The following is a 115,343-nucleotide window of genomic DNA, read 5'->3' on the forward strand; positions in this document are numbered from 1 at the left end:
CGAAGGGGTGCGCGATGAAGTGTCGGTCATGCGCCCACCGGCCTATAACCGCTTCCCCAACAGCTTTGCGCACATCTTCGCGGGCGGTTATGCCGCAGGCTACTACAGCTACAAATGGGCTGAAGTGTTGTCGGCCGATGCCTTCTCGCGGTTCGAGGAAGAAGGCGTGTTCAATGCCCAAACAGGCCGGGCGTTCCGCGAAGCGGTGCTGGCACGCGGCGGCTCGCGTGCGCCGATGGTATTGTTCGTCGACTTCCGCGGTCGCGAGCCGTCCATTGACGCCTTGCTGCGCCACAGCGGTCTGGCCGAAGAATCGGCAGCATGAGCGAGGATGCCGTGAACAAGACCAAGAAGCGCTTCATCGCCGGCGCGGTATGCCCGGCGTGCAGTGAAGCTGACAAGCTGACGATGTGGAACGAAGACGGTGTGCCGCACCGCGAGTGCGTGGCGTGTGGTTTTACCGATACGCTCAATGAGCAGGGCTTGTCGGTACCCAGTGAACTGGGCACGCGGGTCAACCAACAAGCGCCCAAGCCGGCAGCGGCGAAAGTGCAGACCGTGCAGTTCTTTCCCAATCCGAAGCTGAAGAAACCGGCCGATTGACCACCGCACCGCCCGGGTGCAAGGCCCGGGCGGTGGCGGCTGGTGGTAATTAAGAGCGACCTGCACGCTTGCGCAGTCGTCCACGCTTGCATGCTCCCATCATTGAGCAAGGTAACGCGTGATGAGCAACCCGCTTCTGCAAGACGGCAATGTGCCCGTCGACTACCCCTCCATTGCAGTCGAAAGCATGCAGGATGCATTCGATCAGGTCCTTGAGCAGTATGCTCAAGGCATCGAGCGCGTGATCAACAGCCAGCCATCGATGCCAACATGGGATGACCTGGTGCTGGCCATGGATGATCTGGACGCCCAGGTGTACGCAGTGCTTTATGGGGTAATGCCCTTTCTGGGCAAAGGGCAGACCTGGAGTGACCCTATCCTGGCGTTTCATATCGCGGCCAGCGCTGCGTTGGACTCAAGGTTTAGCAACGAGCAGCTTCAGTCGCTGTATGAACAGCTGGCGCACAGCGATATCGGCGTTAACCTCGATGATCGCCAGCGGGCAACACTGCGCTGGCACTTGGAAAGGTTTCGCGTGAGTGGCGCTTCCCTGCCCACGAGCGACAAGGCGCGGCTGCTCGACCTGCAACGTCGGATAACCGAGCTTGAAGAGCAGTATCTGATTAATCTCGACCAGCCGGACATGATCGTCGATGACGTCACTCAGCTGCGTGGTCTGTCCCAACGCAGTCTCGATGAGTTGAGCGAGCGAGCAAGGCAGCGTGGCAGTAACGGATGGTCCATACCTTGCGAAAGCTGGGCTGCCGAGCGTGTGCTGGAAGAGGCCGAGCTGGGTGCTCTCCGTGAGCAGGTGTATCAGGCTTTTCATGGACGTGGCGTCAATACCGACCTGTCGCAAGATAATGGTCAAGTGCTGCAGCAACTGGCCCTTCTGCGCCATGAACGAGCGACGCTATTGGCGTTCTCCGATCACATGACCCTGAGCTTGGCGCGTAAAAGTGCTGGTTCGCCAGACCAGGTTCGCGCCTTCCTGCAAAGCTTGGCTGCTGGCATGAAGCCCGTAGTGCTGCAGTGGCGCTCAGACTTTGAGCGTGACGCTCAGGCATTGGGTCTGGAAGACATGCAGCCCTGGGACCTACGCTTTGCCCAAAAGCAACTGCGAGACGCGGCCAAGATAGTGCCAAAGGACGCGCTGCGCGAATTTTTCCCGATGGCTGCCGTCATCGACGCGTTGGTCCAGCTGGCCAAGCGGCTCTTTGACCTGGAGTTGAGGCCCACCCCTGCCCCCGTATGGGCACCCTCGGTACTGGTGTTCGAGGCATTCCAGGACGACGCACGGATTGGCTTGCTCTACCTCGATGCCGTGCAGCACGCCGGTAAGCAGGCAGAGGCGGTGTTCACAACGTATGTGCGTAACCGCCGGATCGACGCGGAAGGGATTTTCCAGCAAGCGGTGGTGATCGTCTTCAGCGATGTGCCCGAAGGTAGTGCAGGTGCGCAGCCACTGTTGGATCACCTCGCGTTGCGCAAGCTGTACCACGAGTTCGGCCATGCCTTGCACCACCTCTTGGTGCGCACGGACAATCAGATCCAGTCGGGCGTAGTCGAACTCGGTACGGACGGTACGGAGCTCTTCGGCAAGCTGTTCGAACGTTGGGTGTGGAACGCCGCCTATCTCGTCAGCATTTCCTCGCACTATTCGGATGGGCGTCAGATTGACAGGGCGCAGGTCGAGCAGTGCGTCGAGCGCTACAGACGCGAAGCCATCGGCGAAGCCGCGCTTGAGCTGAGCAAGGCCTTGTTCGATGTGGATCTGCACACGAACCCAGCTGACGGGAAAACCCTTCGCCAGCGATTTACTCGATCGCGCGAGCAATGTGGTTACTGGCCTTTAAACGCCCTAGAGCACCCAGCCCACGCCTTCGACCACCTGGTTACCGGCTATGACGCCGGTTATTACGCGTACCTCTGGGCAGATGTATGTGCTGTGGATATCTTCACCCGCTTCGAGCAAACAGGGCTACTTGATCGTGCACTTGGACAGGCGCTGCTCGAGTCATTGATTGCCCCCGGAGCATCGCGCCCATTGCGTGAAGGAGTGATGCAGTTTCTTGGCCGTGAGACAAACCTACACCCCTACCTCCAGTGGCTTCAGGCCGTCGGATGATCGGGCTGGCAATTAGTCGCCAGGCCCTTTACTGTACATGCATACAGTAAAGGGTGTAGCCATGTCATATTCACCTCCGTTGAAGGGCCGCGGCACTGCGCATAACCCGCATAACCGCTTCGGCCCTACCCACTCTTCGCATGAGGACGATGGCTGGTACCAAGATGTACCGGTCACGCAAGGGACCGAAGTGCGGATCGAGACGGCCAAGACGGTTATCAGCCGCAATACCTCACCCGATTTGCCCTTCGACCGGTCGATAAACCCTTATCGCGGTTGCGAGCACGGGTGCATCTACTGCTATGCACGCCCTTCGCACGCCTATTGGGATTTGTCGCCTGGTCTGGATTTCGAAACCAAGCTGATTGCCAAGACCAATGCAGCCGATGTGCTGGCGCAGCAGCTGAGCAAACCTGGGTACGTGTGTGCGCCAATCAACCTGGGGGCGAACACCGACCCTTATCAGCCCATAGAGCGCGAATACATGCTGACCCGGCGTTTGCTGGAGGTGCTGCTGAAGTTTCGCCACCCAGTGACCATCGTTACCAAGGGCGCCTTGGTTCTGCGTGACCTTGACCTGTTGACCGAAATGGCCAGCTTGCGGCTCGTGCGCGTGATGATCAGCCATACCACCCTTGATGCCGGCCTCAAGCGCATTCTGGAGCCCCGTGCCGCTTCGCCTGCTGCACGCTTGCGGGCCATACGCCTGCTGCGCGATGCCGGCGTACCCGTAGGCGTCCTGTGCTCGCCGATCATTCCCATGATCAACGACTGTGAACTGGAGCAGTTGCTGGAGTCGGCGCAAGAGGCTGGGGCGCAAAGCGCAGCCTACATGATGCTTCGCTTACCGCTTGAGGTGGCCCCTCTGTTTGAGCAGTGGTTGCACGATCACTACCCGCAGCGTGCAGCCCATGTAATCAGCCTTATTCGGCAAAGCCGGGGTGGAGCGCTTTATGACAGCCGTTTCGGTGCTCGTATGCAGGGCGAGGGAGTGTTTGCACAGTTGCTTGCCCAGCGCTTCGCCAAGTGTATACGCAAATTGGGATTACAGGACCGTGGCGCCTTGAAACTGGACTGTTCGTTGTTTAGTCCGCCTGGCGTCCAGCTTCAGTTGTTGTGAACCATGGAGCATGGCGCAAACGCTCTGTCGCATTGAAAACGTAGATAGGCGTTCGTCAGTGATTGTGAATGGACGGTGATTTATTGTTGAAAGCGGGCACGCACTCAAAGAGGGTAATGCGTTCAGAGCGATAATGTTGTGATCGATGGACCTAACGTTTGCGGGGTTTTGCCCGTACTGCCCTTCCGAATTGAATCATACGCATGTCGTTCGTGTAAGCGAATACTTACATGAACGTAAGTATATTGCTATTCCGTGTTCACGGATTGCTCGGGTAACCTCATGCCAATTGTTACCCGTTAGTCGGCATAAAAATGTATTGGCGCGTGCTGGTAAACAAGTGAAAAACGGAGCGAGGTGCTCCATGACCTCCGGCACCAGGATAAATTTAAGGTCCGTTCCTTCATTCGGAACAGCGCTCATTACACGGTTAGAATTGAAAAGCAGGCCGATTTAAAAGCCTGTCACAAACAGCTACCGGGCCTTACCTTCAAAGATCTATCGATGCCCGAAAACTTCAGCGACGTAGACAACAAGATTTGGCCGGCCAGCAGGCGTTACATGTCCAGCAGGGAAGGTATGCGTACTACCAAAAATTTGGAGGCAGCAATCGGCGCTGCAGCGTTTCAGGCCTCCCATCCCCGCCGATCTCGTCTGCGGCCTTGCTTACTGGCCCTGCTTGCCTATGGCGCATTCACCGTTGTGTCGGCTATGTCATCAACTGTTCAAGCCAAGGAGCTTGCCATGCAAGATGGCGCTAACCACTATCAACCCTATCAGCCAGGCATGGAACTTCCGGAGGGTGTGTTCCCACCGATGCCGGGTTACACCCATCAGGATTTGATTGGCGCGGCTACCACGCGCGCACGATCAGTTTTGGATAAAGGGGGTATCGAACCAGCGCTTGTCCGTGAATCGTTAATTGGCTTGACCAAGCAGCTTAATCAGGCATTTGAAGCCCAAAATGTCGAGTATCAGATATCGACGTGGTACCAGAAACCTTACGCGAACAGCGCGGACCGTGGCAAAAGCGTTGCAGACATGGCTGAGCACTTTGGTGCGCTTGCTGTGCGCGCTGCTACCGCGTCACTCAGAGGCTCCCCGTTACTGGAAAAAGACCGTAACTTTCTCGGCGACTACATTGAAAGCGCCGGTGATGGTGTGCGCGACCTGATAGCAGGATTAGAAAATTCGGGCATTGATTGAGTTGCCGCATCACGCTGTGATTACCGCGGCTTTGAATATTCTCTGCTGCATAACCCGCGAATAACGAACCTCTAGCCAAGATACGGATGAACCGAACCCGCCTTCGATCCAGAACACATTGCAAGTTTTTTCATTCCGGACGCTTGGGTCTAGCTTTGGCTGTCAGCCTACTCGCGTTGTCCGGCAACTCCCCTGTTTACGCAACGGAGTCAGACATGGCTGGCCGAGACTATACCTACCACCCGTACACCCCAGGCATGAAACTCCCCGAAGGCGTTTTCCCACCGATGGAGGGGTACACCCATGACGCCTTGATCATCGCGGCTCAGAGGTGCGTTGAGAACTACCTGAAGGCCCATTCCATCGACCCCGTAATAATCCAGCAGTCACTGGCTACGCTGGCAACGAGCATGCGTGAAAAATTCGAGCGCGAGGGCGTTGAATACCAAGTGTCCAGTTGGTATCAGAAGTCGTATAACGACCCGGCGGCACGTGCTCGAAGTGTGGCAGCGATGAGTGAAGAGTACGGCTCGGCAACAGTTGAAGCGGCTGCCGAGTCCTTAGAGGGCTCCCCATTGCTACGCCAGGGCAGGGATTTCTACAAAGGCTACATCGCAGCTGCGGGCGAGGCCGTTCGTGACTTGATTCTGACATTGAAAGACCGGAAGGCTTGATCGGGCATCGAGGTATCGTTCCCTTCGAAAACCCGATGCACTACAGATGTGCGAAATGTAGCCCGGACGGCGCGTTGCCTCTGCGCCTTGACAGACTACCTTTGACAAAGCGCTGGGGGACTACCCCCAGCCTCACTAATCCGAGCAAATAATTGCAGTCATGGTACTTGGCAATTGATGCTTTTTTGCTACTATTGAAACACCCTCCTGATCATCTGGAACGCCCGTTCTAGAGCCTCCGAATTAAGTTTCAGTTAAGTTTTCCCGGCTAGCGTAGGAAATCAGTCCACACCGACTGTGATTTATGCTCAATGCCTGTCATCTAAATCCCAGCATTGCCAGAATCTTTCACCGGTAAAATGGATTTGCCTACTCACCGTCAAGAGGATGAATCATGCCCGTAAAGGACCCATCCAAGGTCGTGCCGCAGGTCCCTGCGGAGAGCGCCGATGCCGCCCTGAAGCACATTGTCGACGGCTTCCTGCGCTTTCATCATGACGTTTTTCCTGAGCAGCAAGAGCTGTTCAAGAAGCTCGCCACGGCGCAAACGCCGCGCGCCATGTTCATTACCTGCGCCGACTCGCGCATCGTGCCGGAGCTGATCACGCAAAGCTCGCCGGGCGATCTGTTCGTTACTCGCAACGTCGGCAACGTGGTCCCGCCTTATGGCCAGATGAACGGCGGCGTTTCCAGCGCCATCGAATACGCCGTCATGGCGTTGAAGGTGCATCACATCATCGTGTGCGGTCACTCCGACTGCGGCGCCATGCGCGCCGTGCTCAACCCGCAGTCGCTGGCCAAGATGCCGACCGTCAGCGCATGGCTGCGTCATGCCGAAGTAGCCCGCACCGTGGTCGAGAACAACTGCACGTGCGAAACCGAGCACGAGAACATGCAGGTGCTGACCAAGGAAAACGTCATCGCCCAGCTGCATCACCTGCGTACGCACCCCTCCGTTGCTTCGCGCCTTGCCGCTGGCGAGCTGTATATCCATGGTTGGGTGTACGACATCGAGACGAGCAAGATCGAAGCCTACGACGCCTTGAGCGACAGCTTCCTGCCGTTGTCGGCAGACCAGCCAGTGCCCTGCGCTACTCCGAGAGGCCGCTACTAAGCGACCCGACCACCGCTGAACCTTGATGGCCGGCTACACCCCGCTGGGGTGTGGCGTGGCCGTCTGCTGCCCTGAATTCCCTGACTGGTGTGCCGGCTTCTGCGCTGGCGGCTTGCTGCTGCGCGCCTGTCGGGGCTAAACGTGCCCGCGGCCAGAGGAATGGCCGTGCGATAGAGAAAGGAGTAATACGGTGAACATTACACAGCTGAAAGCGGCCCTGCCGCGTGAGTTGCTGGCCTCGGTAGTGGTCTTTCTGGTGGCCCTGCCCTTGTGCATGGGCATTGCGATCGCCTCCGGTATGCCGCCGGCCAAGGGACTGATCACCGGTATCATCGGCGGCATTGTCGTCGGTTTTCTTGCCGGTTCCCCGTTGCAGGTCAGCGGACCGGCAGCTGGGCTGGCGGTGTTGGTCTTTGAGTTGGTGCGCCAGCACGGCATGGCCATGCTCGGGCCGATTCTGCTCCTGGCAGGGATACTGCAGTTGCTGGCCGGGCGCCTGCGCCTGGGCTGCTGGTTTCGAGTGACGGCGCCTGCGGTGGTGTACGGCATGCTGGCGGGTATCGGGGTACTGATCGTGCTGTCGCAGGTCCATGTGATGTTCGACACGGCGCCTCAGCCGTCGGGCATGCAGAACCTGCTGGCGTTCCCCGCAACCGTCGCTGGGGCATTGCCCCTGCAAAGCGCAGGCATGGGTTGGCAGGCCGGTGCATTGGGGTTGGGTACCATGGTCATCATGTGGGGCTGGGAACGGTTGCGGCCACAGCGTTTGCGCTTCATTCCGGGGGCATTGCTGGGCGTGACAGCCATGACTGCCATCAGCCTGTGGCTGGCGCTGCCGGTGAACCGCGTGGAGGTACCGGCGGACTTGTCCGAGGCCATCGACTGGATTCGGCTCGATGACCTGATGAAACTGACCGACCCTAGCCTGCTGGTGGCTGCCTTCGCACTGGCATTCATCGCCAGCGCCGAAACCTTGTTGTCCGCCGCAGCGGTGGACCGCATGCACAGTGGCCAGCGCTCGGATTTCGACCGGGAACTCTCGGCCCAAGGCATCGGCAACATGCTGTGTGGCGTACTGGGCGCGCTGCCCATGACCGGCGTGATCGTGCGTAGCTCGGCCAACGTTCAGGCCGGCGCACAAACCCGGGCTTCGGCGATTCTGCATGGCGTGTGGCTGTTGGCGTTCGTGGTGGTGCTCAGCAGCATCTTGCAGCAGATCCCGATTGCAAGCCTGGCCGGGGTGCTGGTGTTTACCGGGATAAAACTGGTCGATCTCAAAGCCTTCCGGGGCCTTGGACGCTATGGCCGGATGCCGATGTTCACCTATGCGGCCACCGCCTTGGCGATCATCTTCACCGACCTGCTCACGGGCGTCTTGCTGGGCTTTGCCCTGACGTTGCTCAAGCTCGCCTTAAAGGCAGCACGCCTGAAGATCAACCTGGTGGACCTGCCCAAGGCCGGGCACATGGAACTTCGCCTGAGCGGCGCGGCCACCTTCCTCAAGGTGCCGGCGCTGACCAAGGTGCTCGACGGCGTACCGGCCGGCACCACCTTGCATGTGCCGCTGGGCAACCTCAGTTACATCGACCACGCCTGCCTGGAATTGCTCGAAGACTGGAGCCGCAGCAATGCAGCCAATGGCTCCAAGCTTCGCGTCGAGCACAAGCGCTTGAAACGGCGGGTAGAGGGACGGTTACGTACCACGTCCGGCGTCGGCGCCTGACAGCGGGCCGTGGCCCAGGCCGGCCATCGCAGGAACAGCCAGCCTGGCCCTGCTCAGGCTGGCTGGCCGAGCTCCACGCCCAGCTGACGTGACAAGCAAGGCCAACGTTTCCAGGCGGCGCCGGTTTCAGGGCTGCTCAGCTTCTCGCGGTAGGCCTCTACGGATTCGGCGGCGAAGCTCTCGTCGTCGAGCATTTCATCGACCGAATGGTGCACCACTTCGTCGAGCTGATTGGCGAACGCCTCGCCGATCAGCTGGTGAGCGATCAGGTTGGCAACGGTGGTATCGACGGGGATGAGCGGCTGCTGGAAGTGCCGGATGTACAGGTCGTTCACCTCCTCCACCAGGCGATGGGCCAGATAGGCCTCATCCAACAGGCAGTCCAGGCCGACATGCCCTTGCATCACGCTGGGCGGCTGCAGGAAGTAAGCCTCGGCAATCTTCAGCACCGGCGTGATCTGCGACTCGATGCCGGCTTCACGTGCCACCTCATGAGCCGCTTCGAGCAGTTCCGGCACTTGATCGATGTAGGCACCCACAAAGCGCGCCAGCGTGTCCTGAGCACCCTGCTCCGGCAATTGAATGGACGGGTGCAGGTGCGGCAGTTGCAGCGCGAGACGTTTTTTCAGCTGGCCGGTCTGGCCTTCATGTTGATGGGCTTGATTCACCTGCTCGCGTACAGCAGCGATGTTCATGACAACTCCAAGGACAAAACGTTTCAAACGGAAGACACTAACTTAGCTGGATATTCAATTAAGTTAAGACCCATTTGTTATAAACGGATCCAATCCCTGTGGCATCCAGCATATATGGCGTTCCCTGCCTGACGGTTTTCCTTCAATTACACCGGTTTAGAGCCTTGAGGCGGCGGATGAAGTTCATTTCATGAAGAGCCTCGCCCACCGTGCTGATCCTTCCGGGCAGCCTGAAAAGGCCAGTGCAGGCCGTGGCGCCGCGCCGCATGCGCAGCATGTCGGCATCGCGTACCCTACTGCCTACCTTGTGCGCTGTTCGTCACAGCGATCGTCGACCTCAACCTGTTACCGAGCCCATGACCCGAACCCAGAAAGCCGTCTTCATCATCGCTGCCCTGATCGTTGTGATCATGGGCCTGATCCTCAACAATGTGCTCAACGCCAAACGCGCCCCGAGCGCCACCGAGCTTATCGATGCTGGCATCATCCTGCTGCCGCAAAGCCGGACGGTGGCTGGCGTGACCATGACCAACCAGGATGGCCAGCCGGTGCAGCTGGACCAGCTGAAAGGCAAGTGGTCGCTGCTGTTCTTCGGCTATACCTACTGCCCGGACATCTGCCCCACCACGTTGGCGCAGCTGCGGCAGGTAAAGAGTGAACTGCCCAAGCAGGCGCTGGACCGCTTGCAGGTGGTATTGGTGAGCGTGGACCCCAACCGCGACACGCCGAACCAGCTCAAGCAGTACCTGGGTTATTTCGACAAGGACTTCATGGGGCTGGCCGGTTCCGTGGAAGACACTCAGAAGCTGGCCAATGCGCTCAGCATTCCCTTCATCCCAGCCGATACCAGCAAGCCCGGTTACACCGTGGACCACAGCGGCAACCTGGCCATCGTCGGCCCGGACGGCCGTCAGCGTGGCTTCATTCGTGCGCCGTTCGACAGCCAGAAATTGGTGGCCCGCCTACCTGGTCTGGTCCAGGGCGACTGAGCATCGCTCAGGGCCCTGCGCGGGGCCTGGCCTCTGGGGCGATAGCACAGGCGCATTGCCCCCGTGCTTGTGTCACGCGCCAGTAGCAACCTTACCCTGGGTCGCCAGGCGACCCAGGGCGCAGGCTCAGAACGCGGGTACTACAGCGCCTTTGTACTTCTCGGTGATGAACTGCTTCACCTCAGGCGAATGCAGAGCGGCTGCCAGCTTCTTCATGTCCTCGCTGTCCTTGTTGTCCGGACGCGCGACGAGGATGTTCACGTAAGGCGAATCGCTGCCCTCGATGGCCAGCGCATCCTTTTCCGGGTTCAGCTTGGCTTCCAGTGCATAGTTGGTGTTGATCAGGGCGGCATCGACCTGGGTCAGCACGCGCGGGATGGTGGCCGCTTCAAGTTCGCGGAACTTGATGTTCTTCGGGTTCTCGGCAACGTCTTTCACAGTGGAGAGGATGTTGGTGTTGTCCTTGAGCTTGATGACACCAGCCTTGTCCAGCAGCAGCAGAGCACGGCCACCGTTGGTGGCATCGTTGGGGATGACTACGGTGGCGCCGGACGGGAGTTCGTCGAGCTTCTTGATCTTGGTGGAGTAGACGCCCAGCGGTTCGATGTGCACGCCAGTCACGCTCACCAGGTCAGTGCCCTTGGCCTTGTTGAACTCATCGAGGTAAGGCTGGTGCTGGAAGAAGTTGGCGTCCAGACGCTTTTCCGCCACCTGTACGTTTGGCTGGATGTAGTCGGTGAATTCCTTCACCTTCAGCTCCACCCCTTGCTTGGCCAGCAGCGGCTTGACCACATTGAGAATCTCGGCATGCGGCACCGGCGTAGCGGCGACGGTGAGGGTATCGGCCTGGGCCGAGAAGGCCGCGATGGCGGCAGCGACAGCAAGCAGCTTCTTCATTGATCACTCCTTGTGAGGGCCGCGACGGCCCCCGAACGGGTCGGTCGAGCCGACCCCATTGGGGTTACTTACGGGAAAAATGCACAACCAGCCGGTCGCCGACACTTTGCAGGACCTGCACCAGCACCAGCAGCAGCACCACGGTCACGACCATGACGTCGGTCTGGAAGCGCTGGTAGCCGAAACGAATCGCCAGGTCCCCCAGGCCACCGGCACCCACGACACCGGCCATGGCGGTGTAGGAAACCAACGTGATGGCCGTGACGGTGATCGCGGCGAAGATCCCTGGCCGGGCCTCAGGCAACAGCGCGCTGGTGATGATCTGGCGCGTGGTGGCGCCCATCGACTGGGTAGCTTCGATGATGCCGCGGTCTACTTCGCGCAGGGCGGTTTCGACCAGACGTGCAAAGAACGGGGTAGCACCCACCACCAGCGGCGGGATCGCACCTGCCACGCCTAGCGATGTACCCGTGATCAGCACGGTGATAGGGATCATTACGATCAGCAGGATGATGAACGGCAGCGAGCGCAGGATGTTGACCACCAGCGACAGCAACGCGTACACGCCCTTTTGTTCGAACATTTGCCGCGGGCCGCACAGGAACAACAGCACACCGAGTGGCAGGCCGAGCAGTACGGTGAAGAACAGCGAGCCGAACAGCATGATCATGGTATCGACGGTTGCCAGCCAGATTTCGGCCCAGTCGACGTTAGCGAAGAAACTCAGGGCGTCCATCAACGCAATACCTCCATATGAACATCAGCAGCCTTGAAGCAGGCAAAGGCCGCTTCCATGTCGCCGCCGATCAGGGCAAGCGTGAGCTGGCCGTAGGGGACGTCCTTGATGCGATCGATACGCCCGGCAAGGATGCTGTAGTCGACGCCGGTTTCACGGGCGACGGTGCCCAGCAGCGGTGCATAGGTCGCGTCACCCTGGAAGGTCAGTCGCACGATGCGGCCTGGCACATGGGCGAAATCGTCGCGCTGCTCGCCTTCGTCGACTTGCTCGTCTTCCTGCACAAAGCGTTTGGTGGTGGGGTGCTGCGGATGGAGGAACACGTCCGCCACCGAGCCCTGCTCGACGATCTGGCCGGCGTCCATTACTGCCACCCGGTCGCAGACACGGCGGATCACGTCCATTTCATGGGTGATCAGCACAATGGTGAGCTTCAGCTCACGGTTGATCTCGGCCAGCAGCTGCAGTACCGAGGCGGTGGTCTGCGGGTCCAGGGCGCTGGTTGCTTCGTCACACAGCAGAATCTTCGGGTTGGTGGACAAAGCACGGGCAATGCCGACGCGCTGCTTTTGACCGCCCGACAACTGCGCAGGGTACTTGCGCGCATGGTCCGACAGACCGACCCTGGCCAGAAGCTCGACCACGCGTTTGTCGATCTCGGCGCGCGACAATTGGCCAGCGAGGGTGAGTGGCAGGGCGACATTGTCGGCGACGGTCTTGGACGCCAGCAGGTTGAAATGCTGGAAAATCATGCCGACCTGCTGGCGAAAGCCGCGCAATTGGGTGGCATTGAACGCGGTCACTTCTTCACCGTCGACAATGATCTTGCCGCCGGAAGGCTCTTCCAGGCGGTTGATCAGGCGCAGCATGGTGCTCTTGCCGGCCCCGGAGTGGCCGATCAGGCCAAACACCTGGCCATCCTCGATCGTCAGGGTCGTCGGATTCAGGGCGGGAATTTCTCTACCGGCAACGCGGTAAGTTTTGTGTACCTGTTGGAACTCGATCACGTAGCGAACCTTGTGGGGCGCATGGAAATTGATTCAGCGGTGGGCTGGGGGCCGCATTTTAGCCTTTTATAACCGCTGTTCTTAGCATTTATTTTGCCTCTGACCAATCAGAACGCTATATGGCGACAGCTGGTCATCCCGATGGAACGCTCGCTCTTGTGCCCGGGTCACTAACTGGACAAGCCCGATCGGGCGCCCGAAGACTGATGAGGAAAGCCAACCATGCCCAGCAAGAACAAGGATGCGCCGAAGCACAGCGAGGCCGCAGGTACTCAGACCCCGGATCGGGCCAATACCAATGCCAAGTTGCAGAGCCTGGAAGCAGACCGCAGCGATGCCACCGGGCAGGCGCTGCGCACCAACCAGGGTGTGCGCATTTCGGACAACCAGAACACCTTGAAGGCCGGCGACCGCGGCCCCTCGCTGCTTGAAGACTTCATCATGCGCGAGAAAATCACCCATTTTGACCATGAGCGCATCCCGGAGCGGATCGTCCATGCACGAGGCACCGGTGCCCATGGTTATTTCCAGAGCTATGGCTGCCACGCCGAACTGACCAAGGCCGGTTTCCTGCAAGATCCGGAGAAGATCACCCCGGTATTTGTGCGCTTTTCCACCGTTCAGGGGCCGCGCGGCTCCGGTGACACGGTGCGCGACGTGCGCGGCTTTGCCGTGAAGTTCTATACCGATGAAGGCAACTTCGACCTGGTCGGCAACAACATGCCGGTGTTCTTTATCCAGGACGCCATCAAGTTCCCGGACTTCGTACACGCCGTCAAGCCCGAGCCGCATAACGAGATCCCCACCGGCGGTTCGGCCCACGACACCTTCTGGGACTTTGTCTCGTTGGTGCCTGAATCGGCGCACATGGTCGTCTGGGCCATGTCGGACCGCGCCATCCCACGCAGCCTGCGCATGATGGAAGGTTTCGGCGTGCACACCTTCCGTCTGGTCAACGCCGAAGGCGTGGCCCACTTCGTCAAGTTCCACTGGAAGCCCAGCGAGGGCGTGCATTCCGTGCTGTGGGACGAGGCGCAGAAACTGGCGGGCAAGGACACCGACTACCACCGTCGTGACCTGTGGGAAGCCATCGAAACCGGCGACTACCCGGAATGGGAACTCGGCGTGCAGATCGTGCCTGAGGCCGACGAGCACAAGTTCGACTTCGACCTGCTGGACCCGACCAAGATCATCCCTGAAGAGCTGGTCCCGGTCACCCCGCTGGGCAAGATGGTGCTCAATCGCAACCCGGACAACTTCTTCTCCGAGGTCGAGCAGATCGCTTTCTGCCCAGGCCACATCGTGCCGGGCATCGACTTCACCAATGACCCGTTACTGCAGGGTCGCCTGTTCTCCTACACCGATACTCAGATCAGCCGCCTGGGTGGCCCAAACTTCCACCAGATCCCGATCAATCGCCCGGTTGCCCCGAACCACAACAACCAGCGCGATGCGATGCACCAGCATATCGTGCACAAAGGCCGCGCCGCCTACGAGCCCAACTCCATCGACGGCGGCTGGCCGAAGGAAACCCCGCCCGGCCCACGCGACGGCGGTTTCGAGACGTATCAGGAGCGCGTCGATGCGCACAAGATTCGCCAGCGCAGCGACTCGTTCGGTGATCACTTCTCCCAGGCGCGCCTGTTCTTCCAGAGCATGAGCCCGACCGAGCAGCAGCACATCATCAAGGCCTACAGCTTCGAATTGGGCAAGGTTGAGCGTGAGCACATACGTGCACGCCAGGTGAATGAGATTCTCGCCAACATCGACCTGAAGCTGGCAGCAGCCGTGGCGGAAAACCTGGGCCTGCCAGCCCCTAAAGCCGGTACCGTCAAGGTCAAGGGCAGCCAGCTGGCCGAATCGCCAGCCTTGAGCCAGATGAACCATCCGGGCAAGGTCGGGATCAAGGGTCGCAAGATCGCTGTACTGATCGCCAACGGCGTGGATGCCGCCAGCGTCGACAAGATGGTCAAGGCCCTGGAGGCGCAGAGCGCTCGCCCCATGCTGCTGGGCCCGACCTCGGCGCCTGTGAAAGCCGCCGACGGTACGCAACTGCCGGTAGATGCCTCCATGGAAGGCATGCCGTCGATCATGTTCGATGGCATCGTTGTACCCGCTGGCAAGGCGTCCACCGATGCCATGGCGGCCAGTGGCCTGGCCAAGCACTTCCTGCTTGAGGGCTACAAGCATCTCAAGGCGATGGTGCTGACCCAGGAACTGCTTGCAACGCTGGGCCTGAAGGAAGACAAGGGTCTGCTGACCGGCGACGACCAGAAGGCCATGGACGCGTTCGTCAAGGCAGTGGAAGGGCATCGCGTGTGGGAGCGTGAAGCGGCTGCCGAAGCGGTTCCTGCTTAAACCCTCCGCGTGTCAGGGGCTGCATTGCAGCCCCTATCCACGGGCCTAGCGCTGGTGGGGTACCAGCACCACCTGAGCGGGCAACGCGCGCTGGATGTCGTGCTTTTGTTTCAGGTCGAAGGTGCTGTCGATCTTGCGAACACGCTTGGCCAGCAATGTCTTCAGCCACGGCGCATCCGCGCTGCGTGGCACCTGGAACACCACATCGCAACCATAATTGACCACGTCGGCGGCGATGTCATCGAGCTGCTGGCGCATGGCTTGGATGTCGGTGGTTTCCAACGCAATCACCGTACTGGGCGCACTGGGGTCGATCACTCGAGCCTTGGGTTTGGCTTCGGCAGCCTTGAGTGCGGCTTCGGCCTTGGCCAGCTCGGCCTTGCGCGCTTGTGAAACGGCATCACCGCCAGTGACCGCCGGTGCCTGTGGCATCAGTGCGCGCGCGCGCGCCAGGGCTGTGACCGCCGCATTCACGTCACCCTTCTGCAACATGATCTGGCTGCGTTGCAGGTAGGCTTCGGCCAGCTCGCGCTGGTATTGCTCGACGCGGCCATCGCCAGGCGACTGCGCTTGCAGGGAGACCAGTTGGTCTTCTGCGGTGGCCAGCTCGTTGCTGGCGATATTTTGTTGCAACTGCTGCCATGCATCAGGCTGGGCAGGCGTGCTGGCCTGTTCGACCGGTGCATGGGAGCACGCGGCAAGGAACAGGGAAAAGACGCCAACAAGCAGACAACGGGAGGCAAACGGCTTCATTCCTGCGGCTCTCTATTTGCGCAAAAAGCGAGCAAGTCTACACCCAGGTGCGCACGCTCGAAAACTGGTCTTACAGACCCTTTACTCCGCCGAAGGTTGCAAGGCAGGACTTGGACGCCTGTCGCTCACCGTTTGGGCAGAGCCAGACTCAGCAAGAATAGCACCGCAGCGCACACCACAATGGATGGACCGGCAGGCGTGTCCTTGAACCATGACAAGGCCAGCCCGCCGCAGACCGCTACCACGCCTATGACGCTGGCGCCTACGGCCATCTGCTCGGGAGAGCGCGCATGCCGCTGAGCGGCTGCCGCCGGAATGATCAGCAAAGAGGTGATCAGCAAGACGCCGACGATCTTCATGGCCACCGCGATGACCACGGCGATGAGCAGCATCAGCGCCATGCGCAACGCTGCAACCGGTAGCCCTTCGACCGTTGCCAGTTCTTCGTGGACGGTGACGGCGAGCAAGGGGCGCCACAAGACGGCGATCAGTACGAGTACCAGGGCGCTGCCGCCCAAAATCCAGGCAAGATCGGTCGGGCTGATGGCCAGCAGATCCCCGAACAGGTAAGCCATCAGGTCGATGCGCACGTCGTGCATGAAGCTCAGCACCACCAGGCCCAAGGACAAGGTACTGGGTGCCAGGATACCGAGCAGCGTGTCGGATGCCAGAGGCTGGCGTTGCTGCAAGGTCACCAGCAGAATCGCCAGCAACAGGCAGCCCACGGTGACGGCCAATGTGGGGCTGACATCCAGCACGAAGCCCAGGGCCACACCCAGCAAAGCAGCATGGGACAGGGTGTCGCCAAAGTAGGCCATGCGCCGCCAGACGACGAACGAGCCAAGGGGGCCAGCTACCAGCGCGAGGGACAGACCAGCGAGCAGGGCGTAGAGAAGAAAATCAGCCATGCTTGCAGTGCGCTCCGTGAACATGGGGGGCTGGGGCGACCACAGAACCGTGCAGGTCGTGACTGTGGTCATGATGATGGTGATAAATGGCCAGGCTGGGTGCGGTCTGGCCGAACAGTTCGACGAATGCCGGGTCACCGCTGACCTGTTCGGGATGACCGGAGCAGCACACATGGCGGTTCAGGCACACCACCTGATCGGTGGCACTCATGACCAGGTGCAGGTCGTGGGAAACCATCAATACGCCGCAACCCAGGCGGTCGCGCAGTCGGGTGATGAGGTTGTACAGCTCCGTCTGCCCTACTACGTCAACACCTTGCACCGGCTCGTCCAGCACCAGCAACTGCGGCTCTCGCAGCAGCGCACGGGCCAGCAGCACACGCTGCATTTCACCCCCGGACACAGTCTGGATGGGACTGTCGATCACGTGCTCGGCGCCGACCTCCTGAAGCGCCGACAGGGCCGCTGCGCGATCCACGCCAGGTACCAGGCGCAGAAAGCGCAGCACCGACAACGGCAGCGTGGCGTCGACCTGGATTTTTTGCGGCATGTAGCCAATGCGCAGCCGGGGTTTGCGCCATACCGAGCCGCGGTGTGGCTTGAGTAGCCCCAGCACGGCGCGGACCAGCGTGGTCTTGCCCGCTCCATTGGGCCCGATCAGGGTGACGATCTGGCCGGGTGCGACTGCCAAGTCGATGCTGTCGAGCACGGCCTCCCCGCCATAGGTGACGCCAACCTGCTCCAGGCGGATCAGCGCGTCGCTCATGCCGCGTCCTTGCAGTTGCTGCACACGCCCACGACCTCGACGGTCTGGTTCTCGACCGTGAAACCTACATGCCTGGCGCTGCCGACGATGGCATCGCTGATACTCGCCTGCTCCAGCTCAATGGCGATATGGCACAGTCGGCAAATGAGAAACTGCCCCTGGTGCGTATGCTCGGGATGGCTACAACCGATAAAGGCGTTGAGCGAAGCGATGCGGTGCACGAGACCGTTTTCCAGAAGGAAGTCCAGCGCGCGGTACACCGTTGGCGGCGCCGCGCGACGGCCATCCTGTTCGCTCAGCACCGCCAGGATGTCGTAGGCGCCCAACGGTTTGTGGCTCTGCCACACCAGCTCCAGTACCCGGCGGCGCAGCGCCGTCAGGCGCAGCCCTTGACGAGCGCACAGAGCGTCGGCTTCAGCCAGGGCGCTGTGCACGCAATGGGAGTGGTCATGAGGACGGGTGGCCAGCGGCGTAATGGACATGGGCAGCGACGATTCTGGATAGAGACGTTATTATGTTACCTGTTTCTGACGATTCGAGTACCTACTGTGGCCCGATTCCTTACCCTGTTTGTCGCTTTCATCGCATTTTCCGCCCACGCTGACGTGCATGTGCTGACCAGCATCAAGCCTCTGCAACAGATCGCCGCTGCTGTGCAGGAAGGCGTCGGCAGCCCTGAAGTGCTGTTGCCGCCGGGTGCCTCGCCTCACCATTACGCTCTGCGTCCCTCGGACGTGCGCAGGGTCGCGGAGGCGGATTTGCTGTACTGGATAGGCCCGGACATGGAGGGCTTTTTGCCCAAGGTGCTGACCAGCCGCAGCAAGACGACCGTCGCGGTACAGTCGCTGCCGGGCATGAAGCTGCGTCACTTTGGCGAGGACAGCCATTCCCACGACGAAGACCACGACGACCATGACCATGATCACCGCCCAGGCAGCCTGGATGCGCACTTGTGGTTGTCTTCGGTGAACGCCCGGGTGATCGCCGGGAAAATGGCCGCCGATCTCGCCAGCGTGGACCCTGCCAATGCCGACCGCTACACGCGTAACCTGGCGACCTTCACCCAGCGCCTGGACGCGCTCGACACCCGCATCAAGGCTCGGGTGGCGGGTGTGGCCGGTAAGCCTTACTTCGTGTTCCACGAGGCCTTCGATTATTTCGAGGCTGAGTATGGCCTCAAGCATACCGGCGTGTTCAGCGTGGCGTCCGAAGTACAGCCCGGCGCTCAGCACGTGGCCGCCATGCGTAAGCGGCTGCAGGAAGTGGGCAAGACTTGCGTCTTCAGCGAGCCGCCCTTGCGCCCCCGGCTGGCCGAAACCCTGACAGCCGGTCTGCCGGTGCGCCTGGCCGAGCTCGATGCGCTGGGTGGCACCGATCCGGTAGATGCGCAAGGCTACGAGCGATTGCTCGACAAGCTAGGGGGCGACCTGGCGAGCTGCCTGGAGCAGCTGTAAAGGTACGCTGCGGCTGCATATCTGGGTGGGCGCCCGGGGCAGCGCCTGATGCCTTCTGCCCCATGGGCAGGCGCACAGGGCCTGCCGCCAGGGTTTGGATCAGAGGGCGAACGGCAGCTTCACGGCCACCTGCTGGCGCTGCGCCAGGCGCACCTCGAACTCGCTTGGGTCGTGGATCATCACATCCATGCCAGCAAAGGACTCCGCCGCGATCAAGCGAGACAGCCAGAACCGCACGCAGGCAACGCGCAACATCTGTGGCCAGAGTTCGGCTTCGGCTGCTGTGAACGGCCGTAATGCGGCGTAGGCGGCAAGCAAGGCCTGGGCGCGCGGTACATCGATGCCGGCCTGCGCATCCAGGCACCAGTCGTTCAGGGTAATGGCAATGTCATACAGCATCGGCCCCGAGCAGGCGTTGTAGAAGTCGATGACCCCGGACAGATGGGTGCCTTCGAACATCACGTTGTCGCGGAACAGGTCGGCATGCAGGTTCGCCCGGGGCAGTGCCAGGATCTGCGCCTGGTGGGCGGCGATTTCATCCAGCGCCGGTTGCAGCAGGCTCGCCTGCTCGGCGTTCAGGCGCGGCAGCAGTTCAGCCCCGGCGGCCAGCATCCACTCAAGGCCTCGGTCCGTGCGGCGCTCGATGATGTGTTCACGGGTGGCCAGGTGAATGTGTGCGAGCAGTTCACCGACCTGGGCACAATGCTGGGCATTGGGCGCCTTGATGTGTTTGCCCGAGAGCCTGGGTTGCAGCAACGCCGGTTTGCCGCACAGTTCGCGCAGGCCATGGCCGTCACGGTCACGAATGGCGTAGGGCACTGGCATCCGGGCCGTGTGCAGGGTATCGAGCAGCTCGATGAAGAACGGCATGTCCTCGCTGGGCCCACGCTCGATCAGCGTCAGCACGAACTCCCCCTGTTCGAGGCTGACGAAGAAGTTGCTGTTCTCGGTGCCGGCGGCGATACCCTGGAAATCGAGCAGGCGACCCAGCTCATAAGGTGCCAGAAAGGTTTCCAGCTCAGGCCGGGTCACGGGGGTGAAGACTGACATGATGAAAGATTGCCCATGCAGGCACTTCTGGCCGAAGTGCCGGGTTGATGTGAACGGTGCGCGTCAGATTACCACTCGAAGATCTTCCAGGACGGAATCAGCATGTCCGGCTGGTCGGAACGAATGAAATTGCCATCGGAGCCATCGGCGCGTACCAGAAAGTAAGGCTTGCCATGTTTGGGCGTGATCTTGATCGCATACAGGAAGCCGTTTTGGCGATATTCCTGGATGGTCTTGTCGCCTTCCGTGCGAATGGTCACCTCGGGATCGGCCGAGGGCGCGTCATCCGCCGCCAAGGTAACGACGGGCAGACCTGCCATCAGGCAGAGCAGTAACAGGCGATTGAGTGTACGCATGATAACCTAGTCCCTTTGTCGTCAATGATTCTGGCTATTCTAGCGCCGGACCCGTCGAAAAGGTTGATTCTGCTCATGAGCCAAGCGCCCCTCGTCCTCGTGGACGGTTCCTCCTACCTTTATCGCGCCTTCCATGCCTTGCCCCCGCTGACCACGTCCAAGGGCATGCCAACCGGTGCGGTGAAGGGTGTGCTCAACATGCTCAAGAGCCTGCGCAGGCAGTACCCAGACAGCTTGTTCGCCGTGGTGTTCGACGCCAAGGGCGGCACGTTCCGCGACACCCTGTTCGCCGACTACAAGGCCAACCGCCCCAGCATGCCTGACGATCTGCGGGTGCAGATCGAGCCGCTGCATGCCAGCGTCAAGGCCATGGGCTACCCACTGTTGTGCGTCGAAGGGGTCGAAGCTGACGATGTCATCGGTACCTTGGCACGCAGCAGCGCGGCGCTGGACCGGCCGGTCATCATTTCCACCGGCGACAAGGACATGGCGCAACTGGTCGACGGGCACATTACCCTGGTCAACACCATGACCGGTAGCGTGCTGGACGTGGCTGGCGTGCACGAGAAATTCGGGGTCGGCCCCGAGCACATCATCGACTTCCTGGCGCTGATGGGCGACAAGGTGGACAACATTCCAGGTGTGCCTGGTGTGGGTGAAAAGACCGCCGTCGGGCTGTTGACCGGGATCGGCGGGGGGCTCAGCGACCTGTACGCGAACCTGGACAAGGTGCCTGCGCTGCCCATTCGAGGCGCCAAGAGCCTGCCCGCCAAGCTTGAAGAACACCGTGAAGCGGCTTTCATGTCGTACGAGCTGGCCACCATCAAGATCGATGTGCCGCTGGACATCGAAGTCGATGCGCTGGTGTGCGGCGAACCAGACCGCGAGGCGCTGCTGGCGCTGTATACCGAAATGGAGTTCAAGAGCTGGATTGCCGACCTGCAGCGCGATGCGGCTCGGGAAGGGGACCAGTTGCCCCCGGTAGAGGCCCCGGCGGCCATGGTCGAGGCCCGCTATGAAACCATCCTTGACCAGGACCGCTTCGACGCCTGGCTTGAGAAACTGCGCCAGGCACCGCTGTTCGCGTTCGATACCGAAACCACCGGCCTCGATGCGCAGCGCGCCCAGCTGGTAGGGATTTCCTTCGCCGTCGAGCCCCATGAAGCGGCCTACGTCCCCTTGATGCACGACTACGAAGGCGCCCCTGCCCAGTTGGACCGTGAGGCCGTTCTGCTCGCGCTCAAGCCCTTGTTGGAGGACCCGGCAAAAGCCAAGGTCGGCCAGAACGCCAAGTACGACATCAACATCCTTGCCAATGGTTCTCCCGCGATCCAGGTGCAGGGGGTGGCCTATGACACCATGCTCGAATCGTACGTGTTCAACTCGACCGGCACGCGGCACGACATGGACAGCCTGGCGCAAAAGTACCTTGGGCATACCACCATTGCGTTCGAGGACATTGCAGGCAAAGGTGCCAAGCAGCTGACCTTCAACCAGATCCATCTGGACAAGGCCGGCCCCTACGCGGCCGAAGATGCCGACATCACCCTGCGCCTGCACCAGGCATTGCAGGCGCACATGGCCAAGACCCCCAGTGTGCAGTCGGTGCTCACGGACATCGAAATGCCGCTGGTGCCGGTGCTGGCCAAGATCGAGCGCCAGGGCGCGTTGGTCGATGCGGCGCTGTTGCACGTCCAGAGCGGCGAGCTGGGTGTGAAGATGGCCGAGCTGGAACAGCGGGCCTTCGAACTGGCTGGTGAGGAATTCAACCTGGGTTCGCCCAAGCAGCTGGGCGCGATCCTGTACGACAAGCTGGGCATGCCGGTGATCAGCAAGACGGCCAAGGGCCAGCCATCGACGGCAGAAGCTGTGCTGGACGAGCTGGCCGAGCAAGGGTACCCACTGCCTGAAGTGCTGATGCAGTACCGCAGCCTGAGCAAGCTCAAGAGCACCTACACCGACAAGCTGCCGGGGCAGATCAACCCTCGCACGGGGCGAATCCACACGTCGTACCAGCAGGCAGTGGCGGCCACGGGCCGGTTGTCGTCCAGTGACCCGAACCTGCAGAACATTCCGATCCGCACGGCCGAAGGCCGGCGAATCCGCCAGGCCTTCATCGCAAGCCCTGGCTACAAGCTGCTGGCCGCCGACTATTCCCAGATCGAGCTGCGCATCATGGCGCACCTGGCCAAGGACGAAGGCTTGCTGCACGCGTTCCAGAACGATCTGGACGTGCACCGGGCGACGGCGGCCGAAGTATTTGGCGTTGCGCTCGAACAGGTCACCCATGACCAGCGGCGCAGCGCCAAGGCGATCAACTTCGGGCTGATCTACGGCATGAGCGCCTTTGGTCTCGCCAAGCAGATCGGGGTGGACCGCAAGCAGTCCCAGGATTACATCGATCGTTACTTCACACGCTATCCAGGGGTGTTGGCCTACATGGAGCGTACCCGTGCCCAGGCCGCAGAGCAGGGGTTCGTGGAAACCCTGTTTGGTCGCCGGCTCTACCTGCCTGATATCAACGCCAAGAACCCAGCCTTGCGCCGGGGAGCCGAGCGCACGGCGATCAACGCGCCGATGCAGGGTACGGCTGCCGACATCATCAAGCGCGCCATGGTCAATGTGGACAACTGGCTGACCGAAAGCGCACTGGATGCGCGGGTGATCCTGCAGGTGCACGACGAACTTGTTCTTGAGGTGCGCGAAGACCTCGTGGATCTGGTGAAAGATGAAATTCGAAAGCACATGAGTCAGGCGGCGCAACTGGACGTGCCGTTGCTGGTCGAGGCCGGTGTGGGCGCAAACTGGGACGAAGCCCACTGATTGCGCGGGCCAAGGGGCGTTGTGGTGCGGTTTGCCGTCACAGTCGCCCTGGGCTGTCACAACCGGTTTCATGAAACTGTCGCAAATAGTTCCAGGCCCCAGGAACTAAAGCAGTGAACTGCAACTCAGAGTACCTGAATGGCTGGTGAAGCCGTTCGATGCTCCTATGTTGTGTTAAGTGTTGGCAGATATCCGGACCCCGCCCTAGCGGTCCGGGCTTGGACCCCGAACTTCCCCCTCCCCATACGAAGTCCGGGGTTTTTTTTGCCTGAAATTTGCCTGGCGCGGGCCTTGGCCCTCAGGCGACAGGCTTGTCTTCGAGCTCCATCCAGTCGGCCAGCACGCGGTAGGCGTCTTCAAGGCCCAGGCGCTTGGGGGCCGAGAACAGTTGGATGGTCACGCCTTCGCCCCAGCCTTTCCTGATCTCCGATTGCACCTTGAGCAAGGTGTTCTTGGCGGCGCCATGGGTGAGCTTGTCGGCCTTGGTCAGCAAGATATGCATGGGCATGCCGCTGGCCTTGGCCCAATCGAGCATCATCTTGTCGAAATCCGTCATCGGGTGGCGGACATCCATCATCAGGATCACGCCACGCAGGCATTCGCGGCTGCCCAGGTAAGCTTCCAGGTGGCGCTGCCAGTGCTGCTTGAGGGGGATGGGCACCTTGGCGTAGCCGTAGCCCGGCAAGTCGACCAGGCGGCGTTCGTCATCCAGGCTGAAGAAGTTCAGCAACTGGGTGCGGCCGGGCGTTTTCGAGGTGCGGGCCAGGCTGGCGTGGGTCAGCGTATTCAGCGCGCTGGATTTACCGGCGTTGGAGCGGCCGGCGAAGGCCACCTCGTAACCCTGGTCGTCCGGGCATTGTTCGACCTTGGCAGCGCTGAGGGCGAATTTGGCTTTCTGGCACAGGCCGAGGATGGGGTTCTTGACTTGCATGGGATATCCGATGTGGTGATGCCAGCCCCCTGTTGAGCGGGGCCTGGCAAGCGGTGTCGTTTCCGTTTGGGTGGCGGAAGTATATAATGCCCCAGTTTTTGTGTGCTCTTTCTCCCGGCTTTGGGGAACGAGCATGGGGTGTCGAACATGAGCTTGCGCATTAGAACGCAGCGCGGCCCCCAACCCTGAACGTCATGGCGCAATACGCAATGGCCGCTTGCTGTCGGTCTGTTCCTGCCGGTTTTCAGCGCACAGGCTACACAGGATTCCGAGGTGTTGTACAACCGCGTGTGCGCGGCGGGTACAGCGAACGCCTGCTCCATGAGCCCAGAGGGGCGATCGGGCAACCTGAATCCTGATCTGGCGCAATGCATGAATATCTCGGCACGGCACAATGCTCAGGGTTTCAAGGCTATGCCGCCGCGTGGATTGTGCATGGACTGCAGTGCCGAGGACTACCGTCTGGTCATCCTTTGGATGAATGGCAGTCCCGATACATAACATTTCACCCCTAGCCGTGTTGGATTAGCTGATGAACAAACTAGTCGTGAGTCTGCTGTTGAGCCTGGGTGTCGCAGGTGCGGCCACTGCTGCGCAGCCCGTCAAAGGCGATGCCGCCGCAGGTCAGGCCAAGACGGCCGTCTGCGGGGCCTGCCACAACCCAGATGGCAATAGCCTGGCACCGAACTTCCCCAAGCTGGCAGGTCAAGGCCAGCGCTACCTCGAAAAACAAATGCACGATATCAAGTCCGGCAAACGCGTCGTGCTGGAGATGACCGGCATGCTGGCCGGTTTCAACGACCAGGACCTGGCCGACATTGCGGCATATTTCGCTAGCCAGAAAAGCAGCGTGGGCGCGGCCGACCCTGCGCTGGTCGAGCGCGGGCGTGCGCTGTTCAACGGTGGCGACCTGGACAAGGGCATGCCGGCCTGCACGGGCTGCCACTCGCCTGACGGGGCGGGTATCGCACTGGCCGGGTTCCCTCACCTGAGCGGGCAGCATGCCCAGTACGTGAGCAAGCAGCTGACGGACTTCCGTGAAGGCAATCGCACCAACGATGGGGATGCCATGACCATGCGCACCATCGCCGGGAAGCTCAGTAACCATGACATCGAGGCATTGGCCAGCTACATCCAGGGCCTGCATTAATGCCCGGTTAATGTTGAAAGCCAAAGATGAAAGGGCGGCGCGGCTGCCCTTTTTTTCGTCCGCAGCCGTTACACTACAGAACTAGAGCCCTTCCCGGCCTGTCTCAATCCAGGTCGTGCCGTGGCGACCCATGACTGCTCAGGAGTAAAGCATGCGTAAACTGATTCTCAGCGCTGCGCTGGTCGCTGCCAGCGTACTTGGTATGACTTCCGTTCAGGCCGCAGAGCCTGTAGCCGGCAAGGAGTATGTCGAGCTGAGCAACCCGGTTCCGGTTTCCGTGCCTGGCAAGATCGAAGTGGTCGAGTTGTTCTGGTATGGCTGCCCGCATTGCTATCACTTCGAGCCTGTCATCAACCCGTGGGTCGACAAGCTGCCCGAGGACGTCAACTTCAAGCGTGTGCCGGCCATGTTCGGTGGCCCTTGGGATGCCCATGGCCAGATGTTCCTGACCCTGGAAGCGATGGGCGTCGAGCACAAGGTGCACGCGGCGGTATTCGACGCCATCCAGAACCAGCACAAGCGCCTGACGGATCCAAAAGACATGGCCGCTTTCCTGGCAACGCAGGGGGTGGACGAGGACAAGTTCCTGGCCACCTACAACTCTTTCGCCATCAAGGGCCAGGTCAACCAGGCGAAAGAACTGGCCAAGAAGTATGAAATCACTGGCGTTCCCAGCATGGTGGTCAACGGTAAGTACCGCTTCGACCTGGGCACCGCTGGCGGACCAGAGGGCGTCCTCAACGTGGCCGACCAACTGATCGACAAGGAGCGCGCTGCCAAATAGGCAGCGCACCCATGCCTCGCCTACGGGTCACGCGCGGCGTTGCCCTGCCCCAGCCGCAGGTCAACGAGCATCACCTGCAAGCCCCCGGCTTGCCAGAAGATGGTCGTCTGCGGCTGCTCAGCTTCAACATCCAGGTGGGCATTAGTACCGAGCGCTATCGGCATTACCTGACGCGCAGCTGGCAGCACCTGCTGCCGCACACTGGCCGAGCCAGCAACTTGCAGAAAATCGGTAAGTTGCTTGGGGACTTCGATCTGGTGGCCCTGCAAGAGGCGGATGGGGGCAGCTTGCGCTCGGGCTATGTCAATCAGGTCGAGCATCTGGCCCAACTGGGTGCCTTCCCCTATTGGTACCAACAGCTCAATCGCAACCTTGGGCGCTTCGCTCAGCACAGTAATGGCGTACTCAGTCGCTTGAAGCCTCACCAACTCGAGGATCACCCACTGCCTGGCCCAGCAGGGCGCGGGGCTATCCTGGTGCGCTTCGGCGAGGGTGAGGATGCGCTGATCGTAGTCATGATGCACTTGGCCTTGGGCGCCAAGACCCGTGCACTGCAGCTGGCCTACATCCGCGAACTGATCGGCGGGTATCGCCATCAGGTGTTGATGGGGGACATGAACACCCATGCTACCGACCTGCTCGAGCATTCACCGTTGCGCGACCTTGGCCTGATTGCGCCTCAGGTGGAGGCCACCTTCCCCAGTTGGCGACCACAGCGCTGCCTGGACCATATCCTGCTCAGCCCGAGCCTTACCCTGGAAAGGGTCGAGGTGCTGGCCCAGCCGATTTCCGACCATCTTCCTGTGGCCGTCGAGATCCGATTGCCTGATGCATTGACTGTGGATACGCTGCCGGCCTTGAGCTGAATCAACTGACGCCTCGCTTGCCCTCAAGTGTCCCGGGCACGCGCCGACAGTGTGTATCAGACAGCCCCAGTTGTATCACCCGTGCGGACACAGGCATGACCGAAGAAGCCGAGCGCTGGAAAGAAAAATACCTGATAAGCATTGAGCAACAGGAGAAGCTCGAACGTCGCTGGGAGGCGCGCCTGGACTTGCTGCGCCGAGGCCTGGTTCGCAGTACGTTAGCCGCTGAGGGCAGCGACAAGGTCGTCGACCAGTGCATGAAGGAAATGCGCGAGGTCATTCGCAGTGACAACATGGATGCCGGGCTTGCCGGCCTTATCCCCCGTCTTGAAAAAGCGGTACTGGAGTCTGAGCAGCGCCGCGAAACCCGCATGAACCAAGTGGGCGATGCGCTGACGGCACTGGTCGATCAGTTGCAAGGCCTGCCGTTGACCAGCGATGTCTCCAGGCCGTTGAAGAAGCTTGCCAAGCGGCTGGAGGCCGGTGTAACCCAGTCTCGCGATCTGCCGCCGCTGCTGGGGGAACTCAGTGGGCTGCAAGGGCGTGCGCTGGCCGCGCTGGACAGGCCCGAAGCCAGTTCGCGGGGCGGCTTTTTGCAGCGGTTGTTCAAAGGTCGCGATGACCTGGCGCCTGTCGAGGCCGCCAGCGAGCAGGCGCCGGGCCTCGTCCCTGCTGCCTCGCAGCCCCTGGTTCAGGAAGCGTCCATTGTCCCTCAGCACGATGGGCATGAGGACAGCGATGCGTCCCCGTCACTGATCGAGTCTGAACAAATGTCGGGTGGCGAGCCGCCGCCCGTGCCCCCGGCACCTGGTCCGGCAATGGACGTGCCATTGCAAAGTGGGGGTGAGGATGATTCGACCCCTTTGGCTGATGTCCCGTTGTCTGACCAAGAGGCCTATGCCCTGCCCTACGCAGTCGAGCCGCCATACAGCCAGGTGGCCGCCCATATCGAGCAGACGCTGCTCGGTCTGCTGGATGACCTGAGCCTGCCGGACCGCCACAAGGCGCAGGCGCAGGCGCAGGCGATGCGCGAACGGGTGGCGCGCGGCATGAACTGGTACGAGTTGATTCCGGTGCTGGATGATCTTGCCGTGTTGTTGCTGGCGATCACCGACAGCGGCCAGCATGAGTTCGAAACCTATCTGCAATTGCTCAATGAGCGGCTCGAGGGTTTCCACGGCCACTTGCAGGCCGCCAGCGCAGGTCACGCCGACAACAGCAGTGCGGCACGCGAACTGGATACGCAATTGCGTGAGCAGGTGGACGGGCTGCAAACCGACATGCAAGGCGCCGCAGACGTATCGAGCTTGAAGCACCTGCTCGAAAGCCGGCTCGAAGGCTTGCTGATGACGATGGACCAGCACCAGCACGAGCGCGATCGCCGCGAGCAGGCGCTGGCTGGGCGTCTGCAGGGGCTGTCCGAGCGCGTGGCCAGCATGGAGCAGGAAGCGCTGGGTTACCGTGAGCACCTGGAGGAGCAGCGGCAGAAGGCGTTGCTCGACCCACTGACCGGCTTGCCCAATCGTGCGGCCTGGAGCGAGCAAATCGAGCGCGAGATGCAGCGCTGGCAGGAAAACGGCGGCGACTTGGCCATGGCGATTCTGGACCTGGATCATTTCAAGCAGATCAACGACGGCTATGGGCATCTGGCCGGTGACAAGGTACTGAAGATCGTGGCCGAACAGTTGCGCAAACGGCTGCGAGGCCAGGATTTCATTGCCCGCTTCGGGGGCGAGGAGTTCGTGCTGCTGCTGCCCGACACCTCCCCGGCAGACGCGTTACAGGTCGTCGAAACGATGCGCCTTGCCGTAGAGGCCTGCCCGTTTCACTTCAAGGGGGAGCGGGTGGTGGTATCCACGTCCATCGGGCTGAGCGCGTTCAGGCCTGGCGAGGTGGCCGATCAGGTGCTCAAGCGTGCCGACGCAGCGCTTTACCGTGCCAAGCAACGGGGGCGCAACTGCGTGGAGCAGCACTGACCGAGCGCCTGGCAAGGGCGAGCGCAGATGCGGGGAGAGCGTTATACTGTAGCGCTCATTCGCTGAGGCCACTGCCGTGCTTTCCACGCTGAAAAAATCACTGATCACCCTGCTGCTGCTGACTGTCGCCGGTTGCTCCACGGGCTTGCGCATCGACCGCAGCCACCCGTCAGCCAACCAAGACAACCGCATTCAGTTCGTGGTGCTGCACTATACCAATGCTTCACTGGAGCGCTCGTTGGCGTTGCTGACCCATGGCGAGGTCAGCAGCCACTACCTGATCGGTGATGGCCCCGCAACTGTCTACCAATTGGTGGATGAAAGCAGGCGGGCCTGGCACGCTGGCGACAGCCAGTGGCAAGGCAGAACCTGGTTGAATTCATCGTCCATCGGTATCGAGATCGTCAACGCTGGCTTTACCGATACGCCTGCCGGGCGGGTATGGCACCCCTACAGCGAAGCGCAGATCCAGTCGCTGATCGCGCTGCTCAAGGATATCGTCAAGCGTAATGGCATCGAGCCTTGGCACATCATTGGCCATAGCGACATCGCCCCACTGCGCAAGCAGGACCCCGGCCCGCTGTTCCCGTGGAAACGTTTGGCCGACGCCGGCCTGGGTGTGTGGCCTGACGCCTCTAGCGTGGCTCGCCAGCAGGCCTACTTCGAGGTCAATACTCCTACGGTTGGATGGTACCAGCAGGCGCTTGCCCGATTTGGCTACGCCATCGAGCAGACGGGCGTGCTCGATGTCCAGACTCGGCACGTGATCGCGGCGTTCCAGATGCGCTTCCGACCTCAACGCTTCGACGGCCAGCCCGATGCGCAGACGGCCGCCATGCTCGAGGTGCTCAACCGCATGCGGTAAAGCGTTGACGGCTGCCGTTTGGTCCTCGCGCAAGCGAAGCGCTAAACGGCAAAGGTAATTGTCCATTGAGTTGCTATACCTTGGTAATCAACTGGATGCCTTCGATGCCTGATCGCCTAGCGGCCTTGCGCCAATTTTTCTACCGCCCCTGGATGCTTGCCGCTTTGGCGGCAATCGCCAGTGCCGCCCTATTGCTAACCGCCAGCATCGCCATTGCGTTGCAGCAGATGAAGCAAAGTGAAAGCGAACAGATGAATGCTCAGGGCGAGCGTTTTCTGGAACGACTGGAACAGGTATTCGGGCAGTTGCGCGAAGGTGTGGACTTATTGGAGACGCAACCTTTGCGTGGCTGCGGCCCCGCCATGCTGACGGCCTTGCAGCAGATCGGGTTGAGTTCACGGTTCATTTACGAGGCGGCCTATGTCGACGGTAATGTTGCCTGCTCGAACCGAGGTGACGAGCGGGCTTTCGTGCCGCTGCGCCCGCCAGACATCAAGGGGCCGGTCTACAGCTACTGGCTCAACACCACCACCGAGCCCGACGAAAACCTTGCCGCCCTCATGTTGGGGCGTGGCCGGTTTCTGGTGTCCACGTCCCGTGGGCATCTGACCGATGTAGTGGATTTGCCTCCGGGCGGGAGCTTGTTGGTCGTGCTGGACAACGGTGCTCGGGCGATCCCGGTGCTGGGCCCGCCCCAGGTGTGGCCACCGCCTTCTGTGTGGTCGACCAGTCACAAAACGTTGCTGGAGTTCAGCGATCGTCTCATCTATCGCATGCCCACCAAGTCTCCTGATTACCAGTTGGTTCTGATCGCACCACGCGCAAGTCTCCCCCTGCGCATGAATGGCGCCCTGTGGCTGCTCTTTCCAGGCAGCGTACTGGGAGCTTGTTGCATTGGCTGGCTGGTCCTGCAATTGGCTCAACAGCGACGCTCCATGAGCTCGGAGCTTCAGCAAGCGCTGAGTCGTGGCCAGCTGCAAGTGCTCTACCAGCCGATTTTCGAGCTCGACAGCAGGCGCTGTGTCGGCGCCGAGGCATTGGTGCGCTGGCGTCGTCCCGATGGCAGCCTGACCAGCCCTGAGCTGTTCATACCGCTGGCCGAGAATACCGGGCAGATCCGTGAAATCACCGACTTCGTCCTGCGACGCGTCCTCGAGCAACTCGGCCCTTTGTTGCGCTCAAGGCCCATGCTCTACATCTCGGTGAACCTGGCGGCGTGCGACGTGATGGTTCCGCGTGTTGGGGAGGTGGCGGCGCGCCTGCTGGCGCTGCATCGGGTGGCCCCGAGGCAGATCGCCTTCGAGGTGACCGAACGGGGCCTGATCGATGTGGTGGTGGCGCGCGAAAACCTGCAAGCGTTGCGCGCCGAGGGCCATCAAGTGCTGATCGACGATTTCGGCACGGGTTATTGCAGCCTGGCCTACCTTCAGACCTTGCCCGTGGATTGCCTGAAAATCGACAAGGCATTCATCGATGCGCTGGGCCACGATGCCGCCAGCAGCGGTGTGGCACCCCATATCATCCGCATGGCCCACGACCTGCATCTACGGGTGATCGCCGAAGGTATCGAGCGTGAGGACCAGGCGCTGCTGCTGCTTGGCGAAGGGGTGAAGTACGGCCAGGGCTGGCTGTTTGCCAAGGCCCTGACGGCCCGGCAGTTTGCCGAGCTGGTCACGCGGGATAAGTTGCCACGGGGCAGACAGGCCTGACAGGCCTTGCGAGCGTCAGACCGGCAGGGCCAGGTAGAACTGGGTACCTTCACCTGGTCGCGAGAAGACGCCCATGCGCCCACCGTGCAACTGCACGATTTCCTTGCACAGGGCCAGTCCCAGGCCGGCCCCGCCCTTCTTGCGGCCTACTTGCACGAACGGCTCGAAGATGCGGCCCTGCTGACCATAGGCGATACCCTCGCCCGTGTCCTCGACACTGATGATCACGCGTTCGGCATGGCGGCGCGCATGCAGGCGGATGCGCCCGCCCTGGGGGGTGTGCCTGACCGCATTGTGCAGCAGGTTGTCCAGCACGCGGTCGAGCTGAGCAACGTCAGCCTGGATGCGCGGCAGTGGCGGTTCCAGGGCCAAGACCAGTTCGATCTGCTTCTGGCCCGCCTGATCGGCGAAGCGCAATTGCGCCCGCTCCAGCAATTCATCGATGGCACAGGGCGCCAGCTCGAGCTTTTGCAGACCGCTTTGATAGCGGCTGAAGTTGAGCAGGTCGTTGATCAACTGGGTCAGGCGCTGCATTTCTTCGCCAATGGTTTCCAGCAGATCGTATTCACGCGCTTCCTCGGGAAACTTGACCCGTTCGCGCAGCAAGCCGAACGCCATGTGCATACCGGTGACAGGCGTACGCAGCTCGTGGGAAGCGCGTAGCACGAACTCGCTGCGCACCCGCTCGAAGGCACGCTGTTCGGTCACATCGTGCAGCACCATCACGGCGCCCAGGATCGGGCCCTGAGGATGGCTGACGGGCGTCAAGCTATAGGTCAGCAGACGCGTTTCCTCGTCAACGTCGATGTGAAGGTCGTCCGGTTGACGGTCCAGACTGCCGCCGCGTAGCACCTGGCACAGTTGCTGTTCCAGTTCAGGTCGTTCCAGGGCTTCGGCCAGGCTGCTGCCAACGCGGCTGTCGTTCCAGCCCAGTTGGCGTTGAGCAACCGGGTTCAAGTGCTCGAGCAAGCCCTGTCGGTCGATGATCAGCAGGCCATCATCGATACTGTCGAGCACGGCTTGCAGGCGCTGCTGCCCGGCGAGCAATTCGTCGACATTGGTGGCCTGGTGCTTGCGCAGGGCGTCGGCCATGATCCCGAAGCGACGCGTGAGCTGGTTCAGTTCGCTGGCTTGAGTGATCGGGAGTGTGACATCGAAATTGCCCTTGCCCAGCTGATCGGCTGCCTTGGCCAGGGCCTCGATGGGCTGGCCGAATCGGCGGGCAATGTTGTGGGCCGTGATGAAGCCCAAAACCAGGACCACCAGGCCCATCAGGCCCAGCACGCCGCCTACCAGCAGTGCGCGGGCACGGCTTTGTTCTTCGCTGCGAGCGATGTTGGCCAGCGCTTGTTTGTGGGAATCGATCAGGTCGGTACGCACTTGATTGAATGCGGCGCCCAGTGGCTGGTCCACGGCCAGGCTGCGCGAGGGCGCTGGGGTGGCGTGGTAAGCCTCGAGAAATGCCTGGTAGTGGTCGCGGGCTTCGCTGAACCCTGGCCGCTGGCCACCGTCGGCCAGGCCTTGGTCGAGCAGGCGTTGGAAGTCGTCTTGCAGCGTTTGCAACTGACCTGGAGCCGTGTCCGTATCCAGCAGCAGGATAAGCTGCTCACCCAGGTTCTGGCGTAGCTTTAGCCCTACATCCAGCGAGTGGTTGGTGTCGCGAACCAGCGCCTGCTGGGCCGAAGCCATCTGCAGGACACTGACCAGGCCGAGTAGCAACCCCAACAGGGCGACCGTGACCAGCGCCGAGATGCTGAGAAAGAGCCGCGTGCGCAGCTTCATGGTCGGCCACTTCACAGGTTGTACTGCTTACGCTTGCGATACAGGGTCGATGCGTCGATTCCGAGGGTCTTGGCGGCTTGGTCGAGCGTGTCGCTGGCGGCCAGCACAGCGCCGATGTGCGCGCGCTCAAGCTCATCCAGGCTCAAGGCGGCCCCTACGCGCGGCGCGTTGCTGGCCGGTTGCTCGCCCATGCCCAGATGGCTGATCTCGACCTTTTCCTGGGGGCAGATGATGCTGGCCCGCTCGATCACGTTACGCAATTCGCGAATGTTGCCCGGCCAGCGATAATTGAGCAGCGCTGCACGTGCTTCCTCACTGAAACCGCGGGCCGGCCTTGAGTATTCCTTGACGAAGCGCGCCAGAAAGCGGTCGGCAAGCGTGAGGATGTCTTCACTGCGCTCGCGCAGGGGCGGCAGGTGCAAGGTAATGACGTTCAGGCGGTAGAGCAGGTCTTCGCGGAAACGACCCTCGCGCACCATTTCTTCAAGGTTGAGGTTGGTGGCGGCGAGAATGCGCACATCGGCCCGGCGGGTGACCGGGTCGCCAACACGCTCATATTCCTTGTCCTGGATAAAGCGCAGCAACTTGGGTTGCAGGGTCAGGGGGAAGTCACCGATTTCATCGAGGAACAAGGTGCCGCCGTCCGCCTGGTTGACTCGGCCAAGGGTGCTTTCGCTGGCGCCGGTAAAGGCCCCTCGCGTGTGACCGAACAATTCGCTTTCCATCAGCTCGGCATTGAGCGACGGGCAGTTGATGGTCACGCAGGCCTTGCGTGCGCGCTTGCTCCAGCCGTGGATGGCGCGAGCCAACTCACCCTTGCCGGTCCCGGATTCGCCCAGGATCAGGATGTTGGCATCAGTGGTTGCCACCTGGCGGGCTGTTTCCAGTACGACCATCATGGCCGGGCTGTGGGAGTCTAGGCCATCCTTGGGCTTGCGCACTTCGCCTTCCAAGGCTTCCAGGCGGGCGGAAAGCTGGCGCACCTCCAGTTGCTTGGCTGTGGCCAGGCGCAACTGGTCTGGACTGCAAGGCTTGACCAGGTAGTCGGCGGCGCCGGCCTGGATGGCATCGACCGCTGTATCGATGGCGGAGTGGGCGGTCACGATGACCACACGCATCCACGGCGCCTGAACGCGCATCTGGGCCAACACGTCCAGGCCATTGTCTTCGCCAAGGCGCAGGTCAAGGAAGCACAGGTCGAACACCTGGCGCTGCAGCAGGCTCTCCGCCTGAGTGGCGCTGTTGGCGGTCGCCACGCTATAGCCCTCGTCTTCCAGGCAGTAGCGGAAGGTGCGCAGGATCGCGGACTCGTCATCCACCAGCAGAATGCGGCCTTGCTTGTCCTGGGCTGATTCCATGTACCTGCGCTCCTTTGGGAAATATCTTTGTTTAGTGTGGGAAAAATCGGGCAAGTTGCATGGTCAATTCTGAAGGATTCTGCCCTTTGCACGCCAGCGAGTCGACCAGCATGCTCAAAAGTCCCGGGGGACTGGCGATTTGCTTAGAGAGGGTGGTTGGCACATTGGTTGCGAAGAGTTTCAGATTTTGCCTACAAAAGGAGAGTACGACATGCCCTTCCCCTTTCGCGCGCTTGCGCTAGCGGTCAGTTTGCTGCCCTTCGTCGCTGTGGCGAGTGGAGATCCTGTTCACGATGCTCGCTTGGAAGGTTCGCTGCAGACGGCAGTGTCCCTGAACCGGATCCTCAACCCTTATCGGATCACCGTTGAGGTCGACGGCGCATCGGCGCGTTTGGCTGGGGAGGTCGAAAATGAGGTTGAGCGCCGTTTGGTCGAGGAAGTGGCCTTGGCCACTTCAGGTATCGAGAAGGTCGACAATCAGGTAAAGGTCAATCCTGAGCTGGTTGAGCGACCGCTGGCGTTGCGAGCCTATGCCCGGCGCACGGAAGACGTGACGCTGACGGCGGTCATACGGTCACGGCTGTTGTGGAGCCGCCTGACCGAGAAGGCATCTATAGAAGTGCAAAGTGACAGCGGTGTCATCACGCTCCGGGGTCGGGTAGACAATCCCGAGGCCAAGGAGCTTGCGGGCGTCGTGGCACGTACCACCGAGGGGGTGTACCTGGTCAACAACCTGATCAGCCTGGACACCGCCGCCATGATCAAAGCCAAAGGCCAGCCCGTGGATGCCCCGAGCGGACCACAGCCAAGCGATGCCTGGATCGTGGATAAAGTCCAAAGCAGTTACAGCTTCAGCCGCAACCTCGACGGGCTGAATCTGAAGGTGGTGAGCCAGGATGGCTTGGTACGACTCTCCGGCGAAGTCGTTAGCCCCGAGCAGAAAAATATCGCGATGGACATCGCCAGGCAGATCATCGGAGTACGTGGCGTAGATGCCGACATGCTCAAGGTGGCAACCAAGGTTGAGGGGTGATCGTGCATTTCGCACGGCCCCCCAGGGTGCATCGTGCAGGATACGTGGTAGGTCCTAATGGTTCAATCTTTTAAATCATTGAAAAATAAGGATTTTTTCTAATTTGAAAGCTGGCACGCAGGCTGCAATTACTTGTTCAAGTCTGGACAAAAATTACAGCAGGAGAAGCCGGCATGAACCGCCCATCTGTCAACCGTTTGCAAGTTACCGCCCTGCCACTGCGTCAGATCATGTCGCTTGGCATCGCGGTCATGCTGACCTTGGCAGCAGGGCTGTTCTACTACAGTGTGCAAACCGCCCGGTTGGCCGATCAGGTAGCGGCGCAAACCGCCCTGCTGTCGCAGATCCAGAACACCCGCGCCAGTAACCTCGTTCAGGCAGCCGAGCCGCTGCCATCGAAGGGTAAGGCCGAGTCCCCTGCAACCGTTGAACATGTCGTACCACAGGACCGTTGGGTGTTCTGATCACCCTGCTTTTGAAAAACAAAGGAGAATCACCATGCTGAGCTGGGCTATCACTTTCCTCATCATCGCCATCGTCGCTGCAGTTCTGGGCTTTGGTGGTATCGCTGGCGCTGCAACGGGTATCGCCAAGATCCTGTTCATCGTCTTCCTGGTTCTTTTCGTGGCTTCGTTCTTCTTTGGACGCGGTCGCAGATGAGCAGGCTGTTGCGCAATGCCGTAGCTGGCGTTCTGATGATGGGCGCCACTGCAGCAGCGTTGGCGGCCAATGATGGCCAGCTACGTGTCGATCAATTGCTGGGTAGCGATGCCGAATACCGGGAATCTTGGCAGGATGCTGTCAAAGGCGAGGAACGCCTGCCCGATTGGGTATTGAACCTCACGGGGAGTTCGCCTCAGCAGATGTCGGCGGTCACGGAAGACGGTGATAAGTACCTCGTGGGCCCGCTCTGCGAAGCCGCGGACAAATGCACTTACAAGCGTTTGATCGTGGCATTCAGCTGGGACAAGGATGACGCCTACGGGATGCTGGTGGAGGTACCGGAAGGCCTGCCCAGCGACAAGTCGCCTACTCGCCATGCGCAGTACCGGTGGCTTGGCGAACCTGATGATGGCATGAAAGCCCTGCTTCAGGAGCAACTCAAGCAGGACCCGAACTGGTACTGAGTCGCAAGACCAGTGTGGTTCAGGTCCGGCACTGTCATGAAATAGAAGCTGAACGGCCGTAGGCTTGCAGCCTTCTATGATGCGCCGCTCCGAGGAGGAGCAGCACATGACCAAGGGGCCGGGCTGTTCTGATCGCTACAGGATCGGAGTGGCCTAGGGGTACAGGGAGTGCCTCCACCTGTTGGGCCGGGTCAGGTAAGGCAGAATCGGAAGTTCCAGGTCAGTAGAGCCCTGAACGATCTTCAGGGTGGACCTGGCTTCCGAGGAGCCATCCAAATATCAGTGCACGATGCACGAATTCCCTCTCGGGACACATTTTGTCTCAACCGCATGTCTTTTTTTTCCTCAGCCGTGCTATCAATACGAGCTGCGTTTGAAGCATTCGGATTGTCGAACAACCTGATTTTTCCTACGTGCTTTTGCGACTATTCCAGCCGCCATTTGGCGTTTATGTCCTATTCGGGTTTCCGAACGGCGCACCGCATGTCAGTTATTTCCCTCGAAATGCCTCCACTTTCCCATGCTTGATCGGTATGGGGTATGCGTTTCCGGCATTAGATTTCCCTCTTTCCCATCGCAATAGTTGCGGCCTTTTTCGCCGACCGAGCCCTGCGCTCGTCTGCGCTGTCCTTACAACACGTCGCTGATCGGCGCATTCGCCCCGGGGTTGTTTCCACAGTTTTCCGGTAGCCGTTAGTTGACATGACCACTACAACAAAGGGTAAAGACATGAAGAAGGCAAAACTGAGCCTCGCCTGGCAGATCGTCATCGGTCTGGTCTTGGGCGTTGCAATCGGCGCGCTCCTGAACCACTTCAGTGCGGAAAAGGCCTGGTGGATCAGCAACGTCCTTCAGCCTGCTGGTGATATCTTCATTCGCCTGATCAAGATGATCGTGGTCCCGATCGTGATCTCGTCGCTGATCGTGGGCATCGCCGGGGTTGGCGACGCCAAGAAGCTTGGCAGTATTGGCCTGAAGACCATCCTTTACTTCGAAGTCGTCACGACCATCGCCATTGTCGTGGGCCTGGTGCTTGCCAACCTGTTCCATCCGGGCGCCGGCATCGACATGAGCACCCTCGGCACCGTGGACATCTCCAAGTACCAGGCGACCGCCGCCGAGGTGCAGCATGAGCATGCCTTCATCGAGACCCTGCTCAATCTGATTCCGTCGAATATCTTCGCGGCGCTGATGCGCGGTGAGATGCTGCCGATCATCTTCTTCTCGGTCATGTTCGGCCTTGGCCTCTCCAGCCTGCAAGCCGAGCTGCGCGATCCGCTGGTACGCACCTTCCAGGCCGTATCGGAAACCATGTTCAAAGTCACTCACATGATCATGAAGTACGCGCCGATCGGTGTGTTCGCGCTGATCGCGGTGACCGTTGCCAACTTTGGCTTCAGCTCATTGCTGCCACTGGCCAAGCTGGTCCTGCTGGTGTATTTCGCCATCGCCTTCTTCGCCTTCATGGTGCTGGGGCTGGTAGCGCGCCTGTTCGGCTTCTCGGTGATCAAGATCATGCGCATCATGAAAGATGAGCTGATCCTGGCCTACTCCACCTCAAGCTCGGAAACCGTCCTGCCACGGGTTATCGAGAAGATGGAGAAATACGGTGCGCCCAAATCGATCTGCTCGTTCGTGGTGCCTACCGGCTACTCGTTCAACCTCGACGGCTCTACCCTGTACCAGAGCATCGCGGCCATCTTCATCGCCCAGCTCTACGGCATCGACCTGTCGTGGAGCCAGCAGCTGCTGCTGGTACTGACCTTGATGGTGACCTCCAAAGGTATTGCCGGAGTACCGGGTGTTTCGTTCGTGGTACTGCTGGCCACCCTGGGTAGCGTGGGTATCCCGCTGGAAGGTCTGGCGTTCATTGCCGGTGTCGACCGCATCATGGACATGGCCCGCACGGCACTCAACGTGATCGGTAATGCCCTGGCCGCGCTGGTCATCTCCCGTTGGGAAGGTATGTACGACGCAGCCAAGGGCGAGCTGTACTACGCCTCGCTGATCGCCGAGAAGCCTGAAGCTGCCATGGTGGGTGAAGCAGCCAAGCGCTGAGGCCAAGCCTGTTGGACACAAAGCCCCGACATGTCGGGGCTTTTTGTTGTCTGCGGCATCTACACTCACGGCGGGCCGCAGCCAGGGCGGTGTTCGATACGTTATGATTCGGGCATTTCGGGGAGGTACGTGGATGCTCAACGGCTTGTGGCTCGGCTTTTTCCTGGTAGCGGCCATATCTGCCATGGCTCAATGGCTAGTGGGTGGCAACGCTGGCATCTTCGCGGCCATGGTCGAAAGCATCTTCGCCATGGCGAAACTTTCCGTCGAGGTCATGGTATTGCTGTTCGGCACCCTGACGCTGTGGCTGGGCTTTCTGAAGATTGCCGAGCAGGCGGGTATCGTCGAATGGCTGGCCAAGGTGCTGGGCCCCTTGTTCGCACGGCTGATGCCAGAAGTGCCGCCTGGGCACCCCGCGCTGGGGCTGATCACCATGAACTTTGCGGCCAACGGTCTGGGCCTGGACAACGCTGCTACCCCTATCGGCTTGAAGGCCATGCGTGCCCTGCAGACGCTCAACCCCAGCAGTACCACGGCCAGCAATGCACAGATCCTGTTCCTGGTGCTCAATGCGTCTTCCTTGACCCTGCTCCCTGTGACCGTCTTCATGTACCGGGCTCAGCAAGGCGCGCCCGACCCAACCATGGTGTTCCTGCCTATCCTGCTGGCCACCAGTGTGTCGACGCTGGTAGGGCTGCTGTCGGTCGCGGTGATGCAGCGTTTGCGGCTATGGGACCCTGTGGTGCTGGCTTACCTGGTGCCCGGTGCGTTGCTGCTGGGAGGCTTCATGGCCTTTCTCGGCACGTTGTCGGCAGCCGCGCTGGCCAGCTTGTCCTCAATCCTGGGCAACCTCACGCTGTTCGGGGTGATCATCGTCTTTTTGATCATCGGCGCGCTTAAGCGGGTCCAGGTCTACGAAGCGTTCGTCGAAGGGGCGAAGGAAGGCTTCGACGTTGCCAAGAGCCTGCTGCCCTACCTGGTGGCGATGCTGGTGGCGGTCGGTGTGCTGCGCGCATCAGGGGCGCTTGAGGTGGCGTTGGACGGTATTCGCCATGCGGTGAACTGGATGGGCCTGGATACGCGCTTCGTCGAAGGGCTGCCAACTGCCCTGGTCAAGCCGTTTTCCGGCAGTGCCGCACGGGCGATGCTGATCGAGACCATGCAGGCCCAGGGTGTGGACAGCTTCCCTGCCTTGGTCGCTGCGACCATCCAGGGCAGTACCGAAACCACGTTCTACGTCCTCGCCGTGTACTTCGGTGCCGTGGGCATTCAACGGGTGCGCCATGCCGTGGGGTGTGCACTGTTGGCCGAGTTTTCCGGTGTGGTGGCAGCGATCTGCGTTTGCTACTGGTTCTTTGGCTGAACGGCGTTTCAAGTGCTACAGGGTGCGCCGCTCATGAAGCGGCGCCATCCTCGACTACCTTGAAGCGCAGTACGCCTATCACCTGGCCATCCTCGGTCAGCACCCTCACCTGCCAACGCCCCACCGGGTTGGGCGGGAAGTTCTGCTTGTGGGTCCAGGCCCGATAGCCTTCCTTGCGCCCACCGTGAATGTCCAGGGCGATACGGTCCACCTCCTGCCCGTCTTTCTGCCACACATGGTAGATCCGCTCATTCAGGCCGCGCGGCGCGTTGATGGCGGTGTAGGCGTACAGGCCGCTGCTGCGAATACGGCTGGCAGCGATTTTATCCAGTGAATCTCCCGGCTCACGGTTGATGACCTCGGTACTCACGGCGACCTCGGTCATCCACAAGGTGGCCGGCGGCACCCAGGAGCGCAACAACCAACCACCGCCACCGACTGCCAGCGTGATCACCACCAGGCCGACACCGCGTCGCCAGTTGCTGACCGGGAAGCTGCTGACCAGGCTTGGGAAGGACAAGGCCATGGCGATGATCAGGGCCAGCTTGAAGCTTTGCGCGGTGGTGAGGTGCAGGATGATCGGCAAAGCCGTCAGCAAGGCGGCGAACAGGGTCAGGGTGTGCAGCGCCATGAACAGCCAGCGCCGCGGCGCGAGCCAGCGGTAGTACAGCGGGTCGATGATCGAGACCAGCCCGGCGGCGCCCAGCAAGCCTGTAAAGATCGACTGGCCGCTGTTCCAGGTGGTGGTGATGAAGAAAAACGGCAGCACGAAGAACAGGGATTCCTGGTGGATCATCTGCGTGGCATAGCGCAACAGCGGCTGGGGTATTTCACGCTTGAACGTACGCGTGAACAGGCGAGTGAGCGTGCTTTCGAGCATCAGCCAGACCCAGCTGACCAGCAGCATGACGGCGATCCAGCTGGCAAGCCCCGCCTGCCGGTCGACCAGGATGAAGCTGCCTACACCCGATAGAAAGCCCCCCAAGGCAATGACGCCCGGATAGCGTTTGAGCAGTTCGATGATGCGCTGGGCGATCTTGGGTATTGGGGGCATGGGGGCTGCAATGCTTGGAGTGGCTAGGGGGCGGCCCTTGCATGCACGACGCGGGCATTGAAAGGATACCGCCGTTTCACATGTGCCGAGTAGCACCGCTTGGCTTGTCAGGAGTTTGTCGACGCCAGCGCAGAAGGCACGCGGCGAGCAGCAACCCTGCCAGCAGGAACGACAGACCGTAGAGCTCGTCGTACCCAAGCAGCGGTTTTTCGATACGAATGTAGCCTTCGTGGGCGAGCAACTGCTCGAGCGCCTGGTTGGCTTGCTCCAGTGTCACTCGTCGCAGCTGACGCACAGGGCTGGTGAAGCGGCCGTCGGTGTAGTCGTTCAATGCGCCCCAGTAATAATCGGCAAGGGCACTGTTACCTTGGGTTGCCCAACTTTCCTTGGCGATGCTCGCTTGCTTGATGCGGGCAAAGGTGTCCGGGTCCAGGCCCTGCTTGCGCAAATGATCGAACAAGCGCCGCATGACCTCGATGGCCCTTCCTATATCATCGCGCTCAAGGTCGGCGTTGAGGCTGAGCAGGCCGGTATCACCGAAGCTCTCGCGCTGGACCGAGGGCCCGTAGGACAGGCCGTTGCGCAGGCGCAGCTGGTCGTACACTGCCCAATCCAGATAACGGGAGAGCAGATCCAGGGTGGCCTGATGGTCGTTGTCCAACACGGGCTCGATGAACAGCCAGTGGAGTTTGGCGGTATCGCCCAGCCAGCCGTGCATCAGGCCGCGCCGTTGCTTGGCCTCGTGGCTGATCGATTCCAGATCACGGCGGTCTTCCGGCTCGGTGGCCGGGAGTTCGCCGAAGGTTCTTTCCAGGTAGGCGGGCAACAGGCGGTCAAGGCCACCCACCATGATCAGTGTCATGTTGTTGGCCGCGTACCAACGCTCGCGCAGGCCTTGGACCTGCTCGAGGGTCATGTCGTCGAGGTTGGAGCGCTCGGGGCATTTCAAGCCCAATTCCGTGGCCAATTGCTGCCCGGCGGGGTGGCCGATATCCTGCCGGTCGAGCCAGCGCTGCAGGTGCCCGTAATGGCCACCGTCCTCACGCTCGATGATGCGCTTGGCAGTCGCCAGGGCCTTGGCGTCGATCTGGGTGTCGCGAATGATCGACAGCAACAGATCGAGTACCTTGCGCTGATTGCGTGCGGGCGCCTCAATCACGAACGTGGTGTCGGCATTGCCCGTGAACGCATTCCATTCGCCACCCAGCGCCTGCAGGCGCTCTTCCAGACCCCCTTCGCCCGTGTCATCCACCCCACTGAACAGCAGGTGCTCCAGCAGGTGCGGCAGCTCTTTCTGGTCGCAGCCGAAGTCGTCCAGGCCCACCCCCACGACCAGGCGAATGGACACATGGTCGCGTTCGTAGCCGTCCTTGAGGATGACCTGCAGGCCGTTGGGCAGCAGATAGCCCTCCACGCGAGCGCGGTCCAGGGCAAAGGAGCAGAAGCTACACATCAGCAGGCAGACGAACATCAGGCAACGCATGGGTGAGCGGGGGTCCTCAGGTCGGCGACATCACGGCAGAGGGGCTTCGTCCGGCACGCTGTCGAGCATCAGCCCGCCCGTGTCCGAGCCGCCCAGTACCACATAGGCACTGCTGCAGAACAAAGAGTTCAACCGCTTCATGTCGGCGATAAGCTCCAGGTGGATGGAGCTGGTCTCGATGCTCTGTACCACTTTGCGCTGCAGGCGGCTGACATGGGCGTGGGCCAGGCGCCGTTCCTGGGCGCGAAAACGACGTTTCTCGCGCAGCAGCAAACGCGCGCTTTCCGGGTCGGCGCTGAGGAATACCGAGAGGCCGAGGCGCAAGTTGGCCAGCAATTGCTCCTGCAATCCGGTCAGTTCCTCCAGCCCCATCTGAGAAAAGGCACGGCGTTGGCTTGTCTTCTGCTGCTGGACTTTGCGCAACATGCGTTCGATCAGGTCGCAGGCCAGCTTGAGGTTGACGGCCAGCTCGATGATCTCGGCCCAGCGACGGTTGTCGTGTTCGCTGAGGTCCTCGCGGGTCATCTGCGCCAGGTATAACTTGATGGCGCTGTACAGGGCCTCGGCATCCTCACCCAGTGCGCGTACCTGCTGAGGCAATGCAGCCTGAGTGCCGCGCAGGGCGCCAAGCATGGCTTCAAGCAAGTTGTCGACGATATCGCCCAGGCGCAGCGTCTCCCGGGCAGCATTGGCCAGCGCCAGGCTGGGCGTTTCCAAGGCCGAGGCGTCGAGATGGCGCGGGCGTATCTGCCCGTTGTCGCGCTCGCGCTCTGGCAACAGGCTGTTGCACAGCCTTCCCATGGGCTTGACCGTAGGCAGCATGATCAGGCAGCGGGCCGTGTTGTAGAGCAAGTGGAAGCCAATGACCAGTTCTTGCGGACTGAAACTCAGTGAGTCCATCCAGTCCACCAGCGGGTGGAGCACGGGGATGATCAACAGCAGGCCGATCAGCTTGTACAGCAGGCTGCCCAGCGCCACGCGGCGGCCGGCGGCGTTCTGCATGCTGGTGCTGATGAACGCCAGCAGGCCGCTACCAATGTTGGCGCCGACCACCAGGCCTATGGCCACCGGCAGGCTGATCACCTCGGCACCTGCCAGTGTGGCGGTGAGCAGGACGGCGGCCAGGCTCGAATACGACACCATGGCAAACAATGCACCGACCAGGGCGTCGAGCAGAATGTCGCCGGTCAGCGAGGCGAAAAGCACCTTCACGCCTTGGGCATGGGTGATGGGGGCGGCTGCCTGGACGATCAGTTCCAGCGCCAGGATGATCAGGCCCAGGCCGATGCCGACGCGGCCGAGTTGGCCAGCACGGGTCTGCTTGCGTGAAAGGAAAAAGATCACCCCCAGGAAAATCAGCAGGGGCGAAAGCCAGGACAAGTCGAAGGTCAGTACACGGGCCATGAGCGCCGTGCCCACGTCGGCCCCTAACATGATGGCCAGCGCCGGGGTCATGGCCATCAGGCCCTGACCTACGAATGAGGTGACCAGCATTGCGGTTGCGTTGCTGCTCTGCACCATTGCAGTGACCAGAATGCCCGCGATGAAGGCAAGCGGGCGTTTGTCCATGTTCTGGCCGATGATGCGTCGCAGATCCGAACCGAACACCCGTAAAATGCCGGTTCGCACGATGTGCGTGCCCCACACCAGCAAGGTGACTGCCGAAAGCAGATTGAGTAGGGTCAGCATGACGAGAGCCCCCTGAGTGCACCGGCCAAGGTGGCCGGTCGAAAAGACGCGGGCGCAGTGCCGTTTGCAAAGGCCTGTTCAAGCTTTAGTTCTATTATGCCGCTGCCGCCAGCTTCGCATGGCTGTCATCATTTTGAAACATCCTTGGGACGTACTGGCGGCATGCGCAAAGGGCCCCGCAGGGCCCTTTTCTCCGTGACGTGTGAGGTTATTGACCCGGCACGTCCTTGCGCAGCTTCACGGCCTCGTGCTCCTTGCCAGCCTTGCGTGCCAACGACGTACGCATGCGGATGTTGATGGCTTCGACCGCCAGGGAGAAGGCCATGGCGAAATAAACGTAGCCTTTAGGAACATGCACATCGAATGCTTCGGCGATCAGCACGGTACCTACCACGATCAGGAACGACAGCGCGAGCATCTTCAATGAAGGGTGCTTGTCGATGAAGTCGGCGATGGTACCGGCACAAGCCATCATGACCAGCACGGCGACGATGATTGCGGCGATCATCACCGGCACGTGCGACACCATCCCCACAGCGGTAATCACCGAATCCAGGGAGAAGACGATATCGATGATCGCGATCTGGATGATGGTGTACAAGAACTTGCCGCCAGAGCCCTTGGGTTCGTCGGCGTTTTCTTCTTCGCCTTCCAGGCCGTGGTAGATCTCCTGCGAGCTCTTCCAGAGCAGGAACAAGCCACCGAAGAACAAGATCAGGTCACGTCCGGATATACCCTGCCCTAGCACCACGAACAGATCGTCGGTCAGGCGCATTACCCAAGTGATGGACAGCAGCAGCATGATGCGAGTGACCATGGCCAGGGCCAGGCCGAAGATCCGGGTACGCGGCTGCATGTGCTTGGGCATGCGGCTGACCAGGATCGAGATCATGATGATGTTGTCGATGCCCAGAACGATTTCAAGCGCGGTCAGGGTGAAGAAGGCAACCCAGATTTCCGGGCTGGTCAGCCATTCCATGTGTTTTCCTTTGAGCGGTATGGGCGATGCGCCTGCATCGAGGCGCATTGCGGTGGAGAGAGGTCTGTTATCAGAGACTACTGAACAGCGGGAAAATGCCCATGATCAGCGCGGCGAACATTATGCACAGGCACACCAGTACTGCCCACTTGAGCGTAAAGCGTTGGTGATCCCCGAATTCGATGCCGGCCAGGGCGACCAGCAGGTAAGTCGAGGGTACCAGCGGGCTGAGCAGGTGCACCGGCTGCCCGACGATGGATGCACGGGCCATCTCGACCGGACTGATGCCATAGTGGCTTGCCGCTTCGGCCAGTACGGGGAGAACACCGTAATAGAAGGCGTCGTTGGACATGAAGAAGGTGAACGGCATGCTCACGATCGCCGTGATCACCGCCAGGTACGGGCCCAACGCTTCGGGAATGACAGCCAGCAGGCTTTTGGACATGGCATCGACCATGCCCGTGCCCGACAGGATGCCGGTGAAGATGCCTGCGGCGAAGATCAGGCCGGTAACCGCCAGCACGCTGCCGGCGTGGGCGGCGATACGGTCTTTCTGTTGTTGCAGGCAGGGGTAGTTGACGATCATCGCGATGCTGAAGGCGATCATGAACAGCACTGGCAACGGCAGCAGGCCGGCGATGAGGGCCGCCATCAATGCAGCGGTCAGTGCGCCATTGAAGTACAGCAGCTTTGGCCGGCGTGCCTCTGGATATTGCGAAACACTGATGTCGCTGTGATCGATATCGTCAGTTGGCAGGTGCAGCTCGCCCAGGCGGGCACGTTCGCGTTTGCCGTACAGGTAGGCGATGGCCAGGATCGCGACCACGCCGAACAACATCGCTGGAATCATGGGCACGAAGATATCGGAAGGGTCCACGTGCAAGGCGCTGGCCGCCCGCGCGGTGGGCCCACCCCATGGCGTCATGTTCATGACCCCGCCGGCAAGAATGATGAGCCCCGCCATGATGCGCGGGCTCATGCCCAGGCGGCTGTACATGGGCAGCATGGCCGCGCAGCAGATCATGTAGGTGGTAGCGCCGTCACCGTCCAGCGATACCACCAGGGCCAGCACGGCGGTGCCTACCGACACCTTGAGCGGGTCGCCCTTGACCAGCTTGAGGATTTTTCGCACCGCAGGGTCGAAAAGGCCGGAGTCGATCATCAAGGCAAAGTAGAGAATAGCGAACATCAGCATGACGCCGGTGGGCGCCAACTTGCTGATGCCTTCGAGCATCATGGGGCCGATCTTGCTGGCGAAACCGCCAAAGAGGGCGAACAGAATGGGCACCAGGATCAGGGCGATCAAGGCCGACAGACGCTTGGTCATGATCAGGTACATGAACGTGACGACCATGGCGAAGCCGAGGAAGGTCAGCATGGCAATACTCCAGGCGAGGCGCGACGAAAAAGAGGACGGTTCGGGCGGGTCAGCGTGCAGGACGCTGCGCGTGGAGTAGGTAGGACGGGACTAAGAGAAGTCGGGCACGGAAAGGCATCGGTATCACCATTGTTGTTGTTGGTTGCGCCGGGCGCGGCACGTACCTCGCCCTGGCTGACCGGTCTGTGCCGGCAATGGGGCTATCCTAAGCGGGCAAGCTTTCAGCCAGCTTTCGCTCGATCAAGGGTGACAAAAGGTAGGTAAAGCGGGTGGATGGGCTGTTGAGCCGCTACAGCTGTAGCCCACCCGCTGCCTTATGCAGTGCGCGAAGATGCTCTCCGATGTGCTTCACGTTGGCTTCAACTTCCGCTATCTGCCTGGCCCGGGAAGGTTCGAGCAGCGCCCTCACCTCTTTGTCCAGGTTGGTACTCAAGCGCAGCAACTGCGCCTGGCGTTCGCTGCTGACCTTTTCCAGGTGAACCCGCTCTTCTCGCTGCGGCAGCCCGTAGCCTGTGGTGTCGAGCAATTCCGCCGGGCGACTCAGGAAACCGCTGTTGGCGAGCATCTGCTTGAGGGTGGCATCGGCCTTGTCGACGCTACCATCCTTGAGCGCTGCGGCATTGAGATAGCGCTGCTTGACCTCGTCCTGTGCCAACAGCAGTTGCCGTCGCAAGCCCGCCTGTTCCAGAAGCAGCAAGGCGGCACTGGTGCGCAGGTCAGCCTGGTCGAACCAGGGCTTGCGTTGCTCGGCGTCCAGGGCCAACCAATCCTCTACCTTGGTTTGCTTTACCGGCAGTTGCTTCTTGAGCACATCGAACATGGCCTGGTAGCGGTCGCGGTACGAGTCAAAGCGGTAGCCCAGGCGCAGTGCCTCTCGCGGATCGTCCAGCACGCTGGTGTCAGCCAGCCCACGGCCGTCGAGCACGGCAAGCAGGCCATTGGGCATGATGCTGTCAAGGTCGTTGAGTTTTGGGTTGGCGGTACCGCTACGCAGCAGCTTCAGCGATTCCACGGCGCAGTTATTGGACAGGAACCAGTAGTTGCCGTCGTAGCTCCAGTGCATTTCGGCGGCCTGGCGGACCAGGTTCTCGATCTCCTCACGATTGAGCTTGAGTGGCACCGAGGCCAGGCTGCGCAGTTCGGTCTTGGTGTATTCATCGATGACCTGCCCCAGCGGCAGCACGAACAACCGGGAGGGATAGACGCCGACCAGTCCATCCCAGCTGGACAACTGGACGTCGTTGACGAAAGCGCGGTACGAAAGCACCAGGCTTTGATCAAGGTCCAGGCGGCAGTCCGGGCCTCGCGGACGGCCGGGCTTGCAGATGACCAGGCGCAGCATGCTGTGCCCCCAGCGGCTGACCAGGTTCTGATTGGCCTCGGCCAGCAGGTAATCCACTTCGTACACCCGCTCGGGGTCGACCTCACCCAGCGGCTGGCGCGCGAAGTCGCTACCGGCATTGATGAACGGCAGGCCTTTGGCGCAGGCGTCCTGGGGAGGGCTCCAGCCAAAATGTTGAGTCAGGTATCGATTGAGCGCGGGGCGGCGACAGCCATAGCTGGGGTCGAGAAGGAAGTACTCCATATTGACCGCGACGTATTCTTTCGGGCTGCTCAGCTCGTAGCGGTCGGGGCTACGCACGAACTGGCCGTTATGCTGTTCGCGCTCGCCGCGCCGGCCTACGTACTGGGGCCAGCCGGCGAGGTCCAGCAGGCGTGGGTCATCGCTGAGGGTGAACCGTCGCCCCGCCTGGCCGCGGCATTCGCCGGGCAGGCCTATATTCCCGACAGTGCCTTGCAGGCGGTTGCATCGAGTGAGCAATGCGTTCTGCTGCCCCGGCCACAACCGGGCGCGGTCGTAGATATGAGTGAGCTCATGGACCACGGTCGCCAACAGTTCGTTGCGCACAGTGCCATGGGGCCGATGCGTCAGCTCTGTGGTCGCGGTGCCGTCGGCAAGGCTGGGCAGCAGGCGCCGATTGAGCATCAGGCTGGACACCAGTGATGCCTGGCCGTAGGCGTCAGGCGGCATCTGGTCACTCCAACTGACGCTGACGGTGCGATCAAGCCGCTGCTTGAACGAGGGTGGCAGGCTGGCCATCGCTTGGTCGAGCAGCGCCTGGCTGGCGCTGACCTGCTGCGGGGTCAGGTCGGCGGTTTGCAGATCCAGGTGCAAGTCTGCAAGCGCGGGCGTGCCGAGCAGTGTCAGAAGACAGCCGAACCACCCGGCACGCAGTGACTTCACAGCGCGAGAATAGCTTCGGCCAATACCTGGTCACTGGCATCGCGTGCCTGCGGCACACGCTCGCGCAACGTCGTGAACGCCGCTTCCAGTTGCGCGCCACGGATATCGCCGTCGCTGGCCACGAAGCTGGCTGCATCGTCGTGAGCTTCACGTACCACTTTCGAATCGCGAATGGATGTCGTGGTATCCGATGTGAAGTCGATCGAGCGGCCAAAGGCGCGCACGATGATGTTGCTGGTGGCCACCAAGGTCTGAGCCTGGGCCAGGTCGGCCAACAGGAACATGCCGAGAGTAGCGGCAATCAGCGGTTTACGCATGGAGCATCTCCGAAAATACTGGGAGGAAAAGGATAGTCATTCGACGAGGATTGCTCGCGCCAGTTCCAGGTCGCTGGCAGTGCGCGCGGGTTTATGCACGCGAATGGCTTCAAGGGCTGCCTCAAGGCGTGCACCGCGCACACGACCCTCGGTGGCGACGAACATTGCCGCATCGTCGCGCGCTGCGCTTATGAGCTTTCGATCAAAAGGTGCAGTGGTGACCTGGGTCGTGACGTAACCCGAGATCACCAGGCCTTGGGTGGTGGCGTCCAGCGCGTGAGCCGTGGCTATGCCCGCGATCCAGAGCAGGGGTAATAGCAGAAAACGCATGAGCGATCGGCTGGAGACGGCTTGCTGACTCAAAGAGCCAGGATGGCTTGAGCCAGTTGCTCGTCGCTGGCGTGCAAGGCAGGTGCCTGGGCACGGATGTGAACCAGCGCGCTTTCGAGCTTGGCGCCCCGGATGCTGCCCTGGCTGGCGACGAAGCTGGCGGCGTCGTCGCGGGCTGCTTGCACGATCTTGTTGTCGCGCAGGGATGAAGACGCATCGGACGTGGCGTTGGTTGAGGCAGCGACGCCTCGTACCACGGTGTCGGTGGTGACGACAAAACTGCTGGCACTGGCTGTACCAGCCAGGCCAAGCATCAGCGCAGCGCCGATCAGGTAAGTACGGGTCATGAACGTAAGCTCCTGGTGTAAGGGGATCCAGCTGGGAACGTGGGCAACGGCCCTTGCCTAGACTATGACAGTCGGTTCTACCAGACAGTTAAGCGAAGCGTATCACGCGATGCTGTATCAAGATGTTAATGATAGAGCGGCGTTGAACTGTTATGCCTTATAGAAGAGCTCACGGTAACTGTACCGGTGACGGAGATTTTATTTGAAACACAAATAAAAAACCCGTCGCAGTGCTCTGCGACGGGTTTTCGAAATTCACGTTGCCAGTCAGGCTGGCACAGGCGCTTAGCGCCAGAAAGGCTTGCTCAGCTCTTCGTAACGCTGCGATTCGCTGATACCGGCGTCTGCCAGCAGACGCGCATCCAAGCGGGCCAATTGACGACGGCTGGCCATACGACGCTGCCAAAGCAACAAGGTAGAGGCTACGCGCAGGGGGAACGAGGCGTTGGATTGTTTGGCGGTGCTTTCAAAAACCAGACCGGAACTGAGGGTACGTTCCATGATGATCATCCTTCCGCTTATGGCGGCATTAGATAGTGATTTAACTGATGCCAATGATCCTCCCCTCTTGTCCATAACAGTAGATACAGTTGCAGGTAAAGAGGGCGAGCCAGTTAACTGTGTAATGCTACTGTTGCACTCGAAAGTGGCTCAACTGTACTGGTGTGCGCTAATATGGTGCATATTTAGATGGTTCTTCTGCATTTCGAAGAGATCATCTGGTGAAAAGCAGTACAGTAGTACAGTTCATTCAGGTCTTTCCCTGTTGCTGCTTTCTCAGTGGCGTAAAAAAAGGGTCGCCAAGCGACCCTTCGAGGTTTGTGTTTACTTCAGGACGCGTTACAGGGCAAGCATGCGACCTGTCTCTTCCAGGTTTTCATGCCATGCCAGTGCTTCACGCAAGATGTGCGGCGTGTGCCCGCCCCGCTGGCAAGCGCGCTCGAAGTAATCGTTCAAGGCCGCGCGATAGTCGGGGTGCACGCAGTTGTCGATGATCGCCCTGGCGCGCTCCCGAGGGGCCAGGCCCCGCAAGTCTGCCAGGCCTTGCTCGGTGACCAGGATGTCCACGTCATGCTCGGTATGGTCCACATGGCTGACCATGGGTACCACGCTTGAGATGGCGCCGCCTTTGGCAATCGATTTGGTCACGAATACGGCCAGGTGTGCATTACGGGCGAAGTCGCCGGAACCGCCAATGCCGTTCATCATCCGGGTGCCGCAGACGTGCGTGGAGTTGACGTTGCCGTAGAGGTCGAATTCCAGGGCAGTGTTGATACCGATGATACCGAGACGCCGAACCACTTCGGGGTGGTTGGAGATTTCCTGCGGGCGCAGAACCAGCTTGTCCTTGTACTTTTCCAGGTTGCCGAACACGTCGGTGTTGCGGCGACTGGACAGGGTGATGGAACTGCCCGAGGCAAAGCGCAGTTTGCCCGCATCGATCAGATCGAACGTGGAGTCCTGCAGCACCTCGGAGTACATGGTCAGGTCTTCGAACGGCGAGTCGATGAGCCCGCACATCACGGCGTTGGCAATGCTGCCGATCCCCGCCTGCAGGGGCCCCAACCGGTTAGTCATGCGCCCTGCTTCAACCTCTTTCTTCAGGAAGCTGATCAGGTGGTCGGCAATGCCTTGGGTTTCGTCATCGGGTGGCAGCACCGTGGAGGGCGAATCGGGTTGGTCACTGATGACGATGCCTACGATCTTGGCAGGGTCGATGGCAATAGCGGTACTGCCGATGCGGTCATCCACCTTTACCAATGGGATGGGCGTGCGGGTAGGACGGTACGTAGGTATATAGATGTCGTGCAGCCCTTCCAGATTCGGGTTGTGCGACAAATTGATCTCGACGATAACTTTCTTGGCAAAGATCGCAAAGCTCGCCGAGTTGCCGACCGACGTGGTCGGTACAATATGCCCTTGCTCGGTGATGGCCACCGCTTCGATCACGGCAATGTCGGGGAGCTTCAGTTGCTGGTTGCGCAGTTGCTCGACGGTCTCCGACAAGTGCTGGTCGATGAACATGACCTTGCCATCGTTGATGGCCTTGCGCAGCGTACTGTCCACCTGGAACGGCATGCGGCGGGCCAGTACACCGGCTTCGGTCAGCTGTTTGTCCAGGTCGTTGCCAAGGCTCGCGCCGGTCATCAGGCTGATTTGCAGCGGCGACTGCTTGGCGCGTTCGGCCAGCGCGTGAGGGACGGCCTTGGCTTCACCGGCGCGGGTGAAGCCGCTCATGCCGACGGTCATGCCGTCCTCGATCAGGCCAGCGGCGTCGGCCGCACTCATTACCTTGCTATGCAGGGAGGACAAGCGGATGCGATCACGGTACATGGATTGTTATCTCGGGCTACTAAGCTACTGCTGCGCAGTCTAGTGATTTAGACCGGTGCCGTCCCGCGACCATGGTCGTATTACCCCCGCCGCTTCATGGCCGTTGATCCGGATCAATTAACGAAAAAGCCCTGGCCGTTATCGACCAGGGCTCTTCTTGTTCACAGGATCAGAACAGAACCTGCCTCACTCCACGGCCTTGACCATGTCTTCGATGACCTTCTTGGCGTCGCCGAATACCATCATGGTCTTGTCGAGGTAGAACAGCTCGTTGTCCAGGCCTGCATAGCCGCTGGCCATGGAGCGCTTGTTGACGATGATGGTCTTGGCTTTGAAGGCTTCGAGAATCGGCATGCCGGCGATCGGTGACTTGGGGTCATTCTTGGCGGCCGGGTTGACCACGTCGTTTGCGCCCAATACCAGGACTACGTCGGCCTGGCCGAACTCGGCATTGATGTCTTCCATCTCGAAGACCTGGTCGTAGGGGACCTCGGCTTCTGCCAACAGCACGTTCATGTGACCAGGCATACGCCCTGCCACCGGGTGAATGGCGTATTTGACGGTGACACCGTTGTGCGTGAGCTTCTCGGTCAGCTCCTTGAGCGCATGCTGGGCACGTGCGACGGCAAGGCCATAGCCGGGAACGATGATCACGCTGTCGGCGTTGCTGAGCAGGAAGGTCGCATCGTCGGCCGAGCCGGACTTCACCGGACGCTGTTCTGTGGAGCCTTGGGCAGCACCCGCTTCGGCATCGCCACCAAAGCCGCCCAGGATGACATTGAAGAACGAGCGGTTCATGGCCTTGCACATGATGTAGGACAGAATCGCCCCGGACGAACCTACCAGCGAGCCGGCGATGATCAACATGGAGTTGTTCAGCGAGAAGCCGATCCCTGCTGCAGCCCAGCCCGAGTAGCTGTTGAGCATCGACACCACCACCGGCATGTCGGCACCGCCGATCGGGATGATGATCAGCACGCCCATGATGAACGCCAGCACCAGCATGAGGGTGAAGGCGCTGTAGTGGCCGGTGAAGGTGAACAGCAACCCCAGCGCGATGGTGGTCAGGCCGAGAATGAGGTTGAGTTTGTGCTGACCGGCAAACTGCACCGGCGCGCCTTGGAACAGGCGAAACTTGTATTTGCCCGATAGCTTGCCGAAGGCGATCACCGAGCCCGAGAAGGTAATGGCACCAATGGCAGCCCCCAGGAACAGCTCCAGGCGGTTACCCGTAGGGATTGGATCGCTGATGGCGGCGACGATTCCCATCGACTGGGGCTCGAGCACTGCGGCAATGGCGATGAATACCGCGGCAAGGCCGATCATGCTGTGCATGAAGGCGACCAGCTCAGGCATCTTGGTCATCTCGACGCGTTTGGCCATCACCGAGCCTGCGGTGCCGCCCACCAGCAGCCCGACGATCACATAGCCGATGCCGGCCGTGGCCAGCTCAGCACCGAGCTTATAAATGAGACCGACCGTGGTGAGGATCGCGATACCCATACCGATCATGCCGAACAGGTTGCCACGCCGGGATGTAGTGGGGTGCGACAGGCCCTTGAGCGCCTGGATGAAACATACCGAGGCGACCAGGTACAGAAGTGTTACCAGATTCATGCTCATGCTGACTTCTGCCCCTCGTTCTTGACCTTTTTCTTGAACATTTCAAGCATGCGGCGGGTGACCAGGAACCCGCCAAATACGTTGACTGCAGCCAGAGCAACGGCGAGCGTGCCCATCACCTTTCCGGCAGGCGTGACCGTTAGCGCAGCGGCGAGCATGGCACCGACGATAACGATGGCCGATATCGCGTTGGTGACTGCCATCAGCGGGGTGTGCAACGCCGGTGTGACATTCCAGACCACGTGGTAACCCACATAAATGGCCAGCACGAAAATGATGAGGTTATAAATGCCATGGGAAATCAGCATGTCTTCCATTTGTCGTGCTCCTCAGCCGTTCTTGCGGACGATTTGACCGTCGCGGCACATGAGGCAGGCCGCGACGATGTCGTCTTCGAGGTTGATGGTCAGGGCGCCGTCCTTGTCGAACAGCAGTTTTGTGAAGTCCAGCAGGTTGCGTGCGTAAAGGGCGGAAGCGTCCGCTGCCACCAGGGCGGGTAGGTTAGTTGGGCCCACGATGGTGACGCCATGGGCATGCACGACCTCGTCGGCCACGGTCAGTGGGCAGTTGCCGCCCTGGGCCGCTGCCAGGTCGATGACTACCGAACCTGGTTTCATGTGGGCGACCGTTTCGGCGCTTAATAGCGTAGGCGCTTTGCGGCCAGGGATCAGTGCGGTGGTAATGACGATGTCTGCTTGCCGGGCACGCTCGTGTACGGCCTGAGCCTGACGCTGCATCCAGCTTGCCGGCATGGGCCTGGCGTAGCCGCCGACGCCTTGGGCACAGTCGCGCTCCTCATCGGTCTCGTAAGGCACATCGATGAACTTCGCGCCGAGCGATTCGATCTGCTCCTTCACCGCAGGGCGCACGTCCGATGCCTCGATGACTGCGCCAAGACGCTTGGCCGTCGCAATCGCTTGCAACCCCGCTACACCTGCACCCAGGATCAAGACGCGTGCTGCCTTCACCGTACCGGCGGCCGTCATCAGCATCGGCATGAAGCGCGGATAGTGATGGGCAGCCAGTAATACGGCCTTGTAGCCGGCGATGTTGGCTTGGGATGAAAGTACGTCCAGGCTTTGTGCCCGAGACGTTCGCGGCGCGGCCTCCAGCGCAAATGCCGTGAGGCCGCGCGCGGCCATCTTGGCGATAACGTCGTTGTTGAACGGGTTGAGCATGCCGACCAGAAGGCTGCCGCTGCTCATCAGCGCCAATTCACCATCGGTTGGCGCGACTACCTTGAGCACCAACTGGGTGCCATAGGCTTCAGCCGCCGAGCCCAGGCGGGCACCGACAGATTCATAGGCGCTGTCCGGAATGCTGGCATTGACCCCAGCACCTTGCTGGACCGTAACCTGATGACCCTGACCTATCAGTTTCTTGATGGTTTCAGGCGTCGCGGCGACCCTTGTCTCGCCGGTCTGCGTCTCCAGCGGAACACCAATGTGCACGACTATTTCTCCTGCGATGACCTTTTTTATATTTGTGAGGCCAGCGCACTTCGTAGGGTGCGCCGGAGCGGCTTAGGGCCCAACCACCCGATCCTGGGCGGGCACAGCATTTTGCAGACGAACCAGACGAGCTTCAATAGAATCTGGAGCGAAACTAACCAATAACTACAAGTCACCATGTGACCAGATGTCGCAGCTGATCTGTTGCGAACGTTCAAGCGCCTTTATTCGTCAAGCTAGGACAGTTTTCAGCGAAAAAACCGCATTTTTCGTGTTTAAGCAGGCGAATGTCGCAAACAGAGGCTTGATAACAGATCGCTGAAGCACTCTATCACTGTCAGAAGCGCTGCAATATAGTTATTTAAATGCGACAGATCATTATATCTGTAGGTGTAAATTATAATTGACTACGGGGTCAGCTTTCCTTGGTGTCAGCGTAATCCGCCGCCTGTGCCACCAGCCATTCCCGAAACGCATCCAGCGTGGTTGATTCGACCCTGCGCTCCGGAATCATTAGATAGTAGGCCCTGTCGCTACGTAGAACATGCCTGTTAGCGACCACCAGCCTACCCTCGCCGAGCTCGCGTTGAATGAGAAAGGGGGGAATGAGCGCAACCCCCATTCCATGCATGGCCGCTTGTGCGAGCATTGAAAAGAGCTCAAGGCGGGGGCCGGTCATGTCGGTTGCTACAGAAATGCCGATGCTGCTGAACCACTGGCGCCATGCATAGGGCCGGGTGCTTTGTTGCAGCAGGGGGAGTTGTGCAATGTCGTGCGCCTGGAGGGTGTGCCTATCACCAAGCAACGCCGGGCTGCAGACAGGGACAGGATTTTCACCCATCAGCCTGTGCGAGCGGGTACCTGACCAGTCACCGTCACCAAAGTAGATGGCGGCATCGAAGCTGGTATCGGCAAATAGAAAAGGTCGTGTGCGATTGGTCAGGTTGACCGTGACATCGGGTTGACGCTGCTGGAAATCCATCAACCGCGGCAGCAACCATTGAGTGCCGAACGTGGGCACCACTGCCAGCTCGATCACGCTGGCGCCCTGCTGACGCATCACCGACAGCGTATCGCGCTCTACCGCATCGAGTTGCGCGGCCACTTGCCGGCTGTAGGACAGCCCTGCTTCGGTCAGCTTCACGCCCCGGTGTGAGCGGCGGAACAACTCAACGTTCAAAAAGCCCTCAAGGCTGCCGATCTGCCTGCACACAGCGCCCTGGGTCAGCGACAGTTCCTGAGCAGCCTTGGTGAAGCTTTCGTGGCGGGCGGCAGCCTCGAAGCAAACCAGGGCTGTAGTGCTGGGTATCTTCCGACGCATGCCTATCCCTCACTCGTGGACATTTGATTTTGGGGTTTCAATGCTCTCTGAGTGAGAAAATAGCACTCATAGGTGCAGAAACGTCGTTTGTCGTCGCCGCTTGCCCGGCCTAGGATCACGTCATAAGTCATCCACCGTTCTGGGAGAAATGCATTCATGGCCGCCAAAGCAAGCTTCAGCTGGATCGACCCCCTCTTGCTGGATCAACAGCTCAGTGAAGAAGAGCGCATGGTTCGAGACAGTGCCTATCAGTTCGCCCAGGACAAGCTGGCTCCGCGCGTGCTTGAAGCGTTCCGTCACGAAAAGACAGATGTAGCGATCTTTCGCGAGATGGGTGAAGTGGGCCTGCTGGGCGCTACGATCCCGGAGCAGTACGGTGGGAGCGGTCTGAACTACGTGTGTTACGGGCTCATTGCTCGCGAGGTAGAGCGCATCGACTCGGGGTATCGCTCGATGATGAGTGTGCAGTCGTCGTTGGTGATGGTGCCGATCAATGAATTTGGCTCCGAGGCACAGAAACAGAAGTACTTGCCCAAGCTTGCCAGTGGCGAGTGGATTGGTTGCTTTGGCCTTACTGAACCCAATCATGGGTCTGACCCGGGGTCGATGGTCACTCGTGCCCGGAAAGTCGAAGGCGGCTATCGGTTGACCGGCAGCAAGATGTGGATCACCAACAGTCCTATCGCTGATGTGTTCGTGGTGTGGGGCAAGGACGACGCAGGTGACATCCGTGGTTTCGTTTTGGAAAAGGGCTGGGAGGGCCTGAGTGCACCGGCGATTCATGGCAAGGTCGGGCTGCGCGCCTCCGTGACGGGTGAGATTGTCATGGACAATGTGTTTGTGCCCGAGGAGAACATGTTCCCTGAGGTGCGCGGGCTCAAGGGGCCTTTCACTTGCCTGAACTCCGCACGCTACGGCATTTCATGGGGAGCGCTGGGCGCTGCCGAGGCCTGCTGGCATACAGCGCGTCAGTACACCCTGGACCGGCAGCAGTTTGGCAGGCCGCTGGCTGCCAACCAGCTGATTCAGAAGAAGCTCGCTGACATGCAGACAGAGATCACCTTGGCACTGCAAGGCTGCTTGCGTCTGGGGCGCATGAAAGACGAGGGCACTGCCGCTGTCGAGATTACGTCGATCATGAAGCGCAACTCATGTGGCAAGGCGCTGGACATCGCCCGCATGGCGCGTGACATGTTGGGCGGTAATGGCATCTCGGACGAATTCGGCGTGGCGCGTCATCTGGTCAACCTCGAGGTGGTGAACACTTATGAAGGCACCCATGACGTGCATGCTCTGATTCTGGGGCGTGCGCAGACAGGTATTCAGGCTTTCTATTAATAAGGAGGCTGTCATGGGAGCGCTTTCGCATCTGCGCGTGCTGGACCTGTCGCGGGTACTGGCGGGGCCGTGGGCTGGTCAGATCCTTGCGGACCTTGGTGCCGATGTCATCAAGGTCGAGCGTCCTGGCAAGGGCGATGACACGAGGGCGTGGGGGCCGCCTTATCTCAAGGACAGCGCGGGTGGCAGTACTGGCGAAGCGGCTTATTATCTGGCAGCCAACCGCAACAAGCGCTCTATCACGATCGACTTCACCCAGGCCGATGGTCAGCGACTGATCCGCGAACTGGCTGCCAAGAGCGATATCGTCATTGAAAACTTCAAGGTAGGCGGCTTGGCGGCTTATGGGCTGGATTATCCATGCCTGAAGGCTATCAATCCGAAGCTCATCTACTGCTCGATCACCGGGTTCGGGCAGACAGGCCCCTATGCGCAGCGTGCGGGCTATGACTTCATGATTCAGGGGCTTGGCGGGCTCATGAGCCTGACAGGGCTGCCGGAGGGTGAGGTGGGTGCGGGGCCTGTGAAGGTTGGGGTGGCGCTGACGGACATTCTTACCGGGCTGTATTCGACGGTGGCGATTCTGGCGGCGCTGTCTCATCGGGAGCAGCGTGGTGAGGGTCAGCACATCGACATGGCTCTGCTGGATGTCCAGGTGGCGTGCCTGGCCAATCAGGCGATGAATTACCTCACAACGGGCGTGCCGCCGCGTCGCCTGGGCAATGCGCACCCGAATATCGTGCCTTACCAGAACTTTCCCACGGCCGATGGCGACTTCATTCTCACTGTGGGCAACGATGGTCAGTTCCGAAAGTTTGCAGAGGTGGCTGGGCAGGTACAGTGGGCTGATGACCCGCGGTTCGCAACCAACAAGGCACGTGTAGCCAACAGGGGCGAGCTAGTACCGTTGATTCGCCAGGTGACGGTGTTCAGGACGACGGCGCAGTGGGTGAGTGACCTGGAAGCAGTGGGCGTGCCGTGTGGGCCGGTCAATGACCTGGCGCAGGTGTTTGAGGATCCACAGGTAGTGGCGCGAGAACTGGCAGTGAGCATGGCGCACCCGCTGGCAGGCACAGTGCCCCAGGTCGCTTCGCCGATTCGCTTGTCGCAGACGCCTGTTGAGTACAGGCATGCGCCACCTCTACTGGGTGAGCATACAGAGAGCGTGTTGAAGGCACTGCTAAGCATGCCGGATGCCGAGGTGAAACGGTTGCGGGTGGCCGGGGTGATCTAGCGGGTGACGGCGGCTATGAATAAGCGGGGGGCGGCAGCCCCCCGCTTTGCTTTTGATTTATATGAAATTAAAGGTTGACGCGGTTTCGAATCCCCTTATAATGCGCCCCACTTCCAGCGACATCGGAACGCGAAACTCCTTGAGATTCAATGGGTTAGCTAGTTCGGGTGGTGCTGAAAGGGCTACGATCGAATAGATCGGCGGCGGTTGAGAAGAAGGTTGACAGCGTGTTGAAACGCTGTAGAATTCGCCTCCCGCTACGAGAGATCGAAGCGAGTCAAGTGGTTGAAGTTGAACGAGTTTCTCGAAACAAACTTCAAAATAAATGCTTGACAGGCAATGAGGAAAGCGTAGAATGCGCGCCTCGGTTGAGACGAAACACTCTTAGCCAAACGCTCTTTAACAAATCGAATCAAGCAATTCGTGTGGGTGCTTGTGAGTACGGACTGATAGTCAGAAAGATTATCAGCATCACAAGTGACCATGCGAGAAATCACATAGTCATTTGAGATTGCTGAGCCAAGTTTAGGGTTTCTTAAAAACCCAAGCAGTATTGAACTGAAGAGTTTGATCATGGCTCAGATTGAACGCTGGCGGCAGGCCTAACACATGCAAGTCGAGCGGATGACAGGAGCTTGCTCCTGGATTCAGCGGCGGACGGGTGAGTAATGCCTAGGAATCTGCCTGGTAGTGGGGGACAACGTTTCGAAAGGAACGCTAATACCGCATACGTCCTACGGGAGAAAGCAGGGGACCTTCGGGCCTTGCGCTATCAGATGAGCCTAGGTCGGATTAGCTTGTTGGTGAGGTAATGGCTCACCAAGGCGACGATCCGTAACTGGTCTGAGAGGATGATCAGTCACACTGGAACTGAGACACGGTCCAGACTCCTACGGGAGGCAGCAGTGGGGAATATTGGACAATGGGCGAAAGCCTGATCCAGCCATGCCGCGTGTGTGAAGAAGGTCTTCGGATTGTAAAGCACTTTAAGTTGGGAGGAAGGGTTGTAGATTAATACTCTGCAATTTTGACGTTACCGACAGAATAAGCACCGGCTAACTCTGTGCCAGCAGCCGCGGTAATACAGAGGGTGCAAGCGTTAATCGGAATTACTGGGCGTAAAGCGCGCGTAGGTGGTTTGTTAAGTTGGATGTGAAAGCCCCGGGCTCAACCTGGGAACTGCATCCAAAACTGGCAAGCTAGAGTACGGTAGAGGGTGGTGGAATTTCCTGTGTAGCGGTGAAATGCGTAGATATAGGAAGGAACACCAGTGGCGAAGGCGACCACCTGGACTGATACTGACACTGAGGTGCGAAAGCGTGGGGAGCAAACAGGATTAGATACCCTGGTAGTCCACGCCGTAAACGATGTCAACTAGCCGTTGGAATCCTTGAGATTTTAGTGGCGCAGCTAACGCATTAAGTTGACCGCCTGGGGAGTACGGCCGCAAGGTTAAAACTCAAATGAATTGACGGGGGCCCGCACAAGCGGTGGAGCATGTGGTTTAATTCGAAGCAACGCGAAGAACCTTACCAGGCCTTGACATGCAGAGAACTTTCCAGAGATGGATTGGTGCCTTCGGGAACTCTGACACAGGTGCTGCATGGCTGTCGTCAGCTCGTGTCGTGAGATGTTGGGTTAAGTCCCGTAACGAGCGCAACCCTTGTCCTTAGTTACCAGCACGTTATGGTGGGCACTCTAAGGAGACTGCCGGTGACAAACCGGAGGAAGGTGGGGATGACGTCAAGTCATCATGGCCCTTACGGCCTGGGCTACACACGTGCTACAATGGTCGGTACAGAGGGTTGCCAAGCCGCGAGGTGGAGCTAATCTCACAAAACCGATCGTAGTCCGGATCGCAGTCTGCAACTCGACTGCGTGAAGTCGGAATCGCTAGTAATCGCGAATCAGAATGTCGCGGTGAATACGTTCCCGGGCCTTGTACACACCGCCCGTCACACCATGGGAGTGGGTTGCACCAGAAGTAGCTAGTCTAACCTTCGGGAGGACGGTTACCACGGTGTGATTCATGACTGGGGTGAAGTCGTAACAAGGTAGCCGTAGGGGAACCTGCGGCTGGATCACCTCCTTAATCGACGACATCAGCCTGCTGATGAGCTCCCACACGAATTGCTTGATTCATTTGCTGATGAGAAATCAGAAATGAACATTCCGGTGTGAATGTTGATTTCTGACTTTTGTCAGATCGTTCTTTAAAAATTCGGATATGTGATAGAAATAGACTGAAGACCAGTTTCACTGCTGGAATTCAGGCTAAGGTAAAATTTGTGAGTTCTGCTCGAAAGAGCGACGTGCGAATTTTCGGCGAATGTCGTCTTCACAGTATAACCAGATTGCTTGGGGTTATATGGTCAAGTGAAGAAGCGCATACGGTGGATGCCTTGGCAGTCAGAGGCGATGAAAGACGTGGTAGCCTGCGAAAAGCTTTGGGGAGTCGGCAAACAGACTGTGATCCAGAGATCTCTGAATGGGGGAACCCAGCCAGCATAAGCTGGTTATCTTGTACTGAATACATAGGTGCAAGAGGCGAACCAGGGGAACTGAAACATCTAAGTACCCTGAGGAAAAGAAATCAACCGAGATTCCCTTAGTAGTGGCGAGCGAACGGGGACCAGCCCTTAAGTTGATTTGAGATTAGTGGAACGCTCTGGAAAGTGCGGCCATAGTGGGTGATAGCCCCGTACACGAAAATCTCTTATCAATGAAATCGAGTAGGACGGAGCACGAGAAACTTTGTCTGAATATGGGGGGACCATCCTCCAAGGCTAAATACTACTGACTGACCGATAGTGAACCAGTACCGTGAGGGAAAGGCGAAAAGAACCCCGGAGAGGGGAGTGAAATAGAACCTGAAACCGTATGCGTACAAGCAGTGGGAGCCTACTTTGTTAGGTGACTGCGTACCTTTTGTATAATGGGTCAGCGACTTATATTCAGTGGCGAGCTTAACCGAATAGGGGAGGCGTAGCGAAAGCGAGTCTTAATAGGGCGTTTAGTCGCTGGGTATAGACCCGAAACCGGGCGATCTATCCATGGGCAGGTTGAAGGTTAGGTAACACTGACTGGAGGACCGAACCGACTACCGTTGAAAAGTTAGCGGATGACCTGTGGATCGGAGTGAAAGGCTAATCAAGCTCGGAGATAGCTGGTTCTCCTCGAAAGCTATTTAGGTAGCGCCTCATGTATCACTGTAGGGGGTAGAGCACTGTTTCGGCTAGGGGGTCATCCCGACTTACCAAACCGATGCAAACTCCGAATACCTACAAGTGCCGAGCATGGGAGACACACGGCGGGTGCTAACGTCCGTCGTGAAAAGGGAAACAACCCAGACCGTCAGCTAAGGTCCCAAAGTCATGGTTAAGTGGGAAACGATGTGGGAAGGCTTAGACAGCTAGGAGGTTGGCTTAGAAGCAGCCACCCTTTAAAGAAAGCGTAATAGCTCACTAGTCGAGTCGGCCTGCGCGGAAGATGTAACGGGGCTCAAACCATGCACCGAAGCTACGGGTATCATCGTATGGTGATGCGGTAGAGGAGCGTTCTGTAAGCCTGTGAAGGTGAGTTGAGAAGCTTGCTGGAGGTATCAGAAGTGCGAATGCTGACATGAGTAACGACAATGCGAGTGAAAAACTCGCACGCCGAAAGACCAAGGTTTCCTGCGCAACGTTAATCGACGCAGGGTTAGTCGGTCCCTAAGGCGAGGCTGAAAAGCGTAGTCGATGGAAAACAGGTTAATATTCCTGTACTTCCAGTTATTGCGATGGAGGGACGGAGAAGGTTAGGCCAGCCTGGCGTTGGTTGTCCAGGTTTAAGGTGGTAGGCTGAAATCTTAGGCAAATCCGGGATTTCAAGGCCGAGAGCTGATGACGAGTTGCCTTTAGGCGATGAAGTGGTTGATACCATGCTTCCAAGAAAAGCTCCTAAGCTTCAGATAACTGGGAACCGTACCCCAAACCGACACAGGTGGTTAGGTAGAGAATACCAAGGCGCTTGAGAGAACTCGGGTGAAGGAACTAGGCAAAATGGCACCGTAACTTCGGGAGAAGGTGCGCCGGCGAAGGTGAAGGGCTTGCCCCGTAAGCTTTTGCTGGTCGAAGATACCAGGCCGCTGCGACTGTTTATTAAAAACACAGCACTCTGCAAACACGAAAGTGGACGTATAGGGTGTGACGCCTGCCCGGTGCCGGAAGGTTAATTGATGGGGTTAGCGCAAGCGAAGCTCTTGATCGAAGCCCCGGTAAACGGCGGCCGTAACTATAACGGTCCTAAGGTAGCGAAATTCCTTGTCGGGTAAGTTCCGACCTGCACGAATGGCGTAACGATGGCGGCGCTGTCTCCACCCGAGACTCAGTGAAATTGAAATCGCTGTGAAGATGCAGTGTATCCGCGGCTAGACGGAAAGACCCCGTGAACCTTTACTATAGCTTTGCACTGGACTTTGAATTTGCTTGTGTAGGATAGGTGGGAGGCTTTGAAGTGGGGACGCCAGTTCTCATGGAGCCATCCTTGAAATACCACCCTGGCAACTTTGAGGTTCTAACTCAGGTCCGTTATCCGGATCGAGGACAGTGTATGGTGGGTAGTTTGACTGGGGCGGTCTCCTCCCAAAGAGTAACGGAGGAGTACGAAGGTGCGCTCAGACCGGTCGGAAATCGGTCGTAGAGTATAAAGGCAAAAGCGCGCTTGACTGCGAGACACACACGTCGAGCAGGTACGAAAGTAGGTCTTAGTGATCCGGTGGTTCTGTATGGAAGGGCCATCGCTCAACGGATAAAAGGTACTCCGGGGATAACAGGCTGATACCGCCCAAGAGTTCATATCGACGGCGGTGTTTGGCACCTCGATGTCGGCTCATCACATCCTGGGGCTGAAGCCGGTCCCAAGGGTATGGCTGTTCGCCATTTAAAGTGGTACGCGAGCTGGGTTTAGAACGTCGTGAGACAGTTCGGTCCCTATCTGCCGTGGACGTTTGAGATTTGAGAGGGGCTGCTCCTAGTACGAGAGGACCGGAGTGGACGAACCTCTGGTGTTCCGGTTGTCACGCCAGTGGCATTGCCGGGTAGCTATGTTCGGAAGAGATAACCGCTGAAAGCATCTAAGCGGGAAACTTGCCTCAAGATGAGATCTCACTGGGATCTTGAATCCCCTAAAGGGCCGTCGAAGACTACGACGTTGATAGGTTGGGTGTGTAAGCGCTGTGAGGCGTTGAGCTAACCAATACTAATTGCCCGTGAGGCTTGACCATATAACACCCAAGCAATTTGCTTCTGCAGATTGCGGTGGTGAAGATGACATGAGCCGAAAGTTCGCAACGCATCACAAACATCACATATCCGAATTCGCTGGGCTGTCCAACAGGACATTCTGGCTACAGAATTTCTTGACGACCATAGAGCATTGGAACCACCTGATCCCATCCCGAACTCAGTAGTGAAACGATGCATCGCCGATGGTAGTGTGGGGTTTCCCCATGTGAGAGTAGGTCATCGTCAAGATTCATTTCGCAAAACCCCTATCTGCGTATGCAGGTAGGGGTTTTGTCTTTAAGTAGAAGCTCATGCTTTTCCTGGTAGGCCAAGCGGCCAGCCAGCGGTGGTAAAAAGGTGGTTGACAGCGTTTTTGAATGCTGTATTATTCACCTCCCGCTACGAGAGATCGAAGCGAGTTAAGTAGTTGAAGTTGAACGAGTTTTTCGAAAATACTTCAAAATAAACGCTTGACAGGCAATGAGGAAAGCGTAGAATGCGCGCCTCGGTTGAGACGAAACACTCTCAGCCAAACGCTCTTTAACAAATCGAATCAAGCAATTCGTGTGGGTGCTTGTGAGTACGGACTGATAGTCAGAAAGATTATCAGCATCACAAGTGACCATGCGAGAAATCACATAGTCATTTGAGATTGCTGAGCCAAGTTTAGGGTTTCTTAAAAACCCAAGCAGTATTGAACTGAAGAGTTTGATCATGGCTCAGATTGAACGCTGGCGGCAGGCCTAACACATGCAAGTCGAGCGGATGACGGGAGCTTGCTCCTGGATTCAGCGGCGGACGGGTGAGTAATGCCTAGGAATCTGCCTGGTAGTGGGGGACAACGTTTCGAAAGGAACGCTAATACCGCATACGTCCTACGGGAGAAAGCAGGGGACCTTCGGGCCTTGCGCTATCAGATGAGCCTAGGTCGGATTAGCTTGTTGGTGAGGTAATGGCTCACCAAGGCGACGATCCGTAACTGGTCTGAGAGGATGATCAGTCACACTGGAACTGAGACACGGTCCAGACTCCTACGGGAGGCAGCAGTGGGGAATATTGGACAATGGGCGAAAGCCTGATCCAGCCATGCCGCGTGTGTGAAGAAGGTCTTCGGATTGTAAAGCACTTTAAGTTGGGAGGAAGGGTTGTAGATTAATACTCTGCAATTTTGACGTTACCGACAGAATAAGCACCGGCTAACTCTGTGCCAGCAGCCGCGGTAATACAGAGGGTGCAAGCGTTAATCGGAATTACTGGGCGTAAAGCGCGCGTAGGTGGTTTGTTAAGTTGGATGTGAAAGCCCCGGGCTCAACCTGGGAACTGCATCCAAAACTGGCAAGCTAGAGTACGGTAGAGGGTGGTGGAATTTCCTGTGTAGCGGTGAAATGCGTAGATATAGGAAGGAACACCAGTGGCGAAGGCGACCACCTGGACTGATACTGACACTGAGGTGCGAAAGCGTGGGGAGCAAACAGGATTAGATACCCTGGTAGTCCACGCCGTAAACGATGTCAACTAGCCGTTGGAATCCTTGAGATTTTAGTGGCGCAGCTAACGCATTAAGTTGACCGCCTGGGGAGTACGGCCGCAAGGTTAAAACTCAAATGAATTGACGGGGGCCCGCACAAGCGGTGGAGCATGTGGTTTAATTCGAAGCAACGCGAAGAACCTTACCAGGCCTTGACATGCAGAGAACTTTCCAGAGATGGATTGGTGCCTTCGGGAACTCTGACACAGGTGCTGCATGGCTGTCGTCAGCTCGTGTCGTGAGATGTTGGGTTAAGTCCCGTAACGAGCGCAACCCTTGTCCTTAGTTACCAGCACGTTATGGTGGGCACTCTAAGGAGACTGCCGGTGACAAACCGGAGGAAGGTGGGGATGACGTCAAGTCATCATGGCCCTTACGGCCTGGGCTACACACGTGCTACAATGGTCGGTACAGAGGGTTGCCAAGCCGCGAGGTGGAGCTAATCTCACAAAACCGATCGTAGTCCGGATCGCAGTCTGCAACTCGACTGCGTGAAGTCGGAATCGCTAGTAATCGCGAATCAGAATGTCGCGGTGAATACGTTCCCGGGCCTTGTACACACCGCCCGTCACACCATGGGAGTGGGTTGCACCAGAAGTAGCTAGTCTAACCTTCGGGAGGACGGTTACCACGGTGTGATTCATGACTGGGGTGAAGTCGTAACAAGGTAGCCGTAGGGGAACCTGCGGCTGGATCACCTCCTTAATCGACGACATCAGCCTACTGATGAGCTCCCACACGAATTGCTTGATTCATTGTAAAAGACGATGCTGTAACGCGACCCTGTTATAGGTCTGTAGCTCAGTTGGTTAGAGCGCACCCCTGATAAGGGTGAGGTCGGCAGTTCAAATCTGCCCAGACCTACCATTACTTGGTTCAGCCGTAGAATACGGGGCCATAGCTCAGCTGGGAGAGCGCCTGCCTTGCACGCAGGAGGTCAGCGGTTCGATCCCGCTTGGCTCCACCAATCCTTCAGGTTTGCAGCACTGTTCAGAATACAGAAATGAACATTCCAGCATGAATGTTGATTTCTGACTTTTGTCAGATCGTTCTTTAAAAATTCGGATATGTGATAGAAATAGACTGAAGACCAGTTTCACTGCTGGAATTCAGGCTAAGGTAAAATTTGTGAGTTCTGCTCGTAAGAGCGACGTGCGAATTTTCGGCGAATGTCGTCTTCACAGTATAACCAGATTGCTTGGGGTTATATGGTCAAGTGAAGAAGCGCATACGGTGGATGCCTTGGCAGTCAGAGGCGATGAAAGACGTGGTAGCCTGCGAAAAGCTTTGGGGAGTCGGCAAACAGACTGTGATCCAGAGATCTCTGAATGGGGGAACCCAGCCAGCACAAGCTGGTTATCTTGTACTGAATACATAGGTGCAAGAGGCGAACCAGGGGAACTGAAACATCTAAGTACCCTGAGGAAAAGAAATCAACCGAGATTCCCTTAGTAGTGGCGAGCGAACGGGGACCAGCCCTTAAGTTGATTTGAGATTAGTGGAACGCTCTGGAAAGTGCGGCCATAGTGGGTGATAGCCCCGTACACGAAAATCTCTTATCAATGAAATCGAGTAGGACGGAGCACGAGAAACTTTGTCTGAATATGGGGGGACCATCCTCCAAGGCTAAATACTACTGACTGACCGATAGTGAACCAGTACCGTGAGGGAAAGGCGAAAAGAACCCCGGAGAGGGGAGTGAAATAGAACCTGAAACCGTATGCGTACAAGCAGTGGGAGCCTACTTTGTTAGGTGACTGCGTACCTTTTGTATAATGGGTCAGCGACTTATATTCAGTGGCGAGCTTAACCGAATAGGGGAGGCGTAGCGAAAGCGAGTCTTAATAGGGCGTTTAGTCGCTGGGTATAGACCCGAAACCGGGCGATCTATCCATGGGCAGGTTGAAGGTTAGGTAACACTGACTGGAGGACCGAACCGACTACCGTTGAAAAGTTAGCGGATGACCTGTGGATCGGAGTGAAAGGCTAATCAAGCTCGGAGATAGCTGGTTCTCCTCGAAAGCTATTTAGGTAGCGCCTCATGTATCACTGTAGGGGGTAGAGCACTGTTTCGGCTAGGGGGTCATCCCGACTTACCAAACCGATGCAAACTCCGAATACCTACAAGTGCCGAGCATGGGAGACACACGGCGGGTGCTAACGTCCGTCGTGAAAAGGGAAACAACCCAGACCGTCAGCTAAGGTCCCAAAGTCATGGTTAAGTGGGAAACGATGTGGGAAGGCTTAGACAGCTAGGAGGTTGGCTTAGAAGCAGCCACCCTTTAAAGAAAGCGTAATAGCTCACTAGTCGAGTCGGCCTGCGCGGAAGATGTAACGGGGCTCAAACCATGCACCGAAGCTACGGGTATCATCGTATGATGATGCGGTAGAGGAGCGTTCTGTAAGCCTGTGAAGGTGAGTTGAGAAGCTTGCTGGAGGTATCAGAAGTGCGAATGCTGACATGAGTAACGACAATGCGAGTGAAAAACTCGCACGCCGAAAGACCAAGGTTTCCTGCGCAACGTTAATCGACGCAGGGTTAGTCGGTCCCTAAGGCGAGGCTGAAAAGCGTAGTCGATGGAAAACAGGTTAATATTCCTGTACTTCCAGTTATTGCGATGGAGGGACGGAGAAGGTTAGGCCAGCCTGGCGTTGGTTGTCCAGGTTTAAGGTGGTAGGCTGAAATCTTAGGCAAATCCGGGATTTCAAGGCCGAGAGCTGATGACGAGTTGCCTTTAGGCGACGAAGTGGTTGATACCATGCTTCCAAGAAAAGCTCCTAAGCTTCAGATAACTGGGAACCGTACCCCAAACCGACACAGGTGGTTAGGTAGAGAATACCAAGGCGCTTGAGAGAACTCGGGTGAAGGAACTAGGCAAAATGGCACCGTAACTTCGGGAGAAGGTGCGCCGGCGAAGGTGAAGGGCTTGCCCCGTAAGCTTTTGCTGGTCGAAGATACCAGGCCGCTGCGACTGTTTATTAAAAACACAGCACTCTGCAAACACGAAAGTGGACGTATAGGGTGTGACGCCTGCCCGGTGCCGGAAGGTTAATTGATGGGGTTAGCGCAAGCGAAGCTCTTGATCGAAGCCCCGGTAAACGGCGGCCGTAACTATAACGGTCCTAAGGTAGCGAAATTCCTTGTCGGGTAAGTTCCGACCTGCACGAATGGCGTAACGATGGCGGCGCTGTCTCCACCCGAGACTCAGTGAAATTGAAATCGCTGTGAAGATGCAGTGTATCCGCGGCTAGACGGAAAGACCCCGTGAACCTTTACTATAGCTTTGCACTGGACTTTGAATTTGCTTGTGTAGGATAGGTGGGAGGCTTTGAAGTGGGGACGCCAGTTCTCATGGAGCCATCCTTGAAATACCACCCTGGCAACTTTGAGGTTCTAACTCAGGTCCGTTATCCGGATCGAGGACAGTGTATGGTGGGTAGTTTGACTGGGGCGGTCTCCTCCCAAAGAGTAACGGAGGAGTACGAAGGTGCGCTCAGACCGGTCGGAAATCGGTCGTAGAGTATAAAGGCAAAAGCGCGCTTGACTGCGAGACACACACGTCGAGCAGGTACGAAAGTAGGTCTTAGTGATCCGGTGGTTCTGTATGGAAGGGCCATCGCTCAACGGATAAAAGGTACTCCGGGGATAACAGGCTGATACCGCCCAAGAGTTCATATCGACGGCGGTGTTTGGCACCTCGATGTCGGCTCATCACATCCTGGGGCTGAAGCCGGTCCCAAGGGTATGGCTGTTCGCCATTTAAAGTGGTACGCGAGCTGGGTTTAGAACGTCGTGAGACAGTTCGGTCCCTATCTGCCGTGGACGTTTGAGATTTGAGAGGGGCTGCTCCTAGTACGAGAGGACCGGAGTGGACGAACCTCTGGTGTTCCGGTTGTCACGCCAGTGGCATTGCCGGGTAGCTATGTTCGGAAGAGATAACCGCTGAAAGCATCTAAGCGGGAAACTTGCCTCAAGATGAGATCTCACTGGGATCTTGAATCCCCTAAAGGGCCGTCGAAGACTACGACGTTGATAGGTTGGGTGTGTAAGCGCTGTGAGGCGTTGAGCTAACCAATACTAATTGCCCGTGAGGCTTGACCATATAACACCCAAGCAATTTGCTTCTGCAGATTGCGGTGGTGAAGATGACATGAACCGAAAGTTCGCAACGCATCACAACATCACATATCCGAATTCGCTGGGCTGTCCAACAGGACATTCTGGCTACAGAATTTCTTGACGACCATAGAGCATTGGAACCACCTGATCCCATCCCGAACTCAGTAGTGAAACGATGCATCGCCGATGGTAGTGTGGGGTTTCCCCATGTGAGAGTAGGTCATCGTCAAGATTCATTTCGCAAAACCCCTATCTGCGTATGCAGGTAGGGGTTTTGTCTTTAAGTAGGAACTACAGAGATTCGCAGGCACGTCGATGACGGGCCAGCACACAGAATTTCTTGACGACCATAGAGCATTGGAACCACCTGATCCCATCCCGAACTCAGCAGTGAAACGATGCATCGCCGATGGTAGTGTGGGGTTTCCCCATGTGAGAGTAGGTCATCGTCAAGATTGAAACAAAAAGCCCCTGTCTGCGCTGCAGACAGGGGCTTTTTCTTTTGGGGGGTTTAAACACCCCCAATGACTAGCTTCTGATAAGCGGTTGTCCCGCTGTGCGCTTTAGAACTGGTAGCTCACTGTGGCGCTCACATTACGCTCTTCGCCCATGTAGCAGTAATTCAAACTGGCGCACGAGGTGATGTATCGCTGATTGGTCAGGTTGTTGGCATTCAGACGAACATCCAAGCCCTTCAGACCCAGCTTACCCATGTCGTAGCCCAACGAGGCATCAACCAACGTGTAGGAAGGCACCTTGCGGCTGTTCTCTGCATCTGCCCAGCTATGCCCCACATACCTCACGCCGCCGCCCAACCTAATCCCGTCGAGCGCGCCTTGCCGGAAGTTGTAGTCGGCCCACAGCGAGACCATTTGCTCCGGGGCTTGGGTAGGCGAATTGCCTTTGTTGTCCAGACCGCTGGATACAAGGCTAGGCATCGATTTCGAGTACTCGATGTCGGTGTAGGTATAGCCACCCAGCAGTTTCAAGTTATCAGTGACCTGCACATGCGCTTCCAACTCCAACCCTTGCGAGCGCACTTGACCGACAGGCCTGTAGAAGTCTTCATCCGGTTGCTTGGAGGCCAGGTTCTCCTGCTCGATACGGAACACAGAGGCGGTGTACAGGTTGTCGCTACCAGGTGGCTGATACTTGATACCGGCTTCCCACTGAGTGCCCTCGGTAGGAGCAAGCGGTTTTCCGTCTTGATCGGATACGGTATTCGGGTTGAAGGACTCGGAGTAGCTCACATACGGCGCCAGGCCATTCTCGAAGAGATAGAGCACCCCAGCGCGAGTCGTGAAGTTGGAACGCTTGTCACTGACCCTGGTATTGGTATCACGATTTTCCTCGGATACCTTGACCCAATCCTGGCGCAGGCCCAGTGAGAAGCGCCATTGATCCAGCTCCACCAGATCCTGCAGATAGACACCCGTCTGTTGCAACCGGCGTTGGTATCGGTTTTCACCGAGCACCTGCAGGTTGCCATTACCATACTGCGGGTTAGCCGCATCCAGCGGATCTACAGTGCCATAACGCCACGAGACATCGGCTTTGCGGCGCTGGTAATCCGTGCCCAGCAGCAGGGTGTGCTTGGCAATGCCGGTGAAGAATTCAGCCTGGACCATGTTGTCGATGATGTAGGAGTGCAGCCGCTCATCACCCCCGGTGTAAGCTCGGTTGAGGACGGTACTGTCGGCATCTGCCCAACCTGCCGAGTACACCTGGTCCATCGATACGTCCGAGTCCTGGTAGCGGAAGTTCTGCCGCGCGGTAAATACATCGTTGAAGCGATGCTCGAACTGGTAACTGAACGACTGCTGGGTGCGCTCGTAATTGTCGATGCCCGGCTCCCCTTCGAAGAAGTGATCCGACAGGCGTACCCCATTACGCTTGCTCAGCATCCCGTCTGCAGGATTACCGCCGTGATACCCCCCGTTTGGATCACGCTGCAAGTAGGCCTGCAGGGTCAGCGATGTGTCTTCGCTGAAGTCGATGCTAAGCGACGGAGCGATGGCGTAACGTTCTTCCTTGTTGTGATCGAACTGAGTATCCGAAGCGTCTGCCAAACCGGTCAGGCGATAGGCAATACGCTTGTCTGCATCCAACGGGCCGCTGGTATCGAAGCCCAGCCCGCGCTGACCTTGGGTACCAACCGACGCTTGAACTTGATGGAAAGCGGTGAACACGGGCTTTTTGGTGGTCAGTGCGACCAATCCACCCGGTGAGCTACGGCCATAAAGGACCGAAGAAGGCCCTTTCAAGACATCGATCCGTTCCAGGAAATAGGGGTCGACCTGCATCGTGCTGTAGGTGCCGTTGTCCCCCATGGACTTGAGGCCGTCTACGTAGATGTTATCCACCGACCCGTCATTGAAACCTCGCATGGCCACGTAGTCATACCGGTGCGTCGCGCCATAGGGGCTGGTCATCACCCCTGGGGTATAGCGCATGGCCTGGGCGACGGTTTGAGAACCTTGGTCGTCGATCTGTTGCCGGGTTACCACCGAAACCGATTGGGATGTCTCTACCAGTGCCAAGCTGCTTTTAGTAGCGACCTGGCTGTGGGTGGCGTTATAACCCTCCATGCTCCCCAAGGCATTGCCCAGGGTGAAACCTCGAATGTCCGTATCGGGTAACGCCAGCGCAGCTTCCGCTGGCTGAGCCTGTACGATGAAGGTCCGGTTTCCTTGATCCAACGCCGTCAAGCCGCTTCCTGCCAACAGCACCCCTAACGCCTGCTCAGCCGAGTACTGTCCGTGAAGGCCTCTGGACTGCAAGCCTTGAGTGAGTGCCGGCGTACTGGAAAGCGTGATGCCCGCCTGACGAGCAAATTGATTGAGCACTTCATCCAGGGGCCCAGGCGCAATTGCATAAGTCGAGCTGACCAGTGAGGTATCAGCGGCGAGTGTGATGCCAGGCACCATGGCCAATCCAAGTGCCGTACCCAGCAAGGCAGCGCGGATGGCATTGCTTAGCAAATCTGAGTGCAAGACAGGTCGAAAATCATTCGCGCCAAAGGCGTACAGTTTTACCGGGTTGGTTGACATGAAAGGGTCCGTAAAATGTGCAGGAGATTCTTCTCACTGATCTAGCCGGATACGCGGCCAAAACCCGACACATTAGGAGCAGGCTTTGTTCACCAAAGTCTAGGCACGACCCAGCGCTTCCACGCGCACCCACCATCGCGTTAAATGACGGACTTGAACGGGAAGCGTGGTGGGCAGCAATTGCAGGAGATGTTCTGGATTCTGGAGGCGGAATACCCCGGACAAACGGAGCTCAGCAATGTCATCGCTGCAGGTGAGATAACCGCGGCGGTATCGGCTGATCTGCGTCAGGAAATCCCTGAGCAACATGTTCTTGCCCACGATGAGGCCTTCGGTCCAGGCCATCGCGTCCATCCCTGAAGGCGTCACCTGCTCGGCACCGCTGGCGGTGACGCGCCATTCTCCACCTGGCTCGAGCCATTGGATCAGGCCGGTGCTCTGGCTGCGAGTGAATACTCGCCCCTCACTGACGACCACCCGTAGGCAATCGTCCTCGATACGCCCCACGAAGCGCCCCCCGACGGTTTGCAACGCTGCGGTATTCGTGCGCAGAGTGACTGGAGGTTGTCCAGGAGCTGCCTGTCGACAGTCCAGCATGACCTCACCCCGCTTGAGGTCGATCGACAATTGCTGCCTGTTGAAGGCCACGTCCACGGCACTTCGGGTATTGAGTTGTAGCCGAGAGCCGTCGGGTAAGGTCACGTCTCTGCGCTCACCCGTGGCTGTCGCGTAGTCGGATGACCAGGCCTGTACCACACTCAAGTCCTTGCTCAGCCATGCTGCCGATCCGAACACGGCAACGGTGCCCAGCAGCTTCAACGCCTGTCGCCGCTCAAGGCGCCGATGACTGGCCTCCAGTGTCTGCAGCGCAACCCCCACAGCGGGCACGTGGCGCAGGTCCAGGTCCTGTTCCAAATGCAGCACGCGTTGCCAGGCCAGCTCGTGGGTCGCAGCCTCTGAGCGCCACTGCGCGAGACGCTCGTTCAAAGTCGGATCCTCACCACTGTGGCGAAGTTTCAGCATCCACTGGATGGCTTGTCTGACCGTCTTGGCGTCGGGATGAGGGCTAGGCATAACCGGTGTCATTACGCTTCGTAGCGCAGCAGGTAGCAGTGATAAAGCGCGTCAGCAATGTAGCGCTCCACCGTTCTCACCGATACGCCCATCTGCTGTGCAATTTCCTGATGCCGCAGGCCCTCGCATTGGGCTAGCAGGAAAGCAGTGCGAACCTTTGGCTTTAGGCCATCGAGCATCTTGGCAATGCGTTCAAGCAACTCCAGCAGCAGCTCGCGGGTCTCCACATCGGGCGTGTTAGCCTCCGGCACCAGCGCCAGCGCTTCCAGATAGGCTTTGTGCAGTTCCTCTCGACGCCAGTGGTCGATGATCAACCCGCGCGCCACCGTGCGCAGAAACGCCCTGGGCTGTTGTATCTGCAGATGCTCGCGGCGTTGCAACAGCCGCATGAAGGTATCCTGGGCCACGTCAGCAGCGTCGGCCGCATTGCCAAGCCTGTGGCGCAGCCATGTATGCAGCCAGCCATGATGAGCACTGTAGAGGTTTTGCACGAGATCGTTGCTAGGCATGAGACACAGCTATCAGGGCTTAAATGATAATTAGTCTCATTGTTTCGCCCGGCGCGAGATTTTGCAACCTACCTGTCGGTCCCCAAGCCATTCAGTGCGAGCGCTGGCTGTCCAAGTACCTTCGAATGGTCACGGCTGCGCTGTTGAGGTGCTGCTCCAATACCGCAATTGCATCGCTGACACGTTTGGCACTGGCGGCATCGACCAAGGCCGTGTGATCGTCTTGGGTGAGCTTGCCCAGGCCCATCGACGAAAGATGAAAGCGTAGAAACCGCTCCTCTTGCATCAATTCGTTATCGATCAGGCGCAGCAGTTTATGGTTCGCTGCCTTGCTATAAAGCACCATGTGAAGCTCACGATTAAGACGAGCGATCTCGGCATGTCGTGTTTCGTTTTCCAGTTGCTGGATGCAACTGCGGGCCTTGGCGATGTCTTGCGCCGTCAGAAGCGGAATGGATTGACGCAACGCCTCGCTTTCGAGCAGAACACGCAAATCGTAGGCATCTGCCGCATCCTCGCCTATCAGCGGCGCAACGACTGCGCCCTTGTGAAGCTCCACGTTCAACAGTGACTGCGCTTCCAGTTGACGCAGCGCCTCACGCACGGGCATACGGCTGACGCCATAAAGTGTCGCCAACTCCTGTTGCCTGATTGCCGTTCCGGGTGGCAAACGACCCTCGAGAATGGCACTGCGCACGCGTTCTTCAATAACGCCGCGGGCCAGATGTGGCAGCAACTGTTCACTGTTCAACACGCTGCTCAGTTTGATTTTGTTGCCCACGCAACGCCTGCCTTAAACGATTACCAAAGTTGGATCCAATGACACGGTTATAGCGGTATGACGTGTCAAATGCTGGCCTCTACTGGGGGCATGCCCCAGGGCGCGGCTATGGTGGATGAAGTTGCTCTGCAAAGGAAGTGACATGACCCGCGCGGCAAGCGTTGATCCGGCGTACTCCGACACAGAGGCCGATGATCGCGATGTGCCATTGTCTTTTGCGGTGTCAGGCCGCACCATCGCTTCTTTCGACTGGCCTGGACAGTGCTTGGCAGTGGCGATCACCCCGATGCTCAAAACCGTGCTGCACCGAGTTGCCCTGGCTGCGCTGCTGGGTGGCCTGCTGCTGGGCGGTTTGCATGCCGACTGGGATTTCGCCCAGATCAGTCGCCAGTCTCAAGCGCTGTACGGGCCATTGGGGGAGGGCAAAGCGCGAATCGATGCGTGGCAGAACCTCATGGCCACCCAGAAGCAGGGGACTGAGCTTGAGCGTCTGCAGGTGGTCAACCGGTTCTTTAACCAACAATTGCGCTACGTCGAGGATATCGATCTGTGGCACGAGGTCGATTACTGGGCAACACCGGTCCAAGCACTGATAAAAGGGGCTGGCGATTGCGAGGATTACGCTATCGCCAAGTACTTCAGCCTCAGGCGCATGGGCATCCCCAGCGAGAAACTGCGGATCACCTACGTCAAGGCCTTGCGACAGAACCGGGCACACATGGTACTGACCTATTATTCAACGCCCCAGGCGCAGCCGTTGGTGCTCGACAGCCTGATGGACGCGATCAAGCCGGCCAGCCAGCGCCCCGACCTGTTGCCCGTCTATGCCTTCAACGGTGAAGGCCTATGGCTGACAGGCGCCGGTGGCAACAAGAAAGTCGGCGACACCAAGCGCTTGTCGCGCTGGCAGGACCTATTGAAAAAAATGCAGGCCGAAGGCTTCCCGGCCGAGCCGGTTTACTGAAGGAGCACAGATGTCACTGTTCAAACAATTGCTGTTGGCTATTTGCCTGCTCCTGGTAGTGGCGTTCACCGGCAGTTTCATGGTCAGCCTGGAGAGTTCGCGAAGCCAGTATGTCAACCAGCTCCGCTCGCATGCACAGGATGCAGCCACTGCGCTGGCCCTGTCGCTTACGCCCAATATCGATGACCCTGCCATGGTCGAGCTGATGGTGAGTTCGATCTTCGACAGTGGCTACTACGCCAGTATCAAAGTGGTGGACCTGGCTTCCAATACGGTGCTCGTCGAGCGCCATGCCGAACCAGACCCTGGGGGCGTACCCCGTTGGTTCGTTCACCTGATCGGTCTGGAAGCTGCCGGTGGCGATGCGTTGGTCAGCCGTGGCTGGCAGCAGGCGGCACGCGTCGAGGTCATCAGTCACCCCATGTTCGCCATTGCCAAGCTCTGGCAAAGCGCGTTGGGCAGCCTGGGCTGGCTACTGCTCTGTGGTGCCGCCAGCGCCATTCTGGGGGCGTTGCTGCTGCGCCGGCAGCTCAAGCCGCTGGACTACATGGTCGAACAGTCCCATGCCATCGCCAGGCGTGAATTCCTGAGCCTGCCTGAACTGCCCCGCACACCCGAGCTCAGGCGCGTCGTCCAGGCCATGAACCAGATGGTCGAAAAGCTCAAGGCACTGTTCACCGAGCAGGCCGAGCGCAGCGAGCGGTTACGCGCCGAGTCCTATCAAGACACCTTGACCGGTCTGTCCAACCGTCGCTATTTCGAAATGCAGCTCAATGCTCGGGTCAGCAACCTTGAGGAAGCACGGGCAGGCTACCTGTTGTTACTTCGGGTTCAAGGCCTGGCGGGCCTCAACGCGCGTCTGGGTGGCCAACGCACGGATCAGTTGCTGCAAGCCGTCGGTGAGCAATTGCGCCGCGCCTGCGCAAGCTTCCCGGAAACCAACGACCTGATTTCCCGCAGCCGGGGTGGTGAATTCGCCGTGCTGGCACCTGGCATGGTGCATGAAGAAGCCATACAGCTGGCCCAGGCGCTTGAGGCTACGCTGCAGAGCCTGCATGAGACGGGGGCCACCGATATTCAACCGGTGGCCTGCATCGGCTTGGCCCCCTTCAGCCCGGGCGACGCGCCTCCAGCGTTGCTCAAACTGGCTGATGAAGCCCTGGCACGCGCGGAGAACCAGCCAACCCCGGGTTGGGTCTGCCTGGAGCAAGGCGTCGCTGCCGTGGCTGCCGACAGCCAGCACGACTGGCATGAGCGCCTCGACCAGGCCTTCAGCAACGGTCACTTCGAGCTGTTTTTCCAGCCGGTGGTCGATTGTGCAACCGCCCAGCAGGTGCTGCACCACAAGGTGATATCCCGCCTGAAGGATCGACAAGGCGAGGCGCTTCCAGCCGGTCGATTCCTCCCTTGGCTCGAGCGCTTTGGCTGGATGCCAAGGCTGGACCTTCTGGTGCTGCAGAAGGTGCTGGCGCACATGCGTGGCCACGACCAGGTGCTGGCGCTGAACCTTTCCGCCGCTACCTTGGCGGACGCCCAGGCGCTGCAACGCATTTTCGAACTGCTCAGCCAGAACGTCGCCCTCGGGCCGCGTCTGGTGTTCGAAATCGGTGAAGAGCAGCTACCTGACCAGCCGGCGTTGGAGAAATTGACTCGAAGGCTGCACAGCCTTGGCTTCGGCCTGGCACTGCAACGCTTTGGCGGACGTTTCAGCATGATCGGTAACCTGTCCCACCTTGGGTTGGCTTACCTGAAGATTGATGGCAGCTACATCCGTAACATCGACCATGAACAGCACAAACGCTTGTTCATCGAGGCGATCCAGCGTGCCGCGCACAGCATCGACCTGCCTCTGGTGGCCGAGCGCGTGGAAACCGAAGGTGAGCGCGCAGTGCTCTGCGAAATGGGTGTAGGAGGCATTCAGGGGCAGTTGGTGGGTGAGCCTGCCCCTTGGGCGCACGATAAGCGCTGACCTGCAGAAATGAGGGCCCGCACGCAAGGCCGTGCGGGCACACCCTCAGCGTTCGCGCAAGGCCTCGGAGCGGGCCTTCATGATGGGCTTGAGCAGGTAGCTCATGATGGTCTTCTTGCCGGTCATGATATCGACCGTTGCCACCATCCCGGGAATGATCAGCAGCGGCTTTTCATCGGTGCCCAGATGGCTGCGATCGGTACGCAGCTTAATCAGGTAGTACGTGGTCTTCTTGTCTTCGTCGGTGATGGTATCGGCGCCGATCTGCTCAAGCTTGGCCTTGAGTCCCCCGTAGATGGTGTAGTCGTACGCGGTGAACTTGACCGTGGCTTCCTGGCCTGGGTGCAGGAAGGCAATGTCCTTCGGCAGGATCTTGGCCTCGATGACCAGCGTGTCGTCCAGCGGGACGACCTCGATGATGTCGCTGCCTGGCTGAATCACGCCGCCGATGGTGTTGACCAGCAACTGCTTGACGATACCCCGCACAGGCGAGGTCACCATGGTGCGGTGAACGCGGTCATCCAGCGCCTTGCTGGTAGCGGTCGCCTTGTTCAGTTCGGTCCGGGCTTCGTTCAGCTGGGTGAGTGCCTCGCTTCGGAACTTGCCGCGGGTCTCTTCGATCTTGCTCTGCACTTCTCGAACGGCCGCTTCGGCACGGGGGATGGCCAGCGACGTGGAGTCAAGCTGACCACGGTTCTCAACCTCGGCACGACGCAAGCGCAGCACCTCCACTTGGGAAATAGCACCCGTCGCGACCAAAGGCTCCGACATGCTGATTTCTTTACGCAGCAGCTCAAGGCTGTTGGCGTACTGCCCGCGCTTGGAGCTGTACTCGCGCAGTTCCTGCTGGCGCTGGACCAGTTGCTGTTGCAGTCCGCCAATTTCGTCCTGAAGCTGCTGGCGCCGACTCTGGTACAACGATTCTTCGCTGGCCGCTTGGCTAGGTGCGGCCTTGCGCAATTCTTCGTCGATCTCTAACGGCTTGCCGTCGACCTCTGCACTCAGGCGCTGAACCCGCAGGGCCATGGACAGCCGATCGGCTTCCGTTTCCCCCACGTTGGACGCGAAGCGGGTCTCATCCAGGCGCAGCAGAGGCTGCCCCACCTCGACGATCTCGCCTTCCTTGGCAAAGATTTCCGCCACGATGCCGCCTTCCAGGTTCTGGATTTTCTGCACCTTGGATGACGGGATGGCCTTGCCTTCACCACGCGTCACCTCATCAATAGGCGCAAAGCTGGCCCACACGATCAGGAACACGAAGAACAGGATGACGCCCCAGATCGTCAGGCGCACCACGCGCGGCGCGTCCTCGATAAGGGCCTTGTTGACCTCGGGCAGCGGCTGACCGCCCAACGAATCGCTGCCCTTGAAGTAACGCCGCAGGCCTTCCTTGAGTTGCCCGAAATCCAGCTTATGCGACACTGATCTGCCCCTTCTTCAACGCATCCATGACGGCCGCTTTCGGGCCATCGGCAACGATCTGCCCGCGATCGATCACGATCAGGCGGTCCACGAGTGACAGCAGCGATGCACGGTGAGTCACCAACAGTACCGTCTTGCTTTCCACCACGGCCTGCAAACGCTGCTTCAGGCGTTCTTCGCCGGTGTTGTCCATGGCGCTGGTGGGTTCGTCGAGCAGCAGGATCTGTGGGTTCAACAGCAATGCACGGCCCAGGGCCACGTTCTGCCGCTGCCCGCCGGATAGGTTCTGACCACGTTCGCCGACCTGCAGCTCGTAGCCGTCCGGGTGCAGTCGCGCGAACTCATGCACGCCTGCAAGCTCAGCCGCCTGCAAGATCATTTCGTCATCGATGTAGCGGGCCCCGCTGACCAGATTGTCCCGCAGCGTGCCCGCCAACAGCTGAATGTCCTGGGGCACATAACCAATGTTGTGGCGCAGTTCGCTGACGTCGATCTGGCGGATATCCACGCCGTCGACCAGCAATGAGCCGCCATCGGCCTCGTACAGGCCAACGATCAGCTTGGCCAGTGAACTCTTGCCCGACCCGCTGCGCCCGATGATCCCTACCTTCTCGCCAGGGCGGATGGTCAGGTTGATGTTCTTCAGCGCCATGTTCTGCTGGTTGGGGTAAGTGAAATCCACGCCGCGGAATTCCACGCTACCCTGCAATACCCTACGGCTGAGCGGGCGTTCTTCAAAGTTGCGCTCTTGTGGCAGCTCCATCATGTGGTCGGTGGACACCATGGTTACCTTGGCTTGCTGGTAACGAGCCAACAGGCCGTTGAGCTGCCCCAAGGGCCCAAGGGCGCGGCCGCTGAGCATGTAGCACGCCACCAGGCCGCCCATGCTCAAGTTGCCGTCGATGATCAGGTACACACCCACGCAGATCATCGCCACCCCTGCCAACTGCTGAATGAGCAGGGTGATGTTCATGGCCAGGCTCGACAGTACCTTGACGCGCAATTCCAGCCGGCTGAGGGTACCGAGCGTCTGTTCCCACATGTACTGCCGCTCGCTCTCGGCGTTGTTGACCTTCACTGCGTCCAGCCCTGCCAGGGTCTCGATCAGGCTCGACTGGCGCTCCGAGGCCAGCGCCATGGTCCGCTCCATGGTCGCCATCAGCGGCCGCTGCAGGGCATAGCCGATGCCCAAGGCCAGTGGGAAGGCGATGATCGGGATCCACACCAAGTGTCCGCCAATGATCGCGATGACGATCAGGATCAGCACCGTGAACGGCAAGTCGATCAGGCTAGTCAGCGTCAACGACGCCAGGAAGTCACGAAGGCCTTGGAACTCGTGAATGTTCTGGGCAAAGCTGCCTACCCGGGCCGGTCGATACTTCATCGACATGCCCACGATACGTTCGAATAGTGTCGCCGAAATGATCAGGTCGGTCTTTTTCCCTGCAAGGTCCAGACATAATCCGCGCAGGCCCTTGAGGATCAGGTCGAAGATATAGGCGCCCGCGATACCGACCGCCAGCACCCAGAGGGTCGAGGTCGCCTGGTTGGGAACGACCCGGTCATACACGTTCATGACGAACAGTGGCGCGGCCAGGGCGATCAGGTTGATCACAAGGCTCGCGGCGATGGCATCGATGTACAGCCACTTGCTGCGCAGCAGCGTGTCTCGGAACCAGGATTTGGCTCGGGGGATCAGGTTGCCATGGTTGACGTCGAATTTGTGCTGCGGCTGCGCGAAGAACACTCGCCCGCTGTAGTCATCCTGAAGTGTCTCACGGCTGACCTGAACTTCGCCGCCATCGCTTTCGCTCAGTAACAGCCGTGCAGTGTCTTCGTTTTCCCACCCGAGCAACACGGCACTGCGTCCGCCTTTTAGCAACAGGATCGCGGGCATGGCAATGCTTGGAATCTGCTCCAGCTTGCGCTGCAACAGACGGCCCTGCAGGCCGGCCCTGGCCGCCGCACGGGGCAGCAGCTCGGGGCTCAGGCGCTGTGCGGGTAAAGGCAGACCCGTGGTAAGCATGACCCGGCTGGCAGGTTTCTGGTGCAGTACACACAAGCTCAGCAGACTATCCAGCAAAGGATCGTCGTGCTGACTACGTGGGTCATGGTTGAGCTGGACTCGACTGACTTCTGATTCCACGCGGCGCTCTCTTCATCCTTGTGGTGGGTGGGGATGAGCTGGCCGCCGATCATTCGATGGCAGCAAACTCAGGCATTCAGTGGGGCAATGCATGTCGGCGCTCGGTAGGCATGCAGCGAGCGATGCAGTGTGTCGCCAATGGTCGCCTTGAATTAGGTGGTGAGTAAACAACTGTATCGGTCTCTTTACTACATGACGCTGATCAGCAGACAAACGTTTCATTTCTGAATCACGCTGCAATCCAGGCTTCAGGATGCTGGGATAGGCGCAGAGAAACGACATGTGACAGGCCTGCCGTTACAGCCTAGCTCAATGTCATTTATCAGGCGCTGGTTTGCTGGCGTTGGTGCGACCCGTGTTAGGTAAAATTCATCCAGGTAAATCCACTTCCGTTGTCGACTCTGGCCGATAATCGCAGGCGCGTTATAAGGCCTGTTTAGACGATTAGCGCATTCGGTCGTCGTTCATTCTACGGTGAAGCAGCCTGAAAATTGGCAACATCAAGGGGCGTCTCGGGCATGTAATCGGCAAGGTTTATGCTTACGAGTCTTGGAAATGTGGCGTCAATAAACAAAATTGACCTTCTATTGACGCTGTTGGTCCTATTGAGCCCGACGAACGGTTGAAAGGCATGTGATTTATGGCTGCTGTCATCACCTGGGCCCGCGTGCTCCGTGCCATTGCGCTGTTTTAATGACGCAACGCATTTGCTGTTGATTGGCCCTTGGCTAAGGTAAAAATATCAATGTGACATTACCTTGGTGATTGTTTAGGATGGCCGATATAAGGTCAATAGTTTGGCATAAGTCTAATTACATTTCGTCATAGACGGAATATTGACGCAATCAAGCGTCAAGAGATCATCGACATAATTCCTGTTCAGGTGGCTGCGGATGCCGCTCTGGCACAGAAGTACCCCAGCGGGTCACACGGAGAGTCCAATGAGCAGCGTTGTAGCCATCGTCAAAAGTATTGTCGGCCAGGTTATCGCGGTATCCCCTGAAGGCATCCGGCGTGTGCTCATAGAAGGCGATCGACTTCTAGCGGGTGAGCAGGTCCTTACCGGCCCGGGTGGCGCGGTGACGCTGGAGTTGGCAGATGGCCGATTGCTCGACCTTGGTCGTGATACCCAGTGGAGCGCAGACGCGCCTGACAGCAGTACCGATTTGGGCCAGGCCGCTGCCCAGGCGGCGCCGTCTGTCGAAGAATTGCAACAGGCGATCGCCGCAGGCGCTGACCCGACCACCGATCTTGAAGCCACGGCTGCCGGTCCGACTGCTGCAGGCGGCGGTGCAGCAGGTGGCGGCCACAGTTTCGTCATGCTGGAAGAAACGGCCGGCAGCGTTGATCCCACAATAGGCTTCCCTACCGAAGGCCTTGGTTTTGCAGCGGCGGCCGCCCCCGTGGAAGTGGCTGGAACGCAAACCACCGCTGACAACCGAGTCACCGCGCCGACAACTGGCACTACGGTTGCCACCACCCTTGTGGTCGGGGCCACGCCATCGATCAGCGAAGCGGGTGGCGTCATTGTCTATACCGCTACGGTTGGCCAGGCACCGGGCAGCGACCTTGTCATCACGCTGGCCAACGGCTCTGTGATCGTCATTCCGGCCGGGCAGACCACTGGCAGTGTCAATGTCGTGATCCCGCCGAATGACACGCCCTACATTGATGGTGGGCAGATTTCTACAACGGTCACCGGTACCAGCGGGGGCAGTGGCATTACAGTAACCCCACCGCAAGGGCCGTTGGTTACTGAAATTACAGATACCATCGATGTCACCACTGCAACGTTGACCGCCACTCCTTCGGCCACCGAAGGCGGCGTCATCACTTATACCGTGACGCTGACCAACCCGGCCCAGACTCCGGTGACTGTGACCCTGTCCAACGGCCAGGTCATCACTGTTGAGGCAGGTAAGACCCAGGGCAGCATCGACTTCCAAACCCCGGCCAACGACGTCTACAACAACGGTTCGACCGTAAGTGTGACCATCGACAGCGCTACGGGCGGTAACTTCGAACAGCTGACGCCGAATCCGACGCCAGCTGTAACGACGATCAATGATTCGATCGACACCACTACCGCGACCCTGACCGCGAGCCCTTCGGTCACCGAAGGTGGCGTGATCACTTACACCGTGACGCTAACCAACCCGGCTCAGACCCCGGTGACTGTGACCTTGTCCAACGGCCAGGTCATCACTGTTGAGGCTGGCAAGACTCAGGGCAGTATCGACTTCCAAACTCCGGCGAACGACGTCTACAACAACGGCTCGACCGTTAGCGTGACCATCGACAGCGCCACGGGTGGCAACTTCGAACAGCTGACCCCGAATCCTGCGGCTGCGGTTACCACGATTAATGATTCGATCGACACCACCACTGCCACGCTGACGGCTTCGCCGAGCGTGACCGAGGGCGGCGTCATCACTTATACCGTGACGCTGACCAACCCGGCTCAGACTCCGGTGACTGTGACCTTGTCCAACGGCCAGGTCATCACTGTTGAGGCTGGCAAGACTCAGGGCAGCATCGACTTCCAGACCCCGGCCAACGATGTTTACAACAACGGTTCGACCGTAAGTGTGACCATCGATAGCGCGACGGGCGGTAACTTCGAACAACTGACGCCGAATCCTGCGGCTGCGGTTACCACGATTACTGATTCGATCGACACCACCACTGCCACGCTGACGGCTTCGCCGAGCGTGACCGAGGGCGGCGCGATCACTTACACCGTGACGCTGACCAACCCGGCTCAGACTCCGGTTACCGTGACCCTGTCCAACGGCCAGGTCATCACTGTTGAGGCTGGCAAGACCCAAGGCAGCATCGACTTCCAGACCCCAGCCAACGATGTTTACAACAACGGCTCGACCGTTAGTGTGACCATCGACAGCGCCACGGGTGGCAACTTCGAACAACTGACGCCGAACCCGACGCCAGCTGTAACGACGATCAATGATTCGATCGACACCACTACCGCGACCCTGACCGCGAGCCCTTCGGTCACCGAAGGTGGCGTGATCACTTACACCGTGACGCTAACCAACCCGGCTCAGACTCCGGTGACTGTGACCCTGTCCAACGGCCAGGTCATCACTGTTGAGGCTGGCAAGACTCAGGGCAGCATCGACTTCCAGACCCCGGCCAACGATGTTTACAACAACGGTTCGACCGTTAGTGTGACCATCGATAGCGCGACGGGCGGTAACTTCGAACAACTGACGCCGAATCCTGCGGCTGCGGTTACCACGATTACTGATTCGATCGACACCACCACTGCCACGCTGACGGCTTCGCCGAGCGTGACCGAGGGCGGCGTGATCACTTACACCGTGACGCTGACCAACCCGGCTCAGACTCCGGTGACTGTGACCCTGTCCAACGGCCAAGTCATCACTGTTGAGGCTGGCAAGACTCAGGGCAGCATCGACTTCCAAACCCCGGCCAACGATGTTTACAACAACGGTTCGACCGTTAGTGTGACCATCGACAGCGCTACGGGTGGCAACTTCGAACAACTGACGCCGAACCCGACGCCAGCTGTAACGACGATCAATGATTCGATCGATACGACCACTGCCACGTTGACTGCTTCGCCAAGCGTCACCGAAGGTGGCGTGATCACTTACACCGTGACGCTGACCAATCCGGCCCAGACTCCGGTGACTGTGACCTTGTCCAATGGCCAGGTCATCACTGTTGAGGCAGGCAAGACTCAGGGCAGTATCGATTTCCAGACCCCGGCCAACGATGTTTACAACAACGGCTCAACCGTTAGCGTGACCATCGACAGCGCCACGGGTGGCAACTTCGAACAACTGACGCCGAATCCTGCGGCTGCGGTTACCACGATTACTGATTCGATCGACACCACCACTGCCACGCTGACGGCTTCGCCGAGCGTGACCGAGGGCGGCGCGATCACTTACACCGTGACGCTAACCAACCCGGCTCAGACCCCGGTGACTGTGACCTTGTCCAACGGCCAGGTCATCACTGTTGAAGCAGGCAAGACCCAGGGCAGCATCGACTTCCAAACCCCGGCCAACGACGTTTACAACAACGGTTCGACCGTTAGCGTGACCATCGACAGCGCTACGGGTGGCAACTTCGAACAGCTGACCCCGAATCCGACGGCTGCGGTTACCACGATTAATGATTCGATTGACACCACTACCGCGACCCTGACCGCGAGCCCTTCGGTCACCGAAGGTGGCGTCATCACTTACACCGTGACGCTGACCAATCCGGCCCAGACTCCGGTCACCGTGACCCTGTCCAACGGCCAGGTCATCACTGTTGAAGCAGGCAAGACTCAGGGCAGTATCGACTTCCAAACTCCGGCGAACGATGTCTATAACAACAACGGTGCCACCGTTAGTGTGACCATCGACAGCGCTACAGGCGGCAACTTCGAGCAGTTGACGCCGAACCCGACGCCAGCAGTTACCACAATCAACGATTCGATCGATACGACCACCGCAACCTTGACGGCTTCGCCGAGCGTCACCGAAGGCGGCGTCATCACCTACACCGTAACGCTGACCAATCCGGCTCAGACTCCAGTGACTGTGACCCTGTCCAACGGCCAGGTCATCACCGTTGAGGCTGGCAAGACTCAGGGCAGTATCGATTTCCAAACTCCGGCAAACGACGTCTACAACAACGGTTCGACCGTTAGTGTGACCATCGACAGCGCCACGGGTGGCAACTTCGAACAGCTGACCCCGAATCCGACGCCAGCTGTAACGACGATCAACGATTCAATCGACTCCACTAGCGCGACCCTGACCGCGAGTCCTTCGGTCACCGAAGGCGGCGTCATCACCTACACCGTAACGCTGACCAATCCGGCTCAGACTCCAGTGACTGTGACCCTGTCCAACGGCCAGGTCATCACTGTTGAGGCTGGCAAGACCCAAGGCAGCATCGACTTCCAGACCCCAGCCAACGATGTTTACAACAACGGTTCGACCGTTAGTGTGACCATCGACAGCGCTACAGGCGGCAACTTCGAACAACTGACGCCGAACCCGACGCCAGCTGTAACGACGATCAATGATTCGATCGACACCACTACCGCGACCCTGACCGCGAGCCCTTCGGTCACCGAAGGTGGCGTGATCACTTACACCGTGACGCTGACCAACCCGGCTCAGACTCCGGTGACTGTGACCCTGTCCAACGGCCAGGTCATCACTGTTGAGGCTGGCAAGACTCAGGGCAGTATCGATTTCCAGACCCCGGCCAACGACGTCTACAACAACGGTTCGACCGTTAGTGTGACCATCGACAGCGCCACGGGTGGCAACTTCGAACAGCTGACCCCGAATCCTGCGGCTGCGGTTACCACGATTAATGATTCGATCGACACCACCACTGCCACGCTGACGGCTTCGCCGAGCGTGAACGAAGGTGGCGTGATCACTTACACCGTGACGCTGACCAACCCGGCTCAGACTCCGGTGACTGTGACCCTGTCCAACGGCCAGGTCATCACTGTCGAAGCAGGCAAGACCCAAGGCAGCATCGACTTCCAAACCCCGGCGAACGACGTCTACAACAACGGTTCGACCGTTAGCGTGACCATCGACAGCGCTACAGGCGGCAACTTCGAGCAGTTGACGCCGAACCCGACGCCAGCAGTTACCACAATCAACGATTCGATCGATACGACCACCGCAACCTTGACGGCTTCGCCGAGCGTCACCGAAGGCGGCGTCATCACCTACACCGTAACGCTGACCAATCCGGCTCAGACTCCAGTGACTGTGACCCTGTCCAACGGCCAGGTCATCACCGTTGAGGCTGGCAAGACTCAGGGCAGTATCGATTTCCAAACTCCGGCAAACGACGTCTACAACAACGGTTCGACCGTTAGTGTGACTATCGACAGCGCCACGGGTGGCAACTTCGAACAGCTGACGCCGAACCCGACGCCAGCTGTAACGACGATCAATGATTCGATCGACACCACTACCGCGACCCTGACCGCGAGCCCTTCGGTCACCGAAGGTGGCGTGATCACTTACACCGTGACGCTGACCAACCCGGCTCAGACTCCGGTGACTGTGACCCTGTCCAACGGCCAGGTCATCACTGTTGAGGCTGGCAAGACTCAGGGCAGCATCGACTTCCAGACCCCGGCCAACGATGTTTACAACAACGGTTCGACCGTAAGTGTGACCATCGATAGCGCCACGGGCGGTAACTTCGAACAACTGACGCCGAACCCGACGCCAGCTGTAACGACGATCAATGATTCGATCGATACGACCACTGCCACGTTGACTGCTTCGCCAAGCGTCACCGAAGGCGGCGTTATCACCTACACCGTAACGCTGACCAATCCGGCCCAGACTCCGGTGACTGTGACCTTGTCCAATGGCCAGGTCATCACTGTTGAGGCAGGCAAGACTCAGGGCAGTATCGATTTCCAGACCCCGGCCAACGACGTCTACAACAACGGTTCGACCGTTAGTGTGACCATCGACAGCGCCACGGGTGGCAACTTCGAACAGCTGACCCCGAATCCTGCGGCTGCGGTTACCACGATTAATGATTCGATCGACACCACCACTGCCACGCTGACGGCTTCGCCGAGCGTGACCGAGGGCGGCGTCATCACTTATACCGTGACGCTGACCAACCCGGCTCAGACTCCGGTTACCGTGACCCTGTCCAACGGCCAGGTCATCACTGTTGAGGCTGGCAAGACTCAGGGCAGCATCGACTTCCAGACCCCGGCCAACGATGTTTACAACAACGGCTCGACCGTTAGCGTGACCATCGACAGCGCCACGGGCGGTAACTTCGAAAAACTGACCGCAAGCCCCACGCCAGCTTCCACGGTCATCAACGACAGTATCGACACCGTCACTGTCAGCATCGCCAGTAACGGCAATGTGACCGAAGATCAGCAGCCGTCCTTTACGGTCAAAGTCAGTCAAGCCTTGGACCGTCCGCTTACTGTCACCCTGTCCAATGGTGACAAAGTCACCATCGAGGCTGGAAAAACCGAGGTCGAGTACAAGCTCGCCGCACAAGGCGACGATGTCATCAAGGATCCAAGCTCGGTCACGCTAGGTGTGACCGACGCTAGCGTCCCGGGTGCCACGTTCGAAAACCTCGTCATCGGTGGCCCGGCAACAGTCGAAATTTCCGACACCATCAGCGAAGTCATCGCAACCCTTACAGCGGACAAGGCGACTGTTACAGAGGGCGGGCAAGTTACCTACACCGTAACCCTGAGCAACGCTCAAGGCTTGCCTGTCACTCAACATGGGGCACTGACGTTCACGCTGACTGACGGGACCAAAGTCACTATTCCAGCCAACAGCATCTCTGGCAGCACCACCATTGCCGTTGGCGATGATGTGTACATGGGTGGCCAGCCTGCTCTGGCGAACAAGCTGGAGTCGGTTTCAGGTGGGGATAACTTCGAGAAGCTGACGCTGGGCAATGAGGTTGTAACCACTACAGTAACTGACGAGCCGGGCTCGGGTACTCCTGGCACTGGCAACCAAGGTGACCTTGTCCAGGTCACTATCACCGCCGACCAAGCCTCCGTCGCCGAAAACGTCAAACCAACGTTTACCGTCCAGATCAACAAAGCCCTGGCCAACGACTTGGTCGTGACCCTGAGCAACAACGCTCAAGTCACCATCAAGGCTGGTCAGACCTCCGTGTCTTACGAGCACGCGGCACAAGGTGACGACGTTTATAAAGATTCGGGCGAAATCAGCGTGGGCATCAAGTCGGCAGCCGACGCGGGCGGCCGCACCTTCGAAAACCTGCAGCTGGGCAACGATGCCTCGGTCAAGGTCACCGACACCATCGATGAAGTTGTAGCCAAGCTGACCGCGACCACTTCGGTTGCCGAGGGCGGCGAGATCACCTACACCGTGACGCTGACCAATAAAGATGGTCTGCCGATCAACAACCACGCAGAGCTGTACTTCCATCTGAAAGACGGCACCACCGTGGTGGTGCCTGCCAACAGCACCGTAGGTTCTGCCACCGCTACTGCGCCTGACAACGTTTATGTTGGCACGAACCCTGCTGTCGTGAACTCGATCGAGTCGGTCAGCGGCGCAGATGCTTGGAAGTTCGAACAACTGACGCTGGATAAAACCCAGGTCAGCACCGAAGTTACCGATGAACCTGGGTCGGGTACGCCGGGCACGGGTAACCAAGGCGACTTGGTGTTGGTCACTATTACCGCTGACCAGAACTCCGTAGCTGAGAACGTCAAACCAACGTTCACCGTGCAGATCAACAAAGCCCTGGCCAACGACCTGGTCGTGACCCTGAGTAACAATGCTCAAGTCACCATCAAAGCCGGCCAGACTGCTGTTTCCTACGAGCACGCAGCACAAGGCGACGACGTCTACAAAGACTCGGGCGAAATCAGCTTGGGCATCAAGTCGGCAGCCGATGCTGGCGGTCGTACCTTCGAAAACCTGCAACTGGGCAACGATGCCTCGGTCAAGGTCACCGACACCATCGATGAAGTTGTAGCCAAGCTGACCGCGACCACTTCGGTTGCCGAGGGCGGCGAGATCACCTACACCGTGACGCTGACCAATAAAGATGGTCTGCCGATCAACAACCACGCAGAGCTGTACTTCCACCTGAAAGACGGCACCACCGTGGTGGTGCCTGCCAACAGCACCGTAGGTTCTGCCACCGCTACTGCGCCTGACAACGTTTATGTGGGCACGAACCCTGCCGTCGTGAACTCGATCGAATCGGTCAGCGGCGCGGATGCCTGGAAGTTCGAGCAACTGACGCTGGATAAAACCCAAGTCAGCACCACAGTTACCGATGAACCTGGGTCGGGTACCCCAGGCACGGGTAACCAAGGCGACTTGGTGTTGGTCACTATTACCGCTGATCAGAACTCCGTAGCCGAGAACGTCAAACCAACGTTCACCGTGCAGATCAACAAGGCTCTGGCCAACGATCTGGTCGTAACCTTGAGCAACAACGCTCAAGTCACCATCAAAGCTGGCCAGACTGCCGTTTCCTACGAGCACGCAGCACAAGGCGACGACGTTTATAAGGACTCGGGCGAAATCAGCCTGGGCATCAAGTCGGCAGCCGACGCGGGTGGTCGCACCTTCGAAAACCTGCAGCTGGGCAACGATGCATCGGTCAAAGTCACCGATACCGTCGATGAAGTTGTAGCCAAGCTTACCGCGTCGACTTCGGTTGCCGAGGGCGGCGAGATCACCTACACCGTGACGCTGACCAATAAAGATGGTCTGCCGATCAACAACCACGCAGAGCTGTACTTCCACCTGAAAGACGGCACCACCGTGGTGGTGCCTGCCAACAGCACCGTAGGTTCTGCCACCGCTACTGCGCCTGACAACGTTTATGTGGGCACGAACCCTGCCGTCGTGAACTCGATCGAATCGGTCAGCGGCGCGGATGCTTGGAAGTTCGAGCAACTGACGCTGGATAAAACTCAGGTCAGCACCGAAGTTACCGACGAGCCAGGTTCGGGTACGCCAGGTACTGGTAACCAAGGCGACTTGGTGTTGGTCACCATCACTGCCGACCAGACTTCGGTAGCTGAAAACGTTAAACCGACGTTCACCGTGCAGATCAACAAGGCCCTGGCCAACGACTTGGTTGTGACCCTGAGCAACAACGCTCAGGTGACCATCAAAGCCGGCCAGACTGCTGTGTCGTACGAGCACGCTGCTCAGGGCGATGACGTCTACAAAGACTCCGGCGAAATCAGCCTGGGCATCAAGTCGGCAGCAGACGCTGGCGGCCGCACCTTCGAAAACCTGCAGCTGGGTAACGAGGCGTCGGTCAAAGTCACCGATACCATCGACGAAGTTGTAGCCAAGCTGACTGCGACCGACTCGGTCACCGAAGGCGGTCAGATCACTTACACCGTGACCCTGACCAACAAAGACGGCTTGCCAATCGACAAACATGGCGCGCTGACCTTCACCCTGGACGATGGCAAAACTGTCATCACCATCCCGGCCAATGGCACGACCGGCTCGGTCACTGTGACCGCGCCTGACAACGACTATGTAGGTGCCAATGATCCGGTCGTCAAATCGATCGCTTCCGTTACCGGCGCAGATGTTGGCAAGTTCGAACAGCTGACGCTCGACAAGACCCCAGTCAGCACCGAAGTTACCGACGAGCCAGGTTCGGGTACGCCAGGCACTGGCAACCAAGGCGACCAAGTGCTGGTTACCATTACAGCGGATCAAACTTCGGTAGCCGAAAACGTCAAACCAACGTTCACCGTTCAAATCAACAAAGCCCTGGCCAACGATCTGGTCGTGACCCTGAGCAACAACGAGAAGGTCACTATCAAAGCCGGCGAAACCAGCGCCCAGTACACTCACGCAGCTCAAGGCGACGACGTCTACAAAGACTCCGGCGAGATCAGCCTGGGCATCAAGTCGGCGGTCGACGCGGGTGGCCGCACTTTCGAAAATCTGCAGCTGGGTAACGATGCCTCGGTGAAGGTCACCGACACCGTTGACGAAGTTGTGGCCAAACTGACTGCGACCGACTCGGTTACCGAGGGCGGTCAGATCACTTACACCGTGACCCTGACCAACAAAGACGGCCTGCCAATCGACAAACACGGCGCGCTGACCTTCACGTTGGACGATGGCAAGACCACCATCACCATCCCAGCCAACGGCACAACTGGTTCGGTCACTGTGACCGCGCCTGACAACGACTATGTCGGTGCTAACGATCCGGTCGTCAAATCGATCGCCTCCGTTGCCGGCGCTGATGTTGGCAAGTTCGAACAGCTCACTTTGGACAAGACGCCGGTCAGCACTACTGTCACCGACGAGCCAGGCTCGGGTACCCCGGGCACCGGTAACCAGGGCGACCAAGTGTTGGTCACCATCACTGCTGACCAGACTTCGGTAGCCGAGAACGTTAAACCGACGTTCACTGTTCAGATCAACAAAGCGCTGGCCAACGACTTGGTCGTGACCCTGAGCAACAACGCTCAAGTCACCATCAAAGCTGGCCAGACTGCCGTAACGTACGAGCACGCCGCACAAGGCGACGACGTCTACAAAGACTCGGGCGAAATCAGCCTGGGCATCAAGTCGGCAGCAGACGCGGGTGGTCGTACCTTCGAAAACCTGCAGCTGGGTAACGAGGCGTCGGTCAAAGTTACCGATACCATCGACGAAGTTGTCGCGAAACTGACTGCTACCGACTCGGTTACCGAAGGTGGTCAGATCACCTATACCGTGACCCTGACCAACAAAGATGGCCTGCCGATCGACAAGCATGGCGCGCTGACCTTTACCCTAGACGATGGCAAAACTGTCATCACCATCCCGGCTAACGGCACTACCGGTTCGGTAACCGTTACGGCGCCTGACAACGACTATGTCGGTGCCAACGATCCGGTCGTTAAATCGATCGCCTCCGTTACCGGCGCAGATGTTGGCAAGTTCGAACAGCTGACGCTCGACAAGACCCCAGTCAGCACCCAAGTTACCGACGAGCCAGGTTCAGGTACGCCAGGCACGGGTAACCAGGGCAACCAAGTGTTGGTCACCATCACTGCCGACCAGACTTCTGTTGCCGAGAACGTTAAGCCGACGTTCACCGTGCAGATCAACAAGGCTCTGGCCAACGACCTGGTCGTGACCCTGAGCAACAACGCCCAAGTCACCATCAAAGCCGGCCAGACTGCCGCGTCTTACGAGCACGCCGCTCAGGGCGACGACGTTTACAAAGACTCGGGCGAAATCAGCCTGGGCATCAAGTCGGCAGCCGATGCGGGTGGTCGTACCTTCGAAAACCTGCAGCTGGGTAACGATGCTTCGGTCAAAGTCACTGACACCATCGATGAAGTTGTAGCCAAGCTCACTGCGACCACTTCGGTTGCCGAAGGCGGTCAGATCACTTACACCGTGACCCTGACCAACAAAGACGGCTTGCCAATCGACAAACATGGCGCGCTGACCTTCACCCTGGACGATGGCAAAACTGTCATCACCATCCCGGCCAATGGCACGACCGGCTCGGTCACTGTGACCGCGCCTGACAATGACTACGTCGGTGCCAACGATCCGGTCGTTAAATCGATCGCCTCCGTTACCGGCGCAGATGTTGGCAAGTTCGAACAGCTGACGCTCGATAAGACCCCAGTCAGCACCCAAGTTACCGACGAGCCAGGTTCGGGTACGCCAGGCACTGGCAACCAGGGCGACCAAGTGCTGGTTACCATTACAGCGGATCAAACTTCGGTAGCCGAGAACGTTAAACCTACGTTCACTGTGCAGATCAACAAAGCCTTGGCCAACGACCTAGTCGTGACCCTGAGCAACAACGCCCAGGTCACCATCAAAGCTGGCCAGACTGCTGTTTCTTATGAGCACGGCGCCCAAGGCGACGATGTCTACAAAGACTCGGGTGAAATCAGCCTGGGCATCAAGTCGGCAGCCGATGCTGGCGGTCGCACCTTCGAGAATCTGCAGCTGGGCAACGATGCCTCGGTCAAAGTTACCGACACTATCGACGAAGTTGTAGCCAAGCTCACCGCAACCGAGTCGGTCACCGAAGGCGGTCAGATCACTTACACCGTGACCCTGACGAACAAAGATGGCTTGCCAATCGACAAACACGGCGCGCTGACCTTTACGCTGGACGATGGCAAGACCGTCATCACTATCCCGGCCAATGGCACTACTGGCTCGGTCACTGTGACCGCGCCTGACAATGACTACGTCGGTGCCAATGATCCGGTCGTCAAATCGATCGCCTCCGTTGCCGGCGCAGATGTAGGCAAATTCGAGCAACTGACGCTCGACAAAACGCCGGTCAGCACCGAAGTTACCGACGAGCCAGGTTCGGGCACGCCAGGCACTGGTAACCAAGGCAACCAAGTGCTGGTCACCATCACTGCTGACCAGACTTCGGTAGCTGAAAACGTTAAACCGACGTTCACCGTGCAGATCAACAAGGCCTTGGCCAACGACTTGGTCGTGACCCTGAGCAACAACGCTCAAGTCACCATCAAAGCCGGCCAGACTGCCGTAACGTACGAGCACGCCGCACAAGGCGACGACGTCTACAAAGACTCCGGCGAAATCAGCCTGGGCATCAAGTCGGCAGCCGACGCGGGTGGTCGTGCGTTCGAAAACCTGCAGCTGGGTAACGAGGCGTCGGTCAAAGTCACCGACACCATCGACGAAGTTGTAGCCAAGCTCACCGCGACCGACTCGGTCACCGAAGGCGGTCAGATCACTTACACCGTGACCCTAACCAACAAAGACGGCCTGCCAATCGACAAGCATGGCGCGCTGACCTTTACCTTGGACGATGGCAAGACTGTCATCACCATCCCGGCTAACGGCACTACCGGTTCGGTAACCGTTACGGCGCCTGACAACGACTATGTCGGCGCTAACGATCCGGTCGTTAAATCGATCGCCAGCGTTACTGGTGCGGACGTCGGCAAGTTCGAACAGCTCACTTTGGATAAAACGCCGGTCAGCACTGCTGTCACCGACGAGCCAGGTTCGGGTACCCCGGGCACTGGTAACCAAGGCGATCAAGTGCTGGTTACCATTACCGCGGATCAAACTTCGGTAGCCGAGAACGTCAAACCAACGTTCACCGTGCAGATCAACAAAGCCTTGGCCAACGACTTGGTCGTGACCCTGAGCAACAACGCTCAGGTGACCATCAAAGCCGGCCAGACTGCTGTGTCGTACGAGCACGCTGCTCAGGGCGATGACGTCTACAAAGACTCCGGTGAAATCAGCCTGGGCATCAAGTCGGCAGCGGACGCGGGTGGTCGTACCTTCGAAAACCTGCAGTTGGGTAACGAGGCGTCGGTGAAAGTCACCGACACCATCGACGAAGTTGTCGCGAAACTGACTGCTACCGACTCGGTTACCGAAGGTGGTCAGATCACCTACACCGTGACCCTGACCAACAAAGATGGCCTGCCAATCGACAAACACGGCGCGCTGACCTTCACCCTGGACGATGGCAAGACTGTCATCACCATCCCAGCCAACGGCACCACCGGTTCGGTCACTGTGACCGCGCCGGACAACGACTATGTCGGCGCTAACGATCCGGTCGTCAAATCGATCGCTTCCGTTGCCGGCGCAGATGTTGGCAAGTTTGAACAGCTCACTTTGGATAGGACGCCGGTCAGTACTGCTGTCACCGACGAGCCAGGCTCGGGTACCCCGGGCACCGGTAACCAGGGCGACCAAGTATTGGTCACCATCACTGCCGACCAGACTTCGGTAGCTGAAAACGTTAAACCGACGTTCACCGTGCAGATCAACAAAGCCCTGGCCAACGACTTGGTTGTGACCCTGAGCAACAACGCTCAGGTGACCATCAAAGCCGGCCAGACTGCTGTGTCGTACGAGCACGCCGCACAAGGCGACGACGTCTACAAAGACTCCGGCGAAATCAGCCTGGGCATCAAGTCGGCAGCGGACGCTGGCGGCCGTACCTTCGAGAACCTGCAACTGGGTAACGAGGCGTCGGTGAAAGTCACCGATACCATCGACGAAGTTGTGGCGAAGCTAACGGCTACCGACTCGGTTACCGAAGGTGGTCAGATCACCTACACCGTGACCCTGACCAACAAAGATGGCCTGCCAATCGACAAGCATGGCGCGCTGACATTTACCTTGGACGATGGCAAAACTGTCATCACCATCCCAGCCAACGGCACCACTGGTTCGGTCACTGTGACCGCGCCGGACAACGACTATGTCGGTGCTAACGATCCGGTCGTCAAATCGATCGCTTCCGTTGCCGGCGCTGATGTTGGCAAGTTCGAACAGCTCACTTTGGACAAGACGCCGGTCAGCACTACTGTCACCGACGAGCCAGGCTCGGGTACCCCGGGCACCGGTAACCAGGGCAACCAAGTGTTGGTCACCATCACTGCTGACCAGACTTCGGTAGCCGAGAACGTTAAACCGACGTTCACTGTTCAGATCAACAAAGCGCTGGCCAACGACTTGGTCGTGACCCTGAGCAACAACGCTCAAGTCACCATCAAAGCTGGCCAGACTGCCGTAACGTACGAGCACGCCGCACAAGGCGACGACGTCTACAAAGACTCGGGCGAAATCAGCCTGGGCATCAAGTCGGCAGCAGACGCGGGTGGTCGTACCTTCGAAAACCTGCAGCTGGGTAACGAGGCGTCGGTCAAAGTTACCGATACCATCGACGAAGTTGTCGCGAAACTGACTGCTACCGACTCGGTTACCGAAGGTGGTCAGATCACCTATACCGTGACCCTGACCAACAAAGATGGCCTGCCGATCGACAAGCATGGCGCGCTGACCTTCACCCTGGACGATGGCAAAACTGTCATCACCATCCCGGCTAACGGCACTACCGGTTCGGTCACTGTGACCGCGCCTGACAATGACTATGTCGGCGCTAACGATCCGGTCGTCAAATCGATCGCTTCCGTTACCGGCGCAGATGTTGGCAAGTTCGAGCAACTAACGCTCGATAAGACACCTGTCAGCACCCAAGTGACCGACGAGCCAGGTTCGGGCACGCCAGGCACTGGCAACCAAGGCGACCAAGTGTTGGTCACCATCACTGCCGACCAGACTTCGGTAGCCGAGAACGTTAAACCGACGTTCACTGTTCAGATCAACAAAGCGCTGGCCAACGACTTGGTCGTGACCCTGAGCAACAACGCTCAAGTCACCATCAAAGCTGGCCAGACTGCCGTAACGTACGAGCACGCCGCACAAGGCGACGACGTCTACAAAGACTCCGGCGAAATCAGCCTGGGCATCAAGTCGGCAGCAGACGCTGGCGGCCGCACCTTCGAAAACCTGCAGCTGGGTAACGAGGCGTCGGTCAAAGTTACCGATACCATCGACGAAGTTGTCGCGAAACTGACTGCTACCGACTCGGTTACCGAAGGTGGTCAGATCACCTATACCGTGACCCTGACCAACAAAGATGGCCTGCCGATCGACAAGCATGGCGCGCTGACCTTCACCCTGGACGATGGCAAAACTGTCATCACCATCCCGGCTAACGGCACTACCGGTTCGGTAACCGTTACGGCGCCTGACAACGACTATGTCGGTGCCAATGATCCGGTCGTCAAATCGATCGCTTCCGTTACCGGCGCAGATGTTGGCAAGTTCGAACAGCTGACGCTCGACAAGACCCCAGTCAGCACCCAAGTTACCGACGAGCCAGGTTCGGGTACGCCAGGCACGGGTAACCAGGGCAACCAAGTGCTGGTTACCATTACAGCGGATCAAACTTCGGTAGCCGAGAACGTCAAACCGTCGTTCACCGTGCAGATCAACAAGGCTCTGGCCAACGACCTGGTCGTGACCCTGAGCAACAACGCTCAAGTCACCATCAAAGCTGGCCAGACTGCCGTAACGTACGAGCACGCCGCACAAGGCGACGACGTCTACAAAGACTCCGGCGAAATCAGCCTGGGCATCAAGTCGGCAGCGGACGCTGGCGGCCGTACCTTCGAGAACCTGCAACTGGGTAACGAGGCGTCGGTGAAAGTCACCGACACCGTCGACGAAGTTGTGGCGAAGCTAACGGCTACCGACTCGGTCACCGAAGGTGGTCAGATTACCTACACCGTGACCCTGACGAACAAAGATGGCTTGCCAATCGACAAGCATGGCGCGCTGACCTTCACCTTGGACGATGGCAAAACTGTCATCACCATCCCGGCTAACGGCACTACCGGTTCGGTAACCGTTACGGCGCCTGACAACGACTATGTCGGTGCCAATGATCCGGTTGTCAAATCGATTGCAACCGTCACTGGCGCAGACGTTGGCAAGTTCGAACAGCTCACTTTGGATAAAACGCCGGTCAGTACTGCTGTCACCGACGAGCCAGGGTCGGGTACCCCGGGCACCGGTAATCAGGGCGACCAAGTATTGGTCACCATCACTGCCGACCAGACTTCTGTTGCCGAGAACGTTAAACCAACGTTCACCGTCCAGATCAACAAGGCTCTGGCCAACGACCTGGTCGTGACCCTGAGCAACAACGCCCAAGTCACTATCAAAGCCGGCCAGACTGCCGCGTCTTACGAGCACGCCGCTCAGGGCGACGACGTTTACAAAGACTCGGGTGAAATCAGCCTGGGCATCAAGTCGGCAGTGGACGCGGGTGGTCGTACCTTCGAAAACCTGCAGTTGGGTAACGAGGCGTCGGTGAAAGTCACCGACACCATCGACGAAGTTATCGCGAAACTGGCTGCGACCGACTCGGTTACCGAGGGCGGTCAGATCACTTACACCGTGACCCTGACCAACAAAGATGGCCTGCCGATCGATAAGCATGGCGCGCTGACCTTCACCCTTGATGATGGCAAGACCACCATCACTATCCCGGCGAACGGCACCACGGGTTCGGTTACCGTCACAGCGCCTGACAACGTCTATGTTGGCGCGAACGACCCGGTCGTCAAATCGATCGCCTCCGTTGCCGGCGCAGACGTTGACAAGTTCGAGCAGCTGACGCTCGACAAAACGCCTGTCACCACTCAGGTTACCGATGAGCCTGGCTCGGGAGTTCCTGGTACTGGCAACCAGGGCGACCTGGTCCAAGTGACTATCACCGCCGACCAGACCTCTGTCGCCGAGAACGTCAAGCCGACCTTCACCGTGCACGTGAATACCGCACTGGCCAATGACCTGGTCGTGACCCTTAGCAACAACGAGAAGGTCACTATCAAAGCCGGTGAAACCAGCGCCCAGTACACCCACGCCGCACAAGGCGACGACGTCTACAAAGACTCGGGTGAAATCAGCCTGGGCATCAAGTCGGCAGCCGATGCTGGCGGTCGCACCTTCGAGAATCTGCAGCTGGGCAACGATGCCTCGGTCAAAGTTACCGACACCATCGACGAAGTTGTAGCCAAGCTCACCGCGACCGACTCGGTCACCGAAGGCGGTCAGATCACTTACACCGTGACCCTGACCAACAAGGATGGCCTGCCGATCGACAAACACGGCGCGCTGACCTTTACGCTGGACGATGGCAAGACTGTCATCACCATCCCAGCCAACGGCACAACTGGTTCGGTCACTGTGACCGCGCCTGACAATGACTATGTCGGCGCTAACGATCCGGTCGTCAAATCGATCGCTTCCGTTACCGGCGCAGATGTAGGCAAGTTCGAGCAATTAACGCTCGATAAGACACCTGTCAGCACCCAAGTGACCGACGAGCCAGGTTCGGGCACGCCAGGCACTGGCAACCAAGGCGACCAAGTGTTGGTCACCATCACTGCCGACCAGACTTCTGTGACCGAGAACGTTAAACCAACGTTCACCGTGCAGATCAACAAGGCCCTGGCCAACGACTTGGTCGTGACTCTGAGCAATAACGCTCAGGTCACTATCAAAGCCGGCCAGACTGCCGTTTCTTACGAGCACGCCGCACAAGGCGACGACGTCTACAAAGACTCCGGCGAAATCAGCCTGGGCATCAAGTCGGCAGCCGATGCGGGTGGTCGTACCTTCGAGAACCTGCAGTTGGGCAACGATGCATCGGTCAAAGTCACCGATACCATCGACGAAGTTGTAGCCAAGCTGACTGCTACCGAATCTGTTACAGAAGGTGGTCAGATCACCTACACCGTGACCCTGACCAACAAAGATGGCCTGCCAATCGACAAACACGGCGCGCTGACCTTCACCCTGGACGATGGCAAGACCGTCATCACCATCCCAGCCAACGGCACCACTGGTTCGGTCACTGTGACCGCGCCGGACAACGACTATGTCGGTGCTAACGATCCGGTCGTGAAGTCGATCGCCTCCGTTACCGGTGCCGATGTTGGCAAGTTCGAACAATTAACGCTCGATAAGACACCTGTCAGCACCCAAGTTACCGACGAGCCAGGTTCGGGTACGCCAGGCACTGGCAACCAAGGCGACCAAGTGTTGGTCACCATTACCGCGGATCAAACTTCGGTAGCCGAGAACGTCAAACCTACGTTCACCGTGCAGATCAACAAAGCCTTGGCCAACGACCTGGTCGTGACCCTGAGCAACAACGCCCAAGTCACTATCAAAGCCGGCCAGACTGCCGTTTCCTACGAGCACGCAGCACAAGGCGACGACGTCTACAAAGACTCCGGTGAAATCAGCCTGGGCATCAAGTCGGCAGCCGACGCGGGTGGTCGTACGTTCGAGAACCTGCAGTTGGGCAACGATGCATCGGTCAAAGTCACTGACACCATCGATGAAGTTGTAGCCAAGCTCACTGCGACCACTTCGGTTGCCGAAGGCGGCGAGATCACCTACACCGTAACGCTGACCAACAAAGATGGTCTGCCGATCAACAACCACGCAGAGCTGTACTTCCATCTCAAAGATGGCACTACCGTGGTGGTGCCTGCCAACAGCACCGTAGGTTCGGCCACCGCTACCGCGCCGGACAACGTTTATGTGGGCACGAACCCTGCTGTCGTGAACTCGATCGAGTCGGTCAGCGGCGCGGATGCTTGGAAGTTCGAACAACTGACGCTGGATAAAACCCAAGTCAGCACCGAAGTTACCGACGAGCCAGGTTCTGGAACCCCGGGTACGGGTAACCAAGGCGATTTGGTACTGGCCACCATTACGGCTGACCAAACCTTCGTAGCCGAGAACGTCAAGCCGACCTTCACCGTGCAGATCAATAAGGCCCTGGCCAACGACTTGGTCGTGACCCTCAGCAACAACGAGAAGATCACCATCAAGGCCGGCCAAACCAGCGCCCAGTACACCCACGCAGCGCAGGGCGACGACGTCTACAAGGACTCTGGCGAAATCAGCCTGGGCATCAAGTCGGCAGCCGATGCTGGCGGTCGTACCTTCGAAAACCTGCAGCTGGGCAACGATGCATCGGTCAAAGTCACCGATACCATCGATGAAGTTGTGGCGAAGCTGACTGCGACCGATTCGGTCACCGAAGGCGGTCAGATCACCTACACCGTGACCCTGACCAACAAAGATGGCCTGCCAATCGACAAGCATGGTGCGCTGACCTTCACGCTGGACGATGGCAAGACCGTCATCACTATCCCGGCCAATGGTACGACCGGTTCGGTAACCATTACCGCGCCTGACAATGACTACGTCGGTGCCAACGATCCAGTCGTCAAATCGATTGCAACCGTCACTGGCGCAGATGTAGGCAAGTTCGAGCAGCTGACGCTCGACAAAACGCCCGTCACCACTCAGGTTACCGATGAGCCTGGCTCGGGAGTTCCTGGTACTGGCAACCAAGGCGACCAAGTGCTGGTTACCATTACCGCGGATCAAACTTCGGTAGCCGAGAACGTCAAACCTACGTTCACCGTGCAGATCAACAAAGCCTTGGCCAACGACCTGGTCGTGACCCTGAGCAACAACGCTCAAGTCACCATCAAAGCTGGCCAGACTGCTGTTTCTTATGAGCACGCCGCCCAAGGCGACGACGTCTACAAAGACTCCGGTGAAATCAGCCTGGGCATCAAGTCGGCAGCCGACGCGGGTGGTCGTACGTTCGAGAACCTGCAGTTGGGCAACGATGCATCGGTCAAAGTCACCGATACCATCGATGAAGTTGTAGCCAAGCTGACTGCGACCGACTCGGTCACCGAAGGCGGTCAGATCACTTACACCGTGACCCTGACCAACAAAGACGGCTTGCCAATCGACAAACATGGCGCGCTGACCTTCACCCTGGACGATGGCAAGACCGTCATCACCATCCCGGCCAACGGCACCACGGGTTCGGTTACCGTCACAGCGCCTGACAACGTCTATGTTGGCGCGAACGACCCGGTCGTCAAATCGATCGCAACCGTCACTGGCGCAGACGTTGGCAAGTTCGAGCAGCTGACGCTCGACAAAACGCCTGTCACCACTCAGGTTACCGATGAGCCTGGCTCGGGAGTTCCTGGTACTGGCAACCAGGGCGACCTGGTCCAAGTGACTATCACCGCCGACCAGGCCTCCGTTGCCGAGAACGTCAAGCCAACGTTTACCGTGCACGTGAATACTGCACTGGCCAATGACCTGGTCGTGACCCTTAGCAACAACGAGAAGGTCACTATCAAAGCCGGTGAAACCAGCGCCCAGTACACCCACGCCGCCCAAGGCGACGACGTCTACAAAGACTCCGGTGAGATCAGCCTGGGCATCAAGTCGGCAGCCGACGCGGGTGGTCGTACGTTCGAGAACCTGCAGTTGGGCAACGATGCATCGGTCAAAGTCACCGATACCATCGACGAAGTTGTAGCCAAGCTGACTGCGACCGACTCGGTTACCGAAGGTGGTCAGATCACCTACACCGTGACCCTGACCAACAAGGACGGCTTGCCAATTGACAAGCATGGCGCGCTGACCTTCACCCTGGACGATGGCAAAACCACCATCACCATCCCGGCCAACGGCACGACCGGCTCGGTCACCGTCGCCGCACCTGACAACGTCTACATCGGCGCCAACGACCCGGTCGTCAAATCGATCGCGGCGGTCAGCGGCCCGGATGTCTGGAAGTTCGAACAGCTCACCCTGGACAAGACCCCGGTCAGCACCGCAGTCACCGACGAGCCAGGTTCGGGTACGCCAGGCAATGACAACCAGGGTGACCTGGTACTGGTGAACATCGTGGCCAACCAGGTCTCGGTCAACGAAGCCACGCCACCCCTGTTCACGCTGACCCTGAACCGCGTGCTGGACAAGGACCTCACGGTCACCCTGAGCAACAACGCCACTGTCGTGTTCAAGGCCGGCGAGACCAGCAAGTCCTATGTCGCACCTGCCCAGGGCGATGACGTCTTCAAGGACGAAGGCAAGATCCAGATCGGTATCGTCAAGGCCCAAGTGCCGAATGCTACCTTCGAGAATCTGGTGCTGGGCGCGCCTGCATCGGTCGATGTCACCGACACCATCAGCAAAGTCACTGCGGTGCTGGCTGTGGATAACACCTCGGTCGTCGAAGGCGGGAAGATCACCTACACCGTAACCTTGATCAGCGAAGACAGCGACCTGCCGGTCACTGGCCACGGTGGCGTGACCGTCACCTTGACCGGTGGCACCCAGGTATTCATCGCCGCTGGCTCTGCTACTGGCACCGTCACCATCAATGCGCCAGATGACGTGTACGTCGGCGGCCAGCCTGCGGTCACCAAGTCGATTACCGACATCACGGTCGCAGGCGCCAAGCAATTTGAAAACCTGGTGGCGGACAAGTCGCCGGTTACCACGACCGTGCACGACGAACCTGCCGGCCAGGGCGACCTGGTGCAGGTCAATATCGTCGCCAATCAGGTGTCGGTGAACGAAGCCACTGCGCCGACCTTCACCCTGAGCCTGAACCGCGCACTGGACAAGGACCTGACCGTTACCCTGAGCAACAACGCCACCGTTGTGTTCAAGGCTGGCGAGATGACCAAGACCTACACGGCTGCTGCGCAAGGCGATGACGTCTTCAAGGACGAGGGCAAGATCGAGGTTGGCATCGTCAAGGCAGAAGTGCCGAACGCCACCTTCGAGAACCTGGTCATTGGCGGCCCGGCTTCGGTCAACGTCACCGACACGATCAGCAAGGTCACTGCCGTGCTGGCTGTGGATAACACCACTGTGGCTGAAGGTGGCAAGATCACCTACACCGTGACCTTGGTCAGCGAAGACAACAACCTGCCGGTTACCGGCCATGGTGGCGTGACCGTCACCCTGACCGGCGGCACCCAGGTGTTCATCGCTGCCGGTTCTGCCAGCGGCACCGTCACCATCAATGCGCCGGACGACGTGTACGTCGGTGGCCAGCCTGCCATCACCAAGGCCATCACGGATATCAGTGTGGCGGGTGACAAGCAGTTCGAGAACCTGGTGGCCAACCAGTCGCCAGTGACCACCACCGTAACGGACGAACCTGCTGGGCAGGGCGACCTGGTACAGGTCAACATCGTTGCAGACCAAGCGTCGGTCAATGAAGCCACGGCCCCTACCTTCACCCTGAGCCTGAACCGTGCGCTGGACAAGGACCTGACCGTCACCCTGAGCAACAACGCCACCGTTGTGTTCAAGGCTGGCGAGCTGACCAAGACCTACACGGCCGCGGCGCAGGGCGACGACGTGTTCAAGGACGAGGGCAAGCTGGAGATCGGCATCGCCAAGGCTGAAGTGCCGAACGCCAAGTTCGAGAACCTGGTGCTGGGCGCGCCTGCCTCGGTCAACATCACCGACACCATCAGCAAGGTCACTGCCGTGCTGGCTGTGGATAACACCACTGTGGCTGAAGGCGGCAAGATCACCTACACCGTGACCTTGGTCAGCGAAGACAACAACCTGCCAGTGACTGGCCATGGTGGCGTGACCGTCACCCTGACCGGCGGCACGCAAGTGTTCATCGCGGCAGGTTCTGCCAGCGGCACTGTCAGCATCAATGCGCCGGACGACGTGTACGTCGGTGGCCAGCCTGCAATCACCAAGGCCATCACGGACATCACCGTCGCCGGTGACAAGCAGTTCGAAAACCTGGTGGCCAGCAAGGCGGCAGTCACGACCACCGTGACCGACGAGCCGGCTGGGCAGGGCGACCTGGTACAGGTCAACATCGTTGCAGACCAAGTGTCGGTCAATGAAGCCACGGCCCCGACCTTCACCCTGAGCCTGAACCGTGCGCTGGACAAGGACCTGACCGTCACCCTGAGCAACAATGCTACCGTTGTGTTCAAGGCTGGCGAGCTGACCAAGACCTACACGGCCGCGGCGCAGGGCGACGACGTGTTCAAGGACGAGGGCAAGCTGGAGATCGGCATCGCCAAGGCTGAAGTGCCGAACGCCAAGTTCGAGAACCTGGTGCTGGGCGCGCCTGCCTCGGTCAACATCACCGACACCATCAGCAAGGTCACCGCCGTGCTGGCTGTGGATAACACCACTGTGGCTGAAGGTGGCAAGATCACCTACACCGTGACCTTGGTCAGCGAAGACAACAACCTGCCAGTGACTGGCCATGGTGGCGTGACCGTCACCCTGACCGGCGGCACCCAGGTGTTCATCGCTGCCGGTTCTGCCAGCGGCACCGTCACCATCAATGCGCCGGACGACGTGTACGTCGGTGGCCAGCCTGCGATCACCAAGGCCATTACGGACATCACCGTGGCCGGTGACAAGCAGTTCGAAAACCTGGTGGCGAGCAAGACCACCGTCACCACGGCGGTGACCGATGAGCCGGCCGGCCAGGGTGACCTGGTACTGGTCAACATCGTGGCCAACCAAACCTCGGTCAATGAAGCCACGCCGCCTCTGTTCACCCTGACCTTGAACCGCGTGTTGGACAAGGACCTCACCGTCACCCTGAGCAACAACGCCACCGTTGTGTTCAAGGCCGGGGAGACCAGCAAGTCCTATGTCGCGCCAGCTCAGGGCGATGACGTGTTCAAGGACGAGGGCAAGCTGGAGATCGGCATCGCCAAAGCCGAAGTGCCGAACGCCAAGTTCGAGAACCTGGTGCTGGGCGCGCCTGCCTCGGTCAACATCACCGACACCATCAGCAAGGTGACTGCTGTGCTGGCTGTGGATAACACCACCGTCGTCGAGGGTGGCAAGATCACCTACACCGTGACGCTGGTCAGTGAAGACACCAGCCTGCCTGTGACAGGCCACGGCGGTGTGACCGTGACCCTGACCGGTGGCACGCAAGTGTTCATCGCGGCGGGTTCTGCCAGCGGTACGGTCAGCATCAATGCGCCGGACGACGTGTACGTCGGTGGGCAGCCTGCGATCACCAAGGCGATCACCGACATCAGCGTTGCTGGTGACAAGCAGTTCGAAAGCCTGGTGGGCAGCAAGACTGCCGTAACCACTACCGTGACCGACGAGCCGAGTGGCCAGGGTGACGTGACCACCGTAGGCATCAGTGGCACCACTTCGCTGACCGAAGGCGAGACGGCGCATTACACCCTGACGTTGAGCAATCCATCCCAGTCCGAAGTGACCGTCACCCTCAGCTACTCGGGCACGGCCAAGAACGGTGAGGACTTCACGGGTGTCACTACCGTGAAGATTCCGGCCAACAGCTCCGGCGTGACCTTCGATGTGCCGACGATCGACGACAAATTGGTCGAAGGCACCGAGAACTTCACGGTCAAGATCGAAAACGCCACCGGTGGCAACTTCGAGAACTTGCAGGTAAACGGCAGCAAAGGCAGCGTCACCACCGCCATCCTCGACAACGACAACCTGCCGGTTTCCCCAGGCGGTGCCGTGTATGGCGTGGAAGACACCGACTACGTATTCGCCTGGGGGGACTTCAAGGTCACCGACCCGGATGGCAACACCGGTCTGGCCGTGACCATCACCTCGCTGCCGGCTGCAGGCAGCCTCAAGTACTTCAACGGCAGCAGCTGGACCAACGTTACCGTCGGCCAGGTGATCAGCCAGGCCGATATCGCCGCCAGCAAGCTGAAGTTCGTGCCGCTGCTAAACCAGTCTGGCGCTGACGGCTACGGTGGCACCGGCGTGGGCAACCAACAGGCCGACTACGCGCAGTTCAAGTACAAGCCCAACGACGGGACCAACCTGGGCACCGAGACGACCATGAAGGTCGATATCAGCCCGGTGGCCGACATGCCGACCCTGGCCATCGGCAGTGCCGATGTGGTGTCCAAAGGCCTGACCAAGGAAGTGTGGACCACCCTGAAGGACCTGGGCACCAACGGCAATGGCATCACCGGTGATGCACTCAAGACGGTCTTTGCCAACTCCGGCAGCGCCACCTCCAGCGGCACTACCACCAACGTCCAGTCCGACGGCAGCGTGAATGGGGGCAGCGGTTCGAAGACCTCCGGCCTGATCTACCTGGAAGCAGGCAAGACCTACACCTTCAGTGGTACTGCCGACGACAGCTTCCTGGTCAATATCGGTGGCAAGACCGTGGTCACGGCCACGTGGGGTGGCGGCGGCCAGGTGACGGGGTCGTTCACGCCTACGGCGACCGGCTACTACCCGATCGAGGTTTACCACGCCAACCAGTCCGGCCCGGGCAGTTATGACCTGAACATTCAGGTGGGCTCTGGCGGCGTGACGGATCTGAGCAGCGCGAACATTCGCATGTACCAGAACGTGACCGAGATGGCCAACGCTGGCCTGAGCGTGTCCGACGCGCACACGGTCAATGGTCAAACCTACTACGATGGCTACAAGCTCAACGAAGGCCCAGAGAACGGTACGGTGAAACTGGTCGGTATTTCGACCGCCCTGACCGATACCGATGGTTCCGAGACGCTGAACGTCAAGCTGTCCGGCATGCCGGCAGGGTCGGTGGTCAGTGACGGCGCTGGCCATACCGCTACCGTCGGCGCCAGCGGCGTCGATGTGACCGGTTGGAAGTTGGGCAGCCTGACCGTCAAGCCACCGGCCTACTACCAGGGCCAGTTCGACGTGAAGGTCACCTCGACCTCCACGGAGAGCGTGGGCGGCAGCAAGGCAGTCAACGAAGGTACGATCAAGGTCACGGTGTACCCCGATACCTACTCGGCAACCAACCTCACGGCCGACAGCGACACGTTCACCGGAACGGGCGCCAACGAGATCATCGTCGCCGACATCAGCGGCCTGCATGTGGTCCCAGGTCAGAACTACAACCTGGCGTTCATCGTGGACACCTCGGGCAGCATGAAGGACTCCGTGGACCCTGCGCAGAAAGCACTGCAGTCGGTCTTCACCACGCTGTCCAACAGCGTCAAAGGGGCAACGTCCGGCACGGTCAACGTGTTGCTGGTGGACTTCGCTACCCAGGTGAAATCCACCGTGGCGGTGAACCTGTCCGACAGCAATGCCCTGCAGACGCTGAAGAATGCCCTGACGGCCATGACGGCCAAAGGTGGCACCAACTACGAGGACGCCTTCAAGACGACGGCCAACTGGTTCCAGAACCTCAAGGATTCCGGCGTTACCGGCAACAATCAGACGTTCTTCATCACCGACGGCGAGCCAACGTATTACCAGACCGGTGAGCGTGTTAACCCGACGCTGCTCAGCAGCAAGGGCATCATGATGGATGCGTATCTGTCGTCGATTAACTACAAGCTCGGCCAGACCGTGAACGTCTACCTGGACAGCAGCAACGTCCTGAACATCGACAGCGCGGGGAACCTGACGGTTACCCGGTACGGATTCTGGAGCTCGACCCAGACGTTGGCAGGCACACTGCACGCCCAAGGCGACGGCACCTATGAGCTGTCTAGCCTGGCAGGTCAGGGCAGCTACGCCGATGCCGACACGATTACCAACTCCCAGAGCGCGTTCGCGTTGCTCAAAGGGTTGTCGCCTACCATCGAGGCGATCGGCATCGGCAGCGGCGTCAACACCAATGACCTCAAGCCGTACGACTCCGATGGCAATCCGCAGAGCAACATCGATGCCTCCAACCTGGCAAACGCCATCCTGGGTCACACCGAGGCCATCCAGCCTGGTAGTGACACCGTCAATGGTGGCGACGGCAACGACATCCTGTTCGGCGACGTGATCACCATGCCGTCGGTAGCGGGTAACGGTATCGAAGCGCTGCAGAATTATGTGGCGATGAAAACCGGTGTCGATGCCAGCGCGGTGGACAGCAAGGCGATGCACCAGTACATCTCCGAGCACTACACCGAGTTCGATATCTCCGGGCCTAACGGCGGCAACGACATCCTCTCGGGCGGCAACGGCAACGACATCCTGTTCGGTCAGGGCGGCAACGACATCCTCGATGGCGGCAAAGGCAATGACATCCTGTTGGGTGGCTCAGGCAACGACACCCTCATCGGCGGTCCGGGTAACGACATCCTGATCGGCGGCAGCGGTGCCGATACCTTCGTCTGGAAGGCCGGCGATTATGGCAATGACGTCATCAAGGACTTCAACCGCTCCGAAGGTGACCGCATCGACCTCAAGGACCTGTTGCAAGGCGAGAAAGGCAGCACCATCGACAACTACCTCAAGCTGTCGACGGTGGAGGGCACCACGACGTTGCAGGTCAGCAGCGAAGGCAAGCTCAACACCGATGGCGGGCTGGCCAATGCTGACGTCACCATCAAGCTGGAAGGTGTGAACTGGTCCAACCAGACGATCAACTCGTTGATCAGCGGTGCCGACCCGACCATCATCATCCACAACAAAGACAGCTGACGGTCCATGACCGGGGCAACCGTAACAGGTTGTCCCGGTGTGCCTTGACCTGGCGCAACTGCCTGGGCAGGCCTTCCGCCACGCACTCCCACAGCGCATACTTTCGCGCCGCACCCACGCGTGCGGCGCTTTTTGCCTATGCTGCTGTCTACCCTGAAGGAATCCATGTGACGAGGGACATCGCCATGTTCTACGTGCAACGCGACGCCGCTGGCCAGTTGCAGCGAGTGGAAGCTGCTGCGTTCGACGAATTTACCGAAATGCTTCCGGCCGACCATGCCGACATTCAGGAATGGTTTGCCGATGACGTCGTGGAAAATAGCCTCAATCAGCTCAAGCAAAGCGACTTGGACATGATCCGGGTGCTTGAAGACTTGATCGATGTCCTGACCGCCAAAGGCGTGTTCAAGATCACTGACCTGCCACCGGGCGCCCAGGCCAAACTCCTGAACCGTTCGACAGCGCGCAAAGCGCTGAGCAGCCTCAATAACCTGATAGAGGAAGAAGAAGAGGGTGGCCTGATCTGACGCCGAGCTCAGGCACCGACCGAACTATGGTTATGCTTTAAAGGTATTTAAAATATAGTTCTTATGACCTTATAGTTCATTCCACTGCGTACCCGTCGACCAATCGATGCGCCGCACGACTCGAACCCACACGGGAGTCCCCGTGCGTTTCCGATCGTCGCGCGTCATGAAGTCGCGCACTGCGTGGGAGTGAAACATGCCAGCCGCCTTGAACGCCCTGTCGCTCATCGATAGCGCGCCGTCACAACATTTTGATGTCCACCCGTTCGCCGGCGCCGTCGGCGCCGAAATCGTCGGCCTCGACCTTTCCAGGCCGCTCAATGCTCAGGACTTCGCGCGGATTCACCGTGCCCACCTCGATCATCATGTGCTGGTTTTTCGCGATCAGCGCATCACGCCTGAGCACCAGATCGCCTTCAGCCGCCGTTTTGGCGAACTGCAGATTCATGTGCTCAAGCAGTTCCTGCTTGAGGGGCATCCTGAAATCCTGATTGTTTCCAACATCATCGAGAACGGCCAAAACATCGGCCTGGGCGATGCTGGCAAATTCTGGCACTCGGACCTTTCCTATAAGGCACTGCCCAGCTTGGGCTCGATGCTACACGCCCAGGAACTCCCTGACGAAGGCGGGGACACGTTGTTCGCCGACATGCACAAGGCCTGGGACGCAGTACCCGCTGCGCTGCGCACGCTGGTAGCCGGGCGCAATGCCGCTCATTCCTACACCGCCCGCTATGCCGAAACCCGATTCGAAGGTAATTGGCGCCCTGCACTGACAGCCGAGCAACTGGCCCAGGTGCAGGAAGTGGTCCACCCCGTCGTGCGCACCCACCCTGAGACCGGGCGTCAGGCCTTGTTCGTCAGTGAAGGTTTCACCACCCGCATCGTCGGCCTGCCGGAAGACGAAAGCCGGGATGTCCTGCAGCAGCTGTATGCCTTGAGCGTGCAGGATGACAACGTCTATCGCCATCAATGGGAGCCCCACGACCTGGTGTTCTGGGACAACCGCTCTCTGATCCACCTGGCTGCCGGTTGCCCTGCGCACCTGCGGCGCAAGCTCTACCGCACCACCATCCAGGGCGATGCCCCGTTCTGACGAAAAGGATTCCATCATGCGCAAATCCATCAGCCGCCTGGCGGCAAGCATCGGGCTGGGCGCAAGCCTCATCATTGGCAGCCTGACGGCCCCCGCCGCCGCCCAGGCAGAAGGCAAGATCCGCATCGCCGAACAGTTCGGGATCGTCTACCTGCTGCTCAATGTGGTGCGTGATCAGCACCTGATCGAAAAGCATGGCAAAGCGCAGGGCATCGACATCGACGTCGAGTGGGCACAGCTTTCCGGTGGCTCGGCCATCAACGACGCGTTGCTATCCGGCTCCGTGGATATCGCAGGCGCTGGCGTAGGTCCGCTGCTCACCGTCTGGGATCGCACCCAAGGGCGACAGAACGTCAAGGCCGTGGCTTCGTTGGGCAACTTCCCGTATTACCTGGTCAGTAGCAATCCGGCTGTGAAGACCATTGCGGATCTGTCCGAAAAGGACCGAATCGCAGTGCCGGCAGTGGGGGTGTCGGTGCAGTCGCGCCTGCTGCAATACGCTGCGGCGCAGCAATGGGGAGATGAGCAGTACAACCGGCTCGACAAGTACACCCTGGCTGTTCCTCATCCCGATGCTACGGCCGCCTTGCTGGCAGGCGGTACCGAACTCAACGGGCATTTCTCCAACCCGCCGTTCCAGGACCAGGCACTGGACAACAAGAACGTGCACATCGTGCTCGACAGCTACGACCTGCTCGGACCGAATTCGCCCACGCTGCTATTCGCCACCGAAAAATTCCGCAAGGACAACCCCAAGACGTACAAAGCCTTCGTCGATGCCATTGCCGAAGCGGCCACATTCGCCCAGAACGACAAGGCGGCAGCTGCCGATACCTACATCCGGGTGACCAACGCCAAGATCGACCGCGTAAGCCTCATCAAGCTGATCGACAACCCTCGATACGAATTCACCGTCACGCCAAAGAACACCTACAAGCTCGCCGAATTCCTCTACAGGGTCGGCGCGATCAAGCACAAGCCAGCGTCGTGGAAGGATTATTTCTTCCAGGATGAACGCCCGTTGCAAGGGAGCTGAGTCATGACTGCGCCATTGCCAGGCCACACGGTCAGCACCTTGATCCACCCCGCAGCACCGCCGTTGCTGAACGTGCAGGGCCTCACCCTCGAGTACCGCACCCGGCAACGGGTGGTGCGCGCGACCCATCAGGTCAGTTTCGAGGTGGATCAGGCAGATCGCTTCGTCCTACTGGGGCCTTCGGGTTGCGGCAAGTCAACCTTGCTCAAGGCCGTGGCTGGCTTCATCGAACCCTGTGAAGGGCAGATCCTGCTTCAGGGGCAGCCCGTCAGCGGCCCGGGGCCGGACCGAATCGTGGTGTTCCAGGAGTTCGACCAGTTGCCACCTTGGAAGACGGTGAAGCACAACGTCATGTTTCCGCTGTTGGTATCGGGCCAATTGAAGCGGGCCGAGGCCGAAGACCGGGCGCTTCACTACTTGGATAAAGTCGGCCTTGCAGCTTTCGCCGATGCCTACCCGCATACGCTGTCGGGCGGTATGAAGGCGCGCGTGGCGATCGCCAGGGCCTTGGCCACGCAGCCGAAGATATTGCTGATGGACGAACCCTTTGCCGCACTCGATGCACTTACCCGGCGCAAGATGCAGGAAGAATTGCTGCTGCTCTGGGAGGAAGTGCGCTTCACCCTGCTGTTCGTCACCCACTCTATCGAGGAGGCCTTGGTCGTGGGCAACCGCATCTTGCTGCTCTCACCTCACCCCGGCCGGGTACGCGCCGAGGTGCACAGCCACCAATATGACTTGGGCAGCCTGGGTGGCAGCGATTTCCAGGCCAGTGCCCGGCACATACACCGCTTATTGTTCGATGAAGCTGCTGGCCCCGCGCAGGTCGACGATATTGGTTTCAATGACATCCGCATTGCCTACTGATCAGGAGTTTGAGCCATGACCACAACCTCTGTGCGCCAGAAATACGAGGTGCAGCTAGAGCCCTTGCTCAGTGTGCCTGTGGAACGCGACCTGTCGTTGACTCAGCGCCTCTGGCAGCACGGCTGGCTGCGCAAGGCCGTCATCCTGGTGGTCATCGCCGTGGTCTGGGAAGCCGTCGCCCGTTACCAGAACAACGACCTGCTGCTACCGACCTTCCTCCAGACCGCTGCCGCGTTTTGGGAAGGCCTGGTCAGTGGAGAGTTGCCGGCCAAGGTCGGCGTGTCGCTGGTGATCCTGCTCAAGGGCTACCTGCTGGGCATCATCCTGGCTTTTGGTCTCACCAGCTTGGCTGTCTCGACCCAGCTTGGGCGCGACTTGCTTGGCACTTTGACCTCCATGTTCAACCCCCTGCCTGCCATCGCCCTGTTGCCATTGGCATTGCTGTGGTTCGGGCTAGGCGAAAACAGCTTGATCTTCGTCCTGGTGCATTCGGTACTCTGGGCCCTGGCGCTCAATACCTATGCAGGATTCCAGGGCGTTTCCGACACCCTGCGCATGGCCGGGCGCAACTACGGCCTCAAAGGGCTACGGCTGGTGATGCACATCCTGGTGCCGGCGGCGTTGCCCTCGATTCTGTCCGGGCTCAAGATCGGCTGGGCGTTCGCCTGGCGCACGTTGATCGCCGCGGAACTGGTCTTTGGCGCCAGCAGCGGCAAAGGTGGCCTGGGTTGGTACATCTTTCAGAACCGCAACGAACTCTATACCGACAAGGTGTTCGCAGGCCTTGCGGTGGTCATCCTGATCGGGCTGCTGGTTGAGGGGATTGTCTTCAGCACGCTGGAGCGCCTGACGGTCAAGCGTTGGGGCATGCAGCGCTGAACAGGCAGGCGCGGACGCCGGCCATTGGCCAAGGCCAGTGAGCGCTCCCCTGATCATGGCGTTTGATACTGGGCTGCGGCGTTGCTGAGAATCTTGCCGATCTCTTCGCGCAACTGCGCAGGCTGCTCGACCACCAGCTCATCCCCACGGCTCAATAGCCACCAGCGCAACGAGCTCCCATCGCTCACCGTGGCCCGCAGCCGATGCCCTTGGTCATGGGCGGTCAACTGCATGTCGCTGCTCAGTGGGGCCTCCCTGAGCTGGCGCGCCAGTGGATCGCTGATGCGTGCCACCAATTCGATGCCTTCGCCCGGTGGCGCTTGCAGCGCCTCTCCTTTGAGGTGTGCCAGCAGATCGGTGGTGCCGCGTAGCTCGTTCACCACGCCGGCCGCCCAGTGCCACCCGTAGGGGATGCTCTTGTCATTGCGCTCCAGCGGAAAGATCAGCGACAGGTCAT

General features: G+C 59.1%; 70 protein-coding genes, 2 tRNA genes and 7 rRNA genes (2 of these 79 cut by a window edge). 44 read left to right on the forward strand and 35 right to left on the reverse strand.

What is annotated here, in order from left to right:
* The 8 genes from prlC to NMB38_RS00320 form a co-directional block, all read left to right on the forward strand.
* A protein-coding gene (gene prlC, locus NMB38_RS00285) for an oligopeptidase A (protein ID WP_345956477.1) crosses the window boundary here: on the forward strand, positions 1-325 show its end. Its footprint begins 1,763 nt before the window's first position; 325 of the gene's 2,088 nt are visible here — the last part of the coding sequence; the start codon falls outside the window, past its left edge; it ends in the stop codon at positions 323-325.
* Positions 322-603 carry a YheV family putative zinc ribbon protein gene (locus NMB38_RS00290; protein WP_027913266.1) on the forward strand — a complete coding sequence of 94 codons (282 nt, stop codon included), beginning with the start codon at positions 322-324 and terminating at the stop codon, positions 601-603. The genes prlC and NMB38_RS00290 overlap by 4 nt, the downstream gene beginning before the upstream one ends.
* A gap of 121 nt (positions 604-724) precedes the next feature.
* A complete protein-coding gene (locus NMB38_RS00295) occupies positions 725-2,731 on the forward strand; it encodes a M3 family metallopeptidase (RefSeq protein WP_345956478.1) in 2,007 nt (668 codons plus the stop codon).
* Between the two features lie 61 nt (positions 2,732-2,792).
* On the forward strand, positions 2,793-3,851 hold the full coding sequence (locus tag NMB38_RS00300; protein ID WP_049695248.1) for a PA0069 family radical SAM protein: 1,059 nt from the start codon (positions 2,793-2,795) through the stop codon (positions 3,849-3,851).
* Positions 3,852-4,208: 357 nt separating this feature from the next.
* Positions 4,209-5,057, forward strand: a complete 849-nt coding sequence (locus NMB38_RS00305; protein ID WP_049695247.1) for a hypothetical protein — start codon at positions 4,209-4,211, stop codon at positions 5,055-5,057.
* 215 nt (positions 5,058-5,272) lie between these two features.
* Positions 5,273-5,731, forward strand: a complete 459-nt coding sequence (locus tag NMB38_RS00310; RefSeq protein ID WP_028687756.1) for a hypothetical protein — start codon at positions 5,273-5,275, stop codon at positions 5,729-5,731.
* A 394-nt stretch (positions 5,732-6,125) separates the two neighbouring features.
* A complete protein-coding gene (locus tag NMB38_RS00315; protein WP_023532649.1) occupies positions 6,126-6,845 on the forward strand; it encodes a carbonic anhydrase in 720 nt (239 codons plus the stop codon).
* A 190-nt stretch (positions 6,846-7,035) separates the two neighbouring features.
* Positions 7,036-8,568, forward strand: a complete 1,533-nt coding sequence (locus NMB38_RS00320) for a SulP family inorganic anion transporter (RefSeq protein WP_282478379.1) — start codon at positions 7,036-7,038, stop codon at positions 8,566-8,568.
* Between the two features lie 53 nt (positions 8,569-8,621).
* On the opposite strand, the gene NMB38_RS00325 is transcribed toward NMB38_RS00320, so the two are convergent.
* On the reverse strand, positions 8,622-9,263 hold the full coding sequence (locus NMB38_RS00325; protein WP_027913249.1) for a hypothetical protein: 642 nt from the start codon (positions 9,261-9,263) through the stop codon (positions 8,622-8,624).
* A 356-nt stretch (positions 9,264-9,619) separates the two neighbouring features.
* On the opposite strand from NMB38_RS00325, the gene NMB38_RS00330 reads away from it, so the two are divergent.
* Entirely contained in the window at positions 9,620-10,252 is a 633-nt protein-coding gene (locus tag NMB38_RS00330; RefSeq protein WP_027913248.1) for an SCO family protein, read from the forward strand.
* Between the two features lie 126 nt (positions 10,253-10,378).
* Here NMB38_RS00330 and NMB38_RS00335 read toward each other — a convergent pair whose 3' ends face one another.
* The 3 genes from NMB38_RS00335 to NMB38_RS00345 all read right to left on the reverse strand — a co-directional run bounded on the left by NMB38_RS00335 (position 10,379) and on the right by NMB38_RS00345 (position 12,892).
* Positions 10,379-11,149 (reverse strand): MetQ/NlpA family ABC transporter substrate-binding protein, encoded by a 771-nt coding sequence (locus tag NMB38_RS00335; protein ID WP_027913247.1) that lies wholly within the window; start codon positions 11,147-11,149, stop codon positions 10,379-10,381.
* Between the two features lie 64 nt (positions 11,150-11,213).
* Positions 11,214-11,885, reverse strand: a complete 672-nt coding sequence (locus tag NMB38_RS00340) for a methionine ABC transporter permease (RefSeq protein WP_027913246.1) — start codon at positions 11,883-11,885, stop codon at positions 11,214-11,216.
* Positions 11,885-12,892 carry a methionine ABC transporter ATP-binding protein gene (locus NMB38_RS00345; RefSeq protein WP_027913245.1) on the reverse strand — a complete coding sequence of 336 codons (1,008 nt, stop codon included), beginning with the start codon at positions 12,890-12,892 and terminating at the stop codon, positions 11,885-11,887. Before NMB38_RS00345 ends, NMB38_RS00340 begins: the two co-directional genes overlap by 1 nt.
* Before the next feature lie 222 nt (positions 12,893-13,114).
* Between NMB38_RS00345 and katE the strand changes: the two genes are divergently transcribed.
* Positions 13,115-15,250, forward strand: a complete 2,136-nt coding sequence (gene katE, locus NMB38_RS00350; protein WP_027913244.1) for a catalase HPII — start codon at positions 13,115-13,117, stop codon at positions 15,248-15,250.
* Between the two features lie 45 nt (positions 15,251-15,295).
* Here the strand turns inward: katE and NMB38_RS00355 are convergent, their stop codons facing one another.
* The 4 genes from NMB38_RS00355 to zur all read right to left on the reverse strand — a co-directional run bounded on the left by NMB38_RS00355 (position 15,296) and on the right by zur (position 18,159).
* Positions 15,296-16,003 (reverse strand): PA5502 family lipoprotein, encoded by a 708-nt coding sequence (locus NMB38_RS00355; protein WP_027913243.1) that lies wholly within the window; start codon positions 16,001-16,003, stop codon positions 15,296-15,298.
* A 125-nt stretch (positions 16,004-16,128) separates the two neighbouring features.
* The gene (gene znuB / locus NMB38_RS00360; RefSeq protein WP_027913242.1) at positions 16,129-16,911 is read right to left on the reverse strand and encodes a zinc ABC transporter permease subunit ZnuB; all 783 of its coding nucleotides are present in this window, start codon (positions 16,909-16,911) and stop codon (positions 16,129-16,131) included.
* A complete protein-coding gene (gene znuC, locus NMB38_RS00365) occupies positions 16,904-17,677 on the reverse strand; it encodes a zinc ABC transporter ATP-binding protein ZnuC (protein ID WP_027913241.1) in 774 nt (257 codons plus the stop codon). The genes znuB and znuC overlap by 8 nt, the downstream gene beginning before the upstream one ends.
* Complete coding sequence (gene zur, locus NMB38_RS00370; protein ID WP_027913240.1) at positions 17,674-18,159, reverse strand: zinc uptake transcriptional repressor Zur; 486 nt, start codon at positions 18,157-18,159, stop codon at positions 17,674-17,676. The genes znuC and zur overlap by 4 nt, the downstream gene beginning before the upstream one ends.
* A 66-nt stretch (positions 18,160-18,225) precedes the next feature.
* Here zur and NMB38_RS00375 point away from each other — a divergent pair, with 66 nt between their 5' ends.
* Positions 18,226-19,131, forward strand: a complete 906-nt coding sequence (locus tag NMB38_RS00375; RefSeq protein WP_027913239.1) for a zinc ABC transporter substrate-binding protein ZnuA — start codon at positions 18,226-18,228, stop codon at positions 19,129-19,131.
* Positions 19,132-19,230: 99 nt separating this feature from the next.
* Here NMB38_RS00375 and NMB38_RS00380 read toward each other — a convergent pair whose 3' ends face one another.
* Both NMB38_RS00380 and NMB38_RS00385 read right to left on the reverse strand, forming a co-directional pair.
* Positions 19,231-20,181 (reverse strand): homoserine kinase, encoded by a 951-nt coding sequence (locus NMB38_RS00380; protein ID WP_027913238.1) that lies wholly within the window; start codon positions 20,179-20,181, stop codon positions 19,231-19,233.
* Positions 20,182-20,249: 68 nt separating this feature from the next.
* Positions 20,250-20,537, reverse strand: coding sequence for a DUF2782 domain-containing protein (locus tag NMB38_RS00385; RefSeq protein WP_027913237.1), 288 nt, complete (start codon positions 20,535-20,537; stop codon positions 20,250-20,252).
* A gap of 75 nt (positions 20,538-20,612) precedes the next feature.
* Between NMB38_RS00385 and polA the strand changes: the two genes are divergently transcribed.
* On the forward strand, positions 20,613-23,360 hold the full coding sequence (gene polA, locus NMB38_RS00390; RefSeq protein WP_049695243.1) for a DNA polymerase I: 2,748 nt from the start codon (positions 20,613-20,615) through the stop codon (positions 23,358-23,360).
* 298 nt (positions 23,361-23,658) lie between these two features.
* Here polA and yihA read toward each other — a convergent pair whose 3' ends face one another.
* A complete protein-coding gene (gene yihA, locus NMB38_RS00395) occupies positions 23,659-24,291 on the reverse strand; it encodes a ribosome biogenesis GTP-binding protein YihA/YsxC (RefSeq protein WP_027913235.1) in 633 nt (210 codons plus the stop codon).
* A gap of 228 nt (positions 24,292-24,519) precedes the next feature.
* On the opposite strand from yihA, the gene NMB38_RS00400 reads away from it, so the two are divergent.
* The 7 genes from NMB38_RS00400 (at position 24,520) to NMB38_RS00430 (ending at position 31,641) form a co-directional block, all read left to right on the forward strand.
* Complete coding sequence (locus NMB38_RS00400; protein ID WP_080992798.1) at positions 24,520-24,792, forward strand: cytochrome c5 family protein; 273 nt, start codon at positions 24,520-24,522, stop codon at positions 24,790-24,792.
* A gap of 31 nt (positions 24,793-24,823) precedes the next feature.
* Positions 24,824-25,441 (forward strand): c-type cytochrome, encoded by a 618-nt coding sequence (locus NMB38_RS00405; RefSeq protein WP_027913234.1) that lies wholly within the window; start codon positions 24,824-24,826, stop codon positions 25,439-25,441.
* 151 nt (positions 25,442-25,592) lie between these two features.
* The gene (gene dsbA / locus NMB38_RS00410; RefSeq protein ID WP_104925681.1) at positions 25,593-26,225 is read left to right on the forward strand and encodes a thiol:disulfide interchange protein DsbA; all 633 of its coding nucleotides are present in this window, start codon (positions 25,593-25,595) and stop codon (positions 26,223-26,225) included.
* Positions 26,226-26,236: 11 nt separating this feature from the next.
* A complete protein-coding gene (locus tag NMB38_RS00415) occupies positions 26,237-27,091 on the forward strand; it encodes an endonuclease/exonuclease/phosphatase family protein (protein ID WP_027913232.1) in 855 nt (284 codons plus the stop codon).
* Between the two features lie 95 nt (positions 27,092-27,186).
* Entirely contained in the window at positions 27,187-29,067 is a 1,881-nt protein-coding gene (locus tag NMB38_RS00420; RefSeq protein ID WP_494354868.1) for a GGDEF domain-containing protein, read from the forward strand.
* A gap of 76 nt (positions 29,068-29,143) precedes the next feature.
* Positions 29,144-29,932, forward strand: a complete 789-nt coding sequence (locus NMB38_RS00425; protein WP_049695240.1) for an N-acetylmuramoyl-L-alanine amidase — start codon at positions 29,144-29,146, stop codon at positions 29,930-29,932.
* 104 nt (positions 29,933-30,036) lie between these two features.
* Complete coding sequence (locus NMB38_RS00430) at positions 30,037-31,641, forward strand: EAL domain-containing protein (RefSeq protein ID WP_027913229.1); 1,605 nt, start codon at positions 30,037-30,039, stop codon at positions 31,639-31,641.
* Between the two features lie 15 nt (positions 31,642-31,656).
* Here the strand turns inward: NMB38_RS00430 and NMB38_RS00435 are convergent, their stop codons facing one another.
* Both NMB38_RS00435 and algB read right to left on the reverse strand, forming a co-directional pair.
* Positions 31,657-33,423, reverse strand: a complete 1,767-nt coding sequence (locus tag NMB38_RS00435; protein WP_033694889.1) for a KinB sensor domain-containing domain — start codon at positions 33,421-33,423, stop codon at positions 31,657-31,659.
* An 11-nt stretch (positions 33,424-33,434) separates the two neighbouring features.
* Positions 33,435-34,781, reverse strand: a complete 1,347-nt coding sequence (gene algB / locus NMB38_RS00440; protein WP_027913227.1) for a sigma-54-dependent response regulator transcription factor AlgB — start codon at positions 34,779-34,781, stop codon at positions 33,435-33,437.
* Positions 34,782-34,992: 211 nt separating this feature from the next.
* Between algB and NMB38_RS00445 the strand changes: the two genes are divergently transcribed.
* From NMB38_RS00445 to NMB38_RS00470, 6 genes are all read left to right on the forward strand, one after another.
* The gene (locus NMB38_RS00445; protein ID WP_027913226.1) at positions 34,993-35,814 is read left to right on the forward strand and encodes a BON domain-containing protein; all 822 of its coding nucleotides are present in this window, start codon (positions 34,993-34,995) and stop codon (positions 35,812-35,814) included.
* A 173-nt stretch (positions 35,815-35,987) separates the two neighbouring features.
* On the forward strand, positions 35,988-36,278 hold the full coding sequence (locus NMB38_RS00450) for a hypothetical protein (protein ID WP_027913225.1): 291 nt from the start codon (positions 35,988-35,990) through the stop codon (positions 36,276-36,278).
* A gap of 34 nt (positions 36,279-36,312) precedes the next feature.
* The gene (locus NMB38_RS00455) at positions 36,313-36,474 is read left to right on the forward strand and encodes a DUF1328 domain-containing protein (protein ID WP_023532363.1); all 162 of its coding nucleotides are present in this window, start codon (positions 36,313-36,315) and stop codon (positions 36,472-36,474) included.
* A complete protein-coding gene (locus tag NMB38_RS00460) occupies positions 36,471-36,941 on the forward strand; it encodes an inhibitor of vertebrate lysozyme family protein (protein WP_049695237.1) in 471 nt (156 codons plus the stop codon). The genes NMB38_RS00455 and NMB38_RS00460 overlap by 4 nt, the downstream gene beginning before the upstream one ends.
* Positions 36,942-37,670: 729 nt before the next feature.
* On the forward strand, positions 37,671-38,999 hold the full coding sequence (gene gltP, locus NMB38_RS00465; protein WP_023532821.1) for a glutamate/aspartate:proton symporter GltP: 1,329 nt from the start codon (positions 37,671-37,673) through the stop codon (positions 38,997-38,999).
* A 133-nt stretch (positions 39,000-39,132) separates the two neighbouring features.
* On the forward strand, positions 39,133-40,362 hold the full coding sequence (locus NMB38_RS00470; protein ID WP_023532681.1) for a nucleoside recognition domain-containing protein: 1,230 nt from the start codon (positions 39,133-39,135) through the stop codon (positions 40,360-40,362).
* Between the two features lie 31 nt (positions 40,363-40,393).
* On the opposite strand, the gene NMB38_RS00475 is transcribed toward NMB38_RS00470, so the two are convergent.
* The 15 genes from NMB38_RS00475 to NMB38_RS00545 form a co-directional block, all read right to left on the reverse strand.
* Positions 40,394-41,416: a DUF5924 family protein gene (locus NMB38_RS00475; RefSeq protein WP_027913223.1), complete on the reverse strand. Its 1,023-nt coding sequence runs from the start codon at positions 41,414-41,416 to the stop codon at positions 40,394-40,396.
* Between the two features lie 76 nt (positions 41,417-41,492).
* Entirely contained in the window at positions 41,493-42,899 is a 1,407-nt protein-coding gene (locus NMB38_RS00480; RefSeq protein ID WP_027913222.1) for a M16 family metallopeptidase, read from the reverse strand.
* A 30-nt stretch (positions 42,900-42,929) separates the two neighbouring features.
* Entirely contained in the window at positions 42,930-44,588 is a 1,659-nt protein-coding gene (locus tag NMB38_RS00485; protein ID WP_027913221.1) for a Na/Pi cotransporter family protein, read from the reverse strand.
* A gap of 208 nt (positions 44,589-44,796) precedes the next feature.
* A complete protein-coding gene (locus NMB38_RS00490; RefSeq protein ID WP_027913220.1) occupies positions 44,797-45,567 on the reverse strand; it encodes a TerC family protein in 771 nt (256 codons plus the stop codon).
* 70 nt (positions 45,568-45,637) lie between these two features.
* On the reverse strand, positions 45,638-46,945 hold the full coding sequence (locus NMB38_RS00495; RefSeq protein ID WP_023532698.1) for a CitMHS family transporter: 1,308 nt from the start codon (positions 46,943-46,945) through the stop codon (positions 45,638-45,640).
* Between the two features lie 289 nt (positions 46,946-47,234).
* Positions 47,235-49,190 carry a DUF7844 domain-containing protein gene (locus NMB38_RS00500; protein ID WP_027913218.1) on the reverse strand — a complete coding sequence of 652 codons (1,956 nt, stop codon included), beginning with the start codon at positions 49,188-49,190 and terminating at the stop codon, positions 47,235-47,237.
* Entirely contained in the window at positions 49,187-49,507 is a 321-nt protein-coding gene (locus NMB38_RS00505) for a DUF2388 domain-containing protein (RefSeq protein ID WP_023532340.1), read from the reverse strand. Before NMB38_RS00505 ends, NMB38_RS00500 begins: the two co-directional genes overlap by 4 nt.
* Before the next feature lie 36 nt (positions 49,508-49,543).
* Complete coding sequence (locus NMB38_RS00510; RefSeq protein WP_027913217.1) at positions 49,544-49,837, reverse strand: DUF2388 domain-containing protein; 294 nt, start codon at positions 49,835-49,837, stop codon at positions 49,544-49,546.
* A gap of 29 nt (positions 49,838-49,866) precedes the next feature.
* Positions 49,867-50,184, reverse strand: a complete 318-nt coding sequence (locus NMB38_RS00515; RefSeq protein ID WP_027913216.1) for a DUF2388 domain-containing protein — start codon at positions 50,182-50,184, stop codon at positions 49,867-49,869.
* Positions 50,185-50,469: 285 nt separating this feature from the next.
* A complete protein-coding gene (locus NMB38_RS00520; protein ID WP_027913215.1) occupies positions 50,470-50,685 on the reverse strand; it encodes a DUF1127 domain-containing protein in 216 nt (71 codons plus the stop codon).
* A gap of 339 nt (positions 50,686-51,024) precedes the next feature.
* Positions 51,025-52,518 (reverse strand): succinyl-CoA:acetate CoA-transferase ScpC, encoded by a 1,494-nt coding sequence (scpC, locus tag NMB38_RS00525; protein ID WP_028687772.1) that lies wholly within the window; start codon positions 52,516-52,518, stop codon positions 51,025-51,027.
* A 186-nt stretch (positions 52,519-52,704) separates the two neighbouring features.
* Positions 52,705-54,141 carry an NAD(P)(+) transhydrogenase (Re/Si-specific) subunit beta gene (locus NMB38_RS00530; RefSeq protein WP_027913213.1) on the reverse strand — a complete coding sequence of 479 codons (1,437 nt, stop codon included), beginning with the start codon at positions 54,139-54,141 and terminating at the stop codon, positions 52,705-52,707.
* Positions 54,138-54,458: an NAD(P) transhydrogenase subunit alpha part 2 gene (locus tag NMB38_RS00535; RefSeq protein WP_023532697.1), complete on the reverse strand. Its 321-nt coding sequence runs from the start codon at positions 54,456-54,458 to the stop codon at positions 54,138-54,140. The genes NMB38_RS00530 and NMB38_RS00535 overlap by 4 nt, the downstream gene beginning before the upstream one ends.
* Before the next feature lie 12 nt (positions 54,459-54,470).
* On the reverse strand, positions 54,471-55,592 hold the full coding sequence (locus NMB38_RS00540; RefSeq protein ID WP_027913212.1) for a Re/Si-specific NAD(P)(+) transhydrogenase subunit alpha: 1,122 nt from the start codon (positions 55,590-55,592) through the stop codon (positions 54,471-54,473).
* Between the two features lie 415 nt (positions 55,593-56,007).
* Positions 56,008-56,913: a LysR family transcriptional regulator gene (locus tag NMB38_RS00545; protein WP_027913211.1), complete on the reverse strand. Its 906-nt coding sequence runs from the start codon at positions 56,911-56,913 to the stop codon at positions 56,008-56,010.
* A 156-nt stretch (positions 56,914-57,069) separates the two neighbouring features.
* Here NMB38_RS00545 and NMB38_RS00550 point away from each other — a divergent pair, with 156 nt between their 5' ends.
* From NMB38_RS00550 to rrf (NMB38_RS00600), 11 genes are all read left to right on the forward strand, one after another.
* Positions 57,070-58,251: an acyl-CoA dehydrogenase gene (locus NMB38_RS00550; protein WP_027913210.1), complete on the forward strand. Its 1,182-nt coding sequence runs from the start codon at positions 57,070-57,072 to the stop codon at positions 58,249-58,251.
* 13 nt (positions 58,252-58,264) lie between these two features.
* Positions 58,265-59,485 carry a CaiB/BaiF CoA transferase family protein gene (locus NMB38_RS00555; protein WP_027913209.1) on the forward strand — a complete coding sequence of 407 codons (1,221 nt, stop codon included), beginning with the start codon at positions 58,265-58,267 and terminating at the stop codon, positions 59,483-59,485.
* A 555-nt stretch (positions 59,486-60,040) separates the two neighbouring features.
* Positions 60,041-61,577 (forward strand): 16S ribosomal RNA (locus tag NMB38_RS00560).
* A gap of 278 nt (positions 61,578-61,855) precedes the next feature.
* Positions 61,856-64,748, forward strand: a 23S ribosomal RNA gene (locus NMB38_RS00565).
* Between the two features lie 134 nt (positions 64,749-64,882).
* A 5S ribosomal RNA gene (gene rrf / locus NMB38_RS00570) occupies positions 64,883-64,998 on the forward strand.
* Between the two features lie 447 nt (positions 64,999-65,445).
* A 16S ribosomal RNA gene (locus NMB38_RS00575) occupies positions 65,446-66,982 on the forward strand.
* 85 nt (positions 66,983-67,067) lie between these two features.
* A tRNA-Ile gene (locus NMB38_RS00580) sits at positions 67,068-67,144 on the forward strand.
* Positions 67,145-67,168: 24 nt separating this feature from the next.
* Positions 67,169-67,244, forward strand: a tRNA-Ala gene (locus tag NMB38_RS00585).
* 243 nt (positions 67,245-67,487) lie between these two features.
* A 23S ribosomal RNA gene (locus NMB38_RS00590) occupies positions 67,488-70,380 on the forward strand.
* 133 nt (positions 70,381-70,513) lie between these two features.
* A 5S ribosomal RNA gene (gene rrf, locus NMB38_RS00595) occupies positions 70,514-70,629 on the forward strand.
* Between the two features lie 107 nt (positions 70,630-70,736).
* Positions 70,737-70,852, forward strand: a 5S ribosomal RNA gene (rrf, locus tag NMB38_RS00600).
* Together the 16S, 23S and 5S rRNA genes with 2 tRNA genes alongside form the textbook arrangement of a ribosomal RNA operon.
* A 108-nt stretch (positions 70,853-70,960) precedes the next feature.
* Here rrf (NMB38_RS00600) and NMB38_RS00605 read toward each other — a convergent pair.
* The 4 genes from NMB38_RS00605 to NMB38_RS00620 form a co-directional block, all read right to left on the reverse strand.
* Positions 70,961-73,447: a TonB-dependent siderophore receptor gene (locus NMB38_RS00605; RefSeq protein WP_104925685.1), complete on the reverse strand. Its 2,487-nt coding sequence runs from the start codon at positions 73,445-73,447 to the stop codon at positions 70,961-70,963.
* A gap of 99 nt (positions 73,448-73,546) precedes the next feature.
* Positions 73,547-74,521 (reverse strand): FecR domain-containing protein, encoded by a 975-nt coding sequence (locus NMB38_RS00610; RefSeq protein WP_345956482.1) that lies wholly within the window; start codon positions 74,519-74,521, stop codon positions 73,547-73,549.
* A gap of 11 nt (positions 74,522-74,532) precedes the next feature.
* Positions 74,533-75,030, reverse strand: a complete 498-nt coding sequence (locus NMB38_RS00615) for a sigma-70 family RNA polymerase sigma factor (RefSeq protein ID WP_027915754.1) — start codon at positions 75,028-75,030, stop codon at positions 74,533-74,535.
* Between the two features lie 91 nt (positions 75,031-75,121).
* On the reverse strand, positions 75,122-75,811 hold the full coding sequence (locus tag NMB38_RS00620) for a GntR family transcriptional regulator (protein WP_027915753.1): 690 nt from the start codon (positions 75,809-75,811) through the stop codon (positions 75,122-75,124).
* Positions 75,812-76,013: 202 nt separating this feature from the next.
* Here NMB38_RS00620 and lapG point away from each other — a divergent pair, with 202 nt between their 5' ends.
* Positions 76,014-76,775 carry a cysteine protease LapG gene (gene lapG / locus NMB38_RS00625; RefSeq protein ID WP_173645901.1) on the forward strand — a complete coding sequence of 254 codons (762 nt, stop codon included), beginning with the start codon at positions 76,014-76,016 and terminating at the stop codon, positions 76,773-76,775.
* Between the two features lie 10 nt (positions 76,776-76,785).
* Positions 76,786-78,744, forward strand: a complete 1,959-nt coding sequence (lapD, locus tag NMB38_RS00630; RefSeq protein WP_088523836.1) for a cyclic di-GMP receptor LapD — start codon at positions 76,786-76,788, stop codon at positions 78,742-78,744.
* A 45-nt stretch (positions 78,745-78,789) separates the two neighbouring features.
* Here lapD and NMB38_RS00635 read toward each other — a convergent pair whose 3' ends face one another.
* Entirely contained in the window at positions 78,790-80,166 is a 1,377-nt protein-coding gene (locus tag NMB38_RS00635) for an HlyD family type I secretion periplasmic adaptor subunit (RefSeq protein ID WP_023535148.1), read from the reverse strand.
* On the reverse strand, positions 80,156-82,312 hold the full coding sequence (locus NMB38_RS00640) for a type I secretion system permease/ATPase (RefSeq protein WP_028687928.1): 2,157 nt from the start codon (positions 82,310-82,312) through the stop codon (positions 80,156-80,158). The genes NMB38_RS00635 and NMB38_RS00640 overlap by 11 nt, the downstream gene beginning before the upstream one ends.
* A gap of 941 nt (positions 82,313-83,253) precedes the next feature.
* Here NMB38_RS00640 and NMB38_RS00645 point away from each other — a divergent pair.
* The 6 genes from NMB38_RS00645 (at position 83,254) to NMB38_RS00670 (ending at position 114,886) form a co-directional block, all read left to right on the forward strand.
* Positions 83,254-110,481 (forward strand): immunoglobulin-like domain-containing protein, encoded by a 27,228-nt coding sequence (locus tag NMB38_RS00645; RefSeq protein ID WP_494354869.1) that lies wholly within the window; start codon positions 83,254-83,256, stop codon positions 110,479-110,481.
* A 185-nt stretch (positions 110,482-110,666) separates the two neighbouring features.
* Entirely contained in the window at positions 110,667-111,008 is a 342-nt protein-coding gene (locus NMB38_RS00650) for a hypothetical protein (RefSeq protein ID WP_023535786.1), read from the forward strand.
* 196 nt (positions 111,009-111,204) lie between these two features.
* A complete protein-coding gene (locus NMB38_RS00655; RefSeq protein WP_033737322.1) occupies positions 111,205-112,104 on the forward strand; it encodes a TauD/TfdA dioxygenase family protein in 900 nt (299 codons plus the stop codon).
* 16 nt (positions 112,105-112,120) lie between these two features.
* The gene (locus tag NMB38_RS00660; protein ID WP_345956484.1) at positions 112,121-113,140 is read left to right on the forward strand and encodes an ABC transporter substrate-binding protein; all 1,020 of its coding nucleotides are present in this window, start codon (positions 112,121-112,123) and stop codon (positions 113,138-113,140) included.
* A gap of 3 nt (positions 113,141-113,143) precedes the next feature.
* On the forward strand, positions 113,144-114,007 hold the full coding sequence (locus NMB38_RS00665; protein WP_088523685.1) for an ABC transporter ATP-binding protein: 864 nt from the start codon (positions 113,144-113,146) through the stop codon (positions 114,005-114,007).
* A 15-nt stretch (positions 114,008-114,022) separates the two neighbouring features.
* Complete coding sequence (locus tag NMB38_RS00670) at positions 114,023-114,886, forward strand: ABC transporter permease (protein WP_027914180.1); 864 nt, start codon at positions 114,023-114,025, stop codon at positions 114,884-114,886.
* 53 nt (positions 114,887-114,939) lie between these two features.
* Here NMB38_RS00670 and NMB38_RS00675 read toward each other — a convergent pair whose 3' ends face one another.
* On the reverse strand, positions 114,940-115,343 hold the 3' portion of the coding sequence (locus NMB38_RS00675; RefSeq protein WP_027914179.1) for a WYL domain-containing transcriptional regulator. It continues 157 nt past the right edge of the window; the window shows 404 of its 561 coding nt (coding positions 158-561); the start codon falls outside the window, past its right edge; it ends in the stop codon at positions 114,940-114,942.

Source organism: Pseudomonas sp. FBCC-B35 (genome assembly GCF_059133755.1).

Coding starts and splice junctions, on each gene's coding strand:
- NMB38_RS00290 (WP_027913266.1), top strand. CDS start 322: ATGAGCGAGGATGCCGTGAACAAGACCAAGAAGCGCTTCATCGCCGGC.
- NMB38_RS00295 (WP_345956478.1), top strand. CDS start 725: ATGAGCAACCCGCTTCTGCAAGACGGCAATGTGCCCGTCGACTACCCC.
- NMB38_RS00300 (WP_049695248.1), top strand. CDS start 2,793: ATGTCATATTCACCTCCGTTGAAGGGCCGCGGCACTGCGCATAACCCG.
- NMB38_RS00310 (WP_028687756.1), top strand. CDS start 5,273: ATGGCTGGCCGAGACTATACCTACCACCCGTACACCCCAGGCATGAAA.
- NMB38_RS00315 (WP_023532649.1), top strand. CDS start 6,126: ATGCCCGTAAAGGACCCATCCAAGGTCGTGCCGCAGGTCCCTGCGGAG.
- NMB38_RS00325 (WP_027913249.1), bottom strand. CDS start 9,263: ATGAACATCGCTGCTGTACGCGAGCAGGTGAATCAAGCCCATCAACAT.
- NMB38_RS00330 (WP_027913248.1), top strand. CDS start 9,620: ATGACCCGAACCCAGAAAGCCGTCTTCATCATCGCTGCCCTGATCGTT.
- NMB38_RS00335 (WP_027913247.1), bottom strand. CDS start 11,149: ATGAAGAAGCTGCTTGCTGTCGCTGCCGCCATCGCGGCCTTCTCGGCC.
- NMB38_RS00340 (WP_027913246.1), bottom strand. CDS start 11,885: ATGGACGCCCTGAGTTTCTTCGCTAACGTCGACTGGGCCGAAATCTGG.
- katE (WP_027913244.1), top strand. CDS start 13,115: ATGCCCAGCAAGAACAAGGATGCGCCGAAGCACAGCGAGGCCGCAGGT.
- NMB38_RS00355 (WP_027913243.1), bottom strand. CDS start 16,003: ATGAAGCCGTTTGCCTCCCGTTGTCTGCTTGTTGGCGTCTTTTCCCTG.
- znuB (WP_027913242.1), bottom strand. CDS start 16,911: ATGGCTGATTTTCTTCTCTACGCCCTGCTCGCTGGTCTGTCCCTCGCG.
- znuC (WP_027913241.1), bottom strand. CDS start 17,677: ATGAGCGACGCGCTGATCCGCCTGGAGCAGGTTGGCGTCACCTATGGC.
- zur (WP_027913240.1), bottom strand. CDS start 18,159: ATGTCCATTACGCCGCTGGCCACCCGTCCTCATGACCACTCCCATTGC.
- NMB38_RS00380 (WP_027913238.1), bottom strand. CDS start 20,181: ATGTCAGTCTTCACCCCCGTGACCCGGCCTGAGCTGGAAACCTTTCTG.
- NMB38_RS00385 (WP_027913237.1), bottom strand. CDS start 20,537: ATGCGTACACTCAATCGCCTGTTACTGCTCTGCCTGATGGCAGGTCTG.
- polA (WP_049695243.1), top strand. CDS start 20,613: ATGAGCCAAGCGCCCCTCGTCCTCGTGGACGGTTCCTCCTACCTTTAT.
- yihA (WP_027913235.1), bottom strand. CDS start 24,291: ATGCAAGTCAAGAACCCCATCCTCGGCCTGTGCCAGAAAGCCAAATTC.
- NMB38_RS00405 (WP_027913234.1), top strand. CDS start 24,824: ATGAACAAACTAGTCGTGAGTCTGCTGTTGAGCCTGGGTGTCGCAGGT.
- dsbA (WP_104925681.1), top strand. CDS start 25,593: ATGCGTAAACTGATTCTCAGCGCTGCGCTGGTCGCTGCCAGCGTACTT.
- NMB38_RS00415 (WP_027913232.1), top strand. CDS start 26,237: ATGCCTCGCCTACGGGTCACGCGCGGCGTTGCCCTGCCCCAGCCGCAG.
- NMB38_RS00420 (WP_494354868.1), top strand. CDS start 27,187: ATGACCGAAGAAGCCGAGCGCTGGAAAGAAAAATACCTGATAAGCATT.
- NMB38_RS00430 (WP_027913229.1), top strand. CDS start 30,037: ATGCCTGATCGCCTAGCGGCCTTGCGCCAATTTTTCTACCGCCCCTGG.
- NMB38_RS00435 (WP_033694889.1), bottom strand. CDS start 33,423: ATGAAGCTGCGCACGCGGCTCTTTCTCAGCATCTCGGCGCTGGTCACG.
- algB (WP_027913227.1), bottom strand. CDS start 34,781: ATGGAATCAGCCCAGGACAAGCAAGGCCGCATTCTGCTGGTGGATGAC.
- NMB38_RS00445 (WP_027913226.1), top strand. CDS start 34,993: ATGCCCTTCCCCTTTCGCGCGCTTGCGCTAGCGGTCAGTTTGCTGCCC.
- NMB38_RS00450 (WP_027913225.1), top strand. CDS start 35,988: ATGAACCGCCCATCTGTCAACCGTTTGCAAGTTACCGCCCTGCCACTG.
- NMB38_RS00455 (WP_023532363.1), top strand. CDS start 36,313: ATGCTGAGCTGGGCTATCACTTTCCTCATCATCGCCATCGTCGCTGCA.
- NMB38_RS00460 (WP_049695237.1), top strand. CDS start 36,471: ATGAGCAGGCTGTTGCGCAATGCCGTAGCTGGCGTTCTGATGATGGGC.
- gltP (WP_023532821.1), top strand. CDS start 37,671: ATGAAGAAGGCAAAACTGAGCCTCGCCTGGCAGATCGTCATCGGTCTG.
- NMB38_RS00470 (WP_023532681.1), top strand. CDS start 39,133: ATGCTCAACGGCTTGTGGCTCGGCTTTTTCCTGGTAGCGGCCATATCT.
- NMB38_RS00475 (WP_027913223.1), bottom strand. CDS start 41,416: ATGCCCCCAATACCCAAGATCGCCCAGCGCATCATCGAACTGCTCAAA.
- NMB38_RS00480 (WP_027913222.1), bottom strand. CDS start 42,899: ATGCGTTGCCTGATGTTCGTCTGCCTGCTGATGTGTAGCTTCTGCTCC.
- NMB38_RS00485 (WP_027913221.1), bottom strand. CDS start 44,588: ATGCTGACCCTACTCAATCTGCTTTCGGCAGTCACCTTGCTGGTGTGG.
- NMB38_RS00490 (WP_027913220.1), bottom strand. CDS start 45,567: ATGGAATGGCTGACCAGCCCGGAAATCTGGGTTGCCTTCTTCACCCTG.
- NMB38_RS00495 (WP_023532698.1), bottom strand. CDS start 46,945: ATGCTGACCTTCCTCGGCTTCGCCATGGTCGTCACGTTCATGTACCTG.
- NMB38_RS00505 (WP_023532340.1), bottom strand. CDS start 49,507: ATGCGTAAACCGCTGATTGCCGCTACTCTCGGCATGTTCCTGTTGGCC.
- NMB38_RS00510 (WP_027913217.1), bottom strand. CDS start 49,837: ATGCGTTTTCTGCTATTACCCCTGCTCTGGATCGCGGGCATAGCCACG.
- NMB38_RS00515 (WP_027913216.1), bottom strand. CDS start 50,184: ATGACCCGTACTTACCTGATCGGCGCTGCGCTGATGCTTGGCCTGGCT.
- NMB38_RS00520 (WP_027913215.1), bottom strand. CDS start 50,685: ATGGAACGTACCCTCAGTTCCGGTCTGGTTTTTGAAAGCACCGCCAAA.
- scpC (WP_028687772.1), bottom strand. CDS start 52,518: ATGTACCGTGATCGCATCCGCTTGTCCTCCCTGCATAGCAAGGTAATG.
- NMB38_RS00530 (WP_027913213.1), bottom strand. CDS start 54,141: ATGAGCATGAATCTGGTAACACTTCTGTACCTGGTCGCCTCGGTATGT.
- NMB38_RS00535 (WP_023532697.1), bottom strand. CDS start 54,458: ATGGAAGACATGCTGATTTCCCATGGCATTTATAACCTCATCATTTTC.
- NMB38_RS00545 (WP_027913211.1), bottom strand. CDS start 56,913: ATGCGTCGGAAGATACCCAGCACTACAGCCCTGGTTTGCTTCGAGGCT.
- NMB38_RS00550 (WP_027913210.1), top strand. CDS start 57,070: ATGGCCGCCAAAGCAAGCTTCAGCTGGATCGACCCCCTCTTGCTGGAT.
- NMB38_RS00555 (WP_027913209.1), top strand. CDS start 58,265: ATGGGAGCGCTTTCGCATCTGCGCGTGCTGGACCTGTCGCGGGTACTG.
- NMB38_RS00605 (WP_104925685.1), bottom strand. CDS start 73,447: ATGTCAACCAACCCGGTAAAACTGTACGCCTTTGGCGCGAATGATTTT.
- NMB38_RS00610 (WP_345956482.1), bottom strand. CDS start 74,521: ATGCCTAGCCCTCATCCCGACGCCAAGACGGTCAGACAAGCCATCCAG.
- NMB38_RS00615 (WP_027915754.1), bottom strand. CDS start 75,030: ATGCCTAGCAACGATCTCGTGCAAAACCTCTACAGTGCTCATCATGGC.
- lapD (WP_088523836.1), top strand. CDS start 76,786: ATGTCACTGTTCAAACAATTGCTGTTGGCTATTTGCCTGCTCCTGGTA.
- NMB38_RS00645 (WP_494354869.1), top strand. CDS start 83,254: ATGAGCAGCGTTGTAGCCATCGTCAAAAGTATTGTCGGCCAGGTTATC.
- NMB38_RS00650 (WP_023535786.1), top strand. CDS start 110,667: ATGTTCTACGTGCAACGCGACGCCGCTGGCCAGTTGCAGCGAGTGGAA.
- NMB38_RS00655 (WP_033737322.1), top strand. CDS start 111,205: ATGCCAGCCGCCTTGAACGCCCTGTCGCTCATCGATAGCGCGCCGTCA.
- NMB38_RS00660 (WP_345956484.1), top strand. CDS start 112,121: ATGCGCAAATCCATCAGCCGCCTGGCGGCAAGCATCGGGCTGGGCGCA.
- NMB38_RS00665 (WP_088523685.1), top strand. CDS start 113,144: ATGACTGCGCCATTGCCAGGCCACACGGTCAGCACCTTGATCCACCCC.
- NMB38_RS00670 (WP_027914180.1), top strand. CDS start 114,023: ATGACCACAACCTCTGTGCGCCAGAAATACGAGGTGCAGCTAGAGCCC.